At 54.0% G+C, this 115,343-nt stretch carries 101 protein-coding genes, 2 pseudogenes and 1 riboswitch; of the genes and pseudogenes, 55 read left to right on the top strand and 48 right to left on the bottom strand.

Annotated elements, in window-relative coordinates:
- Positions 1-77 precede the first annotated feature (77 nt).
- The 6 genes from INT19_RS05965 to INT19_RS05940 form a co-directional block, all read right to left on the bottom strand.
- On the bottom strand, positions 78-1,142 hold the full coding sequence (locus INT19_RS05965; RefSeq protein WP_193060110.1) for a serine hydrolase: 1,065 nt from the start codon (positions 1,140-1,142) through the stop codon (positions 78-80).
- Between the two features lie 56 nt (positions 1,143-1,198).
- Complete coding sequence (locus tag INT19_RS05960) at positions 1,199-2,305, bottom strand: heparan-alpha-glucosaminide N-acetyltransferase domain-containing protein (RefSeq protein WP_193060101.1); 1,107 nt, start codon at positions 2,303-2,305, stop codon at positions 1,199-1,201.
- A 169-nt stretch (positions 2,306-2,474) separates the two neighbouring features.
- Positions 2,475-2,789 (bottom strand): hypothetical protein, encoded by a 315-nt coding sequence (locus INT19_RS05955; RefSeq protein WP_193060100.1) that lies wholly within the window; start codon positions 2,787-2,789, stop codon positions 2,475-2,477.
- 301 nt (positions 2,790-3,090) lie between these two features.
- Positions 3,091-4,386: a TRAP transporter large permease gene (locus INT19_RS05950; protein WP_193060099.1), complete on the bottom strand. Its 1,296-nt coding sequence runs from the start codon at positions 4,384-4,386 to the stop codon at positions 3,091-3,093.
- Positions 4,383-4,913 (bottom strand): TRAP transporter small permease, encoded by a 531-nt coding sequence (locus INT19_RS05945; protein WP_226912500.1) that lies wholly within the window; start codon positions 4,911-4,913, stop codon positions 4,383-4,385. The genes INT19_RS05950 and INT19_RS05945 overlap by 4 nt, the downstream gene beginning before the upstream one ends.
- A 108-nt stretch (positions 4,914-5,021) precedes the next feature.
- Positions 5,022-6,002, bottom strand: a complete 981-nt coding sequence (locus INT19_RS05940; protein ID WP_095603725.1) for a TRAP transporter substrate-binding protein — start codon at positions 6,000-6,002, stop codon at positions 5,022-5,024.
- Between the two features lie 308 nt (positions 6,003-6,310).
- Between INT19_RS05940 and INT19_RS05935 the strand changes: the two genes are divergently transcribed.
- Positions 6,311-7,078 carry an SDR family NAD(P)-dependent oxidoreductase gene (locus INT19_RS05935; RefSeq protein WP_193060097.1) on the top strand — a complete coding sequence of 256 codons (768 nt, stop codon included), beginning with the start codon at positions 6,311-6,313 and terminating at the stop codon, positions 7,076-7,078.
- Positions 7,079-7,096: 18 nt separating this feature from the next.
- On the opposite strand, the gene INT19_RS05930 is transcribed toward INT19_RS05935, so the two are convergent.
- On the bottom strand, positions 7,097-7,999 hold the full coding sequence (locus INT19_RS05930; RefSeq protein ID WP_038478477.1) for a LysR family transcriptional regulator: 903 nt from the start codon (positions 7,997-7,999) through the stop codon (positions 7,097-7,099).
- Between the two features lie 151 nt (positions 8,000-8,150).
- Between INT19_RS05930 and INT19_RS05925 the strand changes: the two genes are divergently transcribed.
- Positions 8,151-9,356, top strand: a complete 1,206-nt coding sequence (locus INT19_RS05925; protein WP_193060096.1) for a CaiB/BaiF CoA transferase family protein — start codon at positions 8,151-8,153, stop codon at positions 9,354-9,356.
- A gap of 10 nt (positions 9,357-9,366) precedes the next feature.
- Positions 9,367-9,759: pseudogene (locus INT19_RS05920) on the top strand (hydroxymethylglutaryl-CoA lyase); the annotation flags it as partial.
- Here the strand turns inward: INT19_RS05920 and INT19_RS05915 are convergent.
- The 4 genes from INT19_RS05915 to speB form a co-directional block, all read right to left on the bottom strand.
- Entirely contained in the window at positions 9,683-11,134 is a 1,452-nt protein-coding gene (locus INT19_RS05915; RefSeq protein WP_226924492.1) for an aldehyde dehydrogenase family protein, read from the bottom strand. The pseudogene INT19_RS05920 and the gene INT19_RS05915 sit on opposite strands and share 77 nt — an antisense overlap.
- Positions 11,135-12,799 carry a 5-guanidino-2-oxopentanoate decarboxylase gene (locus INT19_RS05910; protein WP_193060095.1) on the bottom strand — a complete coding sequence of 555 codons (1,665 nt, stop codon included), beginning with the start codon at positions 12,797-12,799 and terminating at the stop codon, positions 11,135-11,137.
- Between the two features lie 11 nt (positions 12,800-12,810).
- Positions 12,811-14,193 (bottom strand): YjiH family protein, encoded by a 1,383-nt coding sequence (locus INT19_RS05905; protein WP_193060094.1) that lies wholly within the window; start codon positions 14,191-14,193, stop codon positions 12,811-12,813.
- 136 nt (positions 14,194-14,329) lie between these two features.
- Positions 14,330-15,280, bottom strand: a complete 951-nt coding sequence (gene speB / locus INT19_RS05900; protein ID WP_095603720.1) for an agmatinase — start codon at positions 15,278-15,280, stop codon at positions 14,330-14,332.
- Between the two features lie 199 nt (positions 15,281-15,479).
- On the opposite strand from speB, the gene INT19_RS05895 reads away from it, so the two are divergent.
- From INT19_RS05895 to INT19_RS05875, 5 genes are all read left to right on the top strand, one after another.
- Complete coding sequence (locus tag INT19_RS05895; protein ID WP_193060093.1) at positions 15,480-16,892, top strand: sigma-54 interaction domain-containing protein; 1,413 nt, start codon at positions 15,480-15,482, stop codon at positions 16,890-16,892.
- A gap of 114 nt (positions 16,893-17,006) precedes the next feature.
- Positions 17,007-18,137, top strand: a complete 1,131-nt coding sequence (locus tag INT19_RS05890; protein WP_193060092.1) for an ABC transporter ATP-binding protein — start codon at positions 17,007-17,009, stop codon at positions 18,135-18,137.
- 29 nt (positions 18,138-18,166) lie between these two features.
- The gene (locus tag INT19_RS05885; RefSeq protein WP_193060091.1) at positions 18,167-19,447 is read left to right on the top strand and encodes an ABC transporter substrate-binding protein; all 1,281 of its coding nucleotides are present in this window, start codon (positions 18,167-18,169) and stop codon (positions 19,445-19,447) included.
- Between the two features lie 63 nt (positions 19,448-19,510).
- The gene (locus tag INT19_RS05880) at positions 19,511-20,395 is read left to right on the top strand and encodes a carbohydrate ABC transporter permease (protein WP_193060090.1); all 885 of its coding nucleotides are present in this window, start codon (positions 19,511-19,513) and stop codon (positions 20,393-20,395) included.
- A complete protein-coding gene (locus INT19_RS05875; protein WP_193060089.1) occupies positions 20,392-21,234 on the top strand; it encodes a carbohydrate ABC transporter permease in 843 nt (280 codons plus the stop codon). The genes INT19_RS05880 and INT19_RS05875 overlap by 4 nt, the downstream gene beginning before the upstream one ends.
- 309 nt (positions 21,235-21,543) lie before the next feature.
- Here INT19_RS05875 and INT19_RS05870 read toward each other — a convergent pair whose 3' ends face one another.
- From INT19_RS05870 to INT19_RS05860, 3 genes are all read right to left on the bottom strand, one after another.
- Positions 21,544-22,644, bottom strand: a complete 1,101-nt coding sequence (locus INT19_RS05870) for an alpha/beta hydrolase (protein WP_193060088.1) — start codon at positions 22,642-22,644, stop codon at positions 21,544-21,546.
- A 188-nt stretch (positions 22,645-22,832) separates the two neighbouring features.
- Positions 22,833-23,372, bottom strand: a complete 540-nt coding sequence (locus INT19_RS19395; protein WP_226912314.1) for a cyclophilin-like fold protein — start codon at positions 23,370-23,372, stop codon at positions 22,833-22,835.
- A gap of 35 nt (positions 23,373-23,407) precedes the next feature.
- Positions 23,408-24,622 (bottom strand): MFS transporter, encoded by a 1,215-nt coding sequence (locus tag INT19_RS05860; protein ID WP_226912313.1) that lies wholly within the window; start codon positions 24,620-24,622, stop codon positions 23,408-23,410.
- 133 nt (positions 24,623-24,755) lie between these two features.
- Here INT19_RS05860 and INT19_RS05855 point away from each other — a divergent pair, with 133 nt between their 5' ends.
- A complete protein-coding gene (locus INT19_RS05855; RefSeq protein WP_193060087.1) occupies positions 24,756-25,649 on the top strand; it encodes a LysR family transcriptional regulator in 894 nt (297 codons plus the stop codon).
- Between the two features lie 128 nt (positions 25,650-25,777).
- On the top strand, positions 25,778-27,910 hold the full coding sequence (gene recQ, locus INT19_RS05850) for a DNA helicase RecQ (RefSeq protein WP_193060107.1): 2,133 nt from the start codon (positions 25,778-25,780) through the stop codon (positions 27,908-27,910).
- 10 nt (positions 27,911-27,920) lie between these two features.
- Here the strand turns inward: recQ and mtnA are convergent, their stop codons facing one another.
- Complete coding sequence (gene mtnA, locus INT19_RS05845) at positions 27,921-28,931, bottom strand: S-methyl-5-thioribose-1-phosphate isomerase (RefSeq protein WP_193060086.1); 1,011 nt, start codon at positions 28,929-28,931, stop codon at positions 27,921-27,923.
- A 111-nt stretch (positions 28,932-29,042) separates the two neighbouring features.
- On the opposite strand from mtnA, the gene mtnB reads away from it, so the two are divergent.
- Genes mtnB through INT19_RS05830 form a run of 3 tightly spaced genes read left to right on the top strand, consistent with a single transcriptional unit; the run spans position 29,043 to position 30,876 of the window.
- Positions 29,043-29,633 (top strand): methylthioribulose 1-phosphate dehydratase, encoded by a 591-nt coding sequence (gene mtnB, locus INT19_RS05840; protein ID WP_193060085.1) that lies wholly within the window; start codon positions 29,043-29,045, stop codon positions 29,631-29,633.
- A complete protein-coding gene (gene mtnC, locus INT19_RS05835; RefSeq protein ID WP_193060084.1) occupies positions 29,630-30,316 on the top strand; it encodes an acireductone synthase in 687 nt (228 codons plus the stop codon). The genes mtnB and mtnC overlap by 4 nt, the downstream gene beginning before the upstream one ends.
- An 11-nt stretch (positions 30,317-30,327) precedes the next feature.
- Positions 30,328-30,876: a 1,2-dihydroxy-3-keto-5-methylthiopentene dioxygenase gene (locus INT19_RS05830; protein WP_193060083.1), complete on the top strand. Its 549-nt coding sequence runs from the start codon at positions 30,328-30,330 to the stop codon at positions 30,874-30,876.
- Between the two features lie 85 nt (positions 30,877-30,961).
- Here the strand turns inward: INT19_RS05830 and mtnK are convergent, their stop codons facing one another.
- Complete coding sequence (gene mtnK / locus INT19_RS05825) at positions 30,962-32,227, bottom strand: S-methyl-5-thioribose kinase (RefSeq protein WP_226912312.1); 1,266 nt, start codon at positions 32,225-32,227, stop codon at positions 30,962-30,964.
- Between the two features lie 128 nt (positions 32,228-32,355).
- On the opposite strand from mtnK, the gene INT19_RS05820 reads away from it, so the two are divergent.
- Positions 32,356-32,640, top strand: a complete 285-nt coding sequence (locus tag INT19_RS05820) for a YrhK family protein (RefSeq protein WP_089040686.1) — start codon at positions 32,356-32,358, stop codon at positions 32,638-32,640.
- A 12-nt stretch (positions 32,641-32,652) separates the two neighbouring features.
- Here the strand turns inward: INT19_RS05820 and INT19_RS05815 are convergent, their stop codons facing one another.
- The gene (locus INT19_RS05815) at positions 32,653-33,408 is read right to left on the bottom strand and encodes a DeoR/GlpR family DNA-binding transcription regulator (RefSeq protein ID WP_319021976.1); all 756 of its coding nucleotides are present in this window, start codon (positions 33,406-33,408) and stop codon (positions 32,653-32,655) included.
- A 145-nt stretch (positions 33,409-33,553) separates the two neighbouring features.
- Between INT19_RS05815 and INT19_RS05810 the strand changes: the two genes are divergently transcribed.
- Genes INT19_RS05810 through INT19_RS05790 form a run of 5 tightly spaced genes read left to right on the top strand, consistent with a single transcriptional unit; the run spans position 33,554 to position 38,819 of the window.
- Complete coding sequence (locus INT19_RS05810; protein WP_193060082.1) at positions 33,554-34,534, top strand: ABC transporter substrate-binding protein; 981 nt, start codon at positions 33,554-33,556, stop codon at positions 34,532-34,534.
- Positions 34,535-34,536: 2 nt separating this feature from the next.
- Positions 34,537-36,237, top strand: coding sequence for an ABC transporter permease (locus INT19_RS05805; protein WP_193060081.1), 1,701 nt, complete (start codon positions 34,537-34,539; stop codon positions 36,235-36,237).
- Positions 36,225-37,283: an ABC transporter ATP-binding protein gene (locus INT19_RS05800; protein ID WP_089040682.1), complete on the top strand. Its 1,059-nt coding sequence runs from the start codon at positions 36,225-36,227 to the stop codon at positions 37,281-37,283. The genes INT19_RS05805 and INT19_RS05800 overlap by 13 nt, the downstream gene beginning before the upstream one ends.
- Positions 37,280-38,362: an MBL fold metallo-hydrolase gene (locus tag INT19_RS05795; protein WP_193060080.1), complete on the top strand. Its 1,083-nt coding sequence runs from the start codon at positions 37,280-37,282 to the stop codon at positions 38,360-38,362. The genes INT19_RS05800 and INT19_RS05795 overlap by 4 nt, the downstream gene beginning before the upstream one ends.
- Positions 38,363-38,372: 10 nt before the next feature.
- Positions 38,373-38,819, top strand: a complete 447-nt coding sequence (locus tag INT19_RS05790; RefSeq protein WP_089040680.1) for a phosphatase domain-containing protein — start codon at positions 38,373-38,375, stop codon at positions 38,817-38,819.
- Here the strand turns inward: INT19_RS05790 and INT19_RS05785 are convergent.
- From INT19_RS05785 to INT19_RS05775, 3 genes are all read right to left on the bottom strand, one after another.
- The gene (locus tag INT19_RS05785; RefSeq protein ID WP_193060079.1) at positions 38,816-39,979 is read right to left on the bottom strand and encodes an MFS transporter; all 1,164 of its coding nucleotides are present in this window, start codon (positions 39,977-39,979) and stop codon (positions 38,816-38,818) included. The genes INT19_RS05790 and INT19_RS05785 overlap by 4 nt on opposite strands.
- On the bottom strand, positions 39,970-40,974 hold the full coding sequence (locus tag INT19_RS05780) for a GlxA family transcriptional regulator (RefSeq protein WP_193060078.1): 1,005 nt from the start codon (positions 40,972-40,974) through the stop codon (positions 39,970-39,972). Before INT19_RS05780 ends, INT19_RS05785 begins: the two co-directional genes overlap by 10 nt.
- Positions 40,975-41,092: 118 nt before the next feature.
- The gene (locus INT19_RS05775) at positions 41,093-41,782 is read right to left on the bottom strand and encodes a GntR family transcriptional regulator (RefSeq protein WP_089040677.1); all 690 of its coding nucleotides are present in this window, start codon (positions 41,780-41,782) and stop codon (positions 41,093-41,095) included.
- A gap of 156 nt (positions 41,783-41,938) precedes the next feature.
- On the opposite strand from INT19_RS05775, the gene dctP reads away from it, so the two are divergent.
- The 5 genes and pseudogenes from dctP to INT19_RS05750 all read left to right on the top strand — a co-directional run bounded on the left by dctP (position 41,939) and on the right by INT19_RS05750 (position 47,824).
- Entirely contained in the window at positions 41,939-42,937 is a 999-nt protein-coding gene (dctP, locus tag INT19_RS05770) for a TRAP transporter substrate-binding protein DctP (protein ID WP_193060077.1), read from the top strand.
- A 100-nt stretch (positions 42,938-43,037) separates the two neighbouring features.
- Positions 43,038-43,559 (top strand): TRAP transporter small permease subunit, encoded by a 522-nt coding sequence (locus INT19_RS05765; protein WP_193060076.1) that lies wholly within the window; start codon positions 43,038-43,040, stop codon positions 43,557-43,559.
- 2 nt (positions 43,560-43,561) lie between these two features.
- A pseudogene (locus INT19_RS19740) lies at positions 43,562-44,910 on the top strand (TRAP transporter large permease).
- 11 nt (positions 44,911-44,921) lie between these two features.
- Positions 44,922-46,289 (top strand): malonyl-CoA decarboxylase, encoded by a 1,368-nt coding sequence (locus tag INT19_RS05755; RefSeq protein WP_193060075.1) that lies wholly within the window; start codon positions 44,922-44,924, stop codon positions 46,287-46,289.
- Positions 46,286-47,824, top strand: coding sequence for a malonate--CoA ligase (locus INT19_RS05750; RefSeq protein ID WP_193060074.1), 1,539 nt, complete (start codon positions 46,286-46,288; stop codon positions 47,822-47,824). The genes INT19_RS05755 and INT19_RS05750 overlap by 4 nt, the downstream gene beginning before the upstream one ends.
- A 79-nt stretch (positions 47,825-47,903) precedes the next feature.
- Here the strand turns inward: INT19_RS05750 and INT19_RS05745 are convergent, their stop codons facing one another.
- A complete protein-coding gene (locus INT19_RS05745) occupies positions 47,904-49,499 on the bottom strand; it encodes a solute:sodium symporter family transporter (protein WP_089040671.1) in 1,596 nt (531 codons plus the stop codon).
- 505 nt (positions 49,500-50,004) lie between these two features.
- Between INT19_RS05745 and INT19_RS05740 the strand changes: the two genes are divergently transcribed.
- Genes INT19_RS05740 through INT19_RS05705 form a run of 8 tightly spaced genes read left to right on the top strand, consistent with a single transcriptional unit; the run spans position 50,005 to position 59,796 of the window.
- Complete coding sequence (locus tag INT19_RS05740; RefSeq protein WP_193060073.1) at positions 50,005-52,032, top strand: methyl-accepting chemotaxis protein; 2,028 nt, start codon at positions 50,005-50,007, stop codon at positions 52,030-52,032.
- Between the two features lie 10 nt (positions 52,033-52,042).
- Entirely contained in the window at positions 52,043-53,110 is a 1,068-nt protein-coding gene (gene cheB, locus INT19_RS05735) for a chemotaxis-specific protein-glutamate methyltransferase CheB (protein WP_193060072.1), read from the top strand.
- Positions 53,107-54,486, top strand: coding sequence for a CheR family methyltransferase (locus INT19_RS05730; protein ID WP_193060071.1), 1,380 nt, complete (start codon positions 53,107-53,109; stop codon positions 54,484-54,486). Before cheB ends, INT19_RS05730 begins: the two co-directional genes overlap by 4 nt.
- The gene (locus INT19_RS05725) at positions 54,486-56,621 is read left to right on the top strand and encodes a hybrid sensor histidine kinase/response regulator (RefSeq protein WP_193060070.1); all 2,136 of its coding nucleotides are present in this window, start codon (positions 54,486-54,488) and stop codon (positions 56,619-56,621) included. The genes INT19_RS05730 and INT19_RS05725 overlap by 1 nt, the downstream gene beginning before the upstream one ends.
- Before the next feature lie 25 nt (positions 56,622-56,646).
- A complete protein-coding gene (locus INT19_RS05720; protein ID WP_089040667.1) occupies positions 56,647-57,003 on the top strand; it encodes a response regulator in 357 nt (118 codons plus the stop codon).
- A 54-nt stretch (positions 57,004-57,057) separates the two neighbouring features.
- Positions 57,058-58,803: a diguanylate cyclase gene (locus INT19_RS05715; RefSeq protein ID WP_193060069.1), complete on the top strand. Its 1,746-nt coding sequence runs from the start codon at positions 57,058-57,060 to the stop codon at positions 58,801-58,803.
- Positions 58,800-59,387: a chemotaxis protein CheW gene (locus INT19_RS05710; RefSeq protein ID WP_193060068.1), complete on the top strand. Its 588-nt coding sequence runs from the start codon at positions 58,800-58,802 to the stop codon at positions 59,385-59,387. Before INT19_RS05715 ends, INT19_RS05710 begins: the two co-directional genes overlap by 4 nt.
- A gap of 4 nt (positions 59,388-59,391) precedes the next feature.
- Entirely contained in the window at positions 59,392-59,796 is a 405-nt protein-coding gene (locus INT19_RS05705; protein WP_193060067.1) for a hypothetical protein, read from the top strand.
- On the opposite strand, the gene INT19_RS05700 is transcribed toward INT19_RS05705, so the two are convergent.
- From INT19_RS05700 to INT19_RS05650, 11 genes are all read right to left on the bottom strand, one after another.
- Positions 59,779-60,984, bottom strand: a complete 1,206-nt coding sequence (locus INT19_RS05700; RefSeq protein ID WP_193060066.1) for a molybdopterin molybdotransferase MoeA — start codon at positions 60,982-60,984, stop codon at positions 59,779-59,781. The genes INT19_RS05705 and INT19_RS05700 overlap by 18 nt on opposite strands.
- Positions 60,977-61,498 carry a molybdenum cofactor biosynthesis protein B gene (moaB, locus tag INT19_RS05695; RefSeq protein WP_089040662.1) on the bottom strand — a complete coding sequence of 174 codons (522 nt, stop codon included), beginning with the start codon at positions 61,496-61,498 and terminating at the stop codon, positions 60,977-60,979. The genes INT19_RS05700 and moaB overlap by 8 nt, the downstream gene beginning before the upstream one ends.
- A gap of 11 nt (positions 61,499-61,509) precedes the next feature.
- Positions 61,510-61,836: a DUF1244 domain-containing protein gene (locus INT19_RS05690; RefSeq protein ID WP_193060065.1), complete on the bottom strand. Its 327-nt coding sequence runs from the start codon at positions 61,834-61,836 to the stop codon at positions 61,510-61,512.
- 87 nt (positions 61,837-61,923) lie between these two features.
- The gene (locus tag INT19_RS05685; protein WP_089040660.1) at positions 61,924-63,036 is read right to left on the bottom strand and encodes a formate dehydrogenase subunit gamma; all 1,113 of its coding nucleotides are present in this window, start codon (positions 63,034-63,036) and stop codon (positions 61,924-61,926) included.
- A gap of 11 nt (positions 63,037-63,047) precedes the next feature.
- Positions 63,048-63,662 (bottom strand): formate dehydrogenase FDH3 subunit beta, encoded by a 615-nt coding sequence (fdh3B, locus tag INT19_RS05680; protein ID WP_009722867.1) that lies wholly within the window; start codon positions 63,660-63,662, stop codon positions 63,048-63,050.
- Positions 63,663-63,735: 73 nt separating this feature from the next.
- On the bottom strand, positions 63,736-66,588 hold the full coding sequence (locus INT19_RS05675) for a molybdopterin-dependent oxidoreductase (RefSeq protein ID WP_193060064.1): 2,853 nt from the start codon (positions 66,586-66,588) through the stop codon (positions 63,736-63,738).
- Positions 66,589-66,612: 24 nt separating this feature from the next.
- Entirely contained in the window at positions 66,613-66,816 is a 204-nt protein-coding gene (locus INT19_RS05670; protein WP_089040658.1) for a twin-arginine translocation signal domain-containing protein, read from the bottom strand.
- Between the two features lie 79 nt (positions 66,817-66,895).
- Positions 66,896-67,549: a TorD/DmsD family molecular chaperone gene (locus INT19_RS05665; protein WP_193060063.1), complete on the bottom strand. Its 654-nt coding sequence runs from the start codon at positions 67,547-67,549 to the stop codon at positions 66,896-66,898.
- 4 nt (positions 67,550-67,553) lie between these two features.
- Positions 67,554-69,272, bottom strand: coding sequence for a 4Fe-4S binding protein (locus tag INT19_RS05660; RefSeq protein ID WP_193060062.1), 1,719 nt, complete (start codon positions 69,270-69,272; stop codon positions 67,554-67,556).
- Positions 69,273-69,458: 186 nt separating this feature from the next.
- On the bottom strand, positions 69,459-70,082 hold the full coding sequence (locus INT19_RS05655) for a DUF3306 domain-containing protein (protein ID WP_193060061.1): 624 nt from the start codon (positions 70,080-70,082) through the stop codon (positions 69,459-69,461).
- Positions 70,079-70,519 carry a DUF3305 domain-containing protein gene (locus INT19_RS05650; protein WP_095603694.1) on the bottom strand — a complete coding sequence of 147 codons (441 nt, stop codon included), beginning with the start codon at positions 70,517-70,519 and terminating at the stop codon, positions 70,079-70,081. Before INT19_RS05650 ends, INT19_RS05655 begins: the two co-directional genes overlap by 4 nt.
- Positions 70,520-70,665: 146 nt before the next feature.
- Here INT19_RS05650 and INT19_RS05645 point away from each other — a divergent pair, with 146 nt between their 5' ends.
- From INT19_RS05645 to INT19_RS05625, 5 genes are read left to right on the top strand one after another with little or no spacing between them, the layout of a single operon-like run.
- Positions 70,666-71,523: a formate dehydrogenase accessory sulfurtransferase FdhD gene (locus tag INT19_RS05645; RefSeq protein WP_193060060.1), complete on the top strand. Its 858-nt coding sequence runs from the start codon at positions 70,666-70,668 to the stop codon at positions 71,521-71,523.
- Positions 71,520-72,155: a molybdenum cofactor guanylyltransferase MobA gene (gene mobA, locus INT19_RS05640; RefSeq protein WP_193060059.1), complete on the top strand. Its 636-nt coding sequence runs from the start codon at positions 71,520-71,522 to the stop codon at positions 72,153-72,155. The genes INT19_RS05645 and mobA overlap by 4 nt, the downstream gene beginning before the upstream one ends.
- Positions 72,152-73,405 (top strand): molybdopterin molybdotransferase MoeA, encoded by a 1,254-nt coding sequence (gene moeA, locus INT19_RS05635; protein ID WP_193060058.1) that lies wholly within the window; start codon positions 72,152-72,154, stop codon positions 73,403-73,405. The genes mobA and moeA overlap by 4 nt, the downstream gene beginning before the upstream one ends.
- The gene (gene moaA / locus INT19_RS05630; RefSeq protein ID WP_226912309.1) at positions 73,402-74,409 is read left to right on the top strand and encodes a GTP 3',8-cyclase MoaA; all 1,008 of its coding nucleotides are present in this window, start codon (positions 73,402-73,404) and stop codon (positions 74,407-74,409) included. Before moeA ends, moaA begins: the two co-directional genes overlap by 4 nt.
- Before the next feature lie 3 nt (positions 74,410-74,412).
- Positions 74,413-75,432 carry a CobW family GTP-binding protein gene (locus INT19_RS05625; protein ID WP_193060057.1) on the top strand — a complete coding sequence of 340 codons (1,020 nt, stop codon included), beginning with the start codon at positions 74,413-74,415 and terminating at the stop codon, positions 75,430-75,432.
- On the opposite strand, the gene INT19_RS05620 is transcribed toward INT19_RS05625, so the two are convergent.
- Positions 75,412-78,525, bottom strand: coding sequence for a bifunctional diguanylate cyclase/phosphodiesterase (locus INT19_RS05620; protein ID WP_193060056.1), 3,114 nt, complete (start codon positions 78,523-78,525; stop codon positions 75,412-75,414). The genes INT19_RS05625 and INT19_RS05620 overlap by 21 nt on opposite strands.
- 185 nt (positions 78,526-78,710) lie before the next feature.
- Between INT19_RS05620 and INT19_RS05615 the strand changes: the two genes are divergently transcribed.
- Complete coding sequence (locus tag INT19_RS05615) at positions 78,711-79,616, top strand: LysR family transcriptional regulator (RefSeq protein ID WP_193060055.1); 906 nt, start codon at positions 78,711-78,713, stop codon at positions 79,614-79,616.
- 86 nt (positions 79,617-79,702) lie between these two features.
- Here the strand turns inward: INT19_RS05615 and INT19_RS05610 are convergent, their stop codons facing one another.
- Positions 79,703-81,220: an NCS1 family nucleobase:cation symporter-1 gene (locus INT19_RS05610; RefSeq protein WP_193060054.1), complete on the bottom strand. Its 1,518-nt coding sequence runs from the start codon at positions 81,218-81,220 to the stop codon at positions 79,703-79,705.
- A gap of 658 nt (positions 81,221-81,878) precedes the next feature.
- Between INT19_RS05610 and INT19_RS05605 the strand changes: the two genes are divergently transcribed.
- The 5 genes from INT19_RS05605 (at position 81,879) to INT19_RS05585 (ending at position 88,008) form a co-directional block, all read left to right on the top strand.
- Positions 81,879-82,745 carry a nitrilase-related carbon-nitrogen hydrolase gene (locus INT19_RS05605; RefSeq protein WP_089040646.1) on the top strand — a complete coding sequence of 289 codons (867 nt, stop codon included), beginning with the start codon at positions 81,879-81,881 and terminating at the stop codon, positions 82,743-82,745.
- Between the two features lie 31 nt (positions 82,746-82,776).
- Complete coding sequence (gene hydA / locus INT19_RS05600) at positions 82,777-84,216, top strand: dihydropyrimidinase (protein ID WP_089041008.1); 1,440 nt, start codon at positions 82,777-82,779, stop codon at positions 84,214-84,216.
- 37 nt (positions 84,217-84,253) lie between these two features.
- The gene (locus INT19_RS05595; RefSeq protein ID WP_226916694.1) at positions 84,254-85,639 is read left to right on the top strand and encodes an NAD(P)-dependent oxidoreductase; all 1,386 of its coding nucleotides are present in this window, start codon (positions 84,254-84,256) and stop codon (positions 85,637-85,639) included.
- Positions 85,636-86,970 carry an NAD-dependent dihydropyrimidine dehydrogenase subunit PreA gene (gene preA / locus INT19_RS05590; RefSeq protein WP_226924491.1) on the top strand — a complete coding sequence of 445 codons (1,335 nt, stop codon included), beginning with the start codon at positions 85,636-85,638 and terminating at the stop codon, positions 86,968-86,970. The genes INT19_RS05595 and preA overlap by 4 nt, the downstream gene beginning before the upstream one ends.
- Before the next feature lie 177 nt (positions 86,971-87,147).
- On the top strand, positions 87,148-88,008 hold the full coding sequence (locus INT19_RS05585; RefSeq protein ID WP_193060052.1) for an ABC transporter substrate-binding protein: 861 nt from the start codon (positions 87,148-87,150) through the stop codon (positions 88,006-88,008).
- Here INT19_RS05585 and INT19_RS05580 read toward each other — a convergent pair.
- Together INT19_RS05580 and INT19_RS05575 are read right to left on the bottom strand one after the other, a co-directional pair.
- Positions 88,005-91,061 carry an efflux RND transporter permease subunit gene (locus INT19_RS05580; RefSeq protein WP_193060051.1) on the bottom strand — a complete coding sequence of 1,019 codons (3,057 nt, stop codon included), beginning with the start codon at positions 91,059-91,061 and terminating at the stop codon, positions 88,005-88,007. The genes INT19_RS05585 and INT19_RS05580 overlap by 4 nt on opposite strands.
- A gap of 1 nt (position 91,062) precedes the next feature.
- Entirely contained in the window at positions 91,063-92,160 is a 1,098-nt protein-coding gene (locus INT19_RS05575; RefSeq protein WP_193060050.1) for an efflux RND transporter periplasmic adaptor subunit, read from the bottom strand.
- 149 nt (positions 92,161-92,309) lie between these two features.
- Between INT19_RS05575 and INT19_RS05570 the strand changes: the two genes are divergently transcribed.
- The 5 genes from INT19_RS05570 to INT19_RS05550 all read left to right on the top strand — a co-directional run bounded on the left by INT19_RS05570 (position 92,310) and on the right by INT19_RS05550 (position 97,896).
- Positions 92,310-92,930 carry a TetR family transcriptional regulator gene (locus INT19_RS05570; RefSeq protein WP_193060049.1) on the top strand — a complete coding sequence of 207 codons (621 nt, stop codon included), beginning with the start codon at positions 92,310-92,312 and terminating at the stop codon, positions 92,928-92,930.
- A 218-nt stretch (positions 92,931-93,148) separates the two neighbouring features.
- Positions 93,149-94,414 (top strand): cytosine permease, encoded by a 1,266-nt coding sequence (gene codB, locus INT19_RS05565; protein ID WP_193060048.1) that lies wholly within the window; start codon positions 93,149-93,151, stop codon positions 94,412-94,414.
- Between the two features lie 16 nt (positions 94,415-94,430).
- Positions 94,431-95,687, top strand: a complete 1,257-nt coding sequence (gene codA, locus INT19_RS05560) for a cytosine deaminase (protein WP_089040639.1) — start codon at positions 94,431-94,433, stop codon at positions 95,685-95,687.
- 32 nt (positions 95,688-95,719) lie between these two features.
- Positions 95,720-95,887, top strand: a riboswitch (FMN riboswitch).
- A gap of 105 nt (positions 95,888-95,992) precedes the next feature.
- The gene (locus INT19_RS05555) at positions 95,993-96,490 is read left to right on the top strand and encodes a 6,7-dimethyl-8-ribityllumazine synthase (RefSeq protein WP_193060047.1); all 498 of its coding nucleotides are present in this window, start codon (positions 95,993-95,995) and stop codon (positions 96,488-96,490) included.
- A gap of 248 nt (positions 96,491-96,738) precedes the next feature.
- Positions 96,739-97,896: an RNA-guided endonuclease TnpB family protein gene (locus INT19_RS05550; RefSeq protein WP_193060046.1), complete on the top strand. Its 1,158-nt coding sequence runs from the start codon at positions 96,739-96,741 to the stop codon at positions 97,894-97,896.
- A gap of 96 nt (positions 97,897-97,992) precedes the next feature.
- Here the strand turns inward: INT19_RS05550 and INT19_RS05545 are convergent, their stop codons facing one another.
- Entirely contained in the window at positions 97,993-98,454 is a 462-nt protein-coding gene (locus INT19_RS05545) for a GNAT family N-acetyltransferase (RefSeq protein WP_193060045.1), read from the bottom strand.
- Between the two features lie 125 nt (positions 98,455-98,579).
- Between INT19_RS05545 and INT19_RS05540 the strand changes: the two genes are divergently transcribed.
- Positions 98,580-99,185: a DNA-3-methyladenine glycosylase I gene (locus tag INT19_RS05540; protein ID WP_193060044.1), complete on the top strand. Its 606-nt coding sequence runs from the start codon at positions 98,580-98,582 to the stop codon at positions 99,183-99,185.
- Between the two features lie 202 nt (positions 99,186-99,387).
- Positions 99,388-100,068, top strand: a complete 681-nt coding sequence (pcsA, locus tag INT19_RS05535) for a phosphatidylcholine synthase (protein WP_370687206.1) — start codon at positions 99,388-99,390, stop codon at positions 100,066-100,068.
- Here the strand turns inward: pcsA and INT19_RS05530 are convergent.
- The gene (locus INT19_RS05530; RefSeq protein ID WP_193060043.1) at positions 100,065-101,462 is read right to left on the bottom strand and encodes an aminotransferase-like domain-containing protein; all 1,398 of its coding nucleotides are present in this window, start codon (positions 101,460-101,462) and stop codon (positions 100,065-100,067) included. The two genes, pcsA and INT19_RS05530, sit on opposite strands and share 4 nt — an antisense overlap.
- 212 nt (positions 101,463-101,674) lie before the next feature.
- Between INT19_RS05530 and INT19_RS05525 the strand changes: the two genes are divergently transcribed.
- Together INT19_RS05525 and INT19_RS05520 are read left to right on the top strand one after the other, a co-directional pair.
- Positions 101,675-101,875: a DUF1127 domain-containing protein gene (locus INT19_RS05525; protein ID WP_038478640.1), complete on the top strand. Its 201-nt coding sequence runs from the start codon at positions 101,675-101,677 to the stop codon at positions 101,873-101,875.
- On the top strand, positions 101,862-102,734 hold the full coding sequence (locus INT19_RS05520) for a PhzF family phenazine biosynthesis protein (RefSeq protein ID WP_193060042.1): 873 nt from the start codon (positions 101,862-101,864) through the stop codon (positions 102,732-102,734). The genes INT19_RS05525 and INT19_RS05520 overlap by 14 nt, the downstream gene beginning before the upstream one ends.
- 65 nt (positions 102,735-102,799) lie before the next feature.
- Here INT19_RS05520 and INT19_RS05515 read toward each other — a convergent pair whose 3' ends face one another.
- Entirely contained in the window at positions 102,800-103,459 is a 660-nt protein-coding gene (locus tag INT19_RS05515; RefSeq protein ID WP_193060041.1) for a glutathione S-transferase family protein, read from the bottom strand.
- A 125-nt stretch (positions 103,460-103,584) separates the two neighbouring features.
- Between INT19_RS05515 and INT19_RS05510 the strand changes: the two genes are divergently transcribed.
- A complete protein-coding gene (locus INT19_RS05510) occupies positions 103,585-104,136 on the top strand; it encodes a TetR/AcrR family transcriptional regulator (RefSeq protein ID WP_193060040.1) in 552 nt (183 codons plus the stop codon).
- A 12-nt stretch (positions 104,137-104,148) separates the two neighbouring features.
- Here INT19_RS05510 and INT19_RS05505 read toward each other — a convergent pair whose 3' ends face one another.
- Positions 104,149-105,096 carry a hypothetical protein gene (locus tag INT19_RS05505; protein WP_193060039.1) on the bottom strand — a complete coding sequence of 316 codons (948 nt, stop codon included), beginning with the start codon at positions 105,094-105,096 and terminating at the stop codon, positions 104,149-104,151.
- Between the two features lie 126 nt (positions 105,097-105,222).
- Between INT19_RS05505 and INT19_RS05500 the strand changes: the two genes are divergently transcribed.
- A complete protein-coding gene (locus INT19_RS05500; RefSeq protein WP_193060038.1) occupies positions 105,223-105,681 on the top strand; it encodes an Lrp/AsnC family transcriptional regulator in 459 nt (152 codons plus the stop codon).
- 7 nt (positions 105,682-105,688) lie between these two features.
- Here INT19_RS05500 and INT19_RS05495 read toward each other — a convergent pair whose 3' ends face one another.
- The 3 genes from INT19_RS05495 to INT19_RS05485 form a co-directional block, all read right to left on the bottom strand.
- Positions 105,689-106,309, bottom strand: coding sequence for a TetR family transcriptional regulator C-terminal domain-containing protein (locus tag INT19_RS05495; RefSeq protein ID WP_193060037.1), 621 nt, complete (start codon positions 106,307-106,309; stop codon positions 105,689-105,691).
- 95 nt (positions 106,310-106,404) lie between these two features.
- On the bottom strand, positions 106,405-107,901 hold the full coding sequence (locus INT19_RS05490) for a CoA-acylating methylmalonate-semialdehyde dehydrogenase (protein ID WP_095603679.1): 1,497 nt from the start codon (positions 107,899-107,901) through the stop codon (positions 106,405-106,407).
- Between the two features lie 43 nt (positions 107,902-107,944).
- Complete coding sequence (locus tag INT19_RS05485) at positions 107,945-109,312, bottom strand: aspartate aminotransferase family protein (protein ID WP_319022183.1); 1,368 nt, start codon at positions 109,310-109,312, stop codon at positions 107,945-107,947.
- 197 nt (positions 109,313-109,509) lie between these two features.
- On the opposite strand from INT19_RS05485, the gene INT19_RS05480 reads away from it, so the two are divergent.
- Positions 109,510-110,775 carry a Zn-dependent hydrolase gene (locus INT19_RS05480; protein WP_193060036.1) on the top strand — a complete coding sequence of 422 codons (1,266 nt, stop codon included), beginning with the start codon at positions 109,510-109,512 and terminating at the stop codon, positions 110,773-110,775.
- A 47-nt stretch (positions 110,776-110,822) separates the two neighbouring features.
- Here INT19_RS05480 and INT19_RS05475 read toward each other — a convergent pair whose 3' ends face one another.
- From INT19_RS05475 to INT19_RS05455, 5 genes are all read right to left on the bottom strand, one after another.
- Positions 110,823-111,125: an antibiotic biosynthesis monooxygenase family protein gene (locus INT19_RS05475; protein ID WP_083007283.1), complete on the bottom strand. Its 303-nt coding sequence runs from the start codon at positions 111,123-111,125 to the stop codon at positions 110,823-110,825.
- Positions 111,126-111,316: 191 nt separating this feature from the next.
- Positions 111,317-111,892, bottom strand: coding sequence for an NUDIX domain-containing protein (locus tag INT19_RS05470; RefSeq protein ID WP_089040608.1), 576 nt, complete (start codon positions 111,890-111,892; stop codon positions 111,317-111,319).
- A gap of 17 nt (positions 111,893-111,909) precedes the next feature.
- On the bottom strand, positions 111,910-112,548 hold the full coding sequence (locus INT19_RS05465; protein ID WP_193060035.1) for an HAD-IA family hydrolase: 639 nt from the start codon (positions 112,546-112,548) through the stop codon (positions 111,910-111,912).
- 252 nt (positions 112,549-112,800) lie between these two features.
- On the bottom strand, positions 112,801-114,072 hold the full coding sequence (gabT, locus tag INT19_RS05460) for a 4-aminobutyrate--2-oxoglutarate transaminase (protein WP_193060034.1): 1,272 nt from the start codon (positions 114,070-114,072) through the stop codon (positions 112,801-112,803).
- A gap of 11 nt (positions 114,073-114,083) precedes the next feature.
- Positions 114,084-115,343, bottom strand: a 1,260-nt coding sequence (locus tag INT19_RS05455; RefSeq protein WP_226924489.1) for an NAD-dependent succinate-semialdehyde dehydrogenase, incomplete at its 5' end; no start/stop codon positions are given.

The raw sequence follows: 115,343 nt of genomic DNA, 5'->3' as shown, positions 1-115,343 counted from the left end.
ACAGGCCGTGAAACATCAACAGAGCATTGGCTCAGTTTATCATGCTGGTACGGCGTTAGGTGCTAGCGTTAGCTTGATTAAAGGTCAGCTAATGCACCACTAAAACGTAGCGCATCACCAACACTTGCCAAGGCGCGTTCGTGGGCGCTTACCGACAGCGGGCCTCGGCTACAGGCGACAATTACCCAAGACCTCTGGGCTGACGAAATGCGCGAGGCAATACCCGCATCGCAGCTACGACGGTGCTGGGTACCGGTCTTATGGGCAAAATGAATGTCACTGCCCAACCCTTGTTTCAAGCGGCGCTCGCCAGAGGAAGTACGGCTCAATACCGCCAGCAGCGTTTGGCGCTGCTCGGTATTCAAATCCGTCATACCTCCATGGTGAAGCGAGGCTAGTACATCCCCGAAGGCGCGCAACGTGCCTGCGTTCTCACCCGTGGCTTCGTAGGCATCAAAGGCGCGGTCGTAGTCAGGCTGCTCGAAGGCATCTTGGCGCACGCTAAGGGCACGGGCTAACGCTTCCGGTCGCTGGCTAACACTGTGCTTGCGCAGCGCCATAAAATCTAAACCCTCTAAGTCTTGGGCATCTGGATGAAGCTGGCCATACACACCTTGGCGTACGCCAACGAGCTTGCTAATCGGCCCTATATGACCGGGCCTTCCTCCGCTCGCTGCCACCATGGCCTTTGCCCGTTCATTCACTGCTTCAAGCCCTACACGATCAATCAGCATATCCGACGCAGTGTTATCGCTAACGGTGATCATCTGTTCCAACAAATAACCAATAGAAATAGGCGTGCCTGGATCATGCCAGTTAACCGGGCCTGCACCATCCACATAGTCGCTGCGCGCCAGGGTAATCCGCTCATCAAGAGCTAACCTGCCAGCTTGGCGTTCGGCCAACACTTGGGCAGCCACCGGTACCTTTATCAGCGAGGCCAAATACCATGGCTCATCGGCTTTCCAGGAATAGGCTTCACCACTGGCCAAATTCTGCACATACACGCCCAGCTGCCCACCAAACACCTCTTCGATGGCGGCCATGCGGGCGTTTAAGTCACCCTGCCAGCGGCTCTGTTTATCGACTGCATAATACCAATCTGCATGAACGGGCAGTGCTATTAACAGCGCTACTACCATCAGCCCGCGCTGTATCCAGTGTCGCAAATCGTCAACTCCCGTTAGTTTGCTCGCGTTTAGCGATGAGCCGCCATCCAGCGGGTTAGCCAAATCCACAGCGCGGCGCCGAGTATTAACAAACCACCAATGCCAAGTGCCTGCGGGTAGCTGTAGGCACCCTCGCCTTCCAATAAAAAACGCAGTACCAGAAAAATCATCACGATATGGAAGATAAAGGCTTTGAGCGCATCACTACCGACGAGCGTGATCGGCAACAGTACTTTCGCAGCGGCTGCGCCACCCGCTAAGGCAAGCCCAAGCAGCACCAACGCGCCACCCACGCTAAACAGCATAAAGTTTATCCCTGGCGGGTGTTTTCCCACATTACGAGCCACCGCCATCATCGCACCATGAACATCGCCCCCGGCGATGGCTATGCCATAAAAAGCGCCGACCATCAGCGCCCCCGACCCTGCCAGCCAAAGAATTAAACGGCGGCGTAAGGTGGCATCGAAATAGCAGCGTAACAGCGCTTCGCCGATCAATAAGCCAGACAATATTAGTGGGGCGCGGCTAAGCTGTCCCCAGGCATAGTGCTCTTCATGATCCACCAGAAACGCTTTTAAGAGCTCGTAGCCCCCAAAGGAAAAGCCTTGTAACCACGCTGAAAGCGCCGTTAATCCTGCGATGGTCGCCAAACGTCCCCACAGTGGCGTTCGCGCCCACAGCGGCAATATTAATGGCACCCATAATAAGGCAATGGCGTAAAAACCGAGAATCTCTACCCAGATAGCAAATCGCCCATAGAGCAGCGTATTAACAATATCGCTTGGCGAGCTAAAGGGTAGCATTTCGATAATAATCAGCGATTTATACCAAAACCAAACCTCAATGGCCCTTACCCATAGCTTTAATCGCCGCCGAGGCCAATCGTCACTTTGCGTGTAAGCAAGGAAGGCCACCGCCAGCGCTATGCCGAACACTAGAATAAATAGTGAGGACGAGAACTTAGTCAAAAAGTGGATAGGCACCATGCCCCAGTCGGGCACATGACGCATGCCTACTAAACCACTAACGGCATGACTGATAATCATCAGCCCAATGGCAATACCACGCGCGAGATCAATCGCTTCGATTCGTCCTTGCGCTTTAGGAAGCTGTGGAACCTCCTTCCAGTTCAACACGTCGGCAACGTCCTTGTGGCTGATGTTAGTAATAGAACTCTAACCATAGCCTATTCATTCCCCACCCCCTATTTAACATCTTTTAACGCAAAAATGCCCCGCAACTGGCGGGGCATTTCATGGCTCATCCGTGAACCGGAATAGAAGTTAATCCTTTAGCAGTCATGAGTTACCAACCGGAATCATCTTCCTCTTCAGTTTCCCATGTGTCTTGCTCTTCTTCTTCCTCTTCATAAGTGAATTCTTGCTCTTCCTCTTCGTACTCGGTCGTTATACCTTCATTAGTAGCGCCTTCAGTGGTGGCACCTTGCTCTTGATCAGAGTCGAAAGAGTTGTAAGCGCCCTGCTCATCCTGGGTCGTTTCTTCCTGAGGAGCGGGCTCGTAATCATCGTTGCCTTCCATGCCAGCAAAGGCCAGCGGGCTAGCGATTAAACCAAACGATACGCCTAAAATGCCAAGTTTCTTAAGAGCTTCCTTTTTCATAGTCATGCCTCCTGATATGGCTTCGCTTTCACTTCAGTTTTCGGTAATCAAAAAATTCGATAATTTGAAAACGTTGGTTAGTGGCAAGAACATCGCGTCTTTCTAACACTCTGCTCTTGCCTAATACACTGCATCCGCCATACCAGGAAATGCCAAAAAAAATAAAAAATACTATAAATACAATTACTTGAATAAAAATCGTGCATGCCAATCTAATGACGCAGCGATCTTTAATTAGTGATTTATTGTTTATCAATGACACATGAGCCCCGCTGCAGCATGACAAACGAGGTTTGGGGGATTAATACCCCATCACCCGAGGCAGCCACGTGGCAAGGCCAGGTATCGCGATCAACACTAAAATGGTGGCCAGAATAGGAAGCAAAAACGGCAACACCGCTTTAACTACTTGCCCGTAGCGTAGCCGCGTAATGCCCACCATTAGAAACAACACCGTGCCAAAGGGCGGTGTGATAACCCCCACTGAAAGCGTAATGACCATCACAATGCCGAAATGGACAGGGTCTAACCCCGCGCTTAGCGCAGCAGGCACCACAATGGGAGTGAAGATCAGGATGCTCTCGATGACCGACATGAAACAGCCGATAAGCAGGAAAAACAGCGCAAAGCAGAGCAGCAACGCAATCGTCGGCATATCGATGCTGGCCACCTGTCCCGCCAACGCTTGTGGAATACCCATGCGTACCAAAATCCAGCCGTAAAAACTGGATACCGCAATAATCAGCAGAATCACGGCGCTGAACATAAGGGTACGTTGGAAAGCATTAAACAAGTCGCGCAAGCTTAAGTCGCGATAGATCAGGCCGCCTAAAATAACCGCATAGAGCGAGGCAATGGCACCCGCTTCCGTTGGCGTAAAGAAGCCCCCCCAAATACCACCGACAATAATGGCGGGCATCATCAAGGGCAGAATAGCGCGCTTGCCGGTTCGAACGACCTCGCAGGCATCAAACGGTGTAGGCTTAGGCATCACTACTTTGCCTGTTGCCCCGAGCATTACCGTCATTCCCATCAGCAATAATGCCATCAAAATACCGGGCAGTAGCCCCGCCATAAACAGCCCGCCGATACTCACGTTGGCCAGCCAGCCATACACTACTAGCGCAATACTGGGCGGCAGAATCGGCCCAATCACGCTAGAGGCGGCGGTAATTCCAGTGGCGTAACCCAAATCATAGCCACGCTCTTTCATGGCTTTAATTTCAATGCTGCCAAGCCCCGCCGCGTCAGCCACGGCAGTACCCGACATGGTGGCAAAAATAGAGCTGGCCACTACGTTAGCGTGACCAAGACCGCCTTTGGTAAAGCCTACTAATGCCGTGGCGAAGTCAAAAATACGCGTGGTTGTTGAGCCAATATTCATAATATTGGCTGCCAAAATAAACAGCGGAATGGCCAACAGCGTAAAATTGTTGAGCGTTTGCACCATCCGCAGTGGCAGTAGCTCAACGGGCAACCCTCCGGTACCGGTGAATACCAAAGCAATAAATGAAGTAACACCGATGGCAACCACAACAGGCAGCCCGATAGCCATTAGAACCAGCAGGCCGCCAACAAAAATTAGTAATTCAGTCATGGTGCCGTCACCTCTTCTTCGCGGGGTGCTTCAAGCCAGAAAACCGGGCCGCGCAGCGTTTTCCAAAGGGCGATGACCGCCATGCTTGCGAAGCTAAAGAAGATACCGTAGTAGAGGTAGCTGAAACTAATACTTAACGAAACGGTTTTATTGTTGGCGCTCATATCCGACATAATCCACGCGCCCCATGCCGCGAGCAGAAAAAAGCCGCAAGAGATCAGCGAAGTAAGGCGATACTGTATATTTTTACCTAAGCTAGAAAGTTTGTGGCTGAACAGGTCAACCACTAAATGCTCACTGCGTACCCACGCAGAGATAGACCCAAAGCCAATGGCATAAATGGCCAGCAGTGACGCAACTTCTTCTGTCCAGGGCATCCCCAACCCAAGTAAGTCACGGGCTACCACTGCAGACACAATGAGCAGTAATATCGCGGCCATTAACGTCACCCCCACCCCATCGCAAAGACGGGTGGTGTAACGCAACACATAAAAAGCGATTCTATCCGGCCCGTTTCTGGGCGGCATAGCTGAATCCACGGGAACGCTCCTGAGGCTTAATAAGGCTTAAATAGGTATCTTTTAAAACTACAACGACGGCCTGATAGGCCGCCGTTGTTCATTTAGCACAAGCAATTACTGGCTTTCATTACCTAACGCATCTTCACGCACGCCATCAGCCATATCGGCCATGACACGATCAATCGCAGGCAACGCCGCTTCGCGGAAAGCTTCAATATCGGGTTCGATAATCGTCATGCCCTCTTCCTGTAGCGCCGTCAGGTAGTACTCATCAAGCTCACGCTCACGCTCCGAACCATGCTCCCTGGCGACATGGATGGCTTCCTCGATCAACGCTTGATCTTCCGCCTCTAGCCCATCCCACCAGCGTGAACTGGCTACCCAGTTCCAAGGGAACTGCACGTGACTGGTCATAATGATGTGATCCTGCACTTCCCACAGGCGGCGGGTATAGGGCGAGGAGAGCGAGTTTTCATGGCCATCGACTTGACCTGTTTGCATGGCCAAGTAAATTTCCGGCGCGGGAACGTTAACTACCTGAGCGCCGATCTCCTCCCACACCTCAAGCCACACGGGAAGCGATGGCAGGCGTAAACGGAAGCCGTCTAAGTCTTCAGGGCTATTGATCGCCTTGTTGGCAGTCATGTGGCGTGGGCCACGGTGTTGGGTGCCGAAATATTTAAGACCACCCTGATTTTCAGCCTGCTCAATCAATGCCTGGCCGGAAGGGCTTTCCATATAGGCATCGACTTCGTCCCAGGTTGAAAAAACAAACGGCACGGTAATAGCGTCATACTCTGGCGCATACTGCTGGCGCCAGTTGCCGCCAGTGATAGAAATCTGGGTTTGACCTAAGTTGAGCAGTTCCAGCACCGCGTTTTCACCGCCGAGTGAACCTGCTAGAAAAGGACGCACCTCAAAACGGCCTGGAGCCTGCTCTTCTAGGTATTCGGCAAAGCGCTCGACTGCTGCGCTTTCAGAGCCGCCTTCGCTCATGGTGTTGTTAACTTGAATTTCGATCGGGTTTGCCAAGGCAAAGGGGGCCGCCGTTAGCATACCCAGGGTGGCCAGCGTGGTAAGCAATGTTGTCCGCATAGGATGACTCTCTACGGTTGTCGTTATTGGATGTGGTTATGGTTATTAAGCGTGATACTTATCACAGCATTTTTGCTGTTTGATTGATCTTGAAACAAGCAGCCAAGCGGCTCAAATCGACGTTTATGAAGGCTGACTTCGTCAAATACGATGGCTAGAAACGCCGCTATAGCGCGCTAAACTACGCACCCTATTATCAGCATACGACCAAAGATGAATACCCACTGCACCCTTAGGCTATCTCAATGGCGCTTGTCTGCTGTTTTTAGCCGCGGCTTCAACCGCCATTTTCGCCAGGAGCTTTCATCATGCACGAAGTCGCACCCGTCGTGTTTATTACCGGCGCCACTTCTGGAATCGGCCTTGCTTGTGCCCACCGTTTTGCCCAAGCGGGCTGGTCACTGGTGTTAACAGGACGGCGTCAAACTCGCTTAGAGACGCTCTATAACTCACTGAAAAACAGCGTACCTGTGCACATCGCTCAATTGGATGTCAGTAACCCACAAGACGTTGCCAACGTGGTTGCGGCGTTGCCAGAACGCTTTCAGCACGTGCATACACTGATCAATAATGCAGGACTAGCGCTGGGTAAGGGGCCAGCACAAAACGCTGAGCTGGATGATTGGCACCGCATGATTGATACCAACGTAAAAGGGTTAGTGACTGTCACACGCCACCTATTGCCCAAGCTCATCGCCGCTGGCCCTGGCTCAACGGTCATTAACCTGGGTTCTATCGCCGCTCATACGCCTTACCCTGGTGGGCATGTGTATGGCGCCACCAAAGCCTTTGTAGAACAATTTAGCTATAACCTGCGCTGCGACGTTGGCCCCCAGGGCGTTAGAGTGACCGACCTCGCCCCGGGGATGACAGCGAGTGAATTTACGCTGGTTCGCATGAAAGGTGACCACCAGATAGCCGATAGCTACTACGCAGGAGCGGAACCACTTCAGCCTGAGGATATCGCCGACCAAGCGTTCCATGTAGCCTCACTTCCGCCGCATATCAATATCACGCGCTTAGAAGTGATACCGCTTTGTCAGCAGTGGTCGGCCCCCTCGATACTGCGGGATTAAGCGCCGATTTGATGAACTTTATAACGCTGAATGCTTTTCTGCGGTCAGCAGGTCCACCATGTGCCTTGCCGTGACAGGAAGCGTCGCGTAGCGGCGCACGCCAATCACAAGCTCCCGTTGGGCCCAGGCGTCGCTCAACGGGATGCTCTTAAGCTGCAGATCACCTAGCTCGCGGTAGATCGTTTGTTCTGGCAGCACGCCGACCCCCATGCCATGGTGAATCATGCGGCAAATAGCATCAAAGCTACGTACCTGAATGCGCATTCGCAGCGCTCTTCCCGATAGATTAGCCTGCTCAAGCAATAGCGCTTGCAGTGACGCATCTTGCTGCAAACCGATGAAGTCGAAAGCGAGCGCTTCATTGAAGGCAATACTGCTTCGCTCCGCTAACGGGTGTTTATCAGGCGTTACTAGCACTAAGCGATCACGCCGATACGGAATTATCTGTAAGTCTGGCGCAGCCACATGCCCAGCAAAAATACCAATATCGGTTAAGCCATCCCGTACAGCGGCAATAATTTCATTACTAACCCGCTCTTGCAGATCGATTTTGATTTCAGGGTAGTGACGAGAGAACGCGCTGAGATCTTGGGGAAGAAACGCGATGATCGCCGAGGTGTTGGAATGAATACGCACATGCCCACGCACGCCTTCACCATATTCGCTAAGTTCTGCCTGTAAGCGTTCAACATTGTCGAGTATGCGCCGCGCATGATGTAAAAACGCATGCCCTGCCGGGGTTAGCTCCACGCCACGGGGTTTACGGTAAAGTAGCGTTGCTCCGACCAAGCTTTCAAGATCGCTCATTCGCTTGCTAACGGCGGCAAGGGCTAGATGTTCGCGTTCGGCAGCCGCGGTCAAGCGGCCTTCGTCTGCAACAGAGATAAACAGCTTGAGCGTAAAAAAATCAAAGCGGCGCAACTCGGCAAACTCCTGAAAAGTAACCTGACTATGCTAGCGCATACCTTCGCCAGTCACGAAACCTTTGTTACCCATTGCCTAATTGTCGCGCCTAAGCGGCTCACGCATGCTGGTAGGCAACAATATTAACGACACGACCAGGAGAGCCTTAATGCATGCTCCCGAAGCGCGCCAGCTTCCCTTAGAAGGCCTGAAAGTCCTTGAACTTGGGCAGCTCATTGCAGGCCCATTTGCGACCAAGCTGTTGGGCGAATTTGGTGCCGATGTGATTAAAATTGAGCCACCTGGCACCGGCGACCCCCTTCGCAAATGGCGAATGCTTGAGGAAGGCACCTCGCTTTGGTGGCACGTACAGAGCCGTAACAAACGCTCGGTGGCGCTGGACTTGCGCAGTGAAGAGGGCCAAGCGCTGGTGCGCGAACTCGCTACCGAGGCTGATGTGGTGGTGGAAAACTTCCGCCCTGGCACATTAGATAACTGGGGGCTGGGCTGGCAAGCGCTCTCAAAACTCAACCCACGATTAATCATGGTGCATATTTCCGGCTACGGACAAACGGGGCCTTACCGCGACAAGCCCGGCTTTGGTGTGGTGGGTGAAGCCATGGGCGGGCTGCGTTATCTCACCGGTCAGCCGGGAGAGCCTTCCGTCAGGGTAGGTGTGAGCATTGGTGATTCGCTGTCCGCGCTATACGCTGTCATTGGCACCTTGCTGGCACTGCAAGAGCGCAACCGCAGCGGCCTGGGACAAGAGATCGACGTGGCGCTGTATGAGTCAGTATTTGCCATGATGGAGAGCCTACTGCCGGAATTCGATGCCAGCGGCCAGGTGCGCGAACCTAGCGGCAGCGCCCTCCCCGGCATTACGCCTTCTAACGCTTACCGCTGCCAAGGAGGCGATTACGTACTGATTGCCGGTAACGGCGACAGCATTTTCAAACGCTTGATGGGCGTGATTGGCCGTGATGATCTGGCCAACGACCCCGCGCTAGCCCACAACGATGGCCGCAGTCAGCAGGCTGAAATGATCGACGCAGCGATTCAAGCGTGGTCTGAAGAGCGCCCAAGAGAGGCGATTCTTAAAGCGCTGGATGAGGCGCGTGTGCCAGCAGGCTATCCGTACACCGCCGAAGATATTGCCTTTGACCCCCATTACTTGGCGCGGGAAATGATTCAAACCTTCACCCGCCCCAACGGCAAACCATTAAAAGTACCCGGTGTACTGCCCAAACTTAGCGCTACCCCAGGGCGGATCGGAGATGGCGGCCCGGCGCTTGGCCAGCATACCGATGACGTGCTGGATGAACTGGGTATTGACCAGGAAACCCGCGCCAAACTGCGTCAAGCGGGCATTATTTAAGGAGAGCGCTATGCACAAGTCCACGAGTCAACCCATGCCCTGTCCGACAAGAATAGAAATTAATGAAGTCGCCCCGCGTGACGGCCTGCAGATTGAAGCGCGCTTTGTCCCCACAGACGATAAGATCCGCTGGATCGACGCACTCTCCACCACCGGCCTGCGGCGCATCGAGGCCACCTCGTTTACGTCACCCAAAGCGATTCCTAACCTGCGCGATGCTGCGGATGTTGTCACTGGTATTCAGCGCCGGGCAGGCGTCGATATCAGCGTCTTAGTGCCTAACCTTAAGGGCACAGAGCGTGCGCTTGCCTGCCAGGTGGATGAAATTAATTTGGTGATGTCGGCAAGCGATAGCCATGGCCTGGCAAACCTTCGCATGACGCCAGAGCAGTCGCTTGAGCAAAGCCGCCCCAGGCGGTTTCAGGCAACACCAGCTGCTCGCTGTTGTACCAAATGCTACCGGCTTTTAGCTGGCGACCAATGCGCTTTGCCCGCTCAGGATCACCGCTAATCACCGTCGCAGCTAATCCATAAGCGCTATCGTTGGCGAGTTTAATCGCCTCTTCTTCTCTGGTAACGCTGCGTGCGCAGAGCACTGGGCCGAAAATCTCCTCTTGCCACAAGCGGCTTTCCAGCGGCACATCACGGTAAAGCGTCGGCGCTAAAAAGTAGCCCTGCGTGGGTAACGTGCGATGGGTAATATCGCGCACTGCCGTTAGGCCTTCTTGCGCTGCTAAGTCTAAATAGCGTTGTACCGCATCGCGCTGCTTAGCGCTGGTCAACGGCCCTAAGTCGGTACCTTCGGCGAGTGGGTCGCCCAGGGTTAGCGCATCCATCCGCTCAGCTAGGGCGGTATAGAGTGCTTCAGCTACGTTTTCATGTACCAGTAAACGCGAAGTCGCTGAACAGATTTGCCCGGCATTAAAGTAGATACCCGCCATTACCCAGTCGGCGGCTTGGGCTGGGTCGGCGTCTTCCATTACCAGAATCGGCGATTTTCCACCTAGCTCTAGGGAGACACTGGCAGTGCGAACGGCAGCAGCTTGCATAACGGCTTCGCCGACTCGGTTACTGCCCGTAAAAGAGATTTTATCCACACCTGGGTGATTGGTTAGCGGTGCGCCAATGCCCTCGCCATCGCCGTTAAGCAGGTTCAGCACACCGGCTGGCAGACCAATTTCCAGGGCAATTTCTGCCAGTACCAACTCGGGGAGCGGCGTTACCTCTGACGGCTTGAGCACTGCGGTACAACCGGCTGCCAACGCGGGCGCCAGCTTCCAGGCGCTTGTCACCAGCGGGAAGTTCCAGGGAGCAATCAACCCCACGACGCCCACAGGGTCATGATACGTACGCGCCTCAACGCCTTCCATTTCCACACTGACCAGTTCGCCCTGGCGAGCATCTAACACCCTGGCCTGCTTGGCGTAATAGCGATAACAGGCAATCGCGTCGTCCAGGTCAATGCCTGCTTCTGCAAGCGGTTTACCGTTATTAGTGGCTGACAGAGTGATTAGCGCTTCTCGGCGGGTCTCCAACGCATCGGCAAAGCTATCTAGGTACTTTGCTCGCGCAGCGCCACCCAGCGCTTGCCAAGCAGGTTGTGCTTGCTGAGCGGCTTTAACGGCAGCGTCGACATCTGCCGCGTCCCCCGCCGTGACCTGGGCAATACGCGCTTCGCGATAAGGATTCATCACATCGAGCATGCGCGTGCCTGCTGAGGCAACCCATTGGTTGTTGATGAACTGCTGATTGATAACTTGCTGGTTGAGTAACGGCATCTACGTATCCTGGTCGGAAATTCGGCACGCACGCTGCCAAGCAGCCGCGTCTATTTCAATGAGTAACGGGCCACTTGAAACACGCTTAGCGAGTGAGTTTGCAAGCTCCTCAGGGCTTTCTACCCGCACGCTTGGGCAACCAAACCCTTCGGCCAAAGTAAGAAAGTTGGGGGCTTGAATATCCACGCCCAAACGAGCCACACCGTTGGCATCCATATAGCGGCGAATTTCTTCGTAGCCTGCGTTGTGCCACAGCACAATTACCACCGGCAGGCGTTCCTCCACCGCGGTAGCAAGCTCAGCAAGGGTGAACATCACCCCGCCATCACCGACAAGCGCCACCACAGGTAGATCAGCGCGAGCTAACTGCGCACCTAGCGCTGCTGGCAGCCCATAACCCAAGGTGCCGTAGCCGGTAGAGGCATTGAAATAACGCCTTGGCGCTGGCTGGCTGACTAGGTGGTTGCCCGCATACACCGGTGCAGTGGAGTCACCCACCAAAATCGCCTCCGGCAGATGGTCAGCCAGGGTCTTATAAAGCGGCACGAAGTCGCTAAAAGCCGGATCATTAACCAGGTTAAGTGCACTCAACGTAGTGGCTGTTCGTTCAATACCGCGTTCAACACCGTGGCGCTGCAAAGGTTCGGGGAAATGAGCGAGTAGAAGCGCTAGGCTACGTCCGGCATCGCCCACTAAACCAAGCGTTGTATGCTGATTACGCACCAGTTGTTCAGGGTCGAGGTCAATTCGAATCAGTTTTCCATGGAGGTGAAAGCCACCATCAAACACGACATCGTAGTCGGTCTCGCCAAGCTCGGTACCCACCGCCAAAATCACATCGGCGTTGGCCGCTAGTTCGCGCACCGCAGGCAGCGCGGCATTCGCGCCCAAATCCAGCGGATGGTCGCGACCCAGCAGCCCTTTGGCATTGATAGTCGTCACCGCAGGGGCATCAAGCCTCTCTACCAATGCCCGGGCTGCCTCTGGCGCTGCCACACAACCACCACCTAGCAGCAGCAAGGGTTGTTTCGCGGCCTTTAACAAACGGGCAGCTTCGGCAAGCCCTTCTGGGTCAGGCGCTGCTCGGTAAAGCGTTGGCGCTTGCCAACTGTCCGGTACCTTCACCGGCGCATTGAACAGATCAATCGGAATTTCAATATGCACCGGGCCTGGGCGCGCACCATTGAAGATCGCAAAGGCGCGGGCCAGCACGTCAGGTAGCGTATTGGCATCCAATAGCGTGTGGCTAAACCGCGCCACGCCACTGATCATCTGCTGCTGGCTGGGCAGCTCGTGCAGCCGACCTTGGCCTAGCCCCAGCGTATCCCGGCGGTTAACACTGGAGATCACCAGCATGGGGATAGAGTCTGCTAAGGCTTGGCCCATCGCAGTAGCAATATTGGTCATTCCCGGGCCAGTGATAATCAGACATACCCCAGGCTGACCGCTGGCGCGGGCATAGCCGTCGGCCATAAACCCTGCGCCCTGCTCATGGCGCGGGGTTACGTGGCGCACATCGCTACCTTCAAGCCCTCGGTACAGCTCCACCGTATGCACGCCCGGAATACCGAACAGAGTACGAACGCCATAGGTTTCACGTAGCAGGTGGATCAACAGCTCGGCACAGGTCATGGTTGAGTGATTGCGCATTGCGTCAGCGTTCATGACAGGCCCTCTCAGAAGAAAAATGTATGGGCCATAAAGGCGATGATGGGCAGCGTAATGGCCGTGCGCAGTAAGAAAACGGCGGCTAGCTCCCAGAGCTTAATAGGGATTTTTGATTTAAGTAGTAACGCGCCAATTTCCGACATATACACCAGCTGTGTCATGGACAAGCAAGCGATCACAAAACGGGTCAGCTCGCTTTCAATATTCGTCGCCAGCACTGCTGGTAAGAACATATCGGCAAACCCGACCAACGTCGCTGGAGCAGCCGCTTGTGCTTCAGGGATACGCAGCAACTCAAGCACCGGCACCATGGGGTAAGAGAGCCAGGTAAACAGTGGAGTAAACTCGGCTAAAATCAGCGCGACGGTGCCGATGGCAAATACCAAAGGCAGCAGTGTCAAAAAGATATCAATCACGTTGAGTAGTGCTAAACGCACCAACTCTTTTGGCCCTGGCGCATCCGCTGCCCGGCGAGTTGCCTGGAGCAAGCTGTAACGAAACAACCCTACATTTTCGGTGCGCTTCTCGCTTAACTGGCAGCCAACAGGCTCGTAGTAGTCGTTAGATTTGAGCGATAGAGGGGGAATCCGCGCCACGATGATGGCAGCAATCAGCCCTGACACGACTACCGTAAAGTAGAACTGTACGAAGAGATGATTGATATCAACAAAGTTAGTAACCAGTAAACTAAACGCGATGGAAGCCACTGAAAAGTTAGTCGCAATGACCGATGCCTCACGAGCATTGTAATAACCCTGCTCATACTGTTGGGCGGTGATCAATACCCCCACGGTGCCTGACCCCATCCAAGAAGCCGTTGCATCGATAGCACTGCGCCCAGGAAGATTGAAAATCACCCGAAACGGCTTACGCACCATGGTGCCGATAAATTCCATAAAGCCAAATTCGACCAAAAACGGGAGCAGAATCGCCGCAAAGAAGAAGAACGTCAGTAGCACCGGCGCCAAATCATTGAGCATTACGCCGCCAGTAAACGGTGCCGTCACAAATTCTGGGCCGACTTGAAAAAAGGTCATGACGACAAAGATGCCACCTAAGATGCGCATCACTACCCAAATAGTGTCTACGTCAAACATCTCTTGAAAGTGACCACGTTGCGCCCAGTTAGGCTTTGCCACTTTAACGTAAAGCGTTATCACTACGGACAGACATAGGACTAGCATGGCAATGGCAGGTAGTGCAGAGCCAAGCAGCGACTGCAACCCATCGGCCATTAGGCCCATGCCAATATTAATCGTTCCTCCCACTTGAAAAGGCACCAAAAACAAGAGGACGCCAATTAAGGAGGGAATCAAAAACTTCAGCAAATGAGCACGCTGAATTGGAGCCGACGGCTCGGCGTCATCCAATTTTACTTGAGAGAAAGACATACGGTTCACCTATTGGAAGTGATTATTGGAGGTGGGCTGGTGGCTTCCTGGCAGGCAATAAGCAGCCTGCCATTTCTCTGACCATTAGCGCTTTGTCAGGTAAGCGCTTTTTATTTATGAGCTATTTCAGGACAGCTTAATCACTGTGTTTCACGCCCGGCAGCACGCAGAGCATTTCGTACAGCAGTGTGGCGCCCATCAATGCGGTATTACCGCTGGGGTCATAAGGAGGCGACACTTCCACTAGATCACAGCCGACGATGTTCAAGCCTGCCGCACCGCGCACAATTTCCAGCCCTTGCGCTGAGGTCAGTCCGCCCATCTCTACCGTTCCCGTTCCTGGCGCAACGGAAGGATCCAAGCCATCGATATCGAAGCTGATATAGACAGGCACATCGCCCATCTGCTCGCGCACTTCTTCCATCAAGGGAGCAAGCGAGCGATGCCAGCACTCTTCAGCGGGAACAACGCGGAAACCCTGGCTTCGGCACCAATCAAAATCTTCGGCTGCGTAACCGGTACCACGAAGGCCAATTTGCACCACTTTGCCGTGGGCTAACAGGCCTTCTTCCTGAGCACGGCGAAACGGCGTGCCATGAGCAATTGGCTCACCGAACATGTGCTCGTTCACATCGGCATGGGCATCGATATGGATCAGCCCCACTGGCCCATGCTTTTTGGCAATGGCACGTAAAATGGGCAGTGTCAGGGTGTGTTCGCCACCCAACGTTAGCGGAATGCAGTTGTGTTTAAGCACGTCATCATAAAAGGCCGTGATGATGTCGACGCTTTTGGGCAGGTGAAACGTGTTGATGGGCACGTCACCGATATCGGCCACTTGTAAACTTTCAAACGGGGCGGCGCGGGTCGCCATGTTATAGGGTCGCAGCATGCGAGATTCATCACGAATCTGGCGTGGGCCAAGACGCGTACCAGGCCGGTTAGACGTACCAATATCCATTGGAATACCGATAAAAGCAGCATCTAAGCCAGCAGCACTTTCCTGAGTGGGTAAACGCATCATAGTGGCTGGCCCACCAAAGCGCGGCATACTATTGCCCCCAAGCGGCTGGTTAAAATCAGACATACAGATCTCCTTGGCGTTGTTCATGTTGTAGCTCGGAATAACAACTACATTGCACAGAACATGCCAAGTCTCTAAACGCCCTAATAATAGGGCTTTCAGCCATTATTGATGCAGTAATGAATCAAAATCACGTACACTTAAGTCATCTATGCATCATTGATGCAAAAATGAATTACAGGTTACTCAAGAGACAATCGCTGTGAGTGAAATCGATAAGTGCGTGCTAAAAACCATTGTAGAAACCGCCAACGATCACTTCTTCATCGTCAGCGGAGAGGGTCGAGTGCTTGATATCAGCCCCGGCGCTGAGGCTGTTTATGGCGCGCCCCGGGAAGAATTGCTAGGTAGTAGCGTTTACCAGCTTCAGCAAGCAGGCATTTTGAAGCCATCCATCACCTTAGAAGTGATGCGCACCCACCAGCCGGCCCAACTTATGCAGGTAACAGGCACCGGGCGCCGTGTGATAGCTCAAGCCTACCCTGTCTTTGTGAATGGGAAGTTAGAGCGTGTTATCAGCCGCTCCAGAGACTTAACCGACTTACAGCTCCTACAAGACGAATATGCGCTACTCCAGAAACGCTTTAGTGAGCACTTAAAACGTAGCCAAGCAGCCCACGGTGCCGAGGAACAAGCGCTGGACGACGCGCTGGATAACTTGCAGGCGCGAAGCCACGTTATGCGTGAAGTCGCCTTGCTTCTCAAACGGGTCGCCCCCTCGGACGCTAATGTATTGATGCTGGGAGAGTCGGGCGTGGGAAAAACCGCGTTTGCCAAACAGTTGCACCGTTGGAGCCAACGCCATAACCATCCCTTTATTGAGGTTAACTGTGCGGCCATTCCCGAAAACTTATTTGAGTCTGAGATGTTTGGCTATCAGCCCGGCGCGTTCAGCGGCGCGGCTCGCCAAGGAAAAGCAGGCTTACTAGAGCAAGCGGAAGGTGGCACGCTGTTTCTCGATGAAATCGGTGAGCTTCCCTTATTAATGCAAACCAAACTATTAAAAGTTATCCAGGACGGAAGCCTTACCCGGTTAGGCGATACACGACCGCGCAAAGTGGACTTTCGCTTAGTTGTCGCCACAAATCAGAATCTAGCTAAACAAGTAGAAGCGGGCCTATTTCGCCTGGATCTTTACTACCGTCTCAACGTCATACCGGTCACACTTCCCCCTTTGCGCGACCGCCGAGAAGATATTCCTGATCTCGTGGAAGCCTGTTTGAAGCGCCTTAACCAACGCTATGGGCGGCAAAAAATCCTGGGCAATCCAGTATGGTCAACGTTAATGGGAAGCGACTGGCCAGGTAACGTCCGCGAGCTTGAAAACTGGTTGGAAAGAGCTTGGCTATCCAGCCCAACGGATCAAATTGAAGCACCTAGCCTTCCTACGCAGCAGCCCCCTGCTAATCTGCCGCAAACGTCAATCTCTTCGCCAATAGCCGCCTTAGCCCCCGAAGAAACCCTAAAGCAGTACCTCGCCAGACTAGAGCGCGAGACACTGGAAGCGTTGAGCAAAACGCTTCCCAGCACGTACGCCATCGCTGAACGGCTGGGGATTAGCCAATCCAGCGTGGTGCGCAGGCTTCAGCGTTACGGCATCAAAGTCACCAAGTGAATTTTCCGCTTGACACAACGGCTGTCATCAACCATCCATGTAAGTGTCATACAACGGCAACACCTTCAACACAAGCTGAACCAATAACAACCAACAGCCGGTGATGTGTGTGCTATGTCAAACCAATCGCGTATTCGCTTGGAACGCGTCACTAAACGTTGGGACGCGACTACTGCCGTCGATGACATCTCTTTCGACGTCACGCCTGGGCAATTTGTCATTCTGCTCGGCCCTTCAGGCTGTGGTAAATCCACCACGCTGCGCATGATCGCGGGCCTGGAAGAGGCCAGCGACGGGCGTATTCATATCGGCGAGCGCGACGTTACCCGCCTGCCGCCCGGCGACCGTGGGCTGAGCATGGTGTTTCAGTCCTACGCGCTGTTTCCGCATTTGAGCGTTGCCGACAACATCGTTTTTGGCCTGCGCAGCCGCAAGGTACCCAAAGATGAGCAGCGCCAGCGACTGGCTAAGGTCGCCGAACTGGTTGATTTAACCGATTACCTAGACCGCAAACCTGCGCAACTTTCCGGCGGCCAACGCCAACGGGTTGCCTTGGCGCGCTCGATTATTTCCGAACACCCGATCTGCCTGATGGATGAACCGCTATCCAACCTGGACGCTCGGCTGCGCAGCGACATGCGTAGGGAAATCAAAGCACTACAAAGTCGCCTGACTATGACGGTGATTTACGTCACCCACGACCAAGTGGAAGCGATGAGCATGGGCGATCGTGTGATTCTGATGCAGCACGGCAAAATCGTCCAGGACGGCACCCCCGACGAGCTTTATAACCGCCCCGCTAGCGCTTTTGCCGCCAGTTTTATTGGCAGCCCCGCCATGAACCTGCTGCCACTAGTAGCCGGCAAAGATGGTGCCGTTATCGAAGGCGAACCAAGTACCCCCGTAGCCCCCTTGGACGCCGCTGGCGGACATTTGGGCATCCGCCCGGAAGATATCGAACTGCGCATCGCACCAGGTTCCGGCGTGCCCGCTAACGTATTAAGTGAAGAGTATCTGGGAGCGGACACCATTGCTTATGTGGCAGTGGGGGCGCACACCCTACGCGTGCGGCTTAGCGGCAAGCAGGCACTGACAGGTCAGCCATGCAGCCTCTACTGGACGTCACAGAATACACACCTTTTCGATGCTGAAGGCCTGCGGCGGGATGACCTAACGACGCTCCCCTTACCCAGCTCATCTCGAAGCGTTCCTCGCCCACCGGCGGTGGGCTCTTTCCAACACTGACAGCAGTATTGACACTTGCGGAGTCTCTTATGCGTTTGCGTACCCCTTTTGCAATGACCGCCCTGGCAGCGGGCTTGTTAAGCGCCGCCCAGGTAAGCGCGGATAGCGTCGATCTGACCATGTACTACCCGGTCGCAGTGGGCGGTGCACTCACCGACGTCGTTGATACTCTGGTGGAAGAGTTTGAAAGCGAATACCCCGATATCAATGTGGAAGCGATCTACGCCGGTAACTACGACGACACCCGCGTGCGCGCCATGTCGGCGATGGAAGCGGGCGAAACGCCGCAGCTGTCGGTCATGTTCTCCATCGATCTTTACGAGCTGATTGAGCAGAACGCCATCGTCGCCTTTGATGACTTGGTCGAAACCGATGAAGAGCGCGAATGGCTCGATGGCTTCTACCCAGGGCTGATGGAAAATGGCCAACTGGATGGCAAAACCTACGGCATCCCCTTCCAGCGCTCCACCATCGTACTGTTCTGGAACAAAGACGCTTTTGAAGCCGCTGGCCTAGACCCCGAAACGCCCCCAGAAAACTGGCAAGAGATGGCCGAGATGGCCGCTACCGTGCGCGAAGCCTCCAACGGCGAGCAGTGGGGCGTGATGGTGCCATCGACTGGCTACCCCTATTGGATGTTCCAGGCCTTTGCTTTTCAGAACGGCCACCGGCTAATGAGCGAAGATGGCACCGAGGTCTACTTCGACGACCCCGCAGCGGTTGAAGCGCTGGAGTACTGGGTATCGTTAGCCACCGAGCACAATGCCATGCCTGACGGCACCATTGAGTGGGGCACCCTGCGCCAGAACTTCCTTGAAGAGTCCACGGCAATGATGTGGCACACCACGGGCAACCTGACCGCGGTACGCAGCGAAGCCAATTTTGATTTTGGCGTCGCTATGCTGCCGATGAAAACCCAGCGTGGCAGCCCCACCGGTGGCGGTAACTTCTACATTTTTGAAGATACGACAGAAGAAGAGCAGCGCGCAGCGATGACCTTTATTCGCTGGATGACCGCTCCCGAGCGCGCCGCTGCTTGGTCGATTGAAACCGGCTATATGGGCGTTAGCCCCGCTGCCTACGAAACCGACGCGCTGCAAGGCTATGTGGAAGAGTTCCCACCTGCCGCGGTTGCCCGCAACCAGCTTGAGCATGGCACGGCAGAGCTTTCCACTTATCAGGGTGGCCGCATTCGCCGCGCACTGGATAACGCCGTGCAAGCAGCGCTGACCGGCCAAATGACAGCGCAAGAAGCGCTTAGCCAAGCGCAGCAAGAGGCCGATAGCGTGTTACGCCGCTACGCCCGCTAATCGTTAGCCATTTTACTATTCGCCGGGGCGCGCCCCGGCTTTTTCAACGTGCGGTACGTCACTATGTCATTCACCAACCACCGCAAAATGCAGCTCTACGGCGCGCTTCTGCTACTGCCAGCTGCGCTACTGCTAACGACGTTTGCTTATTTACCGACCGTAACAACGGTCATTAACAGCCTGTTTTTACCCGGCTTTCGCGGTGCACCCACTGAATTCGTCGGCCTTGAAAATTATCAGGTGTTGTTCGATGACCCGACGTTTTGGAAAGTAGCGCGTAACAACTTAATCTACGCCATCGGTACGATTCCTACGTCTATCGCGCTGGCTTTGGGTATGGCGCTATTCGTCAATGGCAAGCTTCGCGGGCGGGGCTTTGTGCGTATGGCCTACTTTACGCCGACGATTCTCCCCATGATCGCCGCAGCCAATATCTGGATGTTTTTCTACGCGCCGCAGATCGGCCTATTCAATAAATTGCTCGGTATGCTGGGCTTATCCGGAGTGAACTGGCTGGGCGATCCAAGCCTTGCTTTCAGCTCGGTGATCGTGATGTCGGTGTGGAAAGAAGCCGGCTTTTTTATGATCTTCTACTTGGCGGCGCTACAGAGCATGCCACCCGAGTTAAAAGAGGCCGCTGATTTAGAGGGCACTAGCCGCTGGAGCTTTTTCTGGCGGGTGACATTTCCGCTACTCATGCCCACCACGCTGTTTGTGCTCATCAATGCGCTGATTAACTCGGTGCGGGTCGTGGATCACCTATTTATCTTGACCAAGGGCGGGCCCAATAACGCCACCAACCTGCTGCTCTACTACGTTTACGAGAATGCGTTCTCGTTCTTTGATCGCACCACGGCAGCCACCATTACGGTGGTGATTCTGCTGGTGCTCGCGGTAGTGGCCACGCTTAAGTTCACGATTTTAGATCGCAGGACGCACTATCAATGAATACGACCACTGCCTATGCGCCCCGCTCCCGATTCTTCTCAATTCCAGCGCTGGAAACCGTGGCCGCGTGGCTACTGGCGATTATTTGGATTTTTCCGCTGCTGTATGCCTTTTGGGCCGCTTTCCACCCCAGCGAGTTTATGGTCAACTTTGCGCTCTTCGCCCCGCTGACGCTGGAGAACTTCACTAACGCCTGGTCTCAAGCGCCTTTTGCGCGCTACTACCTGAACACCTTTGCACTGGTGACAGGGGTGGTGATTGGTCAGTTTGTAGTCTGTACCCTGGCGGCGTTTGCCTTTGCGCGCTTTCCGATTCCCGGCAAGAACGTTCTGTTTATGCTGGTGCTAATTCAGCTCTTTGTATTCCCAGAAGTGTTAATTGTCGAGAACTACCGCATCGCCAGTGAGCTGGGGCTAATCAACACCATCACCGGAATTGGCTTACCTTACGTAGCCAGCGCCCTGGGTATATTTCTGCTCCGCCAAACCTTTAAAACCATTCCAAGGGAGCTGGAAGACGCCGCCCGCATCGAAGGCTGCAACTGGCTGGAAATTTTGTGGAAGGTGTACGTACCGCTAGCCAAGCCCACTTACCTTGCTTACGGGCTGGTCTCGATTAGCCACCACTGGAATAACTTTATCTGGCCATTAGTGGTGACCAACTCGGTAGAGAGCCGCCCGCTAACGGTAGGGTTAGGGGTATTTTCCGCGCCCGAAACTGGGGTTAACTGGGCGACCGTTAGCGCTGCGACGCTGTTAAGCATCGCCCCGCTGCTAGTCGCTTTCCTGCTCTTTCAGCGTCAGTTTGTCCAGTCGTTTTTACGGGCAGGAATTCGCTAATCGAAGACCTAATGACACTCTAGTGATGATTAACAACGCTTTGCTTTTAGCTCACTCCCACCACACGCTAAATCGCTGTTCACTATCATCAAGCAAGATGGGCTCACCTATTATGGGCGTCAAATGGATGTAGGCCCAGCGTGGGTCGTACTGACCGACTAAGTCAACCCCATCAAAGCGCTAGCCAGCCTCGGCAAAGTGAGGACCATAGCCACTGTCTCCACCGAAGGAATATCGCCATCCGGGCGCAGCCCCTCACTACTGGAACGAAAATTCTCAATGAGAACGCAAGCTGCCTCGACGTGGCGTTTACTTCAGATGTTCGTCAAAGAACTCTGCCAGCCGATCAAACGGTATCTTATCCATTTGATCATACAGATCAGTATGGCTTGCATCCTCAATGATCAGAAGCTCCTTGGGCGCCGCGGCAGCTGCATAGGCGGTTTCACTGAAGTAGCGCGAGTGCGCGTTTTCGCCATGAATCAACAGAAGGGGGCGAGGCGAAATTTCATGAATATAGGTCAGCAGCGGCATGTTCATGAACGACAGCGGTGTGGTCTGCGTCCAGGCATTGCCCGAGTTAACTGCACGTACGTGGTACCCACGCGGTGTCATGTAGTAGTCATGGTAGTCGACAAGAAATTGAGCCTCACCACCCTGTAATTCATTGTAAGGCGGTTGATAAGCGGGCCTCCCGTTTTCCGCATCTAACCAACGCTGCCGACTCAACTGCTCCAGTGTTTGCGCCCGCTCCTCGGAAGTCATGCTGTCGTTGTAGCCCCTAGACATGACCCGCGTCATGTCATACATAGTGCTAGCCGCGACAGCCTTAACACGCTTATCCACAGCGACAGCATTCAATGCCATCCCCCCCCAACCGCAAATACCTATGACCCCAATACATTCTTGATCAACGTAGGGCTGCAAACCAATAAAGTCTACTGCGGCACTAAAGTCTTCAGTATTGATGTCAGGCGAGGCAATGTTGCGTGGCTCTCCGCCACTTTCGCCGGTATAAGATGGATCGAAAGCCAGCGTAACGAAACCGCGCTCAGCCAATGTTTGCGCATATAGACCGGAGGACTGCTCTTTCACTGCGCCGAACGGGCCACCGATAACAATAGCCGCCAATTGTTCATTAATACGACTTTTCGGTAGGTATAGGTCAGCAACCAGGGTAATGCCATAACGATTCTTGAACGTTACCTTCTCATGATCAACCTGATTGCTTTGCGGAAAAGTCTTGTCCCATTCTTGCGTCATCAATAGGGGCTCCTCGCCTGTGGCAGCCAAGGCGGACTGTGCGCCAAAAAATACTGCTGTACCGGCCAGCAAGGATCCTTCTATGAAGCCCCTGCGCGATGTAATGAACTGGTTACTATCTAATGATTTCGGGGTAGATTCGTTCATGGGTTTCTCCATTACTGGTTGGAGGCTGAGGAAGCCAGGTCAACACCCTGGATATCACTGCGGACACCACGATGCATCTATGGGCCGAGTGTCTCAGTTCCTGGTGAGTGCGAGGTGCGAACCTATCGGCCAGTGAGGCACTAGAGCGGAAGGCTTAATCAAGATCGTGGTCTTCATGGATTCGCAATCTAGTTCATGGAAAAATCGATTCGCACACTATCTCTTCCTAGAGCCTGGATCAGGCCGTCAGTGTCATCTACGCGACCAAGATGCGTGTAGGAGTAAGTCGAATCGAACGTCAAATAGAAGACAACCAGCGTCTTCGTTCCATATAACATGAGATCGCCGTTGTGGATCGTGCCGGGGCGGCTTGCGTTCGTCGGCAGTGCTTGAGGCAGATCTGCGTATTTCTCGTTGCCATGTAGGTCGCCCATATCCATCGAGATCGGCAGCAGCGCAGCAAACGCATGAGCTGCTTCAGTGCCGGCCAGCGTGATGGAGAAACGGCGTTCGCCGACGGTCATCCACATGCGAGATTCCTCCGGTTGTACAGTGGCTGTTGCGGCGGCAGTGGACGGTTCTGACGTCGCGGAATGAGCCGCGTTGCCTCCACCAAGCGCAAACGCAAACAGGGCGAGTCCCCAATAAGTCCGCAGGCCATGCACTCGGCGATTTTTGATGGCCGGGTGACGGCAACTGCTTTGATTGGCTCTAAGGCTCGTGGTCATGGGTTTCTCCTGGCGTGACGTCCGGCTCATACCGCTTACCGGACTTGCGATCTTGAGGTCATAAAGGCGAGGAAAGCCGCGAACAACAACACGGCAGAACTTGCCACAAAGGTGCTCCGGTAGCCTGCCGAATCGAACAGTAGACCGCCTACGGTTGATCCCAGCGCGATGGATAACTGAATTACCGCTACCATCAACCCACCGCCGACTTCGGCATTTTCTGGCACGGATTTAGCGAGCCATGCCCACCAACCCACGGGCGCTGCCGTAGACACTAATCCCCAGAATCCCAGCAGAACAAAGGCCACGGCGACCGAGCTACCGAAGGCGACTAACGCCAACGCGGTGGCCGCCATTAACAGCGGAATAACAACCAATATCCGGTACAACCCTTTTTTAATAAATCCACCGATCAGCATGGTACCGACCAACCCGGCAATCCCCAGTACCAACAGGATCAGCGAAAGCATCGGCACATCAACACCGGTGACGGTTTCAAGAAAGGGACGAACATAAGTGAACAGTGCGAACTGCCCCATAAAGAAAATGCCCACCGCCATCATCCCTAAAAACACTAGGGGATCCTTCAACAGCGTGAATACGTTGCCAGCACCGTTCGCCTGTGGAGTCGCTTTCATGGAGGGCAAACTGATCCATTGCCAAACCATGGCAACAAACGCCACTGGCACTAGGAAAAAGAACGTCCCACGCCAACCAATCATTCCGCCCAAATAGCTGCCTAACGGAGCAGCGACCACCACCGCGAGCGCATTGCCCCCGTTAAAAATCGCCAATGCTTTGGGAACACTATCAGCAGGCACTAATCGCATGGCGACTGCCGCAGACATCGACCAGAAGCCACCCACAACAACACCAATCAGTGCCCGCCCCACCATGTACATCGTGTAGTTAGTCGCCAACCCAACGATTAGCCCAGAGACACTCATCAGTGCCGTTAAAATAAGCAGCAAGTTTTTTCGGTCGATTCCGCCTGCGAGTTTTGAAATCGATAGGCTGGTTAAGACCGCAAAGGCTCCCGAGATAGCAATGCCGTAGCCTGCCAGCCCTTCCGTGACGCGTAGGTCGTTAGCAATGGGAGTTAGCAAACTAACCGGCATAAATTCCGAGGCGATCAACGCAAAGACACAGAGCGTCATCGCAAAAACACCGCTCCAATAAGCAGGCTGCGATTTATTTTCCTGCTGAGTAACGCGATTGGTAGGTGCGGTGTCAGAAGCTAGTGTGCTCAAAACGTCTTCCCTCAAGCAGTGAATGGTTAAGGTGAATGTCGAATAACCTTCTTTTACTGAACACATATTGACATCAGCCTTCCATTTTGATTAGTGGGGATAATGTTTATGAACCTGTGAGTAAAATTCAGCAATGGCAAATTCGAGAATCGATGACCTACAGGCTTTTCTCGCCGTGGCACGAGACCAAAGCTTTACCAAAGCAGCTGCCAAGCTGGGAGTGACGCCATCAGCCTTAAGTCATCGTATGAAATCCCTAGAGCAGCGCCTTGGGCTGCGATTACTGGCCCGCACTACAAGAAATGTCGCACCAACGGAAGCGGGTGAGCGGCTGATACAGTCGCTTACACCTCTTTTTGATCAGATTGCAATGGAAGTAGAGGCGTTAGGAGAGTTGCGTGACAAACCAGCAGGAACCATCCGCATATCGTGTACCGATGATCAGATTGCGCTTTGCTTGAGGCCAAAAATGGCCGAGTTTCTGGAAAATTATCCTGACGTCACCATTGAGCTCTATGTGGATTACGGGTTTACCAACGTGGTGACAGAGCGATTTGATGCCGGTATACGCCTTGGCGAAGCGATTAGCCAAGATATGATTGCGATTCCGCTCAGCCCTGAAATGCGCTTGGTGGTAGTGGGTTCAACGGAATATTTTAATCAACATCCCGAACCTCAAACACCTTATGAGCTGACCCAGCACGCCTGTGTGGATATTCGCCACAGGCCCGATGGAGCAATCTATGCCTGGGAGTTTGAAAAGGAAGGTAAGGAGTTCACCGTCAAGGGCCAGGGACAGCTCGTCTTCAACAGTATCGTTCATGTACTTAATGCGGCTTTGGATGGGATCGGTCTAGCTTACGTACCAGAGGCTTTAGCCGCTCCTTACCTTGCAAATGGTCGGCTCAAAAAGGTATTGACCGACTGGTCGCCCTATTTTTCTGGCTTTCACCTGTACTACCCGAACCGTCGACAGTCTTCGCCTGCCTTCTCGGCATTTGTCGATACATTTCGCCATAAAGAGTAGCAACCTCGCTGGATTGCTTTGAGTCACCATGAGGCTGGACATATTCTCAGCGTCGGCATTCGCGAAACAAACTCCCTTGAATTTTCGTGCGACAATTCTCCCTCAAGCACGAGACAAGGAGAGCATTAATGCACGGCGCCCCCCATCCAGCAGCCCTCAAGGTACTGCAGGAAGTATTTGGCTACGATAGCTTTCGCGGCCCGCAGCAGGCCATCATTGAGCATGTAATTGCTGGGGGCGATGCGCTGGTGCTGATGCCCACCGGCGGTGGCAAGTCGCTGTGCTATCAGATCCCTGCCCTGCTGCGCGAAGGCACTGCGATTGTGGTCTCGCCGCTGATCGCGCTAATGCAGGATCAGGTGGCGGCGCTTGAGCAGAACGGGGTCAGGGCGGCTTACCTGAATTCCAGTCTCGATTATCACGAGGCAGTCGAGGTGGAGAACCGACTGCGAAATGGCGAGTTGGATCTGCTCTATGTTGCACCCGAGCGGCTGGCCACAGCGCGTATGCAGATGCTGCTAGAACAGACCCGAATCGCGCTGTTCGCCATTGATGAAGCCCACTGCGTCTCCCAGTGGGGTCACGACTTTCGCCCCGAATATCGCCAGCTCTCCCACCTGCAGCAGCGTTTTCCCCAGGTGCCGCGCATCGCCCTGACCGCCACTGCCGATGTGCCCACCCGGGGCGATATCATAGAGCATCTGCAGCTCCACGAGGCGGCGCTTTACAACAGCGGCTTTGACCGGCCCAACATTCGCTACCATATCGCCGAGAATCAGGGTAACGCCAAGGAACAGCTGCTGCGCTTTATTCGCGAGCACCACGATGGTGAGGCGGGCATTGTGTACTGCCTTTCCCGGCGCAAGGTGGAGGAAACCGCCGCCTGGCTGGAACGCCAGGGGCTGACCGCACTGCCTTACCACGCGGGGCTTCCTGCCGAGCAGCGCCAGCAACACCAAACCCGCTTTCTGCGTGACGATGGCGTGGTGGTAGTGGCCACCATCGCCTTCGGCATGGGCATCGACAAGCCGGACGTGCGCTTTGTCGCCCACCTCAACCTGCCCAAAAGCATCGAAGCCTACTACCAAGAGACTGGCCGTGCCGGGCGCGACGGCCTGCCCGCCGATGCCTGGATGGCCTACGGGCTTCAGGATGTAATCACCCTGCGCCAGATGCAGCAGGACTCCAGCGCCGCCGACCAGCAAAAGCGCATCGAGCAGCAGAAACTCGACGCCATGCTGGGGCTTTGCGAAATCATCAGTTGCCGACGCCAGGCGCTTCTCCACTACTTTGGCGACCCTCTGGACACGCCCTGCGGCAACTGCGACAACTGCCTGACCCCGCCCGACACTTGGGAGGCCACCGTGGCGGCACAAAAAGCGCTGTCGTGTGTCTACCGCACCGAACAGCGCTTCGGCGTGACCTATCTCGTGGACGTGTTGTTGGGCAAAAGCAACGAGCGTATCACCCGCTTTGGCCACGACAAGATCAGCACCTTTGGCATTGGCGGCGACCTTGCGGCCAACGAATGGAAGGCGCTGTTTCGCCAATTGATTGCGAGCGGTTTGCTAAGCGTGGATATGGAAGGTCATGGCGGGATTCGCTTAACGGCCAACGCCAAGCCAGTACTGCGTGGCGAACAGTCGCTAACCCTGCGTAAGCCAAGTAAGGCCAAGGCCGCCCGGCGCAGCAGCAAGGGCGCTTCGGTAGCGCAAGGCCACGGCGCGCTGTGGGAAGCCCTGCGCCAGCACCGCAAGGCACTTGCCGAAGCCCAGGGCGTGCCTGCCTATGTAATCTTCCACGATGCCACTCTGGCCGAACTGGTCGAACAGAAACCCCAAAGCCTAGAGGCACTGGGCGCGATCTCAGGTATCGGTGCGCGCAAGCTGGCGGATTACGGCGAGGATTTTCTGGCCGTTATTCTTGCGCACCAGGAAATCCATCAAGACACCCCGTCCGTGGGCAGCAGTGCCTTGGAATCCGCCGCCTTGCTGCACAAGGGATTAACACCTGAGGAAGTCGCCGAGAAGCGCAGCCTGGCCGCCAACACCATTTATCGCCACCTGAGTGATGTGATTCAAAGCGGCGGGCTGGCGCTGGAAGAGGTCATCAACTTGAATCCCGTAACCCTGGAGCAGATCCGCACCACCTTTGCGCACTATCCAGACCAAGGGCTGAAAGTGGTTTTCGAGGCACTGGAAGGGCGTATCGATTACCCCATCCTACACTGCGTACGGGCATCTCTGGCGGCACCACGTTAGCGCGGCGGCGTTATCGGCAATGCTCGCCCCGGGCAATGGCGGCGGCATCAAACACGCCGGTATCCAAAATCCAGGCGGTGACCAGTTTGGCGGGTGTCACATCAAAGGCAGGGTTCCACACGGGGGCATCCTCGGGAGCCCAGACAACATCACCAAAAGCGCCTGAAACACCACGAATTTCTGCCGCATCACGCTGTTCAATCGGAATGCCCGCGCCAGTGGCACAAGCGGGATCAACCGTAGTGTAGGGAGCCACCACATAGAACGGCACCTGGTGGTAGTGAGCGATCACCGCCAGCATGTAAGTACCTACTTTGTTGGCGAAATCACCGTTGGCGCAAATGCGGTCGGCACCAACCATGACTTTATCGACTTTCCCTGCGGCCATTAAGCTCGCGGCCATGCTGTCAGCAATCAATTGATAGGGAATGGCTAAGTCAGCCATTTCCCAGGCGGTTAAACGGCCGCCTTGCAGCAACGGGCGGGTTTCATCCACATACACATGCAGCGTCACACCGCGCTGCTTGGCAACTGCTAGTGCGCCAATGGCGGTGCCAACACCTGCGGTGGCCAACGCGCCGGTATTGCAGTGGGTCAATATGCGGTCGCCTGATTGCAAAAGGTCGGCTCCCCGCTCGGCCATACGCTGGCAAAGCGCGCGGTCTTCTGCAAACAGTTCAGCGGCGCGCTCGGCCAGGGCGTTGACGCCTTGCTCAAAGCAGGCTTCCATGGCATCCAGGCAGTACATCAGGTTCACTGCGGTGGGACGCGTGGCGCGTAAGCGATCACTTACCAACTGCCAATCACTTTGCGGATGACGCGCGGCGTATTGAGCCAGTACGAAAGCGGCGCTCAAACCAATCAGCGGTGCCCCGCGAATCGCTAAGCTTTTTACCGCTACCTGCCACGTTTCTGGCGAGTCACAGCGCACCCACTGTTCCGCCTGGGGCAGTTGGGTTTGATCCAAATACTCAAGGTGGTCGGCATAGACCCGTAAACTGCGTGACTGTAGGTGTGGCATTGCTGGACTCCTTGAGCACTCGAACTTGACTAGCAGAACAACGGCGCGGCTTATCAGGCGCGAAGCTTATCATATAGAATGGCTGCTACTAGATGAGGCGACGCAGATCCTATGATGACGCTACAAACTGAACTGCTGGCCGCCATTTCATGGGCGGCGCAGCAAGGCTGGACACCCGCCACCGGCGGTAACTTTTCCGCCCGTACCGAGGCGGGCTATCTTGTCACCGCTTCTGGCCGGGATAAAACCCGCATTCAAGCCGATGACCTACTGTTATGCGATCTGGATGGCCGAGTACTATCAGGCGACGGTAAGCCGAGTGCAGAAAGTGATCTTCACGCTGCGCTTTATCGGCTAGACCCGACCATCAACTGCGTGCTGCATACCCATACCCTAGCCAGCACTGTGCTGTCACGGCGCTTTCCAAACGGCATTGAGCTAAGTGGCTTTGAAATGCAAAAAGCCTTAGCGGGCAACGTGACTCATGATGCCTCGGTTCTTTTACCTGTGGTACCAAATTCCCAAGATATGGACGAGCTAGCGGAGCATGTACGCCTCGGCTGGCCGATGCCCTGGGGCTTTTTGGTGGCGGGGCACGGTATTTATGCCGTGGGCGATAGCATCGCCAGTTGCCGTCGGCACTTGGAAGCCATTGAATTTTTACTGTCCTGTGTACTTGAAGAGAGCCGGTGGTCTAAATGAGTAACCCAGCTGTTCGCGCCGTTGTAACCGATATCGAAGGCACCACCACGGATATTAACTTCGTACATAAGGTGCTGTTTCCCTACGCCCAGGCCAAACTGCCCGACTTTCTACGCGCGAATGCAGACACACCTGCGGTTGCCGAGCAAATTAGCGCCGTGCGCCGCGAAATGGGCGACGCTAATGCCACACTGGAAGCAGTCATTGCGCAGTTGCTACATTGGATCGAGACTGACCAAAAAGTCACGCCGCTGAAAGCACTGCAAGGTATGGTGTGGGCCGATGGCTATCAGCGTGGCGATTTTAAAGGCCACCTGTATAGCGACGTCGCCCCGGCGCTGCGCCAGTGGCAGCAGGCAGGCAAGGCGCTGTACGTCTACTCGTCAGGTTCCGTGCAGGCTCAGAAGCTGCTGTTTGGCTACAGCGATGAAGGCGACTTAACCCCCCTGTTTAGCGGCTACTTCGACACCCATATTGGCCATAAACGCGAAGCCACGGCCTATCAGCGAATTATCGCTGAGCTTGACCTACCGCCGGAAGCGGTGCTGTTCTTATCGGACGTAGTCGAAGAGCTGGACGCCGCCAAGCAGGCGGGCATGCAAACCCTACAGTTAGTTCGCGAAGGCACCCAGGCGGGCAATAGCCACGCGTGCGTTACCCGCTTTGATGAAATTGCGCTTTAGGAGAGCCTAGAATGTCGCAACTGAAAGTATTTGCTGATCAGAACCCTAACGATGCCCTGCTAGACATCACTGACGGCGAGCAGATGACTGCTGAGCTGAACAAGGTGGGGGTGTTGTTTGAGCGCTGGGCAACGCCGGGCGAGATTGCCGACGACGCCACCCAGGAAGATATTTTGGCGCTTTATCAAGACGACATCGACCGGGTAAAGGCCATCGGCGGCTATCAAACCGTCGATGTGCTGCACATGGTGCCCACGCACCCAGACAAAGACGCTATGCGCCAGAAGTTCTTAAACGAACACCGCCATCACGAAGACGAAGTGCGCTTCTTCGTTAAAGGCCAGGGGCTTTTCTGCCTGCATATTGAAGACAAGGTGTATCAGGTGCTGTGTACCCGCAACGATCTGATCAGCGTACCCGCGAACACACCCCATTGGTTTGATATGGGCCCAGCGCCAGAATTCACTGCACTGCGCTTCTTCGATAACGTGGAAGGCTGGGTGCCTCACTGGACAGAGAGCGATATCGCCGGGAAATTTGATCGCCTGGATCAGCTGTAAGTTGTGAATGGTGAATCGTAAGTTGTGAATGGTAGGAGGCAGCGTTAGCGTGCGAAGCGCTAACGCTGCCTCCTTTATTGGGCTCTTACAACACCTCTTGCTGGTTATACGCCCTGGCTAAATCCGCCAGTGCGGTAAGCTCACGATAGGCCTCCGGCTCCATTATTAGCGCTTGGCCCATCAGCACATTGCGTGCTTCAAGCTTGGCACGCAGCGCGGTGTCTTCGATCTCTTCAAAGTCAGCGTTATGGGCCAACGATAAAACTCGACGGTGCATTTCAATGCCGCAATAAGCTAGTGCATCCAGGCGAATCTCTTCAAGCAGCGCATCGCAGGCGTCATCGGCACTGTTTCCCTGGGCTTCAAACAGCGCCCGGGGGAACAGAATACCGGTGCGTTCGGTTTGCCACAGGTGGCGGAACTCGGCATCAAAGCGGGTAAAGCACGCTTCAATCACGTCAAGAATCCACGCTTGGTAGGCATCAAGCTCATCGGCTTGGCGGTGGGCGGGCTGGCTGAAATAGGCCATCAGGAAGTTGGCAACGGCCATGCCTAGATCAAAGGCCATTGGGCCATACTGGGAAAACTCGGGATCAATCACCCGCACATCCGACTCAGTGGCCATAATTGACCCAGAGTGCAAATCACCGTGCAACATGGTTTCCGTGTTCGCAGTGAACTTCATCAACAACCGCTGCACTTTAGCTTTTAAGCGCGCATTACGGCGCAGTTCATCCACTACCGGCGAAAGCTCTGGCGTATGGCGGTTCATTTCGGCGCCATAATAGGGGTCGGTAAACACTAGGGATTCGGTAATCGCAGGAATCGCCACGTTGCCTGAAAACAGCCCCACGTCGGCTTTCTTCTCGGGGCTGCTTAAGGAGAGTTCCGAGCCACGAAACGCCATGCGCGCACAGAATTCACCGATGGTTTCGCCAAGCTGAGCAACCCGCTCACCGCTGATCAGTTTGCGACGCAGAATCGTGTGCGGGTAAAGGTACTCCATGACAATCAGCGCTTGGGGCTTGTCGAAATAGAACACCTCAGGGGCGATGCCCGGCGCACGCTGGGCTTGGCGTACCAGGGCGTAATACTCAAAGTGGGCGCGATAAAGTGGCAGCGGCCAGCTCTCACCGACCATACGCACATAGGGTAGCGCTTGTTTTACCACCACACTTCCCGCACTCCCCGATACAATGAATACCAAGTTGAGATTGCCATCCCCTACTTCGCGGATCTGCCACTGCTCAGGGTTGGCGCCCACTCGGCTTGCCACTGCCTCGACACTCCCCAACCGCTGGGCCAGAGTATCTACCTCTAACGCTTGATAGGCCTGTTCGTGTGCCACCATTTTATTCCTCACGAAAAATGCGTTTTTATTTGTCACACTGGGGAATGGTTGTCAAACACCTTCATACGCAAGCGTAGCGAAACTGTCATAACACGATTAGCACAGCAACCGACGACAAGGAGAGCACGATGCAGCGTCAGCAAGACCCATCAACAAACGATTGGACATTTACTATTGGTCATCGCGAGCTAATCGTTCACCGTCGTTATGAAGTACTAAGCATAATGAACGACTTCATGATTGGCATTTGGTTTACTATCGGCAGCATCTGCTTTTTTTACAGCGGCACGATACTGACCGTCGGCGTATGGTTATTTGTGCTTGGTAGTGTACAGCTCTTGATACGCCCAGCGATTCGTTTACACCGCTACGTCTATTTTAAGCAGTTACCCGATACTGATCACGATGCTTAAGATGTCTCATCGTTAGCTTAAAAATCGCACTCCTCTCGCGGCCAGCGGGCTGCGCAGCCTATCCGGTAGCGGGCTATCAGTAATCACCGCATGATAGTCAGCAAGCTGGCCAGCGGCACAGCGCAGCGGTAGGTCGAATTTGGTTTTATCCAGCACCAGAATGCGATAGGCGGCATGGGATAGCAGCGCTTCGCGGGCCATAACTTCGTCATCATTGTAGTCATATAAATGGCCATCACTGTCCATGCCGCCCACTGAGACAATGCCGACATCCACCCGGTAGCGTTGAAAGAAGCGCCAGGCATCGCCGCCAATCACATCTTGATCACGCCGCCGTACCCGCCCACCCGCTACCACCAGCTCGCATTCCATGGTGCACAGTTTGATGAGTGCGTGCAGGTTATTGGTCATAATCTGCAGACCTTGCTTATCGCGTAAGGCGTCAGCCAGTTGCTCTACCGTAGTGCCCGTACCTAAAAATAGCGATTGGTGATGCTGAACCAGCGAAGCGGCCTGGCGGGCAATCTGACGCTTACCCGCTTGATTAACGATTTGGCGCTGATCGTAGCCAATATTCTCCTGATCGGGAAATGGCAACACTTCTCCGTGGCGACGCAATACCAGCCCTTGCTCAGCCAAGACACGAACATCCCCACGCAGTGTTTGTATCGACACATCAAACTGGCCAGCTAGCGATTCCAGGGGCTGGCGACCTTGCTGGCGCACCTGTGCCAACACGGCACGGCGGCGCTCGTTTAATCCTATTATTTTCTTCACGTTGGCGACCACCTTAGTAACGAAAGCCTTTTTTTGACAGGCGAAAGCCTACCGCCATCAAACGAAAGCGTAGTGTCACGATGTTGTAAGGCGATGACAGTAGTGTGATCAGTGTTCACCTACTGGAGGTTTTACGATGTTGAAGCGCTCACTGTGCACTGCCGTTACGCTTGCAAGCTTTGCTCTATCGTCGTCACTGCTCGCTGATGACAAATTGGTGCTCTATACCAGCCAACCGAATAGCGATGCCCAACAAACCGTGGATGCCTTTCAGGCCGCCTATCCTGATATTGAGGTGGAGTGGGTACGCGATGGCACCACTCGCCTGATGACTCGCCTACGCTCAGAGCTTTCCGCGGGTGTCAGCAACCCAGACGTACTATTAATTGCTGACAGCATGACCATGACCTCACTCAAGCAGGAGGGCCATTTGCAGGCTTACCTCAGCCCAGAGCGGGAGGCTTATGATGAGGCGCTATACGATCCGGAAGGCTACTTCTACGGCACCAAACTGATCACCACAGGGATTGTGTATAACACCGCTGCCGAGCATCAGCCGCAGCGTTGGCAAGATCTGACGGGGCCTGACTATGAAGGCCTTGTCACAATGCCAAGCCCGCTCTATTCCGGCGCAGCGCTGATTCATATGGCAGCGCTGAGCGACAACCCCGACCTTGGAATGGGCTACTACGAGGCGCTGCAAGCTAATCGTGCAGAAGCTCAGGGCGGGAATGGCGGCGTGTTCAATGCCGTTGCCTCAGGCACGAAGCCCTACGGCATCGTGGTGGATTTCCTGCCGATTCGCGAGGCCGCCAAGGGCTCGCCGGTTGAGTTTGTCTTCCCTGCAGAGGGCGTTAGTGCGGTCACCGAGCCTGTCGCAATCATGCAGGGTGCCAACAACCCGGACGCCGCGCAGAAATTTGTCGATTTCGTGCTTTCTCAACAAGGCCAGGAACTCGTCAGCCAGCAAGGCTACCTGCCTGCCCACCCGGCTGTTGCACCGCCTGAAGGCTTTCCCGCTCGTGATGCTATCCAGCTAATGCCGATCAATATTGAGCAAGCACTGGAGCAGGAAGAGACGTTGAAGCAGCGCTTTAGCGACCTGTTTGGCGGCTAACCATGACACCGTCGCTTAACGTTGGCAGCCAGCACCGCTGGCTGCTCAGCCTAATCACACTCACGGTGGTGCTATTAAGCCTAGCGCCTAGCCTGCGGCTACTGGCTGAGGCACTTAGTGACCTTGGCCAGGGCAGCGAATCACCGCTATGGAAGGTGCTTAACGCAGCGAGTACTTGGCGAGCGCTGTGGCACAGTGTGTATACCTCGGGCCTTGGCATGTTGATTGCGCTGGTGCTGGGTAGCCTATTCGCCTTCGTGATTACGCTGACCGACATCCGTGGCAAAGCGTGGCTTGTGTTCTGCTTTATGCTGCCGATGATGATTCCTCCCCAAGTGACGGCGCTGAGCTGGCTACAGCTGTTCGGCCCCGCCAGCCCGTTGCTGAAAAGCATTGGTATGGCACCGCCACTGGGCAGCCCTCAGCCGCTCTACTCAGCGGAAGGCATTGCGCTGTTGCTGGGAATTCAAAGCGCACCGCTGGTCTTTTTAGCGCTGCGCACCTCACTGATCTCACTCCCCCGCGAGCTTATCGAAGCAGCCCGCATCAGCGGCGCGCGCCAGACCCAAGTCTGGGGGCAGATTATTTTGCCAGTCACTCGGCACGGTTTAATTGCCGGAGCGGCGATGGCGTTTATTTCTAGCCTGGGCAACTTCGGCATTCCTGCCATGCTGGGGATTCCTGCGGGCTACTACGTGTTACCGACACTGATCTACCAGCGTATGGCTAGCTTTGGTACTGGCGTGCTGGCAGAAATGGCAGCGCTATCGTTATTGATTGGTGTGCTGGCACTGGCAGGCGTTGCCTTGCAGCAATACTGGCTGAATCGCAGCCGCTTTGGCTTAGGCGGCCATAGCGGTCGCTCTCATGACTTTACCCTGGGCCGCTTTCGGCCAGCGGTGACGACCGTACTCGTCGGCGTTTTATTGGTGATTCTCGTCGCACCACTCGCGGCGCTGGTGGTCAGCTCATTGGTGCCCGCCATGGGCGTTCCCCTCAGCTTCGATAGCGTGACGTTAAACGCTTATCACGAAGTGATTGGCCGCCAAGGCGCCACCTGGCGCGCTGTACGCAACAGCCTATGGCTAGCAGGCGGTGCCGCGCTGGTGCTTATGCTGTGCAGCCTGCCGCTAGCATATCGCCTGCAGCGACTCCCGCCCCGTCTCCAGCAGTTGACGCTCAGCGCTATTGAACTGCCCTACGCACTACCTGGTGTGGTGCTGGCGATCGCCTGCATTTTGCTGTTCGTACGCCCTCTGCCGCTGATCAACGTTGCGCTCTACGGCACGCTCGGGCTGATCTTTGTGGCCTATCTGGCGCGTTTCTTAGTGGTATGCCTCAAACCCGTTAGCGCCAGTTTGGCTCAGCTTGATCCCTCCTTGGAAGAAGCCGCACAACTGGCGGGGGCAGGCCCGTGGCGGCGGCTAACCACGATCGTACTGCCACTGATTGCACCATCGCTATTTGCCGGGGGGCTGTTGGTCTTCCTGCTGGCGGTGAACGAGCTGACGGTATCGGCACTGCTTTGGAGCGCTGGCAACGAAACGCTGGGCGTATTGATTTTTAACCTTGATGAGGGCGGTGAGAGCGTGCTGGCATCTGCGGTATCGGTACTGGTGGTCTTGATGGTCGCCACGCTGATGCTGTCGCTCAGCCTGCTCGCCCCTCGTTTACCCAAAGGAGTCGTGCCATGGCAGGGCTAGCAATTCAACAGGTCACCAAACAGTTTGGCGACCATCGCGCGGTCAATGACCTCTCGCTAGAGATTGCACCAGGGGAATTTGTGGCACTGCTGGGCCCCAGCGGCTGCGGTAAAACCACCATGCTACGTATGCTGGCGGGGTTCGAAAATGTCACTGGCGGCGAAATACGCCTGAACGATACGCTGCTAGCCAGCCGCCATCACCATGTACCACCAGAGCAGCGCAACATGGCGATGGTGTTTCAGTCATACGCGCTCTGGCCGCATATGAACGTGGCCGACAACGTCGGTTACCCACTCAAACTGCGCCGCATTCAGGGCAGTGAATATCAACGCCGAGTTGCTCATGCACTGGCTCAGGTAGCCTTGGAACCCTATGCACAGCGTTCGCCACAGGAGCTAAGCGGTGGTCAGCGCCAGCGGGTCGCGCTAGCCCGCTGTCTAGTGACCGACCCTGCGGTTGTACTGCTGGATGAGCCGCTGGCCAATCTAGACCGTAATCTGCGTGCCTCCATGGAACACAGCTTTGTGGATTTCCACCGCCGTACCCGCGCGACGATGGTGTACGTCACTCACGATCAAAGTGAAGCCATGGCGATGGCGGACCGCATTGCCGTAATGCGCGATGGGGAGCTAGTACAGTGGGCAACGCCCGAAACGCTTTATCGCCAACCGCGCAGCGAATGGGTGGCCAGCTTTATCGGTCAAGGTAGCCAGTTGGCCATTGCCAACGGCGCGCCAGGGCAGCGGCTAACGGAAAGTGCCCTGATGCAAGGGCTGGCTGCGGCACACAGCTCCCGCTCCCAAGCTGCACGTCAACCCGTCCTGGTTCGCCCCGAACATATTCGCGTAGACGCCCAAGCTCCCAATGAACATGACCTCACCGGGCGCGTCGAGCGGCTGACCTTTCGTGGTGAACGCTACGAGTTACACCTGCGTCTGCCCAGCGGCGAAGCCTTGCTGGCTTACCATCACCACGCGCTTGAAGAGGGCCAACAAGTCGCTCTGCGGCTATTAGAAGGCTGGTGTCTGGAGCCTGACCAATGAGCACTCGTATTCATCTATTAAGCGGGCTGGGGGGTAAAGGCCCCGCCGCTATCGTGGTCGAAACCAACGGCAAACGGCTGCTGCTGGACGCAGGAGGCGCGCTGCACCCTGGGGAGCCTATCACCTGGGCAGATGGCTTGGGCGTAGACGCTATTCTGATTAGCCACGACCATATTGACCATATCGGTGGCGTTGCCGAACTGCCCGATACTATCCCGCTCTACTGCACGCCCTTAGTCGCCAACACATTGCCTAAACACCGCGCTTGGCAGCCTTTGCCAGCACGCGGAAGCCTTATGGTCGAAGGTATCAAGGTGACCACCGGCCAAGCAGGACACTCGCTGGGTGGCGTTTGGCTGCACTTGGACGTGGATGGCGGCATTTTCTACAGCGGCGATGCCTGTTTTGAATCCCGCTTGTTTCCTTTCGATATACCGCCACCTGCACGCACGGCGCTGCTGGACGCTTCCTATGGCAACTATGACCAACCCCAGGAAAGCTGCGTGCAGGCTATTCGTCTGCAGCTTGACCAGCCGTTAGTATTACCGACGCCTGAAACAGGGCGCGCCCTGGAAATGGCCCTGTGGCTGTCGGAAGAGGCCGACCGTCGTCAGCTCCCTTTCGCCATTGACCCGATTATTCGCGATAACCTCGCCGCACTGCTAGCACTGCCAAGCGACTTACGCCGCCCAGGTCTCGACAGTGCGATTAGCACACTGCTAGAACGGCAGAATGCTTCGCAGCCAGCGCTGCAGTTGGTTAGTGACCGCAATGATACGCCCGACCAATGGCCCAATTACCAGCTACTGCACACCGGTTACCTAACACCTGAACGCCAAGTTCAACTCGCCGCAGGCGAGATAAGCTGGCAACGCTGGAATGTGCATCTGCGCGCCTCCCACCTAGTAGCGCTTGCCGATCAGCTTGCTGCCACTCAGGTAGTGCCGCTATTTACCCCGCTGACTGGCAACTGTTTAAGCGAATGGCGTCAACGTCTGGGACAGCGGCTACGCATCCATCACACCTTAGAGCTTCAACCGCATATGGCCACGCGCCCTACCGCCCATTTAACCGTTTAGGAAATTAATAATGTCCGCAGTGATTGTTGATGTTGACGGCACGCTTGCCGAATTCCATCCCACCGACGTACACGAGTGGGTTCTTGGCCCCGCCAAGCAGTGGGATCCTTTTTTTGCCCATATGGCTGAAGCGCCGGTGATCGACGCGGTGGCCAAACTGGTTAAGATCCTGAAGGCCCAAGGCCAGCAGATCGTGATTTGCAGCGGCCGTCCGGATAGCCACCGTGAGCATACCCAGCGCTGGTTAGAGCGCCACACCATTCCCTTTGATGCGATGTACCTGCGCCCGCAAGGCGATGACCATGTAGATGATGAAGAGGTGAAAGCCGCGCTACTCAATCAAATGCGTAGCGACGGCTTTGCGCCTTGGCTGGTGCTGGATGACCGTGACGCGGTAGTCGCCCAATGGCGCGCACTCGGACTTACTTGCCTGCAGTGCGCACCGGGAGATTTTTAAGCGCTTGCCAGCCGGATTCGGTGCTGCCACACCAGCACCACCAAGGGCACCAGCGCGACGGGGATTAATAGTAGGTTAAGCATCGCCCAGCCCAAGCCGCTAACCAAAGGCCCAGCGAACAAGGCGGTCACCGCCGCGGTGCCAAACACTAGAAACTCGTTGGCGGCCTGGGTGCGCGCTTTATCCACCGGGCGGTAGCTCTCAGTGAGCAGTCCGGTGGCGGGTAGGAAGGTAAAGTTCCAGCCCAAGCCCAACAAAATCAGCGCTACGTTGAAACCGACTAAACCGATTCCCCACTGAGCAACCAAAGCACTGGCTACCAGCAGCAGGCAACCTGCCACAATGACTTGTTTGGCGCCGAAGCGGGTGGCCAAATGGCCAGTAAAGAAGGAAGGCAAGAACATCGCTACCACGTGCCACTGAATGGTCATTGAAACGTGGTTAAAGTGGTGGCCAGCTCCCTCCATGGCGAGCGGTGTGGCGGTCATCGCCAGATTCATCACACCGTAGCCGACCATCGCCGCGCTCACCGCGACAATAAATCCGGGCTGGCGAAGTATCTTCCCTAGCGGCAGTGCGCTGCCTTCGCAGTGGGTGCGAGAAGCGGGCGGTAACCGTGTCAGCATCAATACCGCTAATGCCAACGCATAGAGCACGGCTAAACCCACGAAACTGCCCAGAAACGGCACCTCGCCCAGCTCACGGCTCACTCTGGCCAACCACGGTCCTGCAAACGCCGCCAGCACACCACCGCCCATCACCAGACCAATCGCCCGGTCACGCATCAATGCCGGAGCGGCCTCTACTGCGGCAAAGCGATACAGTTGACCAAAGCCAATGCCGATACCAATCAGCCAGGTGGCCAGTAAGAACAGTCCAAAGTGCTCACCCATCAGCGCCTGGACGGCAACCAGTGCGCCTACGAATCCCACTATATTGCCCAGAATAAAGCCACGCTTTCGCCCCAGTCTGGCCATGATTAGTGAGGCCGGAATAGTCGCGCACATCAGCCCCAGCCACTGGGTAGCGACAGGCGCTGTCGACCATGACGCGCTAGGGGCCAAGGACGCCCCTATCAGCGGTGATACGGCGATCAACAAGACATTGCCAGTAACCAGCAACGCCTGACAGAGCGATAATAGAGTGACGGTTAAAGGCATGAGAGGTTCTCCTGTGTGGCGCCAGCATGGGAAGAGGCAAAGCGTTGACGATAGACCGAGGGCGATACGCCGTAGTAGCGCTGAAACTGGCGGCGCAACTGCTCTGCGCCGCCCAGCCGCCAGCGTTGCGCTAGGCGCTCAAGGGAGAGCTGCTCGCGCTCATTGAGCAGCGCCAGGCGCGCTTGTTCAAGGCGTAGTTGGGTCAGGTAAGTACCCGGCGTAGTATTCAGATAACGCCTGAACAGCCGGGTTAAATGACGCGGGGAGACCGCCATTAGGTCGGCCATACTCTCAAGCCCGTGATCTACGCTGGGGTCGGCATGGAGTTGATCCAGCAGGCGGCGCAGCGGCCCCGCCTCTTGCTGGTGGCGCAGTATCTCGCTGAACTGTGACTGCCCACCTGGACGCTGCAAAAACACCACTAACTCGCGCGCCACTCGTCCGGCTAGGTCAGCACCGTGGTCCGCCTCTACCAGCGACAGCGCCAAATCAATTCCTGCCGTTACACCGGCGCTGGTGTAGCGGCCGTTGCTTTCGATATACAGTGCATCAGGCTCAACGCTTAGCGCGGGATACTCTTCGGCCAATTGAACTGCATGGCGCCAGTGGGTGGTGACGCGGCAGCCATCCAGCAGCCCTGCAGCGGCTAGTAAAAATGCCCCAGAGCAGATAGATCCAAACCGTCTCACCTCAGGGGCGACCTCAAACAGCACCTGTTTCACAGCGGCTATGTCACGCTGCTGCATCACGCCACTGCCGCCCGCCACCAACAGCGTATCCAGGGGCAGTAAATGCTTAAGCTGGTGGTAGCTGTGCGTCGCATGCACGGCTAAGCCGCTGTTGGTGGCTACTGGGCCAACGGCATCGGAGACCAGCGTCAACTGATAGAGCGGTTGAGGGCTTAACGCATTGGCGCTGGCAAACACCTGCCAAGGGCCACTGACATCCAACAGTTGGCAGTCAGGGTAAGCAAATAGGACAACATGGCGAGTCACAGTCTCTCTCCGCTAACGGGATATAGAAGCATGAGAGAGTGTCAGCGCTACGCCCGATGTCGGCAAGGACCATTACCCCACCGATTCGGACATCTTTATCAAAAACGATACATTAGGCTCAGCCCGTTCTCTCTATCTCTAATGGCGACTCCATCCTGCGTACGCTGGAAACGAAATCGCTAAAGCGCTCGCCCTGAATCAATACATGGTCGCTCAGTGCTTGCTGAGCAGCCACAGAGTCGCCCCGCTCAATAGCCTCGACGATGGCTTGATGCTCGCTGAGAGAGCTATTTACCCGTTGACGCACCTGCAGCTGTAGCCGTCGGTAAGGCTTTAAGCGCTGCTTCAATTGACGCGCTTCGCTGGCCAAAAAGGCGTTGTGGCTAGCGGTGTAGATACAGTCATGAAACCCTTCGTTTTCGTAGTAATACTCGTCGCTGTCACCAGCCAGCGCTGCTGCTTCGCAGCGCTGATGCGCTTCGCGTAACGCGGCCAGTTCGGCTTCGGTAATCCGCCGTGCCGCCAAGCGGCCGCACATACCCTCTAACTCCGCCATCACCTCGAACATCTCGATCAGTTGATCAATTCCCACTTTCGCAACGAAGGTGCCCTTCTTCGGCGAAACGGTGACCAAGCCGCTGGCGACCAGCTGCTGAAAGGCTTCGCGCACCGGGGTACGCGAGACCTGAAACTCTCGCCCTAAGGCTTCTGGATCCAGGCGCTCTCCCGGTAAACGACGGCCATTGATGATGTCATCTTCAAGAGAATCTCTTAATCGCTGAGCGTTAGAAAGCTTAGTGCCCGTCATGTTTCACCTCCTTGGATCACGACTCATGTTAGCCATTTTAATGCTGTCATATAGTTGACATTAGCATACGTAGCGCCTATTGATATATATATCAGGTCAACTGATAGATATATATAGCCAATCCAAACACACAACAACAACTGTTGGAGACGCCACATGCAACGCTATTTGATCTCAACTGCTGCCGCCCTTGGTCTCGCCATTGCGGCTTCTTCCCATGCCTCTGCCGATACCGTGCTACGCGCGTCGCACCAATTCCCCGGAGGGCAAGGGGATGTCCGAGACGAAATGGTGCAAATGATGGCCCGCCATGTCGCCGAGGCAGATGTTGGCCTGACGATAGAGGTCTACCCGGGTCAATCGCTGTTTAAAGCGCGTGAACAGTGGGGCGCTATCGCTCGTGGTCGCCTCGATATCACCTCGCTGCCGCTGGATTATGCCAGCGGACGGCACCCGGAGTTCTCTGCCACGCTGATGCCTGGCTTAGTGCGCAACCAAGCACACGCTCAGCGTTTGAATGACTCCGAATATATGGAGATGATCAAAGCGGTGATTCTAGAGGGCGGCGCTCGAGTACTCTCGGATGCGTGGCTATCGGGCGGTTTTGCCTCTAGCGAACAGTGCGTTACCTCCCCGGATACCGTCGAGGGCCAAAATTTCCGTGCTGCCGGACCTGCGTTTGAACAAATGCTTGAGGCCGCTGGTGCCTCTATTGCCTCCATGCCCTCTTCTGAGGTGTATACCGCCATGCAAACCGGTGTGTTGGATGCCGCCAACACCTCGTCGATGTCGTTTATCTCTTTCCGGCTTTATGAACAGGTTGAATGCTTGACCGAACCGGGTGACTTCGCGCTCTGGTACATGTACGAGCCGATTCTTATTTCCGAGCAGGTATGGCAAGGGCTTAATGAAGAGCAGCAGGCGGCGCTGATGGAAGCCGGAGAAGCCGCAGAGGCCTTCTTCGCTGAAGAGGCCGCCGCCATTGATCAGGAGATGGTCGACCTTTACGAGGAGAATGGCGTCGAGGTGGTCAGTATGAGTGAAGAGGACTACAACGCCTGGCTCGATATCGCCAAGGAAACTTCCTACAAAAACTTTGCCGACAATGTGCCCAATGGCCAAGCCATTATCGATGCAGCGCTGGCCGTCGAATAAGCAACCCACGAACGCCTAATGGCTCGGCTGCCCTTCGGGGTGGCCGTTTTCAACGGATGCTTGCTTAGCTTGGCGAGATAACCAGCTTGACGAGGGAAATATGGCACCTGCAACGACTCACAATGCCCTTGCTCGCGGGGGCATCATTGGCGGCTACATTCGCGTCATGGATAAGCTCTCGCGGCTTTCCGCCTATTTAGCCTGCGCCATGTTTATCGCTGGCGTATTAGTGATTTGCCAGATGGTATTTATTCGCTACTTACTCGGAATGAGCACCAGTTGGCAGACCGAATTCACCATTTTCTCAGTAACGGCGGCGATGCTGATGGGCAGCCCTTATGTACTGATGACCGGCGGCCACGTCGCGATCACGATTGTGCCCGATGCGCTGGGCGGTACTACCCGCACCATCATGCGTTTGATCGCTTCCCTGTTTGGATTAGGTTTCTGTGCCGCCCTGGCGTATGCCAGCTGGGTGTATGTTTTTGAGGCACTCCACGGCGGGTGGACGACGGGCTCCGTCTGGAATCCACCACTGTGGCCCGCCCTGCTGCCCATGGCCGTCGGCGCCACCCTGCTGTCGTTGCAGTATGTGGCTGAAATTCTGCGTGGGGAGAGTTAAGCATGGATCCCATTACCTTAGGCATTATTGTCGCCATCGCCCTGATTGGACTAATGGCCATTGGCACCCCTATCGCTTTTGCCCTCGGCGGTGTATCGCTGCTAGCACTGCTCTACGACCGCGGCCTTGCCGAGCTCACCTACTTCGGTGAAACCTTTTTTGACCGCATCGCCGAATTTGGTTTTGTCGCCATTCCGATGTTTATTCTGATGGGCGCCGCGGTAGCCTCCTCCCCCACCGGACGCGATCTGTATCGCTCGCTGGATCTATGGATGGGCAAGCTGCCCGGCGGCTTGGCGGTTTCCAATATCGGCGCCTGTTCAATCTTTGCTGCGCTCTCGGGATCATCACCGGCCACCTGCGCAGCGATTGGTAAAATGGGCATTCCCGAAATGCGCATGCGCGGCTACCCGGATGGCGTCGCGGCGGGGCTGTATTGCCGCGGGCGGCACCCTGGGCATCCTGATTCCGCCGTCGGTCACCATGATTATCTACGGTATCTCCACCGAAACCTCGATTGGTCGACTATTTATTGCCGGGGTGGTGCCAGGCTTTATGCTCGCGGGCCTGTTTATGATCTGGACGATGATCGCCTGCAAGCTGGCCGGTGGCTATAACAATTCCATGAACAATCCCATGGCGGAGTCCGTCGAACGGCTAAAGCAGAACGTTAAGCAGAATGTTGATAGCAACCTGAAAGCGCTCGTGCGTGTTCTGCCTTTCCTGGGCGTGGTCGCGGGCATCCTATTTGCCTTGTATGGCGGGGTGGCAACACCTTCAGAGGCGGCGGGCGTGGGTGCATTTCTGTGTTTGGCGCTGGCGATTCTGATCTACCGCATGTGGCAGCTGGGCCCAATCAAGCTGATTATGCGCGACTCACTGCGCGAAAGCGTGATGATCATGCTGGTGATCGCCACCGCCGAAGTGTTCGCCTACGCGCTCTCCTCCATGTTTATCACCCAAACCGTCGCCGCTGCGATTGCTGATCTGGAGATCAACCGCTGGGCGCTGATGGGGGGTGATTAACCTCTTCCTGTTAGTGGCCGGTTTCTTCCTGCCGCCTGTGGCCGTGATCGTCATGACCGCGCCGATTCTGTTACCCATCATCCTGGCGGCTAATTTCGACCCCTACTGGTTTGCGGTGATTTTGACCATCAACCTGGAGATCGGCCTGATCACACCGCCAGTGGGTCTCAACCTGTTCATTATTAAAGGTATCGCGCCGGATATCTCGCTGCGCGACATTCTGATGGGAAGCTTGCCCTACGCGCTATGTATGGTGCTGGGTATCTTGCTGCTGTGCCTCTTCCCGGGCATCGCGCTTTGGCTACCTAACTTGATCATGGGTTAAGGAGTTCGACCATGAACATGCTGTTTTTGCAGGAGCTGTTCAACAACATCACCCAGCGTGATGCGCTGTTGCGGCGCCGCCATCCCGAGAACTTAACGCCCGACCATGGGCAGTTGATTCATGCCTGTCAGAAATTGTTGGAAAGCGATGGCGAAGCTTCCAGCATCGCGCTGGCAAGCCGCGCCTTGGCGATTTATCAGCGCCTTTCGGCAGCTGAAAAAAGCAGCTTCTTTGCCCGCCTAACGACTGACTTTGCGGCCGAGCCCGGCCCCATTGACGCGGCCTATCTGGCGTATCAAGACGCTCGCGACAATCAATCGCTACAGCGCTTGTTTGAAGCCTGTGAGCCCCGTCGCCAAGAGCTTTTCCGGCGCCTAAATCTCGCCAGCGACGGCACCTATGAGCTGGTTAAAATGCGTGAAGACCTGCTGGGGTTGCTACGCGAACAGCCGGAATTAGCGGCTATCGACAACGATTTCGCTCACCTGTTCGGCTCCTGGTTTAACCGTGGTTTTTTGATGCTCAAGCGCATTGACTGGAACACCCCCGCCTCAATTCTAGAGAAGATCATCCGCTACGAAGCGGTACACGAGATTCAGGATTGGGACGACCTGCGCCGTCGGCTGGATGCCCGTGACCGTCGCTGTTTCGCCTTTTTCCACCCGGCGATTGGCGATGAGCCGCTAATCTTTGTAGAAGTGGCCCTCCACAAGGGCCTGCCAAGCCGTATTCAACCCATCCTCTCTGGCGAAAGCAGCTATAGCAAAAAAGGTATCGATGACCCCGAGGATGCTGACACGGCGGCGTTCTTTGGCATTAGCAACTGTCAGAACGGGCTGCGCGGGATCTCCTTCGGTAATTTTTTGATCAAACAGGTGGTGCAAGAGCTCTCCCAGGAGCTGCCGCAGCTTAAATACTTCGTCACCCTCTCGCCGGTGCCTGGCTTCGCTCAGTGGCTTCAGGAGCAGCGGGACGATGAGCAACTTCCCTCGTCGCTGCGTCAATCACTCAAAGGGCTTGAAACCCCAGGATGGCATCAGGACCAAGCCCTTGAGGAGCAGCTGAAAGCCGCGATTCGCCCACTGGCCGCCCGTTATCTGGCCGAAGAGAAAAACCGCCACGGCTTGCCACTCAATCCGGTGGCCCGCTTTCACCTCGGCAATGGCGCCGAACTGCACCGCATTAACTGGCTGGGCGATACCTCCGAGAAGGGCTTTAAACAAGCCGCAGGACTGATGGTTAACTATCTGTATGTGCTGAACGATATCGAGCGCAATCACGAAAACTATACCGCCAAGGCGGCCGTTGCTTGCTCAAATGAGGTGCGTGACCTCGCCAAACGCGCCCGCAAGCTGGCCAAGGGAGAGACCACCAAATGAGCTACAACCTATTTGAAACCTTTGCTGCCAAAATGCGCGAGCGCGCAGAGGCCGATTTTATCACCACCCGCGACGGCCGCCGCTATCGCTACGCCGATGCGCTAACCATCAGTGCGCAGCTTGCGGGTGCACTCACCGAGCTAGGCGTTAAGCAAGGTGACCGCGTCGCGGTACAGGTGGATAAAAGTCCTGAGGCGATACTGCTTTACTTGGCCTGCCTGCGCATCGGCGGCGTCTATTTACCCCTCAATACGGGCTATACCAGCGATGAAATTCGCTACTTTTTAAATGACGCCGAGCCAGCGCTATTTGTTTGTCGACCGACACTAGAAGAGCAAGCGCGGTTGCTTGCTGCTGAAACCGGCTGCCCTGCGGTGGCAACCCTAGGCAGCGCTGCCGATGGCAGCCTGATGGAAGCCGCCCAAGCGGCAACGCCAAGGCAAGACATAGTGGCGATTGGTCAGCGTGACTTGGCTGCGATTCTCTACACGTCAGGCACCACCGGGCGCTCCAAAGGCGCTATGCTAACGCACCAAAACCTCGCCTCTAACGCCGAGACCCTGGCCAAAGCATGGCACTTCAGCGCTGATGATCGGCTGATCCATGCACTGCCAATCTTCCACACCCACGGCTTATTCGTCGCTTGCAACGTCACCTTGATAGCGGGCGCCAGCATGCTATTCCTGCCCAAGTTCGATGCGGATGTGATTTTTGATGAGCTGCCCCATGGCAGTGTGATGATGGGCGTTCCCACCTTCTATACCCGGCTAGTTCAGGACGAACGACTAACCCCAGAAGCGACTGCCCATATGCGGCTGTTCGTTTCCGGCTCTGCGCCACTCACCGCCGAGACCCACGAGGCATTTGAAGCCAAAACAGGCCATGCGATTCTTGAACGCTACGGCATGACCGAAACTAATATGAATCTCTCCAACCCCTATGAAGGCGCCCGCCGAGCAGGCACCGTGGGCATGCCGCTACCCGGTGTGGAGATGCGCATTACCAATCGTGAAACCGGCGATGAGGTGCCTTTGGGCGAGATTGGCATGCTGCAGATTCGCGGCCCGAATGTGTTTATCGGCTACTGGCGAATGCCCGAAAAAACCCGTGAAGAGCTATTAGACGATGGCTTTTTCATTACCGGCGATCTCGCCATGGTCGACGAGCAGGGCTATGTGCATATTGTGGGCCGTGACAAGGATCTGGTGATTTCCGGCGGCTACAACGTCTACCCCAAAGAGGTGGAGCAGGTGATCGATGAGCTTGAGCAAGTCGCAGAATCCGCAGTCATCGGTCTACCGCATCCTGACTTTGGCGAAGGCGTTACCGCAGTGGTCGTTCGCCAGCAAGGTGCCGATCTTGGAGAAAACCAGCTTGAAGAGGAGCAAGTAATCACCCATTTAGATGGACGGCTCGCTAAGTATAAGCAGCCCAAGCGGGTCTTCTTTGTCGATGAACTGCCGCGCAATACGATGGGTAAGGTGCAAAAAAACGAGCTGCGTAAGCGCTTTGGAGATACCTACCGAGCGACTTAGCTCTATAACCGCCTTACAAACACTGACGCCCCGCATAGGCGGGGCGTCAGTGACAATATCTACGTTGTGTTAGCGGTGGTCAGCCAGCAAACGAGGCGTACATAATCACCACTAATACCACAAGCACAATGCCGGTTGGCACAGCGCCCTTCCAGGGAGTGAGATCGACATCGCCCGAATCTTCTTGCACCCAGGCGGTGGCGCGGGGACGCAGCTTACCAATGATCAGCATCACGGCAACCAACAGCACGAACACAGCGGCGACAAAGTGGAACTCATGCATCACCATCGGCAGCTTGTTAAACGGCGGAACAAAGTAGCCTGCTGCGATCAGCAAACAGCCCCCTACTAACGCTACTTTAGCCGCCATGGGAGGCACGCGTTTGGTCAGAAGCCCCACCAGAACAACCGCCAAAATAGGGATAAAGTAAATCGCGTTCATCTTCTGCAGGTAGCCAAATAGACTATCCTGGCCTGCCAACAGCGGCGCAATAATCATGGTCGTTACGGCCATAATCCAGCCAAATACCTTGCCTGATTTCACGACCTCTTCTTCAGTGGCATCTTTTTTCAGCACACCTTTATAGATACCCAGGCTGAAAATCGTGGTGGTACTGTTTAGCGCCGAGTTAAACGAGGAGAGAATCGCCCCGACCATTACCGCAGCAAAGAAACCTGTTAGGTACGGCGGCAACACGTTAAACACCAAGTGGCCATACGCTTCGTCCGCGCGAACGCCTTGGTCGGCGTAAAGGTGGTAAGCAATGATCCCCGGCAGCACCAGATAGAGCGGGCCTAACAGTTTAAAGAAGCCGGTCAGCAACACACCTTTTTGGCCTTCTGCGAGGTTTTTTGCCGCAAAGGTGCGCTGAATAATTTGCTGGTTCGTCGTCCAGTAAAACAGGTGTAGCAACAGGACGCCGGTAAAAATAGTCGAGAACGGCACCTGCTGGTCAGGACCACCTACCGAGTTAAATTTACTCGGATCGCTCTCTTTCAGAATGCTCCAGCCTTCCATGATGCCACTGCCATTGCTCACTGCCTGAAGGCCGAAATAAACGATGACAAAGCCCCCGATCAATAGACCGACGCCATTCAAGGTATCTGAGACCGCTACCGTACGCAGGCCACCAAACAGCGCATAGACCGCGCCGATGATGCCAACCGTCCAGACAGTGGCCCACAGCAGCGCCGTACTCGACTGAATGCCGGTAAGCCCTTGAAGATCAAGCATGCCCTGTAAACCAATAGCCCCTGAATAGAGAATGATAGGCAACAGCACAACGGCGTAAGCAATCAAGAAAATCACATTGGCAATCAGTTGAGTACCGTTATCAAAACGTATTGCTAACAGCTGTGGAAGCGTTGCGATTCCACTTTTAAGAAAGCGCGGTAGGAAAAACAGCGCCAGTGCTACCAAAGCGATCACCGCAATCACTTCCCAGGCCATAACACTCAGACCATCGGTAAACGCGGAACCGTTTAGCCCAACCATCTGCTCAGTTGAGAGATTGGTCATCAGCAGTGAGGCGGCTATTAGTGGAAAGGTTAGTGTCCTTCCGGCTAAGAAATAGCCACTCGTACTTCGGTGATCATCTCTACGCGTAATGCGCCACGTAACAAAGGCCACCAGGCCGGTAAAAAAGAGAAACGATGCCAGCGTTAGGGCATGCATGGGAAGGTCCTTGGGAGTAGTCGCTTATCGGCAGGCGACGCAGTGAATGTAGGTAAAATTACCAATATTCACAGGCATTCTAAGGAGATGAAACGATTCAACTATTATTCTTTAGTAGCAATAAAAAGAAAATAAGACGTTTTTTTACTACCTAAGTGTTTTTTACAAGTTGCTACGGTGGTTGATCACTACGGAAGGAGGGGCCAAGTCATAAGGGCTAAGTCACAAGTGCTAAGTCGCACGGATCAAGCCGCACAGTCCATGTCACAATGATGTTACTTTAGCGGCCACTCATCACGCTTGATTTCATCGCAAAGTGCATCACCTTTGTCACAGCATTTACCTGTCGAGTGACGTAGCGTTAATGAGAAAACTGGACAGCCTTCATAAAAGCCGCTGAAATCGTCATATGATAGGCTTCTTGTAACGTTATTTAACGCTAAGCAATCAGTGTTAGCACTTCCTACTTACTAGCGTCACCAGTTAACTCGGAGCAGAAGCGATAATGACAGCGCGTTGGAAATCCTTGCCATTACGGTTACGACTGTTTATCTCATTTGGAACGGTATTGGCACTGGCTATGCTGCTAGCGCTCTACCTGCAGGCCCGTTCACATAGCCAGGCGCGCTTGGAAAACTTGCTAAACGAAGAGCTGCCTAGTCAGGTAGAGGGCCTTGCCACCCGGCTAACGCTTAGGTTGAGTCCAGCGCTAGCGTTGTCAGAAAGCCTAGCCGACAGCTATTTCATTGAGCAGTGGGTGCGCAACGGAATGCCAGACACCGACCAGCCGGGCGTCATGCGCTATTTGTCACGTTTGATGGAACAGCTCGACACCGAACTGTTGTTTATCGCGGCTCAATATCAAGGGCGCGGCTACTACTTCCAGTACCGCGGTGGAGAGTTTCTAGAGCGGACGCTACAAGCGCCCGGCGGCGATGATGACTGGTACTATCAGTTTACCGATAGCGATACTGCTTATAATCTAAACCTAGACAGTGATACTTTCTCACCAGAAGAAGCGTTTGTCTTTTTAAATTTCCGTAGTCGTGAACAGGCACTCAATGGTCGCCCTCTTATTGTGGCTGGTGCGGGGCTGGATCTTTCTCGATTGGCGCAGCTAATTGAAGACTTCCGACTTGGCGAAACCGGCCGCGCCGCGTTACTCAATGCGGAGGGTGAGTTACTTATTCGCAGTGACGAGACGTCACTGGCAGCGCTTCAAAGCCAGGAATCAGCCAGCTTACTGCAAGATGAAAAAGAACTTCGTGTGCACGAAATCCAACGTGATAACCACACCTTTTTAGTCTCCACCCGCTGGTTACCCGAGCTGCAGCGCTACTTGATGGTTGAAGTTTCTAAAGAGGAGTATTTAAGCTCCATCAGAGAACGTTTTTTTGCATCGACGGGCTTCGGGCTTGTGATCCTCTTAGGTGGGTTGATTATTTTATACCCACTTACCGGCAGCTTGATCCGCCCCTTAACTCGCCTGCAACGCCAGCTTAAAGAGATTACCAACAGTCTCGATTTATCCCGCCGCGTAGACACCGATGATCAGGCTGAAATTGGCGATTTAGCGAATCAGACTAACGAGCTGCTAGCACGCTTATCTCGAACCATTATGGCGGTTTCCAACAACGCACTGGCACTCACTCAAGTGGCCGATCGCTTAGCGCAAACGGCGGGACTGTCGGGTATTCAAGGCGGGGACATTAGTCATGAAGCGAACCAGACGATGGCCGCCGCTGTAGAAGAAATGGCCTCGTCAGTGGCTGAGATAACCTCGACCATGGAGGAGCTTTCAACCTCATCTACACAAATCGCTGATCATTCGCAATCTGTGGTAGAAGTAGCCAATCAAACGCTTGAACGCAGCCGTAAGGGCAGCACAGCGATGCAACTGCTGCAGTCAAAAATGCAGGATATTCGCAGCGACAGCGAACAGAGCTTGACAGAAATCATGGCACTGGGCGCTAAGTCTAAACAAATCAGCAAGGTCATGGAGCTGATCAACACCCTTGCTGCGCAAACTAAACTGATTGCCTTTAATGCCGCCCTAGAGGCATCAAGTGCGGGCGAGTCAGGTCGCCGTTTCTCTGTTGTGGCAAACGAAATACGTCGCTTGGCAGATAGTGTTACTGACTCAACCCAAGAGATAGAAGGCCACACCGAAGAAATTCAAAATGCCATAAATCGTTTAGTTGTCGCCTCTGAAAAGGGAGCGTCTTCAATAGAGAAAGGCGTTGAGGTCAGTATTCATACCGCTCAAGACCTGGATGCACTACTCAAAGCGGCGAGCCAAACCAGTAGCGCAGCGCAGCAAATATCACTGTCAACCCAACAGCAGAAAACTGCTAGCAATCAGGTGGTTATTGCTTTGCGCGATATTGATACAGCCAGCTCACGTAATGCACAGTCAGTACGCAGCATTACCGAGATCAGCCAAGATATGATCAACATGTCGGCAGAGTTAAATGCGCTGGTGCAGGAATTTACCTTGGCTCAACAGGATGCAAACCACCAACGCCCTTCGTGAGGACGCTGCGATGAGTGCAATTCGGGTAGTGATGGCGGACGATAGCCAACTGGCACGTGACGTGCTGCGCGACATCCTCACCCGCGATGGCGACATTGAGGTGGTTGGTGAAGCCAGCAACGGGCGTGAAGCAGTGGAACTTGCCCACCGTTTATCGCCGCAGTTGATCACAATGGATCTGAATATGCCGGTCATGGACGGTCTCAGCGCCATTGAAGAAATTATGCATACCAAAGGGGTTCCTATCCTGGTGGTAAGCGACCGCTCTGATGCCGAAACGGCCTACCGAGCGCTCGATGTTGGCGCGCTAGAAGTGATGCAGAAGCCGACTCTTGATGATGAAGACGCACAACGGCTACTCGCGCGTGTCCGGCTTCTTTCGGGAGTGGCCGTTATTACTCGCCTACGGCGCCGATCAACCTCTGCCATGCCCGTTGCACCGGTAAACACGCGGCCTGTTGATCGCCCTAATAGGCCGAAAGCTTTCCAGCGTATTATCGCCATTGCTTGCTCAACCGGAGGGCCGCAGGCACTCGCCCATTTACTTAGCAAGCTGCCGACCAACTTTCCTGCACCGGTGGTGATTGCCCAGCATATCAGCCATGGCTTTATTGAAGGCATGGCGCACTGGCTGACATCGCTCTGTTCAATGCCCGTTTGCGTTGCTCAGCATGGTGAATCGCTAAAGCCAGGCGTTATTTATCTATCGCCATCGGAACGCAACTTGCGTGTCACGCCATCCCACCGCCTTCAACTACAGCAGAGCCCAGATAATTCGCTTTATCACCCCAGTTGCGATGCACTGTTAACGAGCGTCGCTAATGTTTATGGCCCAGAGGCTATTGGAGTGATTTTAACGGGCATGGGGCGTGATGGCGTTAGCGGCATGCGCGCTATTCATTTATCGGGAGGCTGTACCTTTGCCCAAAACGAAGCCAGCTCGGTTATTTATGGCATGAACCAAGAAGCGGTTAGTGCCGGTGTTATCCAGCATGTTGTTTCCCTTGATGAGCTCCCTGCCAGGCTCATTCGCGAGACCATTGGGCAACGGTTGTCTACCTGGACGAAATCGCTATGAGTTCGCTGACGCCGTTCAAGGATCTGGTGCATCGTCGCTGCGGTTTGCACTTAGAGGGCCTCGCTGAAGCTCGTCTCGTTAAAGCAGTGGAGGCACTTCAAACAGACACCGACATTAACGACACCTCGATGCTCATTGTGCAACTAGAGCAAAACGAAGCGATGTTTGATCGCTTCGTTAGTCAATTAACGGTGAACGAAACCTACTTCTACCGGGAGCCTGAAGCGCTGCACTGGTTAGCCGACACCTACCTCCCGCGGCGGCTGGCTGAAAAAGGTAAGCCATTGGCTATTTTCAGCGCCGGATGTTCTTCAGGTGAAGAGCCTTACAGTGCTGCTATTGCGCTATTTGAGCGCTACGGAGAGCGCGCCAAGCAACTCTTCCATATTACAGGGGGAGACGTTGATCAGCAGGTTCTTAGTAAAGCCCAAAAAGGCATTTACAGCGGCATGTCGTTTCGGGCACTGAACCCTGCGCTAAAACATCGCTATTTTCACCCAGCGGGCCGACGCTTCAAAATAGATGATGCGCTTCGCCACTGGGTCACCTTTTGTTCATTTAATGTCTTGCAGCCAAACGCAGACAAGCTAGGCCCCTTCGACGTCATTTTATTTCGCAACGTATCGATCTATTTTGATGAATCGACCCGGCGCGATATACAGCGCCACCTGAAGCAGCTACTGGAACCTCATGGCGTTTTGATGTGTGGTGTCACGGAAACATTAGGCAACGACCTGGGCATTTTGGAACTGCATCAGGCTCAAGGAGTGTTCTTTTTCCAAGAGAGCACCTTGCCCGGTGCCTTACCTGCCAATGATGAACCACCCTATCGCGACGATCCGTTGCCAGCCCCACCGGTGTTGTCAGAGATGCCTCCTCAACCACCTAAGAAAGAACCTGAGAAAGAACCCGAGAAAGAACCTGAGCACAAGCAGCCGATGGCATCGTTTAACGCGGCTTTGCAGCAAGCTCATCATTTACTGAACCAGAACGCATTTTCAGAAGCAGCCGCGCTACTTTCTGACCTTCTCGTGCAACAGCCTTGGAGTGTCGATGCGTTACTGCTGGCAGGTTTAGTGGCTCGCTGGCAGCAGAATTTTGCTGACGCTTACGACTACTTTAAGCGAGCCATTTACGTTGCTCCTGAGTGCTGGCCAGCTCACTTTTTTCAAGCTGAGCTTTTCCGACTAGGCGAGCTTAGTGATGCTCCCGAACAACGAAAGCGTGGCTATGCAGCGGTTATTCGCCTACTGGATGCGTCAAAACAGGCGGATGGTGGATTGAGCGTCATTGCGCCGCCTATTCCTCCGGGGGATGCCTACTTTTTGGCAACTCGCTACCTTGGTGCACAAGCAACGACACAGGGAGTGGGTTAATGGCACTGGATATTAAACGCTTTATTCAGCGCTTTATTGAAGAAGCGTCAGACCACTTGCCTCGTTTAAGGGAGGGTATTGAAGCGCTAGAACAAGGCGATACCCATCAAGAACGTATCAATGAGCTGTTTCGTGCGGCCCATACGCTGAAAGGCTCTTCGCGTATGCTGAAGCTGACGCCCATTACGGCGATCGCTCACAGTACAGAGGAGCTGCTAAGCGCACTACGCGATGGGACACAAACCGCTTCACCTGATGTCACGTGCCTGCTTAATCAAGCCACGGACGCGCTGTCTGATCTAGTTAGCCAACTTGCCCAAGGTGTTTCTCCAGCAGAGCTAGCGGAAGCCGACAATCAGCTTTGCCAAGCCCTGGAAAACGCCGCGGCGGGGAAGTCGTCCCCCGCACCCTCTCCTAAAACAAGCGTATCCGAGGACGATAAAGCCGAGAACGCAGCCCTCAACACTGCACCATCGGCAATGAAAAGCCCTGCTCTTCCGGCTCAAGAGCTACGCTTAACAGACACGGTACGCGTGCGTCTTGACCGCCTAGATGACGTTATTCGCCTGATGGGGGAAGTGTTGTCAGGGCACCACCATCTGCACTCACTCGTAGAACAGGCACGCAGCCTTGGCGCCTCGTTACCCAAAGATCAGCAGGCCCCCTTTAACGCTTTTAGCCGCGAGCTGAAGGACAGTGTGCTTTCCCACGACGGTCTAATGAGCGATCTCCATGACCGAGCTCTGCAAATGCGCATGCTACCGCTGAGCGTGGTGTTTGACCCCTTATCGCAAATGGCCAGAGACCTTGCCCATTCGCTAGACAAACAAGTCAATTGCCGTGTTCACGGCAGTGAGATTGAGCTGGACCGGCAGATGATAGATCGCCTCTCGGACCCGCTAATTCATCTACTGCGGAATGCGTTAGACCATGGCCTGGAAACACCCGCTGAACGGCAGGCAACTGGCAAGCCTACACGGGGGCAGTTATCGCTAGAGGCCTGGCAAGACGGCAGCTGGGTAGTGATTGAAATGCGTGATGACGGCGCGGGTATTTCCCTAGATGCGGTACGGCAAAAGGCACTCTCCAAGCAACTACTCAGTGAAGAGCTGCTGCTTACCCTAACCGAGCAGGAAACCTTAGAGCTTATTTTCTTACCCGGCTTCTCAACCAAACCCCTGATTACCGACTTTTCAGGTCGTGGCGTGGGGATGGATGTCGTCAAGCGAACGGTCATTGACGAGCTCAACGGTGATTTACGTCTAACCAGCCACCCGGGCAAAGGCACCTGTTTTACCCTGCGCCTGCCTTTATCGCTAGCCATGATGCGCGTTCTCCTGATCAACGTGGGCGCTGTCACGCTAGGTGTAACAGCACCTTATGTGTCAGAGCTTGTAGAGCATGCATCAACGGACTTTATTGATGCTGCCGGGCAAAAAACACTGATCCTGCGCAACGAGTTCGTGCCGGTCGTTTCACTTGCGGAATTATTAGACCTACCCTATACGCCCACTGATGCTGACAACTTACTGTTACTCGTCGTACATCAACGTCATCAAAAACTGGCGCTAATTATTGATGCCTTGGTGGATGAACGCGATATGGTAATTAAGCCGTTGCCCACGCATTTGCGCCATTTACCACTGGTTTCTGGCATGGTCACGCTAGGGCGCAATACGTTGGTTAGCCTATTACACGTGCCGACGCTGCTGGAACACTCGCGCCGCTATGCCCCGAAAGCGCTAGCTAAAACGGATCAACCGCCCCAGACACATCGTATACTCGTCGTCGATGACTCTCTGAACACCCGAGAAATTGAAAAAGATGTCTTAGAAGCCTGGGGATATCAGGTCACCCTGGCAGAAAATGGCCGTGATGGTCTGAACAAGGCCCTGGCTGACTCGTTTGATGCAGTGCTCACCGACGTTGAAATGCCTGTCATGGATGGCTTTGCGCTCACTGCGAGTCTGCGAGAAAATGAGATTTATCGTTATAAGCCGATTATCATTATCACATCACGAGAAAAAGAAGCAGACCGTCGGCGCGGCATTGAAGTAGGCGCCGACGCGTATATTGTCAAAGGCAGCTTTGATCAGAACAATTTGGTGGATACGCTAAAAGCGCTACTCGGCTAAGCACACGCCATGACGGAGGTTAATCATGCAAATATTGATCGTAGATGACGACCCGTTGGCCTGTGAAATGACAGCAACGCTGCTAGAGTTCCAGGGCTATACAACGGTCATGGCCAATGATGCCATGGAGGCCACACAGCTGTTGGATAGCTTGGACAGTATCGCGCTTATTGTTAGCGACATGCATATGCCGCTCATCAATGGGATAGAGTTCTTGGAAATGCTGCGTGAACAAGACGTTACCTTGCCTTTTATTTTGCTCACAGGCGACTCACCTAGTTCAACCCTTATGCAGACGCCTGGTTTAAACGCCTGCCTGCAAAAAGATGCGGAGCTAGAATCCACGTTAGGCAATGCCGTGACTCAAGCGCTCAACGGTTGAACGTTTGCCATTTGCATTACAGCGCACCGTTCGCCCACATGAACAGGTAGTCTGATGTCACCATCTGCTCCGACATTGCAACAAAAGCTGAACCAGCTGCGCCAACGCTTTATTGAACAGCTACCAGCACGTTTACAGAAAACCGTAACAAAGTGGCAACAAAGCCGACTTTCAACGGAGGCAGAGTCACGCCTAGCCCCGGAGCTTCACCGCTTTTTCCATAGCTTAAAAGGTACCGGCCGCTCATTGGGCTTTGAACGAATTGCCATGTTGGCAGATCAAGGTGAAGAACTACTCAAGGCGACGCCGGCTTCTGCCAGCCATGCTTTTGATGACCAGGCTATTAATGACATAAACAGCCTGATTTCAGAGCTTTTCCAGCAGCTCAGTGAAGAAATTGAGTACTTACAGTCACTGCATGGCCAGCAAACCGTACTGGCATCACTCAACAGCGTCGAATTCTCATCAGTAGCGCCACAGACACGCAGTAAGCGTCAGCGGCTTATTTATCTATGTGACGATGAGCCCGACCAAGTCGACCAGTTGCTACATCATCTTCGCTGTTTTGGGCATGAAGTGGTCCATTTTGAAGACACAGAGTCATTTTTTAATGCGGTCATTACCCGCCGCCCCGACGCGGTCATTATGGATGTACAGTTTCCGCAAGGTAACACCGCGGGTACTGAAACGCTGACCAGCCTGAATAAATTAATCGGAGAGCGGCTGCCCTCCATCGTACTGTCGTCCTATGGTGACTTTTATTCACGACTGAGTGCTGTTCGAGCTGGCTGTAATGGGTACTTTACCAAGCCCATTAAGCCACTGGATTTAATGTTAGCTATCGACGAGCTCACTAGCCCCTTGGATGAAGAACCGTTGCGCGTGTTGGTCGTCGATGATGAACCCGACGCTGCCAGCTACCACTCATTGATGCTTGAAGAAGCCGGCATGATTGTTCAGCAGGTGCATCACCCTGCTGACGCGCTAAGCGCTTTAGACCGCTTTAGCCCTGACTTACTGTTAATTGATATGTATATGCCGGTATGTTCTGGTGAAGAGCTAGCGACAATTATCCGCCAGCAATCCGCGCATATTGGCCTGCCCATTATTTACCTATCTAGTGAAACAGACAGCCAAAAGCAGCTACTGGCCATGACGGCAGGCGTAGAAGCCTTTATTACCAAGCCGGTTACCCCTGACGAGCTCGTGTCTGCGGTACGGCTTCGTGCCGAACGCCTGCATCTACTGCGTTCGCTGATGACCCAGGACAGCATGACAGGGCTTTATAACCACAGCACCACGACGGATCTTATCGGTAAAACACTTGCTCAGGCATATCGTGAAGGTAGCCAACATGCGATGGCCATGCTCGACATTGACCATTTTAAAACGATCAATGATACCTACGGCCACCTAGCGGGTGACCAGGTCATCATCACGCTGGCGCGGCTGCTAAAAACCCGCTTGCGCATATCCGATATCATCGGGCGTTATGGCGGTGAAGAGTTTGTCGTATTGCTAAAAGGGGTCACCGCAAAGCGCGCAGCCGAACTTATTGACGAACTGCGCCACGATTTCGAACAGGTAGATTTTCATGCTGGCGGAGAGCGCTTTCGCTGCACCTTCAGTGCAGGCATTAGCAGTTTTCCCAGCCAGCCTTCCACTGAAGCGTTACGCCTAAGCGCGGACCAAGCACTTTACCTAGCAAAACGGCAGGGGCGTAATCAAGTAGTCATTAATAACGAGAACGACGCAAAAGGAAAAGCGCAACCGAAGCAACCCGGTGTGAAAAAACAATGACCAACACCCATCAACAGCATGACAACCCGTCTCTTTCGCTCGAAGAGGCACTAGCACGTCAGAGTAACGATGACACGATTATTGACGTGGACGAACCTTGCCAGCAGTTGGTGTTATTTCGCCTAGCGGAGCAACGGTTCGCTTTGCCCGGCAGTGCGGTCAATGAAATTTTGAATGGTGATCAACCGGTTTATTTCGTGCCTGGCTTGCCTGCTTCTACGGAAGGTGTGATTCACTTGCGCGGCAACATTGAATCGGTGGTAACCCTACAGGCAGTTCTCGGTCTCCCCCCTACGGAACAAACGGGCATGCTGTTAGTCGTGACCGCCGCGGGCATTCGCAGCGCCGTTCGTATCGATTATTTAGAGGATGTTTGCGACATCCCGATCAGCGCACTGAAACCGGCACCGGACACCCTCGCCAGCCAACTAATGCCTTATGTGAGCGCCCTCTGGCAACCTGATGTAACGCCAGCAGAGGGCGGCGAAAAAGAGACTAACGGCGATTCTGTCGAAGGCAGCGCGGCCATTGCCCTGCTGGATCCAGATGCTTTATTCAACGCCTATCAACAAGGCCTAGGGTAAGCCCATGGCCATTGGCGCGCCGAATCACTCCTTAGACGCAGCGTCCCACGTTGCTTTAGTGCTGTTTAGTGCTGGCCATACGCTCGCCGCCATCGAAGCACGCCACGTCGCGGGGTTAGCGAAATCGGCCCACCTACCGCGTTGCGCGAATGCCGAGTGCCTGTTGCTTAACGCGCCATTGTTGAGCGTAGCCCCCACCCACTGGCTGACCCTTCAGGATACCAACGGCGCTTGGCAGTTAGGCGTGACTGGCGACGTCGCCTTAGCGCACACACCGATAACGGAGCTGTTTCCATTACCTCCTTTAATTGCCGCACGCCACGTCAGCCCCGCCCTACGAGGCTTAACGATGGCCAACCAAACGGTACGTTTGTTGTTTGATGGCGCAGCGCTAACGCTGCAACCATAAACAGCGCACCAACGTGCCTTTTTCTACCTGCTGGTGCGGATCAATCACCGCTAACGCATCTACACTAATACAGGATGACAGCACGCCAGAGTTTTGGTCTTCAAACGCATCAGCAATGATGCCCGCTTCGCTAAAACGTAGCGCAACACGCATATAGTGCTGGCGCGGGCCGGTCTGAGTAGCGAAGTTAGCGGAGGCCGTCAGCGTAGGTAAGGCGTTCAACGCCGAACACCCCAGTAACGCACCCATCAACGGTCGTAAAAATAACCACGCGCCCACAAACCCAGAAACAGGGTTACCCGGCAGTCCTACAAAGCGCGCCTCACTGTCGTCTTGGCGTGGCAAACGGCCCAGCGCCAGCGGCTTTCCTGGGCGAATCGCCAGCTTCCACATATCTAATTGGCCTAGCGATTCCAGCGCGGCTTTGACATGGTCTTCCTCACCCACGCTGACACCACCCGTACTTACCACCACATCGGCGTCCGCCGCTGCGTTTGTGAGCAGCGCAACGGTCTGGTCGAAATCGTCCGGCACACTCACTAGTTGGACCACCTCCGCGCCAAACGTCTCTAACAGTCTCTTCAGCATCGGCCGATTGGAGTTATACAGTTGACCTGGTTTTAACGGCGCGCCTGGATCAATGATCTCATCGCCAGTCGACAGTAGCGCTATCCGAGGGCGACGGCGCACGCTAACGTGGGTAACCCCTTGACCGGCCAAATGCCCTAACGCGGCAGCCTCCAAGCATTCACCAGCGGGCAGCAGTAACTCACCGCGGCGCACATCACGACCCTGGCGGCGCACGTTATCACCTACCGGCAGCGCATCCGGCATCAATGCCTGGTCACCCTCCTGAGTCACTCGCTCCTGCATCACCACACAGTCGGCCCCTGGGGGGATCTCACCGCCGGTAAAAATCCGTGCGCAACTGCCTTCCGCCAGCGGCACTGCCGGGCTGCCTGCCGCAATACGCTGGCTGATCGGCAACCACTTACCCGCATCACTGGCACGCAGTGCATAGCCATCCATTGAGCTATTATCAAACGGCGGTACGTCTAACTGCGCGGTAATGGCTTCGGCCAGCACGCGCCCAGCAGCGGCCTCAAGCGGTATACACTCTGCACCGAGCGGCGTGACATCTGCCAACAGCGCTTCAAGCGCGGCACTTATCGGCTGTAGCTCAGCCATGCTGCCCCCGGCCTGGGATAACTAGGTTGGCGAAATTACAAGGCTTATGACGGCTATCCAACTGCTCGGCCAAAATGCCGTCCCAGCCAGTACGGCAGGCGCCGGTTGAACCCGGCAGGCAGAAGACAACCGTAGCGTTGGCTAAGCCGCCGAGGCAACGGCTCTGAATGGTCGAGCTACCGATCTCATCGCCGCTTAGTTGGCGAAAGCGCTCGCCAAAGCCTTCGATACGCTTATCCAGCAGCACCGAAATAGCTTCAGGTGTCGAGTCTCGCCCGGTAAAACCTGTACCGCCCGTGGTAATCACCACCTGTACATTTGTGTCGGCAATCCACTGGGCGACTACCGCACGAATTTGGTAGACGTCATCCGGCACGATGCGTTTCTCTGCCAGGGTGTGCCCAGCTTCGGTTAAACGCTGCACCAGCGCCTGGCCGGAGCGGTCAGTCTCATCCGTGCGTGTATCAGAAACCGTAAGCACGGCGACTTTAAGAGGTACCATTGGCTCACTCATCAACGTCATCCCTATTTGGCTGCTTTCTTTTTAGCATGGTGCGCTTCCCAGGCAGCCTTCTGCTCGGCAGTCGCAGGCGGCTGATAGAGCTCCTTCCATTCACTATAGGGCATCCCGTATACATACTCTCGGGCTTCTTCGTAGCTGAGAGTTTCATTGCGCGATTCAGCGGCAGACACCAACCATTTCGATAAACAGTTGCGGCAAAAATCCGCCAGAATCATCAGATCGATGTTCTGCACATCCTTATTGTCGTCTAAATGCTGTAACAAACGCCGAAACGCGGCGGCTTCTAGCTCTGTACGCGTCGTTTGGTCAAATTCATTAAACGCTGACATTGGCGATCCTCTTATCAAGTAACTTTAGAGCAGCATAACAAAAGACACCGCCCGAAGGCGGTGTCGAGTGGCAATTAAGCGAACCGGCTAGCTAGGTTTGGTAGCGGAAACATCGCCACTACTGCTGCTCGTTTTTTGTGCCGCGATTTCCTCTTCGCTCATGGCTGTATCTTTGACCTCCTCGTACCACAAATTGTGGTGCTCTTTGGCCCAGGTTTCATCGACATAGCCAGTGGTCATACCTTCCAGTGAGCCTTCCGTACCGACAGTACCAATATAGATATGGCCTAGCGCGACAGCCGTCAACCCAAGCGCACCCACCGCATGGATAATGTTGGCCCACTGCATGGTATCGCGGCCTTGGCCATAGTTGGGGAAGTCGAGCACAAAACCACTCGCGATCACCATCAAGCCAGCAGTGGCTAATAGCCAGTACCACGCTTTTTCGCCACCGTTGGCAAAACCCGCGTCAGGATGGTGCTTGCCTGTTAATCCACCTGCCTTTTTAAACCATACCCAGTCATGCTTCTTAGGAATATTGTCTTTCAGCAAGCTGATTAACAGTACAACCAGTAGCACACCGAATATCGGGCCAAGATAGTTATGCAGCACTTTGGAAGCTGAAATCATCCATGCCCAGACGGCGTCGCCAAACAGCGTGCGGAACACAAACTTACCAAACAGCAGGTTCAACCCTGTTAATGCCAAGGTGATAAACAGGGTGGCAACAGTCCAGTGCAGCGAACGCATTAGCAACGACCAGCGCAAAAGCTTACGCCCTGTGCGCGGCTCATCGAGATGTTTGCGCCCAACCATAAAGTAAAACAGCGCAATCACCACGATCATCCCGCCAATCGCAATCAAACCAAACGGCGACACCCAACGGTTACGGATCTCGCGCCAGGTTTCGCCACTCGAATTGATCAGACTGTAGTTACTGTCAAAGCGCGAGTCGCGGTAGTTAGGCCCTGTTTCACCACTGCGCACCTGACGCCACTGATCTGCACTGATACCTGGAGCAGCGGTCACCATCTCGCGGTCTGTGTCAGCCTGGGCAACCGCTAGTTGGGACATGCCAAGGCTGGCAGCCAGCAGCAGAAACAGGATGCCGATACGCCAACAGCGCTGGAAAAACGCCCTTACCCAGAGTGCTAGCGCAGGCGCCTCTGGTGTCATTGTGGTCGTGGTCATCGTTGTCATGACACGCCTCCTTACCCTTTACGGGCAGCATCGTAGGCAAGGTTGTCAGTACTGGCCTGGGGGTTATTCGACCAAGCACCATCTTTATGGCCACGATGGACGACACGCTGACGGAAAATATCGGCAACATCTTGCGCATCACCCGCTAGAAGGGCTTTGGTAGAGCACATTTCCGCACATAGCGGCAGCTTGCCTTCCGCGATGCGATTGGAGCCGTACTTCTCGTACTCCTCCTCTTTGCTCTCGGCGGGGCCGCCTGCACAGAATGTGCACTTGTCCATTTTTCCGCGCTCGCCAAATGCATTTTGTTGTGGAAACTGCGGTGCGCCAAAGGGGCACGCATACAGGCAGTAGCCACAACCAATGCACAGGTCTTTATCGTGCAGCACGATGCCATCATCAGTTTTATAGAAGCAGTCAGTCGGACATACCGCCATGCATGGCGCATCGTCACAGTGCATACAAGCAACTGAAATCGACATCTCATCCGCTTCGCCGTCGTTAAGTGTGACCACCCGGCGACGCTGGATACCCCACTCCACATCGTTGGCATTTTTACAGGCGGTGACACAGCCGTTGCACTCGATGCAGCGCTCGGCGTCACACATAAATTTCATTTGAGCCATGGTGTTCTCCTCTCACCAGCGCGGGCATTTACCCACGCTGGGCTCTGTCAGGTCGGTCGAGACGTTTATTGGCTTAAGCCCGCTCAATTCGGCAGATGGTGCACTTGGTTTCCTGCATCAGTGTCACCGGGTCATAGCCATAGGTGGTGGCTGTGTTAGCCGCCTCACCAATGACGTACGGGGCAGACCCTTCCGGATAACGATCCCGCAAGCTCTCGCCTTGGAACATGCCGCCAAAGTGGAACGGCATAAAGGCAACTTTGCGATCAACCCGAGGCGTGACCAAGGCTTTCACCTTCACTCGGCCGCCTTCTGCACCCTCAACCCATACGTCGTCGCCATCACGTACGCCAATGTCATTAGCATCCGCGGGGTTCATCTCGACAAACATCTCTTGCTGTAGCTCGGCCAGCCACGACATAGAACGTGTTTCTTCACCGCCTCCCTCGTATTCGACCAAGCGACCCGACGTGAGAATAATCGGATAATCAGCGCTGTTATCACGATCCTGGATGGTTTTGTACATCGTGGGCAGACGCATAATTGAGTCAAAGTCGTCCCAGGTGGGATAGCGTTCGACCAGATCGCGACGGGTGGTGTATAGCGGCTCGCGGTGTTTCGGCACTGCATCAGGGAAGGTCCATACCACGGCACGCGCTTTCGCGTTGCCATAAGGCGCGCAACCACGACCAATCGCCACCCGCTGGATACCGCCTGAGAGGTCGGTTTTCCAGTTTTTACCTTCCGCGGCCGTTTTCTCAACGTCAGTCAGATCATCCCACCAACCGAGGTCTTTAAGCAGTTGGTCGGTAAACTCGGGGTAACCGTCATCAATCTCGCCACCTACTGGCGCAGAGCCCTCAGCCAGCAAATTAACGCCGTCGCGCTCAATACCAAAACGGGCACGGAAACCCATACCGCCTTCCATTACCGGCACGCTGGTGTCATAGAGGTTGGGTGAGCCAGGGTGATTAAACTCTGGTGTGCCCCAGCACGGCCACGGCAGCCCGTAGTAATCACCGTCGGCAGGGCCACCTTGGGCACGCAAGTTCTGAAAGCTGAAGGTATGCCAGTTTTTCTGGTGCTCTTTGAGGCGCTCGGGGCTTTGGCCGGTGTAGCCAACAGTCCACATGCCACGGTTGATTTCACGCAACACGTCATCAATCAGCGGCTCGTTGCCGTTCATCTCAAAGTTCTTCACGAACTCATTACCAAAGCCAAGCTTGTTGGCAAATAGGTACATAATTTCGTGATCAGGCTTTGATTCAAATAGCGGCTCAATGACTTTGTCGCGCCACTGAATAGAGCGGTTGGTTGCCGTCACGCTGCCGGTGGTTTCAAACTGAGTCGCTGCAGGCAGCAGATAAACACCATCAGAGCGGTCATGCATCACCGAGGCAACCGTGGGATAAGGGTCAACAATGACCATCATCTCAAGCTTCTGCATGGCTTTTTGCATTTCCACGCCGCGGGTTTGCGAGTTGACCGCGTGTCCCCAGTAGAACATTGCTTTTAGCGCGGTGCGCTGGGAGATATTTTCATCCTCTTCCAGTACACCATCTACCCAGCGAGATACGGTAATACCGCTGGAGTACATCGGTTTTCCATCAGCATACTCGGTATCGTCAAAGCGGCCTTTTAGCCACTCATAGTCGACATCCCACACCTGGGACCAGTGCTGCCATGCGCCTTCAGATAACCCGTAATAACCGGGAAGCGAGTCACAGCCAAGGCCGAGATCGGTAGCACCCTGTACGTTATCGTGGCCCCGCAAAATGTTGGCTCCACCACCGGACTTACCAATATTGCCCAGCGCCAGCTCTAGAATACAGTACGCGCGAGTATTGTTGTTACCGGTGGTGTGTTGGGTACCGCCCATACACCAGACCACGCAGCCCGGACGATTGTCAGCAAGCCGTTTAGCCACATCGAACATATCCGCTTCCGGTACGCCAGTAATGTCTTCCACGACACTCGGGGTGAACTGAGCCACCTCTGCGCGCACCTCATCCATACCGTAAACACGCTGGCTGATATATTCGCTGTCTTCCCAGCCATTCTCAAAAATGTGCCACAACAAGCCCCAAATATAAGCAACGTCCGAGCCAGGGCGCAGGCGTACGTATTTATTGGCTTTTGCTGCGGTACGCGTAAAGCGCGGATCCGCGACGATGATGTCGCAGTTATTACGCTCTTTAGCAATGAGAATATGCTGCATCGCGACCGGGTGGGCTTCACTCGGGTTGGAGCCGATGAACAGAATCGCCTTGCTGTTCTGCATATCATTGAGCGAGTTGGTCATCGCCCCGTAACCCCAGGTGTTAGCAACACCTGCCACGGTAGTGGAGTGACAAATTCGCGCTTGGTGATCTGTGTTGTTGGTGCCCCACATGGAGGCCAACTTGCGCATCAAATACGCCTGCTCGTTATTAAACTTGGCCGAGCCAAGCCAGTAAACACTGTCGGGGCCATGGGCATCACGCAGTTCAAGCAGCTTGTCGCCAATTTCATTAACCGCGTCGTCCCAACTCAGTCGCTGCCATTCACCCGCCACTAGCTTCATGGGGTATTTTAGACGACGGGTGGAGTGACCGTGCTGGCGTAGCGAAGCCCCTTTGGCACAATGCGCACCGCGGTTAATCGGGTGGTCAAAAGCGGGCTCTTGTTTTGTCCAAATGCCTTCTTGAACTTCTGCATAGACACCACAGCCCACCGAACAGTGGGAGCAAATGGTGCGCTTGGTCTCAACGGGTGAGTCTAATACGGGAGTTTTATTCGCCGACTCGGCGCGCTGCATCATCGGCGCGCCCATAAAGCCCGCAGCTGCGACGCCACCGGTGGCGACGCCACTACGCTTTAAAAATTGACGACGGGAGATTCCAAGCCCTGAAGCGTTGGGAGTATTAGTTTTGCGAGTTAGACGCATGGCAGTTCTCCTGGCATTTCGCCGTCAATCACGCAGCGACGCATAGTACGCACGAATATGGTCAGTTTCGTGGTAGTTCGTTGTTTGTTTTTTAGGCTCAATCGACGTGGTGCTATCGGCTTGAGCTAGCGTGACGTGACCTACAGCAGCGGCCGCACCGGCAGCGGCGGTACCTAGCCCAACGGTTTTCATAAACCGGCGGCGCTCAGGGTTGTGTGACGAGTGCATGGGTTTCTCCTCTATCATGCCCTTATTCTTCTGCATGGCCTGCTGGCCCTATTATTCGCTTACCGCTGCGCACTGCCACTCACGGTGTGACGTCGCGCGCCGCGTCAGTTGCGGTTGTCGTTGGCTCCACAATCCGCACCGCTTGATAGGCCGCTCTTTCGCTCAACGTTGCCTGCTCGCTTTCCATGAACGCGCCGCCTAACTGGCCAAGCGATGCGTAAAAAACAGTGTCTACTCTAGTGAGGTCGTCAAAGCAGTGCGTTGACCAGGGAGCAATGTGTTGCTGGAAAAAGTAGCTCTGCTCGCTGCTTTGGGACGTAATTAGCATCGCCATCACCTCACATATAGCAGCCAAATGATCTTCTGGCTCGCGGGTATGCTCGCTACGCTCAAACCCCAGCGCCCGAAGATCCTGGCGTAATGCAACTAATGCTGCCTCCATTAATTCCCCGTTACGGTACCAAGACGCGTAAGGCACTACCTCGCCCTGAATGACGCCAACAAGAAGGCGAAAGTGGGCACGCTGAAGGCTATCTACACTACTTTGGCCAGTAGCACTTGAGAGCGCTGCCCAACACTCAGCCAGTCGGCTGCCGTCTTGTTCAATGTCTAGGCTGGCTAGCCACGTTAATAACTCACTGTCAGGTGCTTGCCGTAGCAGGCTGGCTAAAAGCTGATAAATATCGGCCCGCAGTGCGTCGGTCTCGCTAAGTGTGGGCATTGCATCACTCATTGCTTTACACCTTTAGTTGCGCATCAGGGTCACGGATCATAGTTTTCCACACATCTTTGACCCGGCAGTCCTCGCACATTTCTAGCCGCGCTAGTGCATCGCCCGCGAAATAGGGGTGGTTAGCCAGCTTCGCTTTGATCGTTGCTACCGTACTGGCAGTGGCAAACGGCTTGCCGCAGCCAATGCACTCAAAGGCCGCCTCTTCGTGGCAAATTTGCCGTGTGTCGCGTTCCGGTGCAGCCAAAAAACCAGGCAGCAGCGTAATCGCGCTTTCAGGGCACGCCTGTTCACATAGCCCGCACTGCACACAGTCGGACTCCAAGAAACTTAGCGCGGGTGTATCGCCCCCTGCTTTCAATGCAGGCGTCGGACAATTACTAACGCAGGCATGACAAAGCGTGCAGGCTTCACGATCTACTTGAATGCCACCATAAGCGGCCCCTTCAGGCATGCTATGCCGGTCATTGCTAGGCGCTCCAAGTGCCGCCAGTGTTGCTAGCACTTGATTAAAGCGGGCGCGCTTATGGGGGTCGGTAAAGGTCAGCGCAGCGTCGGTTAAGGGCGTAAGCGTGGGAAGTGCATCGCGCTCATCAGTCGGTTCCGGCTGCAGCAGCTTAATCCGCGTAGTGTCATGCCCCAGCGCTTCTAGCAGGCCGTGGGCTTGGGCGACTTGATGGATGATGAACGTGGTTAAACGAGGCGGCATCTCATCGTGCAACTGAATACGCACTTCAGCAGCGCCGTTCGCCAACGCGGTAAGCCACTGATCGTGGCCAGCAGCACCCAGCTCTTCAAGCGGGACATCAAGCAGATGGCCTGGCGTAACAACACCTGCTTTGCGTTCAGCATCCAGAAAGTCATGGGTGACAAAGCGCATCACAGGCGCTTGACCACCCGCCTCCCGGTAGGCGGCCAGCCACGTCGCTAAGGTGTCTTGCTGACGACGGGTTTCCGGCAGGCGAAATTCAATCGCACCGGTTGGGCAAGCGCTGGTACAACTGCCCACCCCTTGGCACAGGAACGGGTCAATCTCAATACGCGATTCAATGCGTCCCTGAATGCTGGAAATAGCATCTGCGGGGCAAACATCCAAACAGCGCGTACAGCCAACGTTGCCACTCGAGGAATGTGCACAGAGATCACTATTAACCTGGAAATAACGCGGTTTATCGAATTCACCGACGAGTTCAATAACGCTTTCCAGAACCTCACCGCGCTGAGCTTCTTGGGCTAACCAATTCAGGCACACATAGCCCGGTGGTGGGATTTCCCATACATGAGTAGCCTTCGACATGCCTGCTGCCGTTAAGTCGAGCACCACATCAAACACGTCGCGCTCAATAAGCGCTTGAGCCAGATTGAGCGTGTCGCTATCCGCGGGCGCTATTTCAACGCGAAAGGCACCAAGATACCCCGTGATTCGCAGTTGGGATTGCTGGGTATCGGTTAGCGTTTGGCAGGTGAGAGGCTCGCTGGCAGCCGCTAAATCAACTGCAGCATCAGTTGTCAGCAGCGTCAACGATGCCAAGCCACGACCCTGTAACACTCGGGCAGCTTGGCTAACCTCGTGTGAATTACCCAACAACAGCGCATGGCCACGGCTGTGATAAGTCACGTTAGCAGGCGTTAAGTTAACCGGCCACGAGATACGCTGGCGTACCGCTTCGCGGGCGGTGACGTTAATCTGGTCATCTACCGATGCCAGTTGGATTCGTTGGTTCATGCATTCTCACGGTCAGAAAGTCATTTTTTTTATAATTAAAAGTCATGTTTTTTTACTTTAATGGCATATCTTAATGCTTTCTCTAACTTGAGCGTAGGTGCCTAGGCGTTTTTTGCCACTTTAAAGCGCATTGGCGTCTCAACGCTTCATCGTCATAACGACAGCAACCCATTGTTTATAAAACAATCACTGCCTATTTATACATTCGTCTACTTCATCACCAGACAAATCAGACTGGTCGTCTAGCGGCTGTTTTTGTACAAAACCACTATCACTTGTACAGGCATTAACGTCTTCAAGTGGGGTAGGAATGCTGCCATCCGCGATGTTCTCATCGTCTGCTTCTGCGGGCCTATCGACTGCCTCTTCCGCTTTGTTTGCCCAGCGGCGAAGCTTGCCTGCCAGTTCAGTGGCCATAGGCTTAAGCTGCTGACGATAATCAGCATCGTAGTCATCCAAACCATCGCGCACGTTGTAGTTACCGGTGGCCCATAGCCTTTTTAGGGCACGGCGGCGCAGTGCAGCGCTAACACCCGGCGCCATGAACGCGCTGAAATCACTGCCTGCCGGTAAGTGATCAGGGTCGGGTAAGGTGTGATCCAAGCTACCAGGAAGGGGGCGCGCGTCATCGACGCTAGCCTCTGCACCCAACGATTCAGTATCGCTGGAAGTAGCACTTAGCGTATCGGCCTCTAGCCCTAGCTCTGACGTCGGCTCTGCACTGCCGTTGGGAGGGTTGTCTAATGCTGCGTCTGCTTCGCCGCTTTCAACGCCACGCTTTTTACGTGACCAGCGTTCAAGTCTGCTCACTGGGGCTGCTCCTTGGTCGGGGTTTCTTTAGCCCGACCGGCTCCCTTATGCTTCTTTTTGCGCTTTTCTGGTGGTGCTTCACCATGACGCGCTAAATAGCTTTCCAGCCATACCTGAATCGCCATCGGCATCGATGCTTCGAGTACCTGTTGTTCACCATCAAGCCAGCCCGCCGCGACATCTTGGCTTGCGGTAATAGCATCAGGCTTGGGCGCTTGCCCGGTAAAACCAGCGCGAACAAAAAGACGCGGGGTTGCTGACGTAAGGTTAAAGCGGTAGGCCGCACGCTCGGTCATCGACAGTTGAAGGCGAAGCACATAGTCACCTTGCTCACCTGGCGTGAGCTCAGCGATACGCCATTGCGTTAAGGTAAAGCCCCTCACCTGCTTGGGCTCTGCCACCAAGGTAATGCTCAAAGAGCGCAGATTATCACTCATACGGATAGACCACCTTAGACCTTGAATGGGTAGACAAGTAAGCCTTTTGAGCGCCATCATCGTCAACTCAGAGTGTTTTACTCAACTATTATAATTTACATGTATGCGTTACATGATTCTTCACTAGGTTCCAACGAGGATTGCGGATGCCCGCCCTTCAGTTAAGCCGAGCCCGCTTACCGGCCACGACGACAATCGATGTGCTAGATGCTTACGGCGACTCTCGCCAACAAGCCATCGCCGCAGAGCGCGCGCTAACGGTTTATCTCAATAAGCGTGAAATTGTCACGCTAATGACGCTGGGCGATGACCCAGAAGCCTTGGTGGTGGGCTACCTACGCAACCAGGGATTACTGCGCCGCGCGGAAGATTTATCGGCGGTACAGGTGGATTGGGAGGTAGAGTCCGCCGCCGTCGTCACCGATTATTTACCTGACGATTTAGACAACCGGCTGAGTACCCGTACCGTCACCACGGGTTGCGGTCAGGGGACCGTGTTCGGCAAATTACTGGAACAAACATCGCTCTCTGTGTTACCTGAGACAACGCTGGCGCAATCAACGCTTTATCAGTTGCTAACCAATTTGAATACCTACAACGAGACTTATCGCAGCGCGGGAGCAGTACACGGTTGCGCGCTGTGCCAGCAAAGCCGCGTGCTCGACTTCGTTGAAGATGTCGGACGTCACAATGCGGTGGATACCCTGGCAGGCCACCAGTGGCTCAACCAGGCCGAAAGCAGCAGTGCTGATATTTTCTATACCACTGGCCGCTTAACTTCCGAAATGGTGTTGAAAGTGGCGCAAATGGGGATCAGCGTGCTGGTTTCACGTTCAGGGGTGACCCAAAAAGGTGTGGAGCTGGCGGAACGCTTCGGCGTGATGCTGATTGCTCGGGCTAAAGGCAAACACTTCCAGGCGATTAATACCGCTAACCGCCTAACGTTAGATGCCATTCCAGCCAAACCACCCAGCGCACGCACCTCTAAGGAGGCCGGTATATGATCACCCCACAAACCCTCACTGGCATGATTCTCGCGGGCGGCGAAGGCCGCCGTATGGGTGGGCGTGACAAAGGCCTTGAACCCTTCGCGGGGCTACCGCTCGTGGCCCATGTGGCTCAACGCTTTGATGGCCATGTCTCTGAACTATTGATCAACGCCAATCGCAACACTGATGCCTATGCACTGTTTGCAACCCGGGTTATTGAGGACGAGGAAGGCGGCTTTAAAGGCCCCTTGATGGGCATTTATAGTGGCCTACGCGCTGCTAAAACACCCTGGCTACTGGTTGCCCCTTGCGACTCACCTGCCCTACCCAATGACTTAGTGGCGCGTATGGTGGCGGGCATCACCTCAGCGAGTGGTGAACACGATATCGCCGTTGCGTTTGACGGCGAGCGCCTGCACCCAGTCGTCGCACTGCTGCGCACCTCGCTTGCCGATGACTTAGCGAATGCGCTGGCTGAGGGCGAACGTAAAATCGACCGCTGGTACGCTCGCCACTCATGGTGCAAGGTCGATATGTCGGATTGCCCGGAAACGTTTGCCAACCTCAATACTGAAGAAGAAAAAGCTCGGCTGGAGCTAACACTAAGCACTGTCTTTAAAGATCCGGCCTCGAAGGAAATACCATGAGCCTGTCGTGCTTCGAACTCGGTGAGCAAATGCTCAGCGTTGACGCAGCGCGAGAGGCACTGCTGTCCTTGGCTGAACAGCCCGTTGCGGTAGAGTCGGTAGCGCTTAGCCAAGCTTATGGCAGGCGCTTAGCCACCGACATCACCGCGCCAATTAACGTGCCACAGAATACCAATGCAGCCATGGATGGTATCGCCCTGGCGTGGCCAGATGAGCAACCTCAGCAAACCCAATGGCCGATTGCAGGCGATGCCTTTGCCGGACAGACGTTTGAAGGCAGCGTACCTCTCGGCCAGTGCGTACGCATTACCACCGGCGCTCCCTTACCGTCAGGCACCGACACCATTATCATGCGCGAGCAGCTTAGCGAGCATGATGGCAGTGTCACCATCGATGCCCCCGACCGGGTTAGCCATGGTCAGCATGTGCGTCAAGCGGGGGAAGATATTGCCCTAGGCGAGGTAGCACTGGTAGCTGGCACACGGCTAGATGCCGCCTGTTTGGGGTTAATAGCCTCACTGGGCTATGGTGAGGTTTGCATTTTCAGGCGCCCAAAGGTGGCTATTTTCTCTACTGGAAATGAGGTCACTCCCCCTGGCGAAGCGCTGCCCAGCGCAGGCGTTTACGACACCAATCGTTTTACATTGATGGGCTTGCTCAACGAACAGGGTGCTGAAGTGATGGATCTAGGCATTTTGCCTGATGACCCCACCACCATTCAAAACGCCCTGGCTAGCGCAGCCAAGCAGTGTGATTTAGTCATTACCAGTGGGGGCGTTTCTGTCGGCCACGCCGATTACACCAGGGAAGCGTTGGAAACATTAGGCCAATTAGCTTTTTGGCGCGTGGCGCTGCGACCCGGACGCCCCATGGCCTGCGGCTGGCTGGGTGAATCGCGCAAACCATTTGTCGGCTTACCCGGCAACCCCGTTGCGGTCATGGTAACCTTTAGTCAATTCGTGGTGCCATTATTGGAACGTTTACAAAAACAACCCTTCGTTCCACCGAGGCGTTTAACAGCCATTACCCAAACTCCGCTAAAAAGTCGCCTAAAGCGCACCGATTTTATACGTGGCATTTATTCAAGCGATGCTCACGGTGTGCTGCAGGTACGTAGTACCGGAGCGCAGGGGTCTGGGATTTTAACCTCGATGGTAGCTGCTAACTGCCTGATTGAACTGGGTGATGATCAAGCAGGCGCCCAGCCAGGCGATGCAGTCTGCATCCAACCACTGACGAGGTGGCAATGACCAAACAACCAATTGCCGAAAAACTCATTGATGATTTCGGCCGCCGTGTTAGCTATGTACGCATTTCCGTGACGGATCGCTGCGACTTTCGCTGCGTTTACTGCATGAGCGAAGAGATGACCTTCCTGCCAAGAGCCCAGGTGCTTACGCTGGAAGAACTTGCCATGGTGTCCCAGGCGTTTACCGAATTAGGCGTTGAGAAAATCCGCCTAACCGGAGGCGAACCGCTAGTGCGTAAAGGCATTGAGCAGCTCGTGGACGACATTGGCGCGCTGCCAGGGCTCAACGACTTTACCATGACCACGAACGGGGCCAGTCTGCGTAAACACGCCAAACGGCTCTATCAAGGGGGGCTGCGCAGGCTCAATATCAGCCTCGACTCTCTTGACCCCGAGCGCTTCAAACAGCTCACCCGTACAGGTGAGTTAGCGAAAGTGATTGACGGCATTCACGCCGCTAAAGAAGCAGGCTTTTCACGCATCAAGCTTAACGCTGTGATTCTCAAGGGGCGCAATGATGATGAAGTGCTGGACCTCGTCACGTTCGCTCGCCAAGAAGGGCTGGATATCAGCTTTATCGAAGAGATGCCGCTGGGCGATGTGTCTGACCACTCGCGGGCCGAGACCTTTTACTCTAGTGACGACGTTCAAGCGCTGATCGAGACACGCTACCCACTCATGCCGTCAACGGAAACCACACCTGGGCCTTCGCGCTATTTTAAAATGGCCGATAGCAGCAGCAGGGTTGGCTTTATTTCACCCCATAGTCACAACTTTTGCGATAGCTGCAACCGCGTTCGGGTAACCGTTGAAGGCCGTCTACTGCTCTGCCTCGGCAATGAACACTCTGTCGATTTGCGTGCCGTACTGCGCCGACATCCTGGCAATATGCAGGCGTTGAAAACCGCCATTATTAATGCCTTGCCGCTCAAGCCCGAGCGCCATCACTTTACTACCGATGGCGATGTCCAGGTGGTGCGCTTTATGAATATGACAGGGGGTTAAACGTTGTCAGCCACTCGCGTGCCCGTGCATATCATTACAGGCTTTCTCGGCAGCGGCAAAACCACGCTTATCCACAGCCTAATCGAGCAAAAGCCTGTGGATGAGAAGTGGGCCATTTTAGTCAATGAGTTTGGCCAGATTGGCATTGATCAAGCGATGTTTGAGCAGCGTGACGATGTCGTCGTCAAGGGGCTCCCCGGCGGCTGCCTGTGTTGCCAATTAGCTTTTGTGCTGCAGGCTGTACTGGTCAATTTGCTCGCCCGCAACAAACCAGACCGCGTCATAATTGAGCCTTCGGGGCTTGGCCATCCAGCCGGCTTACTCGATCTGCTGCGCGGCGAAGCCTTTCAAGATGTTGTGGCCGTTCACGATATTATTGCCACCCTCGATCCGCGCCGGTTAGATGAATCCCGGGTCCGTGAACACGAGACCTTTCAAGATCAGTTGGCCATGGCCGATGCCATCGCTATCACAATGGGTGAGCAGGCCAGTACCGAACAACACGAACATGCGCAGCAGTTTGTGACGGAACTCTGGCCACCACGCAAGTGGGTTCATCGCAGTGAGCATGGCACGATGCCGCTATCGCTGCTGTTGAACAGCGCCCAGACCCGTGCCCAACAAGATACTGCTGTCCCTGATACGCACCGTCAAATGATAACAACCCCCACGCTAGAAGGCGCTTTTTTTGATACTGCTCCTCCGCTGGGCCAACCTCAGCACAAGACGGCTAGCTCCCTTGGATACACCAGCACAGGCCTTCGTTGGCACCCCAGTGAACGCTTTGACCTTGATCGTTTGGCCGCCCACTTAGGTGAGTTCCCCTCATCTGCGCGAGTAAAAGGCGTCTTTCATACCGAGCAGGGCTGGAAGCAGCTCAATCGAGCCGATGGAACACTTAGTCTCGGCAATAGCGCCTGGCGGCAGGATTCGCGGCTTGAGGTGATTACCCCCGACAATGACGCTGATACCCACACCAATTTACTGACAGCACTGCAATCATCAGGAGCGCTGTTGAGCTAAAAACGTTTTCTCAATAGCGTCTACCGGCATAGGGCGTCCAAATAAATAACCTTGAAAAGCTTGGCAGCCATGAGCCAGCAGCCACGCTTTCTGGCTCTCTGATTCGACGCCTTCGGCAATGACATCAAGATTTAAGCTTTTTGCCAGGGCAATCGTACTCTCCACAATGGCCGCATTAGCACTGCTTTCTAACACTTGATGGACAAACGACTGATCGATCTTAAGCTGATCAAGTGGCAACTGCGCAAGATACGCCAGCGATGAATAACCGGTTCCAAAATCATCCAGAGAAAAACGCACACCTTGAGCTTTCAGGCTCAGCATTTTGTCACGAGCATCGTCGCGCGCTTCCACAAACAACGACTCGGTAACTTCAAGCTTGAGGCGCTCAAGCGGTGCCTTTGTACGCACAAAAACCTGCTGTAAGCGAGATAAGAACTCACTATCGCGAAACTGCAGTGGGCTGATATTCACCGAAATCGTCAGTTCACGCAGGTGTGGCGTTGCTGCCCAGCAAGCTAGCTGACGGCATGCATCTTCAATGACCCACTCACCAACCTCATTAATCAGCCCAGTACTCTCTAAGAGTGGAATAAACTCGCCAGGTGGAACCATGCCACGCTCTGGATGCTGCCAGCGCAGCAGTGCCTCAACTCCCGTACAGTGGCCAAAGCAATTAACCTGAGGCTGGTAATAGAGGCGCCATTGGTGACTCTCCAATGCCTGCCGCAAGTCGGCTTCAAGCTTAACCCGCGCCAGTAGCGTAGCCTGCATCGAAGGATCAAAAAAGCGTATGGCACGACGCCCACTCGCTTTCGCCTGTAACAAGGCCATATCGACCTGCTGAAGATAGTCTTCGGCACTTCGCTGGCTATCGGAGACAACCGTAATCCCAACGCATGCGGTGACCATGACTTGTTCTTCAGAAAAGCTAATCGGCTCATCAAGCGCCACCAGAAGTTTCTGGGCAATATGTTCTGCTAAACGGCGTGTCTGGCGTGGGCTTCCATCGATGTCTTCAATAAGCACCGCAAATTCATCACTACCCAGGCGAGCCAACGTATCGGTATCGCGCAACATTTGGCCAAACCGCTGGGCAACCCGCTGAAGCAACTGATCGCCAGCGAGGTGCCCCAGGGTATCGTTAATATGGTTGAAACGGTCAATATCGATTACCAACAACGCTCCACAGCGCTGATGGCGGTTTAGCTCTTTAAGAGCTGTCTCCATTCTGTCCATAAACAAGCGTCGATTTGCGAAGCCCGTTAATGGATCATAAAACGCAAGCTGGTGGATCTCTTGCTCAGCGGCTTTGCGCTCACTAATATCACTCATGGTGGCAACGTAGTTAGTCAGTACACCGTCTGAATCGTAAACAGCACTGATCGTCAGCCACTCAGGGAATAGCTCACCATTTTTGCGCTGATTCCAGATTTCTCCCTCCCAACTTCCTGTGGTCATCACCCGCTTCCACAAACGACGATAAAACGCTGCGTTATGGTGGCCAGAGCTAAACATACGCGGGTTCTTACCGATCACCTCAGCATCGCTATAGCCGGTTATACGCTTAAACGTCTCATTAACTTTTAAAATATCTCCCCGTGCATCCGCCACTATGATGCCCAGATGTGCTTGAAAAGCAGCCGCTGCAATCTGCAGCTCAACTTCTGCGCGCTTCGCTTCGGTAATATCACGGTTCACCGATAACACTCCCTCAAACTGTCCAGCACTACTGATTAGCGGGCTCACGGTGGCATGAAAATGGTGTGGCTGTGCATCAATGGTCAGCGGATACTCAAATCTTTCTACTTTATGCAACTGCTGGACTCGCTCAAAAACGGCGGCAAATGCACGAGCTAAGGAAACAGGCAAGACATGTGAAAAGTGTTTTCCCAGCGCATCTTGGCTTTTAACAAGCAACTGCTCAGGGGAAGCCGCATGGATATAGTTAAAGCGCCCTTCCACATCAAATACAAAAATCAAATCCTGAATCGAGTGGACTAAGGCATCCATACGCGCGCCACGCGCTTGCGCTTCGGCTCTTGCTAGCTCTCGCTCTTTTATTCGTTCATGTAGTTGGTAAGCTAACGCAAGGCGGTTTAAGTAGTGGCGAACACCCCAAGCCCCCAACAGCGTAATTAAACCAACGACCAGCAATAACACCAGCAAACGCTGGCGCCATCCTGACATCAGCGTATGAAGGTCAACGCCCACTGTAACAAATACCGGATAGCCCCTAATGCGTTGCATGTGAAATAAGCGTTTACTTCCGTCAAGGGGCGAGATTGCGGCTAATGTCCGAGTAACACTACCGCTGTTTAACCACTGCTGTGTCTCAGGTGCATCAAGTTGGCTACCAATGAGCATTCCTTTATGGGGAGCCGGGTGCCGAGCAACCACTTTTAGACTCTCATCTATCAGCGCCATACTCTCACCGTCGTACAGTCGCATTTGCTGCAGCGCACTATTGAGGATATGCGGCATGATACGAGACATAATCACACCAGCGAAGTCGCCCTGGTCATTCACTAGACGCCTGCCATGATAGAGAAAGAAACGCTGCTTGCTTGTAGACCAAATAAGCGGCGTCATCATTTCGTCTTGGCCACCTTGTTGAAAGGTGCGGAAAAAGGCGCTGTCGCCAATCCCCTCCCCAACATCTCGATTAGCGTTACTGCTTAAACGTAGGCGCCCCTGAGGGTCCAAGACACTAACACTATCGATCAGTGGCACGTACTCGGTAAGATTGTCTAGCGCTCGCTGGACGGCAGTTGCACTTTCCGCCTCTAAACCATCCAACCCCAAAGAATTTTCTTGGTGAACTTTTAGCAGCTCGGCCAGACTAAACAAACCTTGGCTGCTCTGCCCAAACATGCCTGTTACCCATTCTGACACCACATTCGCACGGGCAATCACACGGGATTCAGCCGCATTGACTTCTTGGTGATATTGGCCTTTGAGCAACCAGCCAAACAGCGCAATCATCATACATAACGACAGAACATAGAGCGTAATAACGCGCTGCTTTTGGCGCCGAAAGCCAGGCATTACCTGGCTTTTGTTAGTTACCCGATCACTGCGAGGTAGCAGCATTATATGTAGGCCTTATTCAAATATCCCAGAGCACACCTGATACAGTATAAAAAGAACGGTGAAAGATAGACCACAGCGGCTCCTCGTAAGCGGTTCTAAATAGTGGCGCGGCTTGTTTTTGATGTATATCTATTTTCAGCAAAAAAGCTCATAAAAGTCGTTATTTTACTTAATAAGAGGCTGCCATGGCATCGTTAGGCCAAATGAGTGACTACGAAGTACGCTTGGTGCGTATTTTTAAAACGGTCGTGGAATGCGGTGGTTTCACCGCTGCGGAAATCGCTTTAGGCATCAGTCGCTCAGCCATTAGCCAGCACATGAATGATTTAGAAGGCAGGCTAGGCTTTTCGCTATGCCAGCGTGGCCGAGGTGGCTTTAGTTTAACCGAAGAAGGCACAGAAATTTACCAAGCAGGTTTGACGCTACTGACCGCGCTCGAAGCCTTTAAAAGCGATGTAAACGCATTACATCATACCATCAAGGGCGAACTGAATATCGGTATCACCGACAACTTGGTCACCTTGCCTGCCATGCATGTTACCCATGCGCTCGCCGAGCTGACAGCGCCAAACCATGAAGTCACGGTTAATATCCACATGGAGCCTTCAGATGCCGTTATTCGAAGCGTAATGGATGGCCACTTGCATGTCGGCGTAGTGCCTGCGGTTAACTTACCCTCCAGCTTGGAAACACAACTGTTGTACGAAGAGCCTTCGTTTCTTTACTGCGCAGCTGGCCACCCCTTGTTTGATGAAACTGATGAAGCATTCACAGCTGAACAAATTGCCGCTTATCCAGCGATAACGCCTCGCTACCCACTCCCTAGCGATGCGCGTAAAGCACATGATGCGTTAAATTTACAAGCGTCTGCCTCTGATCGGGAGGGCGCTGCGTTTTTGATTCTCACTGGACGGTTTATCGGTTTTCTTCCAGAACATGTTGCCGCCCAATGGGTTAATGCCAATAAGATGCGCGCCCTTCAGCCGGGTACTCAGCATTATCAGATTCCGTTTGTTCTAATCACTCGCCATGATCGCCGACCCAACCGGGTGGTCGATGCATTTTTAGGATTTGTGAAAGGCGCAAAATAGCTCACCTGGTTATGCCAAGCACAAAATAATCAAAGCTCGGCACTTAGCCGAGCTTTGATTATTAACGACGTTTACTTATAACGAGTTTATGGCAGCTTTGCCGTCTCGCTGGCCATGTGTGGTGCGGGCCCTACCTGAGAAGATGATGTTAAAACGTGGCTTGCGGCGTAATAAACAATCGCGCCAAGCGCAGAGCCGGTAAACCAGCCATAGTCATAGAACCAGTTCATGGTGCCGGTTAACAGCGAGATTAGTGTCAGAGCCACCGGCACGCCGAACGCGATAAAACCCGCCACATTAACCGCAGGATAAGCACGGTTATCCATATATAAGCTAGGCACATCTAAACGCTGCTTTTTAATTAGGAAATAGTCCACTGCCATGATGCCTGCGATGGGGCCAAGCAAGCTGGAGTATCCCAGCAGCCAGTTTGAATACATCTGTTCAAGAGACACCCCTTGAGCAATGAGACCCGCTTTCTGCAAAAGATCGTAGCCCATCAATAAAACACCCACCGCTCCGGTCATAAGCACACCGCGGGTTTGGTTAATCAGTTTTGGGGCAATATTCTGGAAGTCATTCGTGGGAGAAACAATATTCGAAGCGGTATTGGTGGAAATCGTGGCAATAATGATTAGCAACATGGCAAGCACTACCCAGAAAGGGCTTTCGATATAGCCAATCAAACGTACTGGGTCAGCAACCGTCTGGCCCACTAGCGACTCAGACGCCGCCGTTAATACAACGCCCAACGCTGCAAAGAAGAACATTGTCAGCGGTAGCCCAATCACTTGGCCAACAATTTGATCTTTTTGGCTTTTGGCAAACCGGCTGAAATCAGGAATGTTCAGCGACAACGTCGCCCAAAACCCCACCATCGCGGTTAACCCTGCAAAGAAGTAGCCATATACCGACGCTCCTTCTGGGCGCGAAGGCGGTTGCGCTAATAACTCAGTCATCGACATGTGCGGCCATGCCCACATCATTAATCCAACCCCCACAGCAAGCAGCAATGGCGCCGCTAGGGTTTCCAGCCACTTGATCGACTCAGCCCCACGAATGACCACAAGAAGATTCATTGCGCCGAAGACAAAAAAGCCAATCACTTCACCTACCCCACCCAGCGCAGCCCAAGCGGGGACCAGTTCGGATAACAGAAGGTGAATAGCCAAACCACCAAACATCGTTTGAATGCCAAACCAGCCGCAGCCTACGAGAGCCCGCACCAAACAAGGCACATTAGAACCTAAAATACCGAACGATGATCGCAGCACAACTGGAAAGGGAATACCAAATTTAGTGCCAGGAAAGGCATTTAGAGTGAGCGGAATCAGGACAATCACGTTGGCTAGAAAAATGGCAAAAAGCGCCTCCCCCACACTCAGGCCAAAGTAGGCGGTTAACACACCACCCAACGTGTAGGTCGGCACACAAATCGACATCCCCACCCAAAGTGCCGCAATGTTCCATTTGCTCCAAGTGCGCTCACTCGCCTGAGTGGGTGCAATATCTTTATTGAAACGAGGGCTATCACCTACGTCTTTGCCTACGTCGAGTTCAATTAACCCCTCTCTGTCCACCATTCGGGATGTTGAGCCAGTCATATAGTCTCCTCAGCAGTGCTGTTGCCCATTATATTCACGGTGTCTGTCTTTTAAGAGCAATAAGCGTGCCTAAAACAAAAGCACAAACACTAACCTATTGATCAAAAAGCTGACTTATCAGGCAGGCATACACATACCTTTAGCGTGATTGTTGTTATTCGCCTTCCAGCTATTAAAAGCCATTAATAAGCGTAGCTATTTAAAAAAAATCCGCACCAAAAAGATGCAAAAAAAACATCAACACCCAAAATAAAATAACACAAGCATATGTTTTTAAATAAAAAACAAAACATCACCAATATCGAACAACACTTCACAAACTTAGCAAAAACATCACTAAAAATAATAAAAACATTAAAAAATCAAAGAGTTAAATCAATCAAGTAAAATTATTAAAAAACACTTGAAACAACACCTCATAAAGGACTATGTTCAAAAAGCTGTCAAACATGACAACTTTATAAACAACAATAAGACGCTCGCTTACCCTCGCTTGTATTACGCTATTTTCAAAGCACGTTTCACAAGCAAGGCTAAGCGAAAAAGGCACAGTAAGACGCCGCTGCACGCCACGTAACCACAAACTTGTTACTTGACCAGTAACGTACCGACATGCGTACGCATGCGGTTGGCGCGTATGACTTGAGAGGGCTGTTCTATGCAGAAAATGAAAATTGGCTTAATTCAAATGGGTCTCAAAACCAGCACTGATTTAGACCCTGCGGCGATCCGCGATGCGATGAACGAAGCGCACCTACCGATGATTCAGCAGGCCGCCGAACAGGGTGTGCAAGTACTGTGTTTTCAAGAAGTCTTTAACCAGCCGTACTTCTGCCCAAGCCAAGATGGCAAATGGTATGCCGCCGCAGAGCGGGTTCCAGAAGGTCCCACGTGTCAGATGATGCAAAAACTGGCTGCCGAACACCGCATGGTAATTATCGTGCCCGTGTATGAAGAGACAGAGACCGGCGTTTACTACAACACCGCCGCCGTGTTTGATGCCGACGGCAGCTACCTCGGCAAATATCATAAAACTCATATTCCTCAAGTGGCCGGTTTTTGGGAGAAATTCTTCTTCAAGCCAGGCAAATCAAACTGGCCGGTCTTCGACACTGCCTACGGCAAAATTGGTGTTTATATCTGCTATGACCGCCATTTCCCCGAGGGCTGGCGTGCGTTGGCACTCAACGGTGCTGAGGTGATCTTCAACCCCTCCGCTACCGTGGCAGGGCTTTCCCAGTACCTATGGGAGCTTGAGCAGCCGGCTTCCGCTGCGGCTAACGGTTGCTTCATTGCCGCTATCAACCGCGTGGGCACAGAAGCACCCTGGAATATTGGCAACTTCTACGGCTCCAGCTACATCGTCAACCCCCGCGGCAAAATCGAAGCCCAGGCCAGCGAAACGGAAGACGAGCTACTAGTGCATGAAATTGATTTAGACATGGTGCGCGAGGTGCGCAATAACTGGCAGTTCTTCCGTGATCGTCGCCCCGATGCATACACCCGCCTCACTGATGGTGAGTAGCCCTGTTGATGAATCATACGAGGACTGCATGATGAGTTTATTGATCAAAGGCGGCACCGTCGTCACCCATGCCGATACTTACCGCGCCGACGTTCTGTGCGTCGACGGAAAAATCCACGCCATCGGCACCGACCTGGACCTCCCCGACAACTGCGACATCATTGATGCCAGCAATCAGTTAGTAATGCCCGGTGGCATTGACCCTCATACCCATATGCAAATGCCATTTATGGGCGCAGTGGCTAGCGAAGATTTCTACACCGGCACCGCCGCTGCTATGGCGGGTGGCACCACGACGATTATCGACTTTGTCATTCCAAGCCCAGGCCAATCACTCTTAGAAGCCTTTGAGACGTGGCAAGGGTGGGCGGAAAAAGCGGCTACCGATTTCGCTTTCCACGTGGCAATCACCTGGTGGGATGAGAGCGTCAAAGAGGAAATGGGTACCCTGGTGCGCGAACATGGAGTGAATAGTTTCAAGCACTTTATGGCCTACAAGGGCGCGATTATGGCCACTGATGACATATTGGTGGAAAGCTTTTCACGCTGCCTGGAATTGGGCGCGGTACCTACGGTACACGCCGAAAACGGCGAACTGGTTTACCACATGCAGCAGAAACTACTGGCCCAGGGCATTACCGGGCCGGAAGCTCACCCACTTTCGCGCCCACCACAAGTAGAAGGTGAAGCCGCCAGCCGAGCGATTCGAATTGCCAGCACGCTAGGCGCGCCGGTTTATCTGGTACATGTATCCACCAAAGACGCCGTCGATGAAATTGCCTATGCCCGCCAGCAAGGCCACCCAGTATTCGGCGAGTGTCTGGCAGGACACTTACTCATTGATGACAGCGTTTACCAGCATCCCGACTGGGCAACCGCCGCGGCCCACGTAATGAGCCCACCGTTCCGCCCCAAAGGGCATCAGGAAGCGCTTTGGCATGGCCTGCAGTCTGGCAATTTGCAAACCACTGCCACTGACCACTGCTGCTTCTGCGAAGAGCAAAAAGCCGCAGGCAAAGATGACTTTACCAAGATCCCTAACGGCACAGCAGGGGTAGAAGATCGCCTTGCAGTGATATGGGACGCAGGCGTTAACAGCGGCAAGCTCTCGCCCCAGGAGTTTGTCGCAGTGACGTCTACCAATACCGCCAAAATTTTCAACCTGTACCCTCGTAAAGGGGCCATCCAAGTGGGCGCCGATGCCGATATTGTGGTGTGGGATCCTAATGGCACACGTACGATCTCCGCCAAAACTCATCATCAAAATGTCGACTTCAACATTTTCGAGGGCAAAACGGTGCGCGGTATTGCTCGCCACACGATTAGCCAAGGAAAGTGGGTATGGCGAGACGGTGAACTGCACGCCGAGCGTGGTGCTGGGCGCTACTTAAAACGCCCCGCCTACCCAGGTGTGTTTGAGCTACTGGCTAAACGTGCCGAATTAAATGCACCGGTAGCCGTAACGCGCTGAACAGCTCCTCAAGAAAAGAAAAAAGCCAACAGGAGAGATGACCGTGAACCACTCACTTGACCACCTGCCTAGCGCACAAGAGGTCGGCACCTACGACCCACCGACACTGGCAAGCAACTTTAGCGACCTCCATCCGCCGTTAACCCACCGCCAAGCAATGATCGAAAGCCAGCGCTGCTTGTACTGTTTCGACGCCCCCTGCGTTGAGGCATGCCCATCGGATATTGATATCCCCAGCTTTATTCGCCAAATCAGCGAAAACAACATTAATGGCGCCGCAGAAACCATTCTGGAAGCCAACATTTTAGGTGGCAGTTGCGCCCGGGTGTGCCCCACTGAAATCCTCTGCGAGCGTAGCTGTGTGCGCAACCATGACGCAGAGTGCCAGCCAGTGTTAATTGGCCTGCTGCAACGCCACGCCACTGACCATATGCAGTTCGAAAGCCACCCGTTCAAGCGGGCGGCTAACAGCGGCCGCCATATCGCCGTGGTAGGCGCGGGGCCCGCCGGCCTTTCCTGTGCCCATCGCTTGGCGATGCTAGGCCATCAAGTGACCATTTTTGAGGCCGAACAAAAACCAGGCGGGCTGAATGAGTACGGTATCGCCCGCTATAAGATGACCGATGATTTCGCCCGTAAAGAAGTGGAGTTTCTACTAGAAATAGGCGGCATTGCGCTTCAGTACGGCCAGCGCCTCGGTGATAATTTGTCGCTTGCGGCGCTGCACCAGCAGTTTGATAGCGTTTTCCTCGGTTTAGGTCTTGGTGCCAGCCGTGCCCTAGGGCTCACTGGAGATGATGCTCCCGGCTTGATGCCCGCCGTTGACTACATTAAAACCCTGCGCCAAACCAAAGACCTAGAGAGCTTACCTGTCGCCAAGCGCTGCATTGTGATCGGCGCAGGCAATACCGCCATTGATATGGCGACTCAAATGGCCCGGCTTGGCGCAACAGAGGTAACACTGGTCTACCGCCGCGGCACAGAGGCGATGTCTGCTACCGATCATGAGCAAGAAATTGCCAAAGCTAACGGCGTACGCATGGTGACGTGGGCCCAGCCAGACGAAATTTTATTGGATGACCAAGGGTGCGTGGCGGGTATGCGTTTTGCCAAGACCCACGATCAGGCTGGTCAGTTAACACCCACTGGTGAAACATTCGACCTTGCCGCCGATGCCATCTTCAAGGCGATTGGCCAAGGCTTTGATAGCGCTAGCCTGACGGATGAAGCCGCCAGAGAGCTTGCCCGCGACGGCGAACGTATCCAAGTTGATGCATTCTTCCGCACCTCAATGCCCAATGTTTACGCGGGTGGCGACTGCGTCAACTCCGGCCAAGATCTCACCGTTCAAGCCGTTCAACACGGCAAACTGGCTGCCCATGCCATTCACCAAGCGCTTGCCGCCAAGCAGGAGGCCGCATGAACACACTTCCTTTCACACCACCGGGTAACAAAAACAGCGGCGATAGCGTGGTGAACGGCATTGACCTGTCGGTGAACTTTGCGGGCATCAAAGCCCCGAACCCGTTCTGGCTAGCCTCTGCCCCCCCCACCGATAAAGCCTATAACGTAGTACGCGCCTATGAAGCGGGTTGGGGCGGCGTCGTCTGGAAAACCCTTGGCGAAGAGCCACCTGCGGTGAACGTCTCTTCACGTTACTCTGCTCACTATGGCAAAAACCGCGAGGTGATCGGCTTCAACAATATCGAGCTCATTACCGATCGCTCGTTGGAGATCAATCTTCAAGAAATTACCCAGGTGAAAAAAGACTGGCCCGACCGAGCGCTGATTGTCTCTATCATGGTGCCCTGTAATGAAGAAGCCTGGGCCTATATTTTGCCACTCGTGGAAGCAACGGGCGCAGATGGCATCGAGCTCAACCTAGGCTGCCCTCATGGCATGCCGGAACGCGGTATGGGGGCGGCGGTCGGCCAAAATCCCGATCTGATCGAAAAAGTTGCCTACTGGTGTAAGAAGCACTACTCCAAACCGGTGATTGTAAAACTCACCCCCAACATTACCGATATTCGAGTGGGTGCCCAGGCCGCGCTACGGGGTGGCGCCGATGCGGTATCGCTGATCAACACCATCAACTCGATCACCAGTATCGACCTGGACAATATGGTCGCCAAACCCACGGTAGGCCACCAGAGTACCCACGGTGGCTACTGCGGCAGCGCCGTGAAGCCTATCGCGATGAATATGGTGGCAGAGATTGCCCGCGACCCGGCAACGCCAACGCTGCCGATTTCCGGTATCGGCGGTATTTCCACCTGGCGGGATGCGGCAGAATTTATCACCCTGGGAGCAGGCAGCGTGCAGGTATGTACCGCTGCAATGCTCAACGGTTTTCGCATTGTAGAAGAGATGAAGGATGGCCTTTCACGCTGGATGGCAGAAAAAGGCTACGACTCTATTGAATCGTTCTCGCGCAAAGCCGTGCCACAAACCACCGACTGGAAACATCTGGACATCAACTTTAAAACCATTGCCAAGATTGATCAGGACCTGTGCATTGAGTGCGGTCGCTGCTATATCGCTTGCGAGGATACCTCCCACCAATCGATTGCCAAGCTCACCGAGCAAGATGGCGCACGCCGTTACGAGGTAATCGAAGACGAGTGCGTTGGCTGTAACTTATGCCAAATCACCTGCCCAGTGGAGAATTGCATCACCATGGTGCCTCAAGAAACCGGCAAACCATTCCTAGCCTGGGACAACGACCCTCGCAACCCCTTCCGTGTCGCTTCATAAACTTGTCCTATAAACGCCTCATCACAACCTAGTCTTCATAGCACCGCCCTCCTCTGTGAGGGCGGTCACGCTTTGCGCAACAGCTTGTTCCGCTATAAGAAGGCGACATAGCGTCTCTTCCCTTGAGACTATGAGAAACTATCGCATATAAAATATTTTCTCATAAAAGGAACTACGATGAAGCCTACCTTGTTCGCTACTACATTCGCCACAGCCGTGCTGTTTTCAGCCGTTAGCGCAAGCGCCCATGCCGAGCAGCGCCTCGCCACCTTCGACTTAGGCAGTCTAGATACGTTAGATGCGCTGGGCTTAAGCGAGCAGGTGGTTGGCGTCCCCAAGCAGAGCCTGCCCGCCTACCTAGAGCAATACGCTAGCGACCGTTATAGCGATATTGGTGGCCTACGCTCACCGGACATGAAGGCCATCAGCGCTAGCGAACCTAGCCTGATTCTTTACACTGGCCGCCAGGGCGATTGGGAAGAAGAGCTTGGCGATATTGCACCGCTACTTAACACCAGTTTGCAAGGCGATAACTATCTCGCCGCTTTTGACGACAACGTGCGTGAGCTAGCCAGCCAATTAGGGGCGGAAAGTGAAGCTGACGGGGCACTTGCAACGCTCCATACAGAGATTGATGCGCTACGCGAAGCACTCAGCAATGCCCCCAGGACACTGGTCGTCACTCACAACGGCGGCAACCTGATGCTTAACCAACATCCCGTCGTTCACGATGTGCTAGGCGTGGAAGCGCTCAACATGCCGGAGAGTGTGACCTCAGAAACCCGTGGTGAACGCACCTTTACACCGCTTTCTGCTGATGCCATTGCCGACATCAAACCAGACGTTGTGCTGGTCATTGATCGCAGCGCCGCCATTGGCGATGAACCTGCGGATGCCGACCAACTGCGCCAAACACTAGCCGAGGCAGGTACTACCCCCCAGCTAGTGATGCTAACCCCGGCTCTGTGGTACCTCTCCGGTGGCGGCCTACAAAGCTTAGCGCTACAAGTTGAAGAGGTCGCTGCTGCGCTGAATTAAGTGCTCGATGAATCCTCATGAATCTTGATCTGGTAAAGCACGCAATAGATCACCGGTAGCACGATAAGGGTGAGCAGCGTGGCAACACCAAGCCCACCAATCAGCGCGACCGCCATGCTGGCGAAGAATGCATCACTAATCAGCGGTATCAGCCCCAGCATGGTGGTTAGCGCAGCCATTGAAACGGGTCGCACGCGGCTAATGGCGGCGCGCACCACGGCGTGATAGCGATCTTTGTGCAACGGCAGTTGCACATTGATCTCTTCTACCAGAACAATGGCATTCTTGATCACCATCCCAATCAAACTCAGCGTGCCCAGCAGCGCCATAAACGAGAAAGGCAGCCCGGTTAGCAGTAACGCGGCCACTACGCCGACAATGGTCAACGGCACCAAAAACCAGATCGCCAGCGGCTGACGGAAATTGTTAAACAACACCACCGTGATAATAAACATCATCACCAAGCCAAGTGGCAACGATGCAAACAGGCCGCTCTGGGCTTCACCGGCGGTCTCAAATTCACCGCCCCACTCAAGCCGATAACCGGGTGGCAATTCAAGCGCTTCTACTTGAGGCCGGACCTGAGCCAATACGCTAGCCGCCGTCACACCACTGAGTGGGTCGGGTTCGCCATACACCGCCAGCATACGCTCTCGGTCACGGCGCATGATTAGTGGATCTGCTACCTGGGTCGTCACATCACGCATCACTTGATCAGCCGTGATGTAACGCCCCTGTTCGGCGCTCCATACGTTAAGCGACCCAACGTTATCGATATCGTTGCGCTGCTCTGGTATCGCTCTAGCGACAATCGGAATCAAGTCGCTGCCGTCACGGTAGATGCCCACCTGACTACCACTCGTACTCAGCGCCAGTGTGGCCGCCAAATTCTCGCGCGTAACGCCCAGCCGTCGCGCTGTGTCTTCGGCAAAAATTGGCACCACGGCCTGAACACGGTTACGCCATTTGGTGCGGACACTGACCATATTGGACGTATCACTAAACAGTGCCGCGACTTGATCACCTAGCTGGCGTAATACGGCGGGGTCGCTGCCGTAAAGCCTAGCTTCGATCTTGGCTTTCGGGGCAGGGCCAACTTCCAGCGGGGCAATTTTATAGTCGATATCGCTGTGATCGCGCTCAAGTACCGCTTCGATATCCGCCATGCGCGCTTGCTGTATCGCTTTGTTATCGGTTTCAACAATTAGCTGTGAATAACTGGCATAGCGGTCTTCCGGCGCATAGGTCAGGGTAAAGCGCTGGGCACCGCCGCCTACCACAGTGGTGAGATGGCGGACACCCTCCATCTCCATCACCACCTCTTCCAACTCTGCAACCCGCCGTTGGGTTTCCAGAATATCGGTGCCTTCCGGCGTGCGGTAATCAACAAAGAAGATGGGCGTATTTGAGGCAGGGAAAAAGGCATTTTTGACGGAACCAAAACCGACAACCGCGCCTGCCAGTATGACCATCACCAGACCAAGTGTTAGCCAACGCAGCCGGATACCTGCCACAATCACGCGGCTAAACAAGCGGTACACCACTCCTTTATAAGGATCTTCATCTGTGCTGCTAGGCGCCACATTGCGAAACAACAGTTTGAAATAGAAAGGCGTGAGCGTCAGCGCTGTCAGCCAACTTAGCAGCAGTGAATAGAGCAACACATAGAACAGCGAGCCGATAAATTCACCGGTGGTATCTGGCGACAACCCAATCGGTGCAAAGGCGGCAACTGCAATCAGCGTAGCTGCCAGCAGAGGCCATGCGTTTTGTCGAACCACCTGATGCGCCGACTCACGAATACTTTGGCCACGCTTTAGGCCTACCAGCATGCCTTCAGTGACCACAATAGCGTTATCAACCAGCATCCCCAGCGCTATAATCAGTGCCCCCAGCGAGATTTTTTCCAATTGCAAACCGTGAATGCGCATCAGCATAAAGGTGCCAATAATGGTAATCAGCAGAATAAAGCCCATTAGTAGGCCGCTGCGCCAGCCCATAAACAGCATGAGAACCACAATGACGATGGCAACCGCTTGGATCAGGCTGACTAAGAAACCGGATACCGCCTCATCTACCACGCTCGGCTGGTCATAGACCACATTGAGCTCCATACCCAACGGGGTGCGTGCCTCCAGTTCGTCAAGCCGCTGTTCAAGTCGGGCACCTACTTCGACCACGTTGACGCCGCTTTCAAACGAGATGCCCAAGGAAATAGCCGGTCGCCCCATATCGCGATAAAGCTGCTGTGGTTGCTCGGTCAAGCCACGGGAAACCTCTGCGATATCGCTCAGCCTTACCAGCTCGCCGTTACCTTCACTAACGATTAACGCGCGTAAATCCTCAATATCGGCGGAACTACCCGAAGGCGTTACTCGGAAACGCTGCCCCCCCTGCTTCAAGTGACCCGAGTCCACTACGGCATTTTGCGTATTCAGCAATTGCTGGAGTGAACTTAGCGGAATGTTCAGCGCACGTAGCCGCTCTCGGTCGACTTCAATGAAAATGCGCTCCTCTCTCACCCCCGCCAGCGACACCTTTTCAACGCCGTCGACCAAGGCGAGTTCACGCTTAAGGAACTCGGCTTGGCTTTTCAAATCGGGCATGGCATAGCCATCACCGGTCAGGTTAATCATCAAGCCGAACACATCGCCAAAGTCATCGTTAACTCGTGACTGGCTGGCGCCTGGCGGCAAGGCGGCCTGCGCATCGCCAACTTTACGGCGCAACGAATCCCAAAGCTGCTGAAGTTCATCGTTTTGCACCGTGCTTTGCAGCTCGATGGTAATTTGAGAAAACCCGTTAGAACTCACCGAGCTGATACGTTTAATCGCGGGCATTTCCTGAATGGCTTCTTCCAGTGTCGAGGTGACTTCCTGCTCCACCTCTTCTGGCGTAGCACCAGGATACTGGGTGGTGACTAGCGCATTGCGAATGGTAAATTCAGGAAACTCAAGCTGCCCCATGCCAGTGAAAGCGAGCGCCCCGCCGAAGAGCAGTACCACGGTCATTAAATAACTAGCGGCCCGGTGGCGTAAGAAGTAATCAACCATCTTAGAGCCCCTGTTCCTTTTCCCATGGTGTTACACGCATATCAGCGCTGACACGATGGGCTCCCGCTGCCACCACACGATCATTCGCGGCTAGTTCGCCACTCACCTCTAACCCCTTAGAAGTTAAACGTCCCACCTCGACTGGCACCGCCTCTAAACGGTCCGGCGCCTGAAAACGCCACACCACCGCCTGCTCCGAGTTCTCACCTGGATAGCTAATGGCGTCAGGCGGCAAATGCCAAACAAGACTTTCAGACGCGGGTAATAGTTGGCCTAAATCAAGCCGCACGGTGGCGCTCATGCCATCAAGCAGCGTGATATCGTCGGGCTGCGGTAGCCGAAGCGTTACCTCATAGGCCAAACTTTGGGCGCTGGCCTGGGTGGTATAAGACGCCAGCTGCGCAAGGTAAGGTTTTTCGCTATTGCCAAACCGCACTTCAAAGGCCATCGCCATTTCAAACGGGGTCACCTCGTCGTTGCGCGGTATCTGCTGAACGATTTGCTGCGGTAAATGAAAGATCACATCAAGCTGCCCTGGCTGCTGAATCACCGCCACGGTTTCCTGCACCTGGACAATCTGCCGGTTATCTACCGGCACCTGGGCAATCACACCATCATAAGGTGCGCGCAGTTGGGTATTTTCCAGTTGCTCTTCGGCCTGTTCAAAGGTCGCCCGAGCGGCACGCAACTCCGCCTCTGATTCATCAAACCGTGCTTGGCTAATCGCTCCACGCTCTAGGGTATAGCGCATGCGTTCGTGAGTGGCCCGCGCTAGCTCTAAGCGCGAACGAGCGCTATCTAATTCACTGCGCATATTACGATCATCAATACGCGCGATCAGGGTGCCTTCCGTTACCCGCTGATCGGGAGTCACGTTAATCTCTAACAGCTCACCCGCCATGCGAAACGATAGATTGCTGCGTGTAGTGGCTTCAACGCGCGCAGGAAACTGGCGCTGCAGCGCGGCACCAGACGCTTCTAATGTCATCAGCTTCACCGGCCGAGGAAGAGGTTCATTCTGGCTCTCGGCATAAGCGTCACCTGTTGCCAGCAGCAGGGCCAGCAGCGCTGGAAGCAATCGAATCACAGTGTTACGCACAGCGGACTCCTCGGTGGTGTTATCAATACGCAGTCATAAAAAATTCACTGACATTCATGAATGTCAGTGAATGTGTATACTAATCGCCTACTGGCGACTTTGCCATTCAGTAATGCCAATATAAGTGCACTTTTTTGTTAGGAGCCGCTATGTCACGCCGCAAAGCTGAGGCTGAACGCACCCGCGAGACCATTCTTGATGCTGCAGAAGCTCAGTTTCTCGCTCAAGGGGTTTCGCGTACTACATTGGCCCATATTGCCGCAGCAGCAGGCGTTACCCGTGGTGCGATTTACTGGCATTTTGAGGATAAAGCGGCGGTATTCGATGCCCTGCTAGAGCGTGTTCGCGTGCCGCTCGATGAAATTGTCGATGATGCTGTTCTGCGACTGGGCCACACCCCCACCAAATGCCTGCAAGAGATTGCCCTGAGTGCGCTTGGCGCTATCTGCCATAATCTTCCGTTACAGCGCGCCGCCACCATCGTGCTGCATCGCTGCGAAAAGCTGGAAGATGATCATCCACGTATCAGCATGATCACTCGGCTTTCTGAGCATGCCGAAATGCAGGTTGAGCAGCTGTTTGAGAAAGCCCGGCAAACCGGCCATCTACGCGCTGACCTCACCCCCGCCAGCGCCCGGCGCCAGTACCATAGCTTTTTAATCGGCATTTGCTTTGATTGGTTACAAGACCCGCAGCAATTCTCATTAGCAGACGAGTACGAGAGTATGATCGAAACGTTAATGCGGGGGTTGTTGGAGAGTACGCTTTAAACGCCTTGGGGAGCTAAGCTTGGCACGCAGGTTGCTTATATAACAAGGGAGCCTCTGATTAATGTGATGAGCGCAGGCCAGACAAGGAAAAAATCAACGAAAAAGCGGAGTTTACGGGTTGTAAATGAGCATTTTGAGGCGATTTTTAACGCAGTATGGCCAAGCGCAATAGTTAATCAGAGGTTCCTAGGATAATAATACTCACCTGGAGTCTCCCCATGCACCACTCTGACTATCCGCTAAGTGAAGTCCCCACTAGCGCCCGTAAGGGCTTGCTCTCCACTTCCGTTGTGCTACTCGGCTTTACCTTTTTCACTGCCACCATGTGGGCCGGTGGTTCGCTTGGCCAATCGTTCCCGATTGGCCAACTGCTCTGGATCATACTGGTGGGTAACTTGTTGCTGGGCGCATACGCGGCAGCTCTTGCTTACATTGCCTGTAAAAGCGGCCTTAACTCCGTGCTGATGGGACGCTTCTGCTTCGGTGAAAAAGGCAGCAAACTTTCCGATTTTATTCTCGGCTTTACGCAGATTGGTTGGTACGCCTGGGGCACCGCGACGATTGCCCTAGTGTTAGTACGCACCACAGGGATGCCTGAATGGCTGGAAATCCCCTTAATGGTGCTATTTGGGTTTGGTTTCTGCGTGACGGCCATGATTGGCTATAAAGGTATGGACTGGCTTTCGCGCTTTGCCGTGCCCGCCATGATGCTGTTTATCTTGATTAGCCTGTTCACCGGGCTGGTGGATGCACGCGGATTTGCCGGACTAAGCCAGCAAACGCCCACGGAAAGCATGAGCGTGGCGGCAGCGATTACCGTCATCATTGGCACCTTTATTAGCGGAGGCACCCAAGCGACTAACTGGAGCCGCTTCGCCAAGACGCCGAAAATTGCCGTGATCGCGACTCTGGCGGCTTTTTTTGTGGGCAACGGCTTAATGGTGCTGACCGGCGCACTGGGTACCATGATTTACCAGCAGGCGGACATCGTCGATGTATTGATCGCGCAGGGCTTTGTCACCATCGCGGTGCTGATGCTGTTTCTAAATATCTGGACCACCCAGGACAACACCATCTACAACTTTGCCGTAGCGGGCTGCAATTTGCTGCGTACCGAGAAACGCCGCTTAGTCACGGTGTGTGGCGCAGCGATTGGTACCGTACTGGCAGTAGGCGGTATGTATAACCTACTGATTCCCTTTCTAGTACTGCTAGGCACCTTTATTCCTCCCATGGGCGGGGTGATCATGGCGGACTTCTGGCTCAAACATAAAGGCCGCTACCCTACTCTGGAATCCACTCAGTTACCCAATTTTAATCGCCGAGGGTTAGCCGCCTATGCATTAGGCGCTGGAGCCGCTTACCTCTCCCCGTTGCTCCCCCCATTGGTAGGTGTCGTGGTAGCGGCAGTTAGCTACGCTGTACTGCTTCGTTTAAACCACGCTACGCTAAGTGATACTTCCCCTTCGACTGCCAAACAATAAGTGAGTCACTAATTATATGAGCATGCAGATCATTAACGCCCGCCTACGCCAGCGCCCCGAGCTTTACCGGCTTGAGATTGAGAACGGTACGTTCACAGCGATTACCGCTCAAGACGCGCCACAAACGGCGGGGGATGGGCAAATTGATGCGGGCGGCAAGCTGCTTTGCGCGCCGTTCATTGAACCGCATATTCACTTGGACGCCGCGTTAACGGCGGGCGAGCCAAGCTGGAATCAAAGCGGCACGCTGTTTGAAGGCATCGAACGTTGGGGTGAGCGTAAGCCCATGCTCACCGAAGCGGATATTCGCGAACGCGCGCTTAACACCCTGAACCTGTTGATAGGCAACGGCGTCCAGTTTGTGCGTACACACGCTGACACCAGCGACCCCAGCCTAATCGGCATTAAAACCCTATGCGCCTTGCGCGATGAATTGAAAGATAAAATCGATATCCAAGTAGTCGCTTTTCCGCAAGATGGCCTGCTTTCCTACCCCGGCGGCGACCGCCTGATGGAAGAGGCGCTGGAGATCGGCGCGGACGTTGTCGGCGGCATTCCCCACTTTGAGTACACCCGAGAACTAGGCGTCGCTTCCATGAAGCGGGTGATAGAGCTAGCGATCAAATATGACCGTTTGGTGGATGTGCACTGCGATGAGATAGACGACCCTAACTCGCGTTTCCTTGAGGTGCTGGCCTGCGAAGCGCTGTTTAACGACTTAGGCAGCCGCGTGACCGCTAGCCACACGACGGCGATGCACTCCTACGATAACGCCTACTGCTCTAAGCTGTTTCTGCTGCTCAAACGTTCGGGCATCAACTTTGTCTCCTGCCCCACCGAAAGCATTCACCTGCAGGGACGCTTTGATAGTTACCCAAAACGTCGTGGTGTTACCCGCGTAAAAGAACTAAACGCCGCGGGCATTAATGTCTGCTTTGCCGAGGATTCCATCTTCGACCCCTGGTACTCGCTGGGTAACGGTAAGCTGTTGCGGACGCTCGATTTTGGCTTGCATATCTGCCAAATGATGGGCTATCAGGATTTCAGCCAGGCGCTGTCGCTGATCACTGACAACAGCGCACGCACACTCAATATTGAAGCGCGTTACGGTATCGAGGTCGGCAAACCCGCCAGCTTCAACCTGCTGGAGGGTGAGGATGACTACAGCGTGCTGCGTACTCAGGGCGAGGTGCTACTTTCCGTTCGACACGGTGAGATCATTATGCAGCGCGACCCCGCAAAGATTACGACACCCCCGTGGCTTGGTATTTAGAAAAAGCGTAATATAGCCGGGCTGATAATCAGCAAAGTTCTCAGGGCGGGGTGAAAGTCCCCACCGGCGGTGATGATGGCTGAATAAATTTTTGTCATCTAAGCCCGCGAGCGCTCAAGGCGGTTTTTTATTTCTTGAGGTCAGCAGATTCGGTGAAAAGCCGAAGCCGACGGTGATAGTCCGGATGAAAGAGAACGGTACCTTAGACACGCAACTTTAAAAGTGGCTTCAGCCACCTTTTTCGGTTGCCTGACGACCGGTCCCGCGTGCCCTGATTCTGGTACAACTTATCCAAGAGAATGACCATGAATCAGACATTTCCGCTAACGCTTTCAACACACACCACGGCCCAGCGCATTGCGTTTATTCAAGGCCACTGGCATCACGACATTGTCGAGAAGGCCTATGAAGCATTTATCACTGAAGTAGAACGCTGCGGTCTTAACGCCGAACAAGTGGACATCTTCACCGTATCAGGTGCTTACGAAATCCCCCTTCAGGCAAAGGTACTCGCCGAAAGTGGCCGCTACGGCGCCATTGTCGGGGCCGGCTTTGTGGTAGACGGCGGCATTTATCGCCACGACTTTGTCGCCCATGCGGTCATTGATGGCTTAATGCGCGTGCAGTTAGATACGCAAGTACCGATTATCTCGGTCGTCTTAACACCACACCACTTCCATGAGCACAGTACGCACCACGACTTCTACACCCAGCACTTTGTTACTAAAGGGAAAGAAGCCGCCCAGGCGTGTCTGAATACGATGGAAAACCTGCATCGAGCGCGCAAGCTAAGCAACGCATAAACCTGTATTGCACTTAAAAAGCTGTGTTGTAAGTCACTGTCGTTTGAGCCCGGCTGAACGCCGGGCTTGGCACGCCTAGTCAATATATGAGTGCTAATACTTTAGAAGATGACTGCTCATTAGCCATCATTGCCGTTATTTGATCAATTTGCGCGTCAAACCTCGTACTTCTAGTGCGAGGAAGGATAGCGCGAGGCGCGTCGCGCCTCTTGGTTGACCGGCTATTTATACCGCGCTAGATTTTAAGTGTGAGCACCGTACACCGCGCCTACCGTTATCGGTTTTATCCCACGCCTGAACAAGCCGAACAGCTTGCTCGGACGTTTGGCTGTGTGCGGTACGTCTACAACCATTTCCTGCGCCAGCGCACGGATGCGTGGTTCGAGCGCCAAGAGCGCATGGGCTATAACGCTACCGCCAAAGCCCTCACCACCCTCAAGAAACAGCCGGAGACGGCGTTTCTGGCCGAGGTGTCCAATGTCTGCTTGCAACAGTCGCTCCGGCATCTGGATCGGGCGTTTAGCAACTTCTTCAAAGGCCAGGCGCGGTATCCCACCTTCAAGAAAAAACAGCGCAAGCAGTCAGCCACCTACATGGCCAACGGCTTTCGCTGGCGCGATGGCAAGCTTTGGCTGGCTAAGCACAAAGCCCCGCTTAACATCCGCTGGAGCCGGTATTTTACCAGTCACCCCACCAGCATTACCGTCAGCTGTGACACGGCTGGCCGTTACCACGTCAGTTTCCTGGTAGAAGAAGCCATGACGCCGCTGCTGGTGACACCCAAGATGGTGGGTATTGACCTGGGGCTAACCCACCGCGTCATCACCAGCCACGGTGACAAAATCCCCAATCCACGCTTTCTACGCCGCACCGAGCACAAGCTGGCGCGAGCGCAGCGCCGGTTGTCACGTAAGCAAAAAGGCTCCCACAACCACGCCAAGGCGCGGCTTCGTGTGGCGAAGGTGCATGCCAAGCTGGCCGATCAGCGCCGTGACACCACCCATAAACTCTCTACGCAGCTTATTCACGAGAACCAAGTCATTGCCGCCGAGAGTTTGCAGATTAAGAATATGGTCAAAAACCGCAAACTGGCCAAGGCCATCAGCGACGTGGGCTGGCACCAGCTCACCCAGCAATTAACGTATAAAGCAGAACGGTACGGACGCGATTTCGTCCAGATCGACAAGTGGTATCCCAGCTCGAAACGCTGTTTTCACTGTGGTCATATCACCGACAACATGCCGCTGAACGTACGCACCTGGGACTGCCCAAGCTGCGGCACCCAAGGCATTGACCGCGACGTAAATGCCGCTCGAAATATTTTGCAATCGGGCAAGGCGATGTTGGTGGGCGCTGACAAGCTCCGTCAGCACGAAAAGACTACCGCAGGGCTTGCGGGAGGTTAAGCCTGTGGAGCTTGTGTAAGACCAGAGGTGCCATCACCAAGGGCAACGGGCTGCGAAGCAGGAACCTGGAAGGCGACAACCAGGAATCACCGTCCTTCAGGGCGGTGAGGAGGTCAAATCCAGCAGATAACCGTAAAACGCCGTGTTGCGCTGCCAGTCCAAGGACTCATAAAGGTGCTGGGCGCGCTCATTCTCTACCTGCGTCATAAGGATTAAGCGCGCGACTCCATGCTCGCGAGCCAGCTGGGTGGCGGCTTCCATTAACGCCCTTCCCGTGCCCTTATCGCGACACTCCGGCAACACAAAAAGATCATTTAGCGTCCAACGCGCATTCAAGCCCACCGTGGAAACTCCAGGATAAAGTTGCACGAAACCAGTGAGATTACCGTCACTATTTTCACTCACTAAAATGCGCGAATCCGCCAGCCCAAAGCGCTGACGCAAGAAATCCCGCGCCGCACCGACATCACTCGGCTGATTATAGAACTGCCGATAGCCATCCAATAGCTCGGTTAAGACATCAAGATCGTCAATGGTCGCTGCGCGAACCTTGGTCATAGTGCTACCTCCTGAACGTATTACGTAGTGGGCTGGCTACTTTCCAACACGGGTATTCGAAACATTCAGTAAACAACGTATCGCCAATGGAATACAGTATGTTTAACACAATCTGAGGCGTTACTATGTCCGACTTTATTGCCCCTGATAACCTGCCACGCTGCCAGTGGTGTGGCGGTACCGCCGAATTTCTGCCCTACCATGACAACGAGTGGGGGTTTCCGGTGGTTGACGACCAGCGGTTATTCGAAAAGCTCTGCCTGGAAAGTTTTCAGTCGGGCTTAAGTTGGCGCACCATTCTCAACAAACGCGAGAACTTTCGCGCTGCCTTCCATCATTTCGACTTCCATCACGTTGCCCGCTTTGGCGAAGAGGATGTGCAGCGCTTGCTGCAGGACGCGGGCATTATTCGCCATCGTGGCAAAATCGAGGCGGTGATTAACAATGCCCAACGGGCGCTGGAAATGGTCAAGCAGGAAGGTTCACTGGCCACATATTTCTGGCGTTTCGAGCCAACCCTCGACTCACTTGCCGCACCACAAACTCAGACCACCTCGCCTGAATCCATCGCACTGGCTAAAGATTTGAAAAAGCGCGGCTGGAAATTCGTTGGTCCAACCACTGCATTTGCGTTTATGCAGGCGATGGGGCTACTCAATGATCACTCGCTGACGTGCATCACTCGAGAACAAGTCGAACAGGCAAGGCAGCAATTTCAACGACCAAAGTAGCAACAGAGGCACAAGACACTATACTTTTTGCACAAACGTGCCATGCCCAGATGGCCGGCCTACGTATTCGCTGGGTGCCGTCTTGTAGTAGGGTATGATTTTTACACACTCATCTATACACCGAACAGCAAGGGGACATCACGTTCCCAATGGGGTCAACGTGGTCCAAACGCTCCCTTCTCACACAGAATCCCGCGCTTCGATATGGAAAGCTTGGAGCGTGCATATATTCACGGCCAGCGGCGTACTGCTCGGCACAATGGCGCTGCTCTCGCTGATCGACAACAATCCAGTCGCCTGCTTACTATGGCTTGGCGCGGCGATGATGGTCGATGGTTTCGATGGCACTCTGGCGCGTAAGTATGAAGTAAAAACCATCCTGCCCCACTTCGATGGCTCGACGCTTGATATGGTCATCGATTATCTAACCTGGGCATTTATTCCCGCTCTGTTCATTTACTTCTTTATAGAGTTACCGCCCAATTTCGAATTGCTGTCAGTGTTTATCATTCTGCTGTCATCGATGTTCTGTTTCTGCAACACTAATATGAAAAGCCAGGATAATTACTTTGTTGGCTTTCCTGCTGCCTGGAACATTGCTGCGGCCTATTTTTATATTCTCGATTTACCGCCCTTCATCACCTTTGCATCTATCGTTTTTCTCGCCATTCTTACCGTGACCAAGATGAAGTTCCTGCATCCGTTTCGTGTTCGTCAGTTCATGCCACTCAATATCGCCGTCACGCTATTATGGTGCGCCTGTACAACGTCACTGGTGCTCTCAAGCCCCGAACATGCCGCTTGGGCACTATGGGGGTGGGGCATTGCATCCGTTTACTTCATTGGTATGTGCGTATGGCGTACCGTTCAAGAAGCGTTTTAACTTAGCGATACCTCATACCGCTGTGCCTCCTCCACCATCTCGGTGGCAAGCTCTCCCACGGTGCGCACGGCATCTTCAATGGCCGGTGTTAGCGTAAATGCGTAGTTAAGTCGCAAACACTGGCGAAACTTGCCCGAGGCTGAAAATAGCGAGCCAGGAGCCACATGGATGGCGCGCTTGGCTAAGCGTTCATTAAGACGTACGCAGTCCACGGCGGCAGGTAACTCCACCCATAGCAAAAAACTGCCTTGCGGATAACTGATGCCCGCGCCTTCTGGAAAATAGCGCTGCACCCAGTTGATCATGATGTCCCGTTGGCGCTGATATTGGCGGGTAACATAGCGAAGGTGACGCTCGTAGTGGCCTTTGGCGACAAACTCCGCCACCGCCAACTGCGGCAATGTGGCCGAGGCACCGGTAGAGACATACTTCATATGCAGCGCCTTATCTCGATAACACCCCGGCGCCAGCCAACCCACTCGTAACCCTGGCCCCACCGTTTTCGAAAAGCCACTGCATAACAGCACCCGCCCATCGTCATCGAAAGACTTCACCGTCAACGGCCTTGGGTGGGTATAGGAGAGATCACCGTAGATATCGTCTTCAATGATGGCCACGTCGAAGCGTTGGGCGAGTTGAAACAGCGCCTGTTTGCGCGCCTCGCTCATGGTGTAGCCCAGCGGATTGTTATACGTCGGAGTGACCTGGATGGCACGGATCGGCCACTGCTCCAGCGCCATTTCCAACGCTTTCAGGCCATTGGCTTTTAGGATCTGCATGGTGCCGTAAAAGCTAGGCGAGTCCACGGCCACCACGTCGCCAGGCTGAGTAAGGGTGCGCAGCGCTATCGACAATGCTTCCTGGCAGCCGGTGGTGATCATGATGTCATCCGGGTGCAGCAAACAGCCGGAGGCAATGGCCAGCCGCGCTACCTGCTGACGCAGCTCGGGGCTACCACTCAGTTTGTCGTAGTTAAAGCCATTCAGATCGTTCTTACGGTGCAGCCCCGCCAGTGTTTTCGACAGCGGCTTAAGCGTTTCATAAGCCAGGTTCGGCACACCGCGCCCAAGCAGCAGCCGACTATCGTCACGCTCGGTAGCGACCAGCTCTAATACTTGATCCCATTGGGAGACATCCAGCGGGCACTGCGCAGGACGAGAGACAGAAGGCAGCACCGCAGGCACTCTGCTTGGAAGTACAAAGTAGCCCGATTTCGGCCGTGATTCGATCAGCGACACATCCATCAGTTGCCGATAGGCTTCCTGAGCCGTCGAGATACTGACATCAAGCTCCTGACATACCGCTCGAATAGAAGGCAGGCGATCCCCCACGCGGTAAATACCGTGCTCAATTCGCTCCCGCAAAATACAAGCGACCTCTTCGTAGCGCGTCATGACTCCAGCCCTCTATTTTTGAAATGCTTTTAAAATCGCTCTTCAAAACGTTCTTGAAGACGTTTTAAAAACAATACAGATACCCTGCCCAGCAATCATACAGAGGTATAACATATACCATCTGTATCTTTAAAATAGAAAAGCCTATATCTGTATTGACCTAGCATGGCTGCGTAATCTGGTGGAGCACATCGTCATCAAGGAGAACTGCCATGCTACGCTTCAGCCTCACTCAGTTTCGCTGTCAGTTACGTCACTATCATCAACGCCGCCGTAGCCGCCGTCAGCTACTAACCCTTGATGACCGACTGCTGGAAGATATTGGAATCACTCGCACCCAGGCGCAAAAAGAGGGTTGTAAACCGTTTTGGCAGCACTCGTCATGCAAAAGAGGTCCCTATGAAAACTGCTGAGTATTACCTGTTGGATGTGTTTACCGATAAGCCTTTTTCGGGCAATCAGTTGGCAGTTTTTTTAGATGCCGATGAGCTTGAAACCAGCACTATGCAGGCAATTGCCAATGAACTTAACTTGGCAGAGACGGTATTTTTAGGCGCGCCGACTACGGCTAATCACTACCCTATGCGGATATTCACACCCACGGCTGAGCTGCCGTTTGCTGGCCACCCCACGGTAGGTACCGCGCATCTACTAGCGGAGTTAAACCTCGTCAACCGCGAGCAAGGCATTGTGCTACAGCCACCTGTCGGTGCATTAGCGGTTAATTATGAACGAGAGGGAGCAACCTTCAAAACCGCCCAGCCCGTCATGGTAACGGGCAGCACGATTGATCGTCTCACTGCCGTTGAGCTACTGGGGCTAGACATCCACCAAGTCATTGGCGATCCCATCATTGCTTCTTTCGGGCTGCCCTTTCATCTTATTGAACTAGCTGACCTAGCAGCCCTTGAGCAGATTCAAATCGCCGGTGCAGTATGGGCGGATGCCGTTGCGCGCAGCGGCACTGAGCAGATATACCTTTATGTGATGGAGCAACACGATAACGAAGAGACGATTATACGGAGCCGTATGTTCTGCATGCACGCCAGTATTTGTGAAGATCCCGCCACTGGCAGCGCTGCAGCAGCCTTAACCGGCTATTTAGCGTCACTCAAACCAGAGCCCCTACACTGCAAGATTCACCAGGGTGTTGAAATGGGGCGGCCCAGCGTTATCCACACCGCCGCCAATGGCAATATAGAGCAAGGGTTTGTAACAGTAGCTGGGCAAGCGATCATCGCTGGTGAAGGTAAGCTTTACTTGGACTATTGATTTCGCGACATATCAAACCAATCGCTATAAGTGCGGGAAAGCCACAGTGGCTCGCCCGCCTTTGTTTATGCCACAACAAATACATTGCGCGCGCTGGGCCGATCCTGAATCCGCTTTAAGTAGGCGGATAAATGCGGCGTTTTTTGTAACAAAGGTACAGCAGGCGGCAACTTACTTAAATAATCCAACATCGGCGCGGCCAATGCATCTGCAACACTAAAGGATTCAGTCACTAAATAAGGCTGCTTGGTTAGCTGAAGCTCTAACAGTGATAACATTCGAGCAACCTCCGGCTCAGCTGCTCGGATATAATCTTTCCGTACTGTCCCATTCTCCCCTTTTGGGAAATAGAACTCTAACAAATATCTCCGCACAATTGCTTCATCCACATAGATTGATAGCCAAGCAGAAAATTGATCCACTAAGGCTCGCTCCCAAGCGGCTTCAGGCTGCAATTGATAGCCTTCGAAGGCCTCATCTAAATAGCGACAAATGCTAGCCGTTTCACAAAGCTGATGCTCCCCATGAAGTAATATAGGCACTTTTCCAAAAGGGTTTATGCGTAAATGCTCTGAGCTGTGTAAGTCGATAGCATTGCCGTTTATTGACATACCAAGCGTATAAGGAATTGATTTCTCTTCGCAGCACAACTGCACACTTCGCACAAAGGTACTAAATTGTGGCCCCAGGATATGTACACCTTTCTCTTGCGATAAAGTGCTCATTATTACGCTCCTCTCGTTTTATATAGGTAGTAGTGAAGAGTAACGACAGGCACAATATGTTCAACAACATATTTTGGATAAAGCAAAAATGAGCTAATCAATGCCAATACAAGGAGGGGTTAATAATGCCGTGGGATGAATCGCACAAAATGCACTCGCATGAAAAAATATTGCACGCTGCTGCTCGTCTTTTCACTCACCATGGATTCAACGGCGTGAGCATAGATACTGTTATGCAAGAAGCAGGTATGACACGCGGCGCGTTCTACGCTCACTTTGAATCAAAAAGTGATTTATACACTCAGGCGCTCAAGCATGCTGCAACTCAAGCAGCCCAGCGGTTAGCACTAGAGCATTTACCTGAACAAGGCATAGAGCGATATCTAAGTGAAGAGCACATTTTCGGCCAGCAAGTCCCTTGCCCATTGGCATGCCTGATTAGCGATGTCGCTCAACAAGACCTCCCTATTCGGTCAACCTACACCTTACTCTTCAAAGGGTTTGTCGACAGGGTGAGTCAAATGACGCCAGCAGACCAACTAACTCGACGCCAAATTATTCAACAAGTGGTCGCCATGGTGGGGGGACTTGCTATCGCTCGCACGCTGAACGATGAGTCACTGTCCAAAGAGATACTGGAGGCTTGCCGAGAATTGGCCAGCTCAAAGCATCTCTAAAAGCGTACCGGCCTATTGCTGATTCCCCGTAGCTTTGGGCCAACGGGCAATCACCGCGGTGACAATAACGGCAAACAACAGCCGTGCCCATAAAATGCCCGTTATATCGGCTCCAAGCATTAAGATCAGCAGTGTATCTTCTATAACGCTATGGCAGAGGCCGAGAAAACACAGCGCTAGCGTGCTGTCGCGCTTGCTAAGCACCCCGTTTTGCACGTCACGAATCAGCAGCCCTGCGCCATAGCTTAACCCCAGCGTGAAACCAATGACCGTCACATTCGCTGCCGAACGGCCAATGCCTAATAGCTTGAGCAACGGTAGCAAGCCAAGATGAATCCAACGCTCTAGACCCAGCCTTTTTAAAAGTTTTAAGAGCACAATCAGCGCTAAAATAATCACAAAAATAAGCGCTAACGTTTCCAACTGTGCCAACGCCCAACTGCTGAGCGTTGGTGCTGATGAAAAACTTGGCTGCCATACCAATTCAACGGGTGCTTGCAACAAACCAAAATACGAATAGAAGCAGTGTAACAGCCAAGCAAGCAATAAAGCCCCGCCCACACGCAGAACCAGCGTGCCCCACCAAGGTACGCCAGCGCGCTTGGCTACCGCTCCCTCAACGGGAAGCGAATGCCCTACCAGCATCAACGCACCCAGTACCGTTACCTGCTCAACACTCAAAGGCGTTTCACCGACGACTTGGAAAAACACCGCAATGGCGGTGTACAAATTGGTGAAGAGCGCCGCCGCCCACACAACACCCATTTGTTCAGGCAAACCGAGTGTGCTCATTAAAGGAGCTAATGCCGCCCCCAGCCACTCGATCATACCGAGTAGCTCTAACCCTTTGACGATGAGCAAAGCAGGTATCAGGATTTTGAGTAATGTCACATACACGCGCAGCGCGTCTTGCAGTACACGACCTACTACCGCCAATAAATAGTGAATTGTGATCCGCATCAAGCCCTTCATTGCCATCGTTTTAACAAACGTTATGATAATGGAGATGACGCAGAATCTTCTTTCCAATACGGTGCCTACAATCACTATTCGTTCTTTATAAACATAGGAAGAGAATTTTATTTCATGGATGCTATTGATCGAAGAATTCTTGACCAGCTTCAACGCGATTCCAGCCTGACCAATCAAGCATTAGCGGATAAAATAGGGCTTTCCCCCTCTGCCTGTTTAAAGCGGGTTAATCGATTACGCGATGCGGGAGTCATTGAGCGTGAAGTGGCGCTACTCAACCCTGATGCCTTAGGCCAGCGCCTACACATGGTGGTGGAAGTCACCATGGAGCGGGATAACAAGTTACTCTACCAGCAGTTCTTAACATCAGCGGTCAACGCCCCTGAAGTGAAGCAGTGCTATCAAGTAACGGGTGAGTGTGATTTTGTGTTGATCGTGGCAGTCGCTGATTTAGATGAGTACGACCGCTTCTGCGACAGCGTGCTCTATGCCCACGACAACCTGCGCAAGTTCCGCACGTTACTATCGCGAAAACGGCATAAGTTCGATACGTCTGTGCAGCTCAGTCGTTGAGTACTGCTCACGCCGTCAACCCAATCCCCCGCAAGATCACCGAGGTTACCGACTGTACGGCTTTTTCAAACTGCAGGTCGTCTAAGGGTTTATTGTCGTTAAGCAGGTAGATTTGGTAGTCGAAGTCGGCGTAGTGCTGGGTCGATGCCCAAATCATATAAAGGAGGTAGGACGGTTCAACGGGGTTAATTTGGCCGGACTCGACCCACTCGCGAATTTTTGACTCTTTCAATTTAGCCCATTCGTATAAGTTATCGCGCAGGCGCTCTTTCAGAATGGGTGCGCCCTGCATTACTTCCGCCGCCCATATTTTCGAGCCGTGAGCGCGGTAGCGAGAATGATTCATTTTGGCGCGGATATAGCTAGAAAGCACTACTCGTGGGTCGTCGTAGAGTTCGAAGCACAGCGCGTCCTGTTTCCAGATTTCCAGCAGCGCTAGCAGCACTTCCTGGTAGAGCGCCTTTTTAGTGGAAAAATAGTAGTGCACGTTGGATTTGGGCAGATCGGCCAACTGGGCAATTTCCCCCATCGATGCTCCGGCATAGCCTTTTTCAGCAAACAATTGCTCCGCCGCCTGAAGAATCTTTTTTACGTTGGTTTGCCGAATTTCGTCCTGTGTTCTCGCCACGCTGCTCGTCCCTTTACGACTAAGATACGCACACCAAAAAAGTGCACCACCGCTGAGCAGTGGTGCAGAGAAGATGGCGTAGTTAGCTTACGGCGTCAACGTTGGTTAGTGGGAAACGAAAACTCGGCACGTGTGGCTTCGCTCACCGAAGGCCAGCGCTGGGAAACCGCTTTTCGGCGGGTATAGAAGCGTACAGAGTCAGGGCCGTAGGCGTGAAGGTCGCCAAACAACGAGCGTTTCCAGCCGCCAAAGCTATGGTAGGCCACCGGTACGGGAAGCGGTACGTTAACACCCACCATGCCCACTTCGATGCCATCGGTAAAGCGTCGAGCAGCCTCGCCATCGCGAGTAAACAGGCAGGTGCCATTGCCGTATTCATGGTCGTTAATCAATTGCATAGCATCATCTAAGCTGCCGACCCGCACCACGCACAGCACTGGCCCGAAAATCTCTTCCTGGTAAATGCGCATCTCGGTAGTAACGTTATCGAACAGGCAACCACCAACGAAATAGCCATCTTCATGACCCGCGATTTTCAGCTCACGGCCATCGGCCACTAGTGACGCACCTGCCTTTATGCCGTCTTCGATATAGCCCAACACCTTGTCACGGTGCTCTGCCGTCACCAGCGGGCCCATATCCAAGCCTTTATCGGTACCAGGGCCAACCTTGAGCTCAGCAATTTTAGGCAGCAGCGTTTCAACTAACCGATCTGCCGTCTCGTCACCCACGCACACCGCCACCGAAATCGCCATGCAACGCTCACCACAGCTTCCGTAAGCCGCTCCCATCAGGGTGTTGGCGGCGTTTTCCAAATCGGCGTCTGGAAGTACCACGGCATGATTCTTCGCCCCACCCAGAGCCTGAACGCGTTTGCCAGCGGCCGAACCACGAGAATAGATAGCTTCCGCTACCGGCGTTGAGCCAACAAATGAGATGGCTTTAACGGCCTTAGCATCTAGCAGCGTTTCCACCGCTTCGCGACTACCGTGCACCACATTCATCACGCCTTTTGGCAACCCAGCTTCTTGCAACAGCTCGGCTACCGCCATCGCCGCCGAAGGGTCTTTTTCCGAAGGCTTGAGAATAAAGGTGTTGCCGCAAGCAATCGCCATCGGATACATCCACAGCGGCACCATGGCAGGGAAGTTAAACGGAGTAATGCCGGCCACTACGCCCAATGGCTGGAAATTGGACCACGCATCAATGCCCGGCCCAACGTTATGGGAATACTCACCTTTTAATAGCTCAGGCACACCGCAGGCATACTCGACATTTTCGATGCCGCGCTTCAGTTCGCCCATCGCATCTTCAGGGGTTTTACCGTGCTCTTCACTGACCAATTGCACCAAGCGGTCAGCGTGCTCCTCTAGCAGTTGCTTGAAGCGGTACATCACTTGGGCGCGCTTAGCAGGTGGCGTATCTCGCCAAGCGGGAAACGCAGCTTGGGCGGCGGCAATAGCCCGCTCTACGTCGGCAGCGCTGGCGTCCGCTACTTGGCGAATCACTTTACCCGTTGAAGGGTTGGTCACGTCCAGCGTGCGCTGGCTGTCGATTAATTCACCGTTAATTAGATGGGAAACAACGCTCATATTTAAACTCTCTTTTTAACGCTCTGAAGTTTAGATCAGTCGGTTATGCTAACGAATCCAGGGTGGTGGCAACGGCATCAAACAGCCGCTCTAGCTCAGCCTCTGTAGAGCCAAACGGAGGGCCGAACTGCAGTGTGTCGCCGCCATAGCGCACGTAAAACCCAGCTTCCCACAAGGCTAAATGGGCATCCCTAGGGCGAATGGTGGGGTCGCCATCTCGGGGCGCCAATTGAAGTGCGCCCGCTAAGCCATAGTTACGAATATCAACAATGTGATTGCGGCCTTTTAGAGCGTGCAGCTTTTGTTCAAAAGCGGGCGCGATAGCACTTACCTGGGCAGGGAAGTTGTCACGCTCCATCATTTCAAGCGCCGCTAAGCCAGCGGCACAAGCGACAGGGTGGGCGCTATAGGTATAACCGTGGGAAAACTCAATGGCGTGTTGGGCACCGCCAGCGTGCATAAAAGTGTCGAAAATTTCGCTGGAAGCAATCACCGCGCCCATAGGAATAGCGCCGTTGGTGATCTGCTTGGCAACGTTCATGATATCCGGCGTAACGCCAAACGCTTCTGCGCCGGTAGTTGCGCCACTGCGACCAAAAGCAGTGATCACTTCATCGAATATCAGCAGAATATCGTGGGCGGTACAGATCTCGCGCAGCCGATCCAGATAGCCTTTGGGCGGCACAATCACCCCAGCAGAGCCAGACATCGGCTCAACGATCACAGCCGCAATGGTGGATGCATCGTGCAGGGCGATTTGATCAAGCAACGCATCAGCAAGCTCAGCGCCGGTTTCGGCTTGGCCACGAGTGAAGGCGTGACCTGCCTGCAGCGTGTGCGGCAGATGCGTCACATCCATCAATTGGCCATAGTGCTTACGGTTGCCACCGATGCCACCCAGGCTGGTGCCACCAATATTCACCCCGTGATAGCCCTTGGCACGGCCAATCATGCGTGTCTTCTCGGGCTTACCTTTTAGCCGCCAGTAGGCCTTGGCCATTTTGACAGAGGTATCAGCGGCTTCTGAACCAGAGTTAGTAAAAAACACATGATCCAGCCCAACAGGTGTAAGGCTGGCCACTTTTTCCGCCAGCTTAAACGCCAGCGGATGACCAATTTGAAAACCTGGCGCAAAGTCGAGAGTACCCAGCTGCTGCGCCACCGCTTTTTGGATCTCTTCACGATTGTGACCCGCGCCGCAGGTCCATAAGCCAGAGAGTGAATCAAACAGCTTACGGCCCTGGTCATCGATGTAATAGCGCCCTTTCGCGCCAGTAATCATGCGCGGGTTGGCACGGAAATCACGGTTAGCGCTAAACGGCATCCAATAGTGCTGATTAAGCGCGCCGGGAGAAGCGTTTTGTTCGTCAATAAACGCCTGAGGGGTAGTGTTGTTTTGTAGGTCAAACATGGTGTCCAGCTCCATCGCTATGAGACATAGCCTCAGCATGCGCCACTGAACATGTTTATAAAATTACGCTTTTCTTGTGTTCACGTTAGAAAATTTATACGTAATAAGCAGGCGTTTATCTCTACGCTGGCTGGTAACTAATGAATAAAAACGGTCAGCCGCCAGCTTTATATGTGCTAACTCATAAAGGAATGCTCATGAACTCGCTTGTAGAACCGAATACCGTGCTAGCCACCTTACGCACCGACAGCGACCGTCTTTGGCAATCGCTGATGGACATGGCGAAGCTGGGCGCGACTGCTAAGGGCGGCGTTAACCGACAGGCGCTGACGGATCTTGATCGACAGGGACGCGACCTATTTATCCAGTGGTGTCGTGCAGAAGGTTGCACCATCCGCATTGATAATATCGGTAATATTTTTGCCCGCCGGGAAGGCAGCGATCCAACAGCCAAAACCGTCATGGCGGGCAGCCACTTGGATAGCCAGCCCACTGGTGGGAAGTATGACGGCTGTTTTGGCGTACTTTCAGGCCTAGAAGTAATACGAACGCTTAATGAACACAACATCACTACAAAATCACCCATTGAAGTCGTTGCGTGGACTAACGAAGAGGGTTGTCGCTTCCCACCCTGCATGATGGGTTCTGGGGTATTTACTGGCGTGCTTGAATTTGACGCCATGATGGCACGCACCGACGCCGATGGCGTCACGGTGAGTGATGCACTGGATGCCATTCACTATCGTGGTAGCGATGAGGTCTCACCAAATGAGATTAAAGCTTACTTTGAACCACACATCGAACAGGGGCCGATTTTAGAAGATACCGACACCACCATCGGCGTGGTTATCGGTGGGCTTGGTCAAAAGTGGTTTGATTTAACCCTAACCGGGCTTGAAGCCCATGCGGGTCCCACGCCAATGAATCTACGTCGCGACGCCATGATGGGCGCAGCGGAAGTGACGCAAGCACTTAACCGAATTGCCTTTGATCATCAGCCCCACGGGCGCGGTACGGTTGGTTGTATGTCACTACATCCTGGCTCGCGCAACGTTATTCCCGGCCAAGTCAAAATGACCCTGGATATGCGCCACTGGGAGCCAGAAGCCCTGATCTCAATGAGTCAATCCTTAGCGACGGCCGTCGAAGAAATTTGCCAACGTCATGGGCTGGAATATGAATTAACGCCCACCGCAGATTTTGCCCCTGAGCACTTCAATAAAGCCTGTGTTGATGCAGTGCGCGAAGGGGCCGAGCAGCTCAACCTATCGCACATGGATATCATCAGCGGTGCTGGTCACGATGCCATGTTCGTCGGCCGTGTAGCCCCCGCAGCAATGATCTTTGTTCCCTGCAAGGACGGCATTAGCCACAACGAAATTGAAAGTGCCACTCCGGAGCATGTGCACGCTGGCTGTAACGTGCTGCTGCACGCAATGCTCAATGCCGCTGAGTTTTCCTAAATGGCTTTGCGCTACCGCACGGGGTTAAACGTGCGGTAGCCAACTCTTTATAGCACCACGTCATACCCTTCAAACTTAGGTGGGCCAAGGTAGATACCTTCCGGCGCCTTGGCGTTAGCATGAGCCTTGCGGAACGCTTCTGACTTGGTCCAGGCGCGGAAGGCTTCTTCCGATTCCCACACACTGTGGGAGATAAACACAGTGTGGTCTTCCTGGCTTTCGCCCTGCAGCATTTGGAATTGTTGAAAGCCCGGCACTTCATCCAAATGAGAATCGCGGTTACGCCATACCTCTAAAAAATCCTCTTCGCGGCCTGGGGCAATCCGAAAACGGTTCATGGCGATATACATGCACTCTCTCCTATTGAGTTTGTCTAACACGCTAGCGTAGCGGCCTGCCGCTTACGACGTCTATCCCTTGAGGGTAACGTCATGGTTTTATGACGAATAGGCGTTATGCCGAGCAAACCACAGGATACGGCATGGCTAAGGCACCCATCCAGGTCGTTTGGTTCAAACGCGAAAAAGCTGACAACCACCCACTACAAACCAGCTACTTTTGCATTTACGTATTGTGGATATTCGAATGCGGCTCTTAAAATCAAAAGGCATGAAGTAGTATGTGTAATACTTCCATTTAAAACGTATTCAACAGCAGTATTAAGAGAAACATTGAAAGGTTCAACCATATCATCGGCAGGAGGCCTAGCAGCTAGCTCATAGAGTTCTGTTGCAATGATAAGATGATCTCTTGTTCTAACTAGAGTTGTAAAAGGATCCGTTACACCGATAGATTTAAAGTGGCCTGCACCGATGCCAGCCTCCTCTGCAAGCTCCCGAGCAGCTGCTTGCTCAGGAGCCTCCCCCTCGTCTATCCCTCCACCAATGATTTCTATCATTTCAGCATCTTGAGCATATTTATACTCACGGGCAAGTAATACCGTACCATCAGAAAATAAAGGAAGAATTGCAACACCGTCTTTCATATCAACAGTACCAAATATCCCCCTATCACCCTCAGGCCGGATAACACTGTCTTCGGTAACTTCAATCCACGGATTTTTATAAATTGTTTTGCTTGAGGTAACAGTAAACTGTCCTTTCTTTATTCCACTCATGTCCCCTCCTTTGCCAATTAAGTTAACAGGCCACGCGCTGAGAAATCTTTCAAGAGCTGAGCATGGTTTTCAAAAACAATCCCATCAATACCACTATCCCTAGCACTTTTAACATTATCTTCACGATCATCGATGAAAACAACATCATCTCTATCGCAACCTAAAATCTCCAACATTTTTAAAAAAGCATCGGCATTAGGTTTGACAAGCTTATGCTCAAAAGATAAAAACTTCTTCTCAAATAAGTTATCAACATTCGGAAAGGACTGTATTTTCTCCCAATGTGTTTGATCGATGTTTGACATGCAAGCTTGGCGGAAACCACGCTGAGCTAATTTCTTAATTAACAATACTGTTTCGTTTTTTTCGCCGACCAATACTCTTTTTAGCAAGCTCTCTATCTCGTACTCGGGAACATCGCTACTTATTGCACTCTTTATTTCAGAAACATAAATCTCTTTTGTTATCAACCCTGCGACTGCTTTTTCAGTAAGGCTGTAACTTGAGGGAGACTCCTTAAATTCTTCTCGAATTAACGGGAGCAATTCTGATTTATCGATATTAAATTTCTCAGTGGCATCTTCCATCATGCCGCTAAAATCCAATTCAACGACAACGCCACCAAGATCCCAAACAATCCATTGAGGAACTTTCATTCATGCATCTCCTTAGTCGACACTAACTTACTTAAGAAAACTCATAGAGAATATATTGTAGACGTAAAATTCTAATATACATGAATTCAACCAAGACAGTACCGCTGGAAGTAAATGCTGTAGCTTCGCCGCCACTCGGAAACCTGGGCATCAATCCATTGTGAATAAGCGCGCTAGAAAAGCAAAACCCGCCATCGCCAACAGCTTTCACTGTTTGGCGATGACGGGTTTGATGATGCCTAGAAGGACGGCTTAACTAAGCGCTTCCAGAGACTCCTCGATAATGCTCAAGCCCTCTTCCAGCACGGCAGAAGAGACCGTCAGCGGCACCAGAATGCGGATGCTATTGCCGTAGAAACCACAGGAGAGCAGGATCAGGCCTTTCTCGCGGGCTTTGGCACACAGCGCTCCGGTCATCTGAGTATCTGGCTTGCCATCGCTGTTGAGCAGTTCAAAGGCAGCCATGGCGCCTAATTGGCGGCCGTGGGCAACGGCGGGGAAACGCTCTTCCCACACTGCAAAACGCTCGGCCAGCATTTTGCCCATCTGTTCGCTGCGCGCCAGGATATCTTCTTCTTCGATTACCTCGATGACCGCTAACGCCGCTGCGCAGGAGAGCGGGTTACCGCTGTAGGTGCCACCCAAGGAGTTGGGGCCAGAGGCGTCCATCACGCTGGCACTACCCACAACCGCCGATAGCGGCATGCCGTTCGCCAGGCTCTTGGCGGTGGTGAGGATGTCCGCTTCAATACCGCTATGTTCCAGCGCAAACAGCTTGCCGGTGCGGGCAAAGCCGGACTGCACTTCGTCGGCGATCAGCAGAATACCGTGCTCGTCGCACAGCGCGCGTAGCGCTTTCAGGTAATCCGGTGAGGCGATGTAGAAACCGCCTTCGCCCTGTACCGGCTCAATCACGATGGCCGCGGTGCGATGCGGGGCAATATCGGTTTTGAACAGCGTACGAATGGCGTCTAACGACGCTTCTTCGCTGATGCCGTGCAGCGGGTTGGGGAACGGCGCACGGAACACATCGCCCGGCATAGGGCCGAAGTCGTTCTTATAGGGCAGTACCTTGCCGGTCATGGCCAGCGTCATCATGGTACGGCCGTGGAAAGCACCGTCGAACGTGATAATGCCGGTACGGCCAGTCGCCGCGCGAGCGATCTTCACGGCGTTTTCCAGCGCTTCAGCACCGGTATTAACCAGCATTGCTTTACGCTCGGGGCCACGCACCGGCGTCAGTTCACAAAGTTTTTGGCACAGCTGTACGTAAGGGGCGTAGGAGATCACCGCCGCGCTGGTGTGCATGACTTTTTTAAGCTGCGCTTCTACTGCCGCGACAATTTTTGGATGGCGATGGCCCAGGTTTAATACGCCAATCCCTCCCGCAAAATCGATCCAACGGTTGCCGTCGGCATCCCATAACTCGGCGTTTTCAGCACGCTCGGCAAACTGGGTGGTAGGCGTGGCGGCACCGTTGGCCACATAGCGATTTTTCAGTTCGTTCAATTCTTGGTTATTCATCATCGTTTTCCTTATAGACCGCCAACGCAGACGTATTTCAGTTCAGTAAACTCATCTAACCCGTGGTGGGAGCCTTCACGCCCCAATCCGGACTCTTTCACGCCGCCAAACGGCGCCAGTTCGGTAGAAATCAGGCCTTCATTAACACCAACCATGCCGTATTCCAACTGCTCCATGGTGTGCCAGATACGGCGGTAACCCGTGGCGTAGAAGTAGGCCGCCAAGCCAAACGGGGTATCGTTGGCCATGGCGATCGCTTCTTCATCACGCTGGAAACGGAACACTGGCGCAACGGGCCCGAAGGTTTCTTCATCGGCCACCGCCATCTGGGTGGTTACGTCAGCAAGCACCGTGGGGGTAAAGAAGCGCTCGCCTGCGGCGTGGGGCTTACCGCCGCAGAGCAGTCGCGCGCCGTGATTGACCGCGTCGTCTACGTGACGCTGCACTTTTTCCACCGCCGCTTGGTTAATCAGCGGGCCGATGGTGCTGCCTTCCGTTAAACCATCGCCGACCTTCAGCGCGCTAACACGCTCGGTCAGCTTGCTGACAAACGCGTCGTAAACCCCGTCCTGTACTAGGAAGCGGTTGGTGCACACGCAAGTTTGCCCGGCATTACGGAATTTTGAGGCAATCGCCCCCTCTACGGCGGCATCCACATCAGCGTCATCAAAGACGATAAACGGCGCGTTGCCGCCCAGTTCCATAGCGGTTTTCTTCACCGTGCTCGCGCACTGAGCAAGCAGGTGCTTACCCACCGGCGTCGAGCCAGTAAACGAGACTTTACGCACCCGTGAGTCGGTGGTGAGCACTTCACCCACCGCTGCCGGTTTTGAGGCGGTAATCACGTTAATGGTGCCGGCTGGCAGGCCTGCTTCAAGCGCCAAGTAAGCCGTTGCCAACGCGGTTAACGGCGTCGCTTCGGCGGGCTTAATCACCACAGTGCAGCCTGCGGCCAAGGCCGGGGCGCACTTGCGGGTAATCATCGCCAGGGGGAAGTTCCACGGGGTAATCGCTGCTACCACGCCGACCGGCTCGCGCAGCACCATGAGGCGCTTGTCCGCGCCGTGACTAGGCAAGGTTTCCCCAGCCATACGCTTGGCTTCTTCAGCGAAAAACTCAATAAATGAGGCGCCGTAAGTCACTTCACCCTTGGCTTCTGCTAGCGGCTTGCCCTGCTCCAGGGTCATCAAGCGGGCTAAGTCATCGGCGTGTTCATTGATCAGCTCAAACCAGCGGCGCAGCAATGCCGAGCGCTGTTTCACTGGCGTTGC

It is taken from the genome of Halomonas sp. 3A7M (assembly GCF_014897875.1).
Taxonomy (GTDB): domain Bacteria; phylum Pseudomonadota; class Gammaproteobacteria; order Pseudomonadales; family Halomonadaceae; genus Vreelandella.
This window is presented reverse-complemented; position numbering and strand designations above follow the sequence as displayed.

Coding starts and splice junctions, on each gene's coding strand:
- INT19_RS05965 (WP_193060110.1), bottom strand. CDS start 1,142: ATGGTAGTAGCGCTGTTAATAGCACTGCCCGTTCATGCAGATTGGTAT.
- INT19_RS05955 (WP_193060100.1), bottom strand. CDS start 2,789: ATGAAAAAGGAAGCTCTTAAGAAACTTGGCATTTTAGGCGTATCGTTT.
- INT19_RS05950 (WP_193060099.1), bottom strand. CDS start 4,386: ATGACTGAATTACTAATTTTTGTTGGCGGCCTGCTGGTTCTAATGGCT.
- INT19_RS05945 (WP_226912500.1), bottom strand. CDS start 4,913: ATGCCGCCCAGAAACGGGCCGGATAGAATCGCTTTTTATGTGTTGCGT.
- INT19_RS05940 (WP_095603725.1), bottom strand. CDS start 6,002: ATGCGGACAACATTGCTTACCACGCTGGCCACCCTGGGTATGCTAACG.
- INT19_RS05935 (WP_193060097.1), top strand. CDS start 6,311: ATGCACGAAGTCGCACCCGTCGTGTTTATTACCGGCGCCACTTCTGGA.
- INT19_RS05925 (WP_193060096.1), top strand. CDS start 8,151: ATGCATGCTCCCGAAGCGCGCCAGCTTCCCTTAGAAGGCCTGAAAGTC.
- INT19_RS05915 (WP_226924492.1), bottom strand. CDS start 11,134: ATGCCGTTACTCAACCAGCAAGTTATCAATCAGCAGTTCATCAACAAC.
- INT19_RS05910 (WP_193060095.1), bottom strand. CDS start 12,799: ATGAACGCTGACGCAATGCGCAATCACTCAACCATGACCTGTGCCGAG.
- INT19_RS05905 (WP_193060094.1), bottom strand. CDS start 14,193: ATGTCTTTCTCTCAAGTAAAATTGGATGACGCCGAGCCGTCGGCTCCA.
- speB (WP_095603720.1), bottom strand. CDS start 15,280: ATGTCTGATTTTAACCAGCCGCTTGGGGGCAATAGTATGCCGCGCTTT.
- INT19_RS05890 (WP_193060092.1), top strand. CDS start 17,007: ATGTCAAACCAATCGCGTATTCGCTTGGAACGCGTCACTAAACGTTGG.
- INT19_RS05885 (WP_193060091.1), top strand. CDS start 18,167: ATGCGTTTGCGTACCCCTTTTGCAATGACCGCCCTGGCAGCGGGCTTG.
- INT19_RS05880 (WP_193060090.1), top strand. CDS start 19,511: ATGTCATTCACCAACCACCGCAAAATGCAGCTCTACGGCGCGCTTCTG.
- INT19_RS05875 (WP_193060089.1), top strand. CDS start 20,392: ATGAATACGACCACTGCCTATGCGCCCCGCTCCCGATTCTTCTCAATT.
- INT19_RS05870 (WP_193060088.1), bottom strand. CDS start 22,644: ATGAACGAATCTACCCCGAAATCATTAGATAGTAACCAGTTCATTACA.
- INT19_RS19395 (WP_226912314.1), bottom strand. CDS start 23,372: ATGACCACGAGCCTTAGAGCCAATCAAAGCAGTTGCCGTCACCCGGCC.
- INT19_RS05855 (WP_193060087.1), top strand. CDS start 24,756: ATGGCAAATTCGAGAATCGATGACCTACAGGCTTTTCTCGCCGTGGCA.
- recQ (WP_193060107.1), top strand. CDS start 25,778: ATGCACGGCGCCCCCCATCCAGCAGCCCTCAAGGTACTGCAGGAAGTA.
- mtnA (WP_193060086.1), bottom strand. CDS start 28,931: ATGCCACACCTACAGTCACGCAGTTTACGGGTCTATGCCGACCACCTT.
- mtnB (WP_193060085.1), top strand. CDS start 29,043: ATGATGACGCTACAAACTGAACTGCTGGCCGCCATTTCATGGGCGGCG.
- mtnC (WP_193060084.1), top strand. CDS start 29,630: ATGAGTAACCCAGCTGTTCGCGCCGTTGTAACCGATATCGAAGGCACC.
- INT19_RS05830 (WP_193060083.1), top strand. CDS start 30,328: ATGTCGCAACTGAAAGTATTTGCTGATCAGAACCCTAACGATGCCCTG.
- mtnK (WP_226912312.1), bottom strand. CDS start 32,227: ATGGTGGCACACGAACAGGCCTATCAAGCGTTAGAGGTAGATACTCTG.
- INT19_RS05820 (WP_089040686.1), top strand. CDS start 32,356: ATGCAGCGTCAGCAAGACCCATCAACAAACGATTGGACATTTACTATT.
- INT19_RS05810 (WP_193060082.1), top strand. CDS start 33,554: ATGTTGAAGCGCTCACTGTGCACTGCCGTTACGCTTGCAAGCTTTGCT.
- INT19_RS05805 (WP_193060081.1), top strand. CDS start 34,537: ATGACACCGTCGCTTAACGTTGGCAGCCAGCACCGCTGGCTGCTCAGC.
- INT19_RS05800 (WP_089040682.1), top strand. CDS start 36,225: ATGGCAGGGCTAGCAATTCAACAGGTCACCAAACAGTTTGGCGACCAT.
- INT19_RS05795 (WP_193060080.1), top strand. CDS start 37,280: ATGAGCACTCGTATTCATCTATTAAGCGGGCTGGGGGGTAAAGGCCCC.
- INT19_RS05790 (WP_089040680.1), top strand. CDS start 38,373: ATGTCCGCAGTGATTGTTGATGTTGACGGCACGCTTGCCGAATTCCAT.
- INT19_RS05785 (WP_193060079.1), bottom strand. CDS start 39,979: ATGCCTTTAACCGTCACTCTATTATCGCTCTGTCAGGCGTTGCTGGTT.
- INT19_RS05775 (WP_089040677.1), bottom strand. CDS start 41,782: ATGACGGGCACTAAGCTTTCTAACGCTCAGCGATTAAGAGATTCTCTT.
- dctP (WP_193060077.1), top strand. CDS start 41,939: ATGCAACGCTATTTGATCTCAACTGCTGCCGCCCTTGGTCTCGCCATT.
- INT19_RS05765 (WP_193060076.1), top strand. CDS start 43,038: ATGGCACCTGCAACGACTCACAATGCCCTTGCTCGCGGGGGCATCATT.
- INT19_RS05755 (WP_193060075.1), top strand. CDS start 44,922: ATGAACATGCTGTTTTTGCAGGAGCTGTTCAACAACATCACCCAGCGT.
- INT19_RS05750 (WP_193060074.1), top strand. CDS start 46,286: ATGAGCTACAACCTATTTGAAACCTTTGCTGCCAAAATGCGCGAGCGC.
- INT19_RS05745 (WP_089040671.1), bottom strand. CDS start 49,499: ATGCATGCCCTAACGCTGGCATCGTTTCTCTTTTTTACCGGCCTGGTG.
- INT19_RS05740 (WP_193060073.1), top strand. CDS start 50,005: ATGACAGCGCGTTGGAAATCCTTGCCATTACGGTTACGACTGTTTATC.
- cheB (WP_193060072.1), top strand. CDS start 52,043: ATGAGTGCAATTCGGGTAGTGATGGCGGACGATAGCCAACTGGCACGT.
- INT19_RS05730 (WP_193060071.1), top strand. CDS start 53,107: ATGAGTTCGCTGACGCCGTTCAAGGATCTGGTGCATCGTCGCTGCGGT.
- INT19_RS05725 (WP_193060070.1), top strand. CDS start 54,486: ATGGCACTGGATATTAAACGCTTTATTCAGCGCTTTATTGAAGAAGCG.
- INT19_RS05720 (WP_089040667.1), top strand. CDS start 56,647: ATGCAAATATTGATCGTAGATGACGACCCGTTGGCCTGTGAAATGACA.
- INT19_RS05715 (WP_193060069.1), top strand. CDS start 57,058: ATGTCACCATCTGCTCCGACATTGCAACAAAAGCTGAACCAGCTGCGC.
- INT19_RS05710 (WP_193060068.1), top strand. CDS start 58,800: ATGACCAACACCCATCAACAGCATGACAACCCGTCTCTTTCGCTCGAA.
- INT19_RS05705 (WP_193060067.1), top strand. CDS start 59,392: ATGGCCATTGGCGCGCCGAATCACTCCTTAGACGCAGCGTCCCACGTT.
- INT19_RS05700 (WP_193060066.1), bottom strand. CDS start 60,984: ATGGCTGAGCTACAGCCGATAAGTGCCGCGCTTGAAGCGCTGTTGGCA.
- moaB (WP_089040662.1), bottom strand. CDS start 61,498: ATGAGTGAGCCAATGGTACCTCTTAAAGTCGCCGTGCTTACGGTTTCT.
- INT19_RS05690 (WP_193060065.1), bottom strand. CDS start 61,836: ATGTCAGCGTTTAATGAATTTGACCAAACGACGCGTACAGAGCTAGAA.
- INT19_RS05685 (WP_089040660.1), bottom strand. CDS start 63,036: ATGACAACGATGACCACGACCACAATGACACCAGAGGCGCCTGCGCTA.
- fdh3B (WP_009722867.1), bottom strand. CDS start 63,662: ATGGCTCAAATGAAATTTATGTGTGACGCCGAGCGCTGCATCGAGTGC.
- INT19_RS05675 (WP_193060064.1), bottom strand. CDS start 66,588: ATGCGTCTAACTCGCAAAACTAATACTCCCAACGCTTCAGGGCTTGGA.
- INT19_RS05670 (WP_089040658.1), bottom strand. CDS start 66,816: ATGCACTCGTCACACAACCCTGAGCGCCGCCGGTTTATGAAAACCGTT.
- INT19_RS05665 (WP_193060063.1), bottom strand. CDS start 67,549: ATGAGTGATGCAATGCCCACACTTAGCGAGACCGACGCACTGCGGGCC.
- INT19_RS05660 (WP_193060062.1), bottom strand. CDS start 69,272: ATGAACCAACGAATCCAACTGGCATCGGTAGATGACCAGATTAACGTC.
- INT19_RS05650 (WP_095603694.1), bottom strand. CDS start 70,519: ATGAGTGATAATCTGCGCTCTTTGAGCATTACCTTGGTGGCAGAGCCC.
- INT19_RS05645 (WP_193060060.1), top strand. CDS start 70,666: ATGCCCGCCCTTCAGTTAAGCCGAGCCCGCTTACCGGCCACGACGACA.
- mobA (WP_193060059.1), top strand. CDS start 71,520: ATGATCACCCCACAAACCCTCACTGGCATGATTCTCGCGGGCGGCGAA.
- moeA (WP_193060058.1), top strand. CDS start 72,152: ATGAGCCTGTCGTGCTTCGAACTCGGTGAGCAAATGCTCAGCGTTGAC.
- moaA (WP_226912309.1), top strand. CDS start 73,402: ATGACCAAACAACCAATTGCCGAAAAACTCATTGATGATTTCGGCCGC.
- INT19_RS05620 (WP_193060056.1), bottom strand. CDS start 78,525: ATGCTGCTACCTCGCAGTGATCGGGTAACTAACAAAAGCCAGGTAATG.
- INT19_RS05615 (WP_193060055.1), top strand. CDS start 78,711: ATGGCATCGTTAGGCCAAATGAGTGACTACGAAGTACGCTTGGTGCGT.
- INT19_RS05610 (WP_193060054.1), bottom strand. CDS start 81,220: ATGACTGGCTCAACATCCCGAATGGTGGACAGAGAGGGGTTAATTGAA.
- INT19_RS05605 (WP_089040646.1), top strand. CDS start 81,879: ATGCAGAAAATGAAAATTGGCTTAATTCAAATGGGTCTCAAAACCAGC.
- hydA (WP_089041008.1), top strand. CDS start 82,777: ATGAGTTTATTGATCAAAGGCGGCACCGTCGTCACCCATGCCGATACT.
- INT19_RS05595 (WP_226916694.1), top strand. CDS start 84,254: ATGACCGTGAACCACTCACTTGACCACCTGCCTAGCGCACAAGAGGTC.
- preA (WP_226924491.1), top strand. CDS start 85,636: ATGAACACACTTCCTTTCACACCACCGGGTAACAAAAACAGCGGCGAT.
- INT19_RS05585 (WP_193060052.1), top strand. CDS start 87,148: ATGAAGCCTACCTTGTTCGCTACTACATTCGCCACAGCCGTGCTGTTT.
- INT19_RS05580 (WP_193060051.1), bottom strand. CDS start 91,061: ATGGTTGATTACTTCTTACGCCACCGGGCCGCTAGTTATTTAATGACC.
- INT19_RS05570 (WP_193060049.1), top strand. CDS start 92,310: ATGTCACGCCGCAAAGCTGAGGCTGAACGCACCCGCGAGACCATTCTT.
- codB (WP_193060048.1), top strand. CDS start 93,149: ATGCACCACTCTGACTATCCGCTAAGTGAAGTCCCCACTAGCGCCCGT.
- codA (WP_089040639.1), top strand. CDS start 94,431: ATGAGCATGCAGATCATTAACGCCCGCCTACGCCAGCGCCCCGAGCTT.
- INT19_RS05555 (WP_193060047.1), top strand. CDS start 95,993: ATGAATCAGACATTTCCGCTAACGCTTTCAACACACACCACGGCCCAG.
- INT19_RS05545 (WP_193060045.1), bottom strand. CDS start 98,454: ATGACCAAGGTTCGCGCAGCGACCATTGACGATCTTGATGTCTTAACC.
- INT19_RS05540 (WP_193060044.1), top strand. CDS start 98,580: ATGTCCGACTTTATTGCCCCTGATAACCTGCCACGCTGCCAGTGGTGT.
- INT19_RS05530 (WP_193060043.1), bottom strand. CDS start 101,462: ATGACGCGCTACGAAGAGGTCGCTTGTATTTTGCGGGAGCGAATTGAG.
- INT19_RS05525 (WP_038478640.1), top strand. CDS start 101,675: ATGCTACGCTTCAGCCTCACTCAGTTTCGCTGTCAGTTACGTCACTAT.
- INT19_RS05520 (WP_193060042.1), top strand. CDS start 101,862: ATGAAAACTGCTGAGTATTACCTGTTGGATGTGTTTACCGATAAGCCT.
- INT19_RS05515 (WP_193060041.1), bottom strand. CDS start 103,459: ATGAGCACTTTATCGCAAGAGAAAGGTGTACATATCCTGGGGCCACAA.
- INT19_RS05510 (WP_193060040.1), top strand. CDS start 103,585: ATGCCGTGGGATGAATCGCACAAAATGCACTCGCATGAAAAAATATTG.
- INT19_RS05505 (WP_193060039.1), bottom strand. CDS start 105,096: ATGCGGATCACAATTCACTATTTATTGGCGGTAGTAGGTCGTGTACTG.
- INT19_RS05500 (WP_193060038.1), top strand. CDS start 105,223: ATGGATGCTATTGATCGAAGAATTCTTGACCAGCTTCAACGCGATTCC.
- INT19_RS05490 (WP_095603679.1), bottom strand. CDS start 107,901: ATGAGCGTTGTTTCCCATCTAATTAACGGTGAATTAATCGACAGCCAG.
- INT19_RS05485 (WP_319022183.1), bottom strand. CDS start 109,312: ATGTTTGACCTACAAAACAACACTACCCCTCAGGCGTTTATTGACGAA.
- INT19_RS05480 (WP_193060036.1), top strand. CDS start 109,510: ATGAACTCGCTTGTAGAACCGAATACCGTGCTAGCCACCTTACGCACC.
- INT19_RS05475 (WP_083007283.1), bottom strand. CDS start 111,125: ATGTATATCGCCATGAACCGTTTTCGGATTGCCCCAGGCCGCGAAGAG.
- INT19_RS05470 (WP_089040608.1), bottom strand. CDS start 111,892: ATGAGTGGAATAAAGAAAGGACAGTTTACTGTTACCTCAAGCAAAACA.
- INT19_RS05465 (WP_193060035.1), bottom strand. CDS start 112,548: ATGAAAGTTCCTCAATGGATTGTTTGGGATCTTGGTGGCGTTGTCGTT.
- gabT (WP_193060034.1), bottom strand. CDS start 114,072: ATGAATAACCAAGAATTGAACGAACTGAAAAATCGCTATGTGGCCAAC.